Source organism: Halomonas nitroreducens, assembly GCF_003966155.1.
GTDB classification, from domain to species: Bacteria; Pseudomonadota; Gammaproteobacteria; order Pseudomonadales; family Halomonadaceae; genus Halomonas; species Halomonas nitroreducens.
In genome coordinates this window covers 1-111,368 of record NZ_RXNS01000009.1, presented here as the reverse complement: position 1 = coordinate 111,368, position 111,368 = coordinate 1, and the positions used below count along the sequence as shown (strand labels likewise).

Annotated in this window: 107 protein-coding genes, 1 tRNA gene and 2 rRNA genes (1 of these 110 running past the window's edge); 48 read left to right on the top strand and 62 right to left on the bottom strand. The window is 68.2% G+C overall.

Translation table 11 applies throughout. The features are described 5' to 3' along the window. The 10 genes from EKG36_RS10835 to rpsB form a co-directional block, all read right to left on the bottom strand. Positions 1-430: the 5' portion of an OmpH/Skp family outer membrane protein gene (locus EKG36_RS10835; protein ID WP_126483933.1), read on the bottom strand. It extends 77 nt beyond the left edge of the window; only the first 430 of its 507 coding nucleotides appear in the window; it begins with the start codon at positions 428-430; its stop codon lies off the left edge, out of view. Between the two features lie 23 nt (positions 431-453). Next, positions 454-2,799 carry an outer membrane protein assembly factor BamA gene (gene bamA, locus EKG36_RS10830; RefSeq protein WP_185827537.1) on the bottom strand — a complete coding sequence of 782 codons (2,346 nt, stop codon included), beginning with the start codon at positions 2,797-2,799 and terminating at the stop codon, positions 454-456. Positions 2,800-2,886: 87 nt separating this feature from the next. Further along, positions 2,887-4,245, bottom strand: a complete 1,359-nt coding sequence (gene rseP, locus EKG36_RS10825) for a sigma E protease regulator RseP (protein ID WP_126483931.1) — start codon at positions 4,243-4,245, stop codon at positions 2,887-2,889. Between the two features lie 34 nt (positions 4,246-4,279). Continuing rightward, positions 4,280-5,470, bottom strand: a complete 1,191-nt coding sequence (gene ispC, locus EKG36_RS10820; protein ID WP_126483929.1) for a 1-deoxy-D-xylulose-5-phosphate reductoisomerase — start codon at positions 5,468-5,470, stop codon at positions 4,280-4,282. A gap of 2 nt (positions 5,471-5,472) precedes the next feature. Next, positions 5,473-6,273: a phosphatidate cytidylyltransferase gene (locus tag EKG36_RS10815; RefSeq protein WP_126483927.1), complete on the bottom strand. Its 801-nt coding sequence runs from the start codon at positions 6,271-6,273 to the stop codon at positions 5,473-5,475. Then, a complete protein-coding gene (uppS, locus tag EKG36_RS10810; RefSeq protein ID WP_126483925.1) occupies positions 6,266-7,030 on the bottom strand; it encodes a polyprenyl diphosphate synthase in 765 nt (254 codons plus the stop codon). The genes EKG36_RS10815 and uppS overlap by 8 nt, the downstream gene beginning before the upstream one ends. A 77-nt stretch (positions 7,031-7,107) precedes the next feature. Further along, positions 7,108-7,665, bottom strand: coding sequence for a ribosome recycling factor (frr, locus tag EKG36_RS10805; protein ID WP_126483923.1), 558 nt, complete (start codon positions 7,663-7,665; stop codon positions 7,108-7,110). A 4-nt stretch (positions 7,666-7,669) separates the two neighbouring features. Further along, positions 7,670-8,437 (bottom strand): UMP kinase, encoded by a 768-nt coding sequence (gene pyrH, locus EKG36_RS10800; RefSeq protein WP_126483921.1) that lies wholly within the window; start codon positions 8,435-8,437, stop codon positions 7,670-7,672. A 113-nt stretch (positions 8,438-8,550) separates the two neighbouring features. Further along, the gene (gene tsf / locus EKG36_RS10795; protein WP_126483919.1) at positions 8,551-9,420 is read right to left on the bottom strand and encodes a translation elongation factor Ts; all 870 of its coding nucleotides are present in this window, start codon (positions 9,418-9,420) and stop codon (positions 8,551-8,553) included. Between the two features lie 169 nt (positions 9,421-9,589). Next, positions 9,590-10,330, bottom strand: coding sequence for a 30S ribosomal protein S2 (gene rpsB, locus EKG36_RS10790; RefSeq protein WP_126483917.1), 741 nt, complete (start codon positions 10,328-10,330; stop codon positions 9,590-9,592). Positions 10,331-10,615: 285 nt separating this feature from the next. Here rpsB and map point away from each other — a divergent pair, with 285 nt between their 5' ends. The 7 genes from map to EKG36_RS10755 all read left to right on the top strand — a co-directional run bounded on the left by map (position 10,616) and on the right by EKG36_RS10755 (position 18,452). After that, the gene (map, locus tag EKG36_RS10785; protein WP_126483915.1) at positions 10,616-11,407 is read left to right on the top strand and encodes a type I methionyl aminopeptidase; all 792 of its coding nucleotides are present in this window, start codon (positions 10,616-10,618) and stop codon (positions 11,405-11,407) included. Positions 11,408-11,417: 10 nt separating this feature from the next. Then, positions 11,418-14,099 carry a [protein-PII] uridylyltransferase gene (locus tag EKG36_RS10780; RefSeq protein WP_126483913.1) on the top strand — a complete coding sequence of 894 codons (2,682 nt, stop codon included), beginning with the start codon at positions 11,418-11,420 and terminating at the stop codon, positions 14,097-14,099. Between the two features lie 95 nt (positions 14,100-14,194). Then, complete coding sequence (gene dapC, locus EKG36_RS10775; protein WP_126483911.1) at positions 14,195-15,394, top strand: succinyldiaminopimelate transaminase; 1,200 nt, start codon at positions 14,195-14,197, stop codon at positions 15,392-15,394. Between the two features lie 22 nt (positions 15,395-15,416). Then, entirely contained in the window at positions 15,417-15,755 is a 339-nt protein-coding gene (locus EKG36_RS10770) for a Spx/MgsR family RNA polymerase-binding regulatory protein (protein WP_126483909.1), read from the top strand. 49 nt (positions 15,756-15,804) lie between these two features. Further along, on the top strand, positions 15,805-16,830 hold the full coding sequence (gene dapD / locus EKG36_RS10765; RefSeq protein ID WP_126483906.1) for a 2,3,4,5-tetrahydropyridine-2,6-dicarboxylate N-succinyltransferase: 1,026 nt from the start codon (positions 15,805-15,807) through the stop codon (positions 16,828-16,830). Between the two features lie 52 nt (positions 16,831-16,882). Continuing rightward, positions 16,883-18,058 (top strand): succinyl-diaminopimelate desuccinylase, encoded by a 1,176-nt coding sequence (gene dapE / locus EKG36_RS10760; RefSeq protein ID WP_126483904.1) that lies wholly within the window; start codon positions 16,883-16,885, stop codon positions 18,056-18,058. Between the two features lie 7 nt (positions 18,059-18,065). After that, positions 18,066-18,452: a hypothetical protein gene (locus EKG36_RS10755; protein WP_126483902.1), complete on the top strand. Its 387-nt coding sequence runs from the start codon at positions 18,066-18,068 to the stop codon at positions 18,450-18,452. Between the two features lie 119 nt (positions 18,453-18,571). Here the strand turns inward: EKG36_RS10755 and EKG36_RS20940 are convergent, their stop codons facing one another. Then, positions 18,572-19,036, bottom strand: coding sequence for a cold-shock protein (locus tag EKG36_RS20940; protein WP_281274426.1), 465 nt, complete (start codon positions 19,034-19,036; stop codon positions 18,572-18,574). 131 nt (positions 19,037-19,167) lie between these two features. Here EKG36_RS20940 and EKG36_RS10745 point away from each other — a divergent pair, with 131 nt between their 5' ends. Beyond that, on the top strand, positions 19,168-19,413 hold the full coding sequence (locus EKG36_RS10745; RefSeq protein ID WP_126483900.1) for a SlyX family protein: 246 nt from the start codon (positions 19,168-19,170) through the stop codon (positions 19,411-19,413). 126 nt (positions 19,414-19,539) lie between these two features. On the opposite strand, the gene trxB is transcribed toward EKG36_RS10745, so the two are convergent. From trxB to EKG36_RS10730, 3 genes are all read right to left on the bottom strand, one after another. Continuing rightward, the gene (gene trxB / locus EKG36_RS10740) at positions 19,540-20,490 is read right to left on the bottom strand and encodes a thioredoxin-disulfide reductase (protein WP_126483898.1); all 951 of its coding nucleotides are present in this window, start codon (positions 20,488-20,490) and stop codon (positions 19,540-19,542) included. Between the two features lie 143 nt (positions 20,491-20,633). Then, complete coding sequence (locus EKG36_RS10735; RefSeq protein ID WP_126483896.1) at positions 20,634-21,236, bottom strand: peroxiredoxin; 603 nt, start codon at positions 21,234-21,236, stop codon at positions 20,634-20,636. 152 nt (positions 21,237-21,388) lie between these two features. After that, complete coding sequence (locus tag EKG36_RS10730) at positions 21,389-21,598, bottom strand: zinc ribbon domain-containing protein (RefSeq protein ID WP_126483894.1); 210 nt, start codon at positions 21,596-21,598, stop codon at positions 21,389-21,391. A 175-nt stretch (positions 21,599-21,773) separates the two neighbouring features. Between EKG36_RS10730 and acnA the strand changes: the two genes are divergently transcribed. Then, positions 21,774-24,521 carry an aconitate hydratase AcnA gene (gene acnA, locus EKG36_RS10725; protein ID WP_126483892.1) on the top strand — a complete coding sequence of 916 codons (2,748 nt, stop codon included), beginning with the start codon at positions 21,774-21,776 and terminating at the stop codon, positions 24,519-24,521. Positions 24,522-24,618: 97 nt separating this feature from the next. Here acnA and EKG36_RS10720 read toward each other — a convergent pair whose 3' ends face one another. From EKG36_RS10720 to radC, 10 genes are all read right to left on the bottom strand, one after another. After that, positions 24,619-26,298, bottom strand: coding sequence for an NAD-dependent malic enzyme (locus tag EKG36_RS10720; RefSeq protein WP_126483889.1), 1,680 nt, complete (start codon positions 26,296-26,298; stop codon positions 24,619-24,621). Positions 26,299-26,420: 122 nt separating this feature from the next. After that, positions 26,421-27,446 carry a tryptophan--tRNA ligase gene (trpS, locus tag EKG36_RS10715; protein ID WP_126483887.1) on the bottom strand — a complete coding sequence of 342 codons (1,026 nt, stop codon included), beginning with the start codon at positions 27,444-27,446 and terminating at the stop codon, positions 26,421-26,423. 357 nt (positions 27,447-27,803) lie between these two features. Further along, on the bottom strand, positions 27,804-28,919 hold the full coding sequence (ald, locus tag EKG36_RS10710; RefSeq protein ID WP_126483885.1) for an alanine dehydrogenase: 1,116 nt from the start codon (positions 28,917-28,919) through the stop codon (positions 27,804-27,806). A 166-nt stretch (positions 28,920-29,085) separates the two neighbouring features. Beyond that, positions 29,086-29,532 carry an acyl-CoA thioesterase gene (locus EKG36_RS10705; RefSeq protein ID WP_126483883.1) on the bottom strand — a complete coding sequence of 149 codons (447 nt, stop codon included), beginning with the start codon at positions 29,530-29,532 and terminating at the stop codon, positions 29,086-29,088. Between the two features lie 49 nt (positions 29,533-29,581). Beyond that, positions 29,582-29,902 (bottom strand): putative signal transducing protein, encoded by a 321-nt coding sequence (locus tag EKG36_RS10700; RefSeq protein ID WP_126483881.1) that lies wholly within the window; start codon positions 29,900-29,902, stop codon positions 29,582-29,584. Positions 29,903-29,965: 63 nt separating this feature from the next. Beyond that, positions 29,966-31,162: a class I SAM-dependent rRNA methyltransferase gene (locus tag EKG36_RS10695; RefSeq protein ID WP_126483879.1), complete on the bottom strand. Its 1,197-nt coding sequence runs from the start codon at positions 31,160-31,162 to the stop codon at positions 29,966-29,968. Between the two features lie 52 nt (positions 31,163-31,214). Then, positions 31,215-32,042 carry a bifunctional DNA-formamidopyrimidine glycosylase/DNA-(apurinic or apyrimidinic site) lyase gene (gene mutM / locus EKG36_RS10690; RefSeq protein WP_126483877.1) on the bottom strand — a complete coding sequence of 276 codons (828 nt, stop codon included), beginning with the start codon at positions 32,040-32,042 and terminating at the stop codon, positions 31,215-31,217. 115 nt (positions 32,043-32,157) lie between these two features. Beyond that, entirely contained in the window at positions 32,158-32,313 is a 156-nt protein-coding gene (rpmG, locus tag EKG36_RS10685; RefSeq protein ID WP_097790452.1) for a 50S ribosomal protein L33, read from the bottom strand. Positions 32,314-32,336: 23 nt separating this feature from the next. Next, positions 32,337-32,573 carry a 50S ribosomal protein L28 gene (rpmB, locus tag EKG36_RS10680; RefSeq protein ID WP_126483875.1) on the bottom strand — a complete coding sequence of 79 codons (237 nt, stop codon included), beginning with the start codon at positions 32,571-32,573 and terminating at the stop codon, positions 32,337-32,339. Between the two features lie 138 nt (positions 32,574-32,711). Then, a complete protein-coding gene (gene radC, locus EKG36_RS10675; RefSeq protein WP_126483873.1) occupies positions 32,712-33,386 on the bottom strand; it encodes a RadC family protein in 675 nt (224 codons plus the stop codon). Positions 33,387-33,511: 125 nt separating this feature from the next. Between radC and coaBC the strand changes: the two genes are divergently transcribed. From coaBC to slmA, 5 genes are read left to right on the top strand one after another with little or no spacing between them, the layout of a single operon-like run. Beyond that, positions 33,512-34,765, top strand: coding sequence for a bifunctional phosphopantothenoylcysteine decarboxylase/phosphopantothenate--cysteine ligase CoaBC (coaBC, locus tag EKG36_RS10670; protein ID WP_126483870.1), 1,254 nt, complete (start codon positions 33,512-33,514; stop codon positions 34,763-34,765). A gap of 29 nt (positions 34,766-34,794) precedes the next feature. Further along, positions 34,795-35,262, top strand: a complete 468-nt coding sequence (dut, locus tag EKG36_RS10665; protein ID WP_126483868.1) for a dUTP diphosphatase — start codon at positions 34,795-34,797, stop codon at positions 35,260-35,262. Positions 35,263-35,293: 31 nt separating this feature from the next. Beyond that, complete coding sequence (locus tag EKG36_RS10660; protein WP_126483866.1) at positions 35,294-36,691, top strand: phosphomannomutase/phosphoglucomutase; 1,398 nt, start codon at positions 35,294-35,296, stop codon at positions 36,689-36,691. Between the two features lie 37 nt (positions 36,692-36,728). Beyond that, complete coding sequence (gene argB, locus EKG36_RS10655) at positions 36,729-37,649, top strand: acetylglutamate kinase (RefSeq protein ID WP_126483864.1); 921 nt, start codon at positions 36,729-36,731, stop codon at positions 37,647-37,649. Positions 37,650-37,685: 36 nt separating this feature from the next. Then, complete coding sequence (gene slmA, locus EKG36_RS10650; protein WP_126483862.1) at positions 37,686-38,294, top strand: nucleoid occlusion factor SlmA; 609 nt, start codon at positions 37,686-37,688, stop codon at positions 38,292-38,294. Positions 38,295-38,370: 76 nt separating this feature from the next. On the opposite strand, the gene rpoH is transcribed toward slmA, so the two are convergent. From rpoH to ftsY, 4 genes are all read right to left on the bottom strand, one after another. Further along, the gene (gene rpoH / locus EKG36_RS10645) at positions 38,371-39,237 is read right to left on the bottom strand and encodes an RNA polymerase sigma factor RpoH (RefSeq protein WP_126483860.1); all 867 of its coding nucleotides are present in this window, start codon (positions 39,235-39,237) and stop codon (positions 38,371-38,373) included. 108 nt (positions 39,238-39,345) lie between these two features. After that, entirely contained in the window at positions 39,346-40,317 is a 972-nt protein-coding gene (gene ftsX, locus EKG36_RS10640) for a permease-like cell division protein FtsX (RefSeq protein WP_126483858.1), read from the bottom strand. Further along, the gene (gene ftsE, locus EKG36_RS10635) at positions 40,314-40,982 is read right to left on the bottom strand and encodes a cell division ATP-binding protein FtsE (RefSeq protein ID WP_126483855.1); all 669 of its coding nucleotides are present in this window, start codon (positions 40,980-40,982) and stop codon (positions 40,314-40,316) included. The genes ftsX and ftsE overlap by 4 nt, the downstream gene beginning before the upstream one ends. Further along, positions 40,979-42,226 (bottom strand): signal recognition particle-docking protein FtsY, encoded by a 1,248-nt coding sequence (gene ftsY, locus EKG36_RS10630; protein ID WP_126483853.1) that lies wholly within the window; start codon positions 42,224-42,226, stop codon positions 40,979-40,981. Before ftsY ends, ftsE begins: the two co-directional genes overlap by 4 nt. 91 nt (positions 42,227-42,317) lie before the next feature. Here ftsY and rsmD point away from each other — a divergent pair, with 91 nt between their 5' ends. Continuing rightward, complete coding sequence (rsmD, locus tag EKG36_RS10625; protein WP_126483851.1) at positions 42,318-42,959, top strand: 16S rRNA (guanine(966)-N(2))-methyltransferase RsmD; 642 nt, start codon at positions 42,318-42,320, stop codon at positions 42,957-42,959. Positions 42,960-43,044: 85 nt separating this feature from the next. Beyond that, positions 43,045-43,242, top strand: coding sequence for a cell division protein ZapB (locus tag EKG36_RS10620; RefSeq protein ID WP_126483849.1), 198 nt, complete (start codon positions 43,045-43,047; stop codon positions 43,240-43,242). 7 nt (positions 43,243-43,249) lie between these two features. Here EKG36_RS10620 and rimI read toward each other — a convergent pair whose 3' ends face one another. The 7 genes from rimI to prfB form a co-directional block, all read right to left on the bottom strand. Then, complete coding sequence (rimI, locus tag EKG36_RS10615) at positions 43,250-43,711, bottom strand: ribosomal protein S18-alanine N-acetyltransferase (RefSeq protein WP_126483847.1); 462 nt, start codon at positions 43,709-43,711, stop codon at positions 43,250-43,252. Continuing rightward, positions 43,704-44,528 carry a hypothetical protein gene (locus tag EKG36_RS20935; protein WP_126483845.1) on the bottom strand — a complete coding sequence of 275 codons (825 nt, stop codon included), beginning with the start codon at positions 44,526-44,528 and terminating at the stop codon, positions 43,704-43,706. The genes rimI and EKG36_RS20935 overlap by 8 nt, the downstream gene beginning before the upstream one ends. Then, the gene (locus tag EKG36_RS10605) at positions 44,525-44,836 is read right to left on the bottom strand and encodes a BolA family protein (protein ID WP_126483843.1); all 312 of its coding nucleotides are present in this window, start codon (positions 44,834-44,836) and stop codon (positions 44,525-44,527) included. The genes EKG36_RS20935 and EKG36_RS10605 overlap by 4 nt, the downstream gene beginning before the upstream one ends. 28 nt (positions 44,837-44,864) lie before the next feature. Continuing rightward, the gene (locus EKG36_RS10600) at positions 44,865-46,277 is read right to left on the bottom strand and encodes an MFS transporter (RefSeq protein ID WP_126483841.1); all 1,413 of its coding nucleotides are present in this window, start codon (positions 46,275-46,277) and stop codon (positions 44,865-44,867) included. 70 nt (positions 46,278-46,347) lie between these two features. After that, entirely contained in the window at positions 46,348-46,734 is a 387-nt protein-coding gene (locus tag EKG36_RS10595; RefSeq protein ID WP_126483839.1) for a hypothetical protein, read from the bottom strand. A gap of 211 nt (positions 46,735-46,945) precedes the next feature. After that, the gene (gene lysS / locus EKG36_RS10590) at positions 46,946-48,481 is read right to left on the bottom strand and encodes a lysine--tRNA ligase (protein WP_126483837.1); all 1,536 of its coding nucleotides are present in this window, start codon (positions 48,479-48,481) and stop codon (positions 46,946-46,948) included. Positions 48,482-48,557: 76 nt separating this feature from the next. Beyond that, positions 48,558-49,656 (bottom strand): peptide chain release factor 2 gene (gene prfB / locus EKG36_RS10585; protein WP_342774443.1). Its coding sequence is split into 2 segments (ribosomal slippage): positions 48,558-49,580 and positions 49,582-49,656, totalling 1,098 coding nucleotides; the frame shifts between segments, so codons are not numbered across the junction. Positions 49,657-49,907: 251 nt separating this feature from the next. On the opposite strand from prfB, the gene EKG36_RS10580 reads away from it, so the two are divergent. From EKG36_RS10580 to EKG36_RS10565, 4 genes are all read left to right on the top strand, one after another. Then, positions 49,908-51,488: a peptide ABC transporter substrate-binding protein gene (locus EKG36_RS10580; protein ID WP_126483835.1), complete on the top strand. Its 1,581-nt coding sequence runs from the start codon at positions 49,908-49,910 to the stop codon at positions 51,486-51,488. A gap of 280 nt (positions 51,489-51,768) precedes the next feature. Next, positions 51,769-52,695, top strand: coding sequence for an oligopeptide ABC transporter permease OppB (gene oppB / locus EKG36_RS10575; protein ID WP_126483833.1), 927 nt, complete (start codon positions 51,769-51,771; stop codon positions 52,693-52,695). A 4-nt stretch (positions 52,696-52,699) separates the two neighbouring features. Continuing rightward, positions 52,700-53,590, top strand: coding sequence for an ABC transporter permease subunit (locus EKG36_RS10570; RefSeq protein ID WP_246007490.1), 891 nt, complete (start codon positions 52,700-52,702; stop codon positions 53,588-53,590). A gap of 121 nt (positions 53,591-53,711) precedes the next feature. Then, the gene (locus EKG36_RS10565; protein ID WP_126483829.1) at positions 53,712-55,313 is read left to right on the top strand and encodes an ABC transporter ATP-binding protein; all 1,602 of its coding nucleotides are present in this window, start codon (positions 53,712-53,714) and stop codon (positions 55,311-55,313) included. 71 nt (positions 55,314-55,384) lie between these two features. Here the strand turns inward: EKG36_RS10565 and EKG36_RS10560 are convergent, their stop codons facing one another. Further along, positions 55,385-56,737 carry an OmpP1/FadL family transporter gene (locus tag EKG36_RS10560; protein WP_246007489.1) on the bottom strand — a complete coding sequence of 451 codons (1,353 nt, stop codon included), beginning with the start codon at positions 56,735-56,737 and terminating at the stop codon, positions 55,385-55,387. Between the two features lie 274 nt (positions 56,738-57,011). On the opposite strand from EKG36_RS10560, the gene EKG36_RS10555 reads away from it, so the two are divergent. From EKG36_RS10555 to EKG36_RS10515, 9 genes are all read left to right on the top strand, one after another. Beyond that, a complete protein-coding gene (locus tag EKG36_RS10555; protein ID WP_126483827.1) occupies positions 57,012-57,470 on the top strand; it encodes a MerR family transcriptional regulator in 459 nt (152 codons plus the stop codon). Continuing rightward, on the top strand, positions 57,467-60,469 hold the full coding sequence (locus EKG36_RS10550) for a heavy metal translocating P-type ATPase (RefSeq protein WP_126483825.1): 3,003 nt from the start codon (positions 57,467-57,469) through the stop codon (positions 60,467-60,469). The genes EKG36_RS10555 and EKG36_RS10550 overlap by 4 nt, the downstream gene beginning before the upstream one ends. Before the next feature lie 172 nt (positions 60,470-60,641). Further along, positions 60,642-61,061, top strand: coding sequence for a VOC family protein (locus EKG36_RS10545; RefSeq protein ID WP_126483823.1), 420 nt, complete (start codon positions 60,642-60,644; stop codon positions 61,059-61,061). A gap of 237 nt (positions 61,062-61,298) precedes the next feature. Continuing rightward, positions 61,299-61,817, top strand: a complete 519-nt coding sequence (locus tag EKG36_RS10540; protein WP_126483821.1) for an Hcp family type VI secretion system effector — start codon at positions 61,299-61,301, stop codon at positions 61,815-61,817. Between the two features lie 238 nt (positions 61,818-62,055). Further along, a complete protein-coding gene (locus tag EKG36_RS10535) occupies positions 62,056-64,203 on the top strand; it encodes a type VI secretion system Vgr family protein (protein ID WP_126483819.1) in 2,148 nt (715 codons plus the stop codon). Continuing rightward, on the top strand, positions 64,200-65,078 hold the full coding sequence (locus tag EKG36_RS10530) for a DUF4123 domain-containing protein (protein WP_126483817.1): 879 nt from the start codon (positions 64,200-64,202) through the stop codon (positions 65,076-65,078). The genes EKG36_RS10535 and EKG36_RS10530 overlap by 4 nt, the downstream gene beginning before the upstream one ends. Next, entirely contained in the window at positions 65,075-68,698 is a 3,624-nt protein-coding gene (locus tag EKG36_RS10525; protein WP_126483815.1) for a toxin VasX, read from the top strand. The genes EKG36_RS10530 and EKG36_RS10525 overlap by 4 nt, the downstream gene beginning before the upstream one ends. Continuing rightward, positions 68,691-69,722 (top strand): hypothetical protein, encoded by a 1,032-nt coding sequence (locus EKG36_RS10520; RefSeq protein ID WP_126483813.1) that lies wholly within the window; start codon positions 68,691-68,693, stop codon positions 69,720-69,722. Before EKG36_RS10525 ends, EKG36_RS10520 begins: the two co-directional genes overlap by 8 nt. Before the next feature lie 16 nt (positions 69,723-69,738). Continuing rightward, entirely contained in the window at positions 69,739-70,764 is a 1,026-nt protein-coding gene (locus EKG36_RS10515) for a hypothetical protein (protein WP_126483811.1), read from the top strand. A gap of 339 nt (positions 70,765-71,103) precedes the next feature. Here the strand turns inward: EKG36_RS10515 and EKG36_RS10505 are convergent, their stop codons facing one another. From EKG36_RS10505 to ffh, 11 genes are all read right to left on the bottom strand, one after another. Continuing rightward, on the bottom strand, positions 71,104-71,721 hold the full coding sequence (locus tag EKG36_RS10505; RefSeq protein ID WP_126483809.1) for a YitT family protein: 618 nt from the start codon (positions 71,719-71,721) through the stop codon (positions 71,104-71,106). 72 nt (positions 71,722-71,793) lie between these two features. After that, positions 71,794-73,599, bottom strand: a complete 1,806-nt coding sequence (locus EKG36_RS10500) for a single-stranded-DNA-specific exonuclease RecJ (RefSeq protein ID WP_126483807.1) — start codon at positions 73,597-73,599, stop codon at positions 71,794-71,796. A 68-nt stretch (positions 73,600-73,667) separates the two neighbouring features. Then, the gene (gene thrC / locus EKG36_RS10495; protein WP_126483805.1) at positions 73,668-75,056 is read right to left on the bottom strand and encodes a threonine synthase; all 1,389 of its coding nucleotides are present in this window, start codon (positions 75,054-75,056) and stop codon (positions 73,668-73,670) included. 240 nt (positions 75,057-75,296) lie between these two features. Continuing rightward, positions 75,297-76,613 (bottom strand): homoserine dehydrogenase, encoded by a 1,317-nt coding sequence (locus EKG36_RS10490; protein WP_126483803.1) that lies wholly within the window; start codon positions 76,611-76,613, stop codon positions 75,297-75,299. A gap of 83 nt (positions 76,614-76,696) precedes the next feature. Next, on the bottom strand, positions 76,697-77,422 hold the full coding sequence (locus EKG36_RS10485) for a DsbC family protein (protein ID WP_126483801.1): 726 nt from the start codon (positions 77,420-77,422) through the stop codon (positions 76,697-76,699). A 3-nt stretch (positions 77,423-77,425) separates the two neighbouring features. Beyond that, complete coding sequence (xerD, locus tag EKG36_RS10480) at positions 77,426-78,328, bottom strand: site-specific tyrosine recombinase XerD (RefSeq protein WP_126483799.1); 903 nt, start codon at positions 78,326-78,328, stop codon at positions 77,426-77,428. A 120-nt stretch (positions 78,329-78,448) separates the two neighbouring features. Next, on the bottom strand, positions 78,449-78,805 hold the full coding sequence (rplS, locus tag EKG36_RS10475; protein ID WP_126483797.1) for a 50S ribosomal protein L19: 357 nt from the start codon (positions 78,803-78,805) through the stop codon (positions 78,449-78,451). A gap of 124 nt (positions 78,806-78,929) precedes the next feature. Further along, a complete protein-coding gene (trmD, locus tag EKG36_RS10470; RefSeq protein ID WP_126484048.1) occupies positions 78,930-79,706 on the bottom strand; it encodes a tRNA (guanosine(37)-N1)-methyltransferase TrmD in 777 nt (258 codons plus the stop codon). Positions 79,707-79,723: 17 nt separating this feature from the next. Then, positions 79,724-80,275 carry a ribosome maturation factor RimM gene (gene rimM, locus EKG36_RS10465; protein ID WP_126483795.1) on the bottom strand — a complete coding sequence of 184 codons (552 nt, stop codon included), beginning with the start codon at positions 80,273-80,275 and terminating at the stop codon, positions 79,724-79,726. A 38-nt stretch (positions 80,276-80,313) separates the two neighbouring features. Further along, complete coding sequence (rpsP, locus tag EKG36_RS10460) at positions 80,314-80,562, bottom strand: 30S ribosomal protein S16 (protein ID WP_126483793.1); 249 nt, start codon at positions 80,560-80,562, stop codon at positions 80,314-80,316. A 215-nt stretch (positions 80,563-80,777) separates the two neighbouring features. Beyond that, positions 80,778-82,178, bottom strand: coding sequence for a signal recognition particle protein (ffh, locus tag EKG36_RS10455; RefSeq protein WP_126483791.1), 1,401 nt, complete (start codon positions 82,176-82,178; stop codon positions 80,778-80,780). A gap of 232 nt (positions 82,179-82,410) precedes the next feature. On the opposite strand from ffh, the gene EKG36_RS10450 reads away from it, so the two are divergent. Together EKG36_RS10450 and EKG36_RS10445 are read left to right on the top strand one after the other, a co-directional pair. Further along, on the top strand, positions 82,411-83,211 hold the full coding sequence (locus EKG36_RS10450; RefSeq protein WP_126483789.1) for a cytochrome C assembly family protein: 801 nt from the start codon (positions 82,411-82,413) through the stop codon (positions 83,209-83,211). A gap of 74 nt (positions 83,212-83,285) precedes the next feature. Continuing rightward, positions 83,286-84,572 carry an HlyC/CorC family transporter gene (locus EKG36_RS10445; protein ID WP_126483788.1) on the top strand — a complete coding sequence of 429 codons (1,287 nt, stop codon included), beginning with the start codon at positions 83,286-83,288 and terminating at the stop codon, positions 84,570-84,572. 1 nt (position 84,573) lies between these two features. Here the strand turns inward: EKG36_RS10445 and EKG36_RS10440 are convergent, their stop codons facing one another. Continuing rightward, entirely contained in the window at positions 84,574-85,263 is a 690-nt protein-coding gene (locus EKG36_RS10440) for a 1-acyl-sn-glycerol-3-phosphate acyltransferase (RefSeq protein WP_246007491.1), read from the bottom strand. Positions 85,264-85,268: 5 nt separating this feature from the next. Beyond that, the gene (locus EKG36_RS10435) at positions 85,269-85,886 is read right to left on the bottom strand and encodes a TetR/AcrR family transcriptional regulator (protein ID WP_126483784.1); all 618 of its coding nucleotides are present in this window, start codon (positions 85,884-85,886) and stop codon (positions 85,269-85,271) included. A 186-nt stretch (positions 85,887-86,072) separates the two neighbouring features. Between EKG36_RS10435 and EKG36_RS10430 the strand changes: the two genes are divergently transcribed. Further along, positions 86,073-86,762, top strand: a complete 690-nt coding sequence (locus EKG36_RS10430) for an SOS response-associated peptidase (protein ID WP_126483782.1) — start codon at positions 86,073-86,075, stop codon at positions 86,760-86,762. After that, on the top strand, positions 86,759-89,596 hold the full coding sequence (locus EKG36_RS10425) for an insulinase family protein (protein WP_126483779.1): 2,838 nt from the start codon (positions 86,759-86,761) through the stop codon (positions 89,594-89,596). Before EKG36_RS10430 ends, EKG36_RS10425 begins: the two co-directional genes overlap by 4 nt. 31 nt (positions 89,597-89,627) lie before the next feature. On the opposite strand, the gene sbcB is transcribed toward EKG36_RS10425, so the two are convergent. The 4 genes from sbcB to minC form a co-directional block, all read right to left on the bottom strand. Then, positions 89,628-91,118: an exodeoxyribonuclease I gene (gene sbcB / locus EKG36_RS10420; protein WP_126483777.1), complete on the bottom strand. Its 1,491-nt coding sequence runs from the start codon at positions 91,116-91,118 to the stop codon at positions 89,628-89,630. Between the two features lie 65 nt (positions 91,119-91,183). Continuing rightward, the gene (gene minE / locus EKG36_RS10415; RefSeq protein ID WP_126483775.1) at positions 91,184-91,447 is read right to left on the bottom strand and encodes a cell division topological specificity factor MinE; all 264 of its coding nucleotides are present in this window, start codon (positions 91,445-91,447) and stop codon (positions 91,184-91,186) included. Beyond that, the gene (minD, locus tag EKG36_RS10410) at positions 91,444-92,262 is read right to left on the bottom strand and encodes a septum site-determining protein MinD (protein ID WP_126483773.1); all 819 of its coding nucleotides are present in this window, start codon (positions 92,260-92,262) and stop codon (positions 91,444-91,446) included. The genes minE and minD overlap by 4 nt, the downstream gene beginning before the upstream one ends. Before the next feature lie 81 nt (positions 92,263-92,343). Beyond that, entirely contained in the window at positions 92,344-93,099 is a 756-nt protein-coding gene (gene minC, locus EKG36_RS10405; protein WP_126483771.1) for a septum site-determining protein MinC, read from the bottom strand. Between the two features lie 256 nt (positions 93,100-93,355). On the opposite strand from minC, the gene EKG36_RS10400 reads away from it, so the two are divergent. Continuing rightward, positions 93,356-96,139: a DUF349 domain-containing protein gene (locus tag EKG36_RS10400; RefSeq protein WP_126483769.1), complete on the top strand. Its 2,784-nt coding sequence runs from the start codon at positions 93,356-93,358 to the stop codon at positions 96,137-96,139. A gap of 79 nt (positions 96,140-96,218) precedes the next feature. Here EKG36_RS10400 and phbB read toward each other — a convergent pair whose 3' ends face one another. After that, positions 96,219-96,965, bottom strand: a complete 747-nt coding sequence (gene phbB / locus EKG36_RS10395; RefSeq protein ID WP_126483767.1) for an acetoacetyl-CoA reductase — start codon at positions 96,963-96,965, stop codon at positions 96,219-96,221. Positions 96,966-97,157: 192 nt separating this feature from the next. On the opposite strand from phbB, the gene EKG36_RS10390 reads away from it, so the two are divergent. Together EKG36_RS10390 and EKG36_RS10385 are read left to right on the top strand one after the other, a co-directional pair. Then, a tRNA-Met gene (locus EKG36_RS10390) sits at positions 97,158-97,234 on the top strand. Between the two features lie 648 nt (positions 97,235-97,882). Beyond that, positions 97,883-98,818 carry a tetratricopeptide repeat protein gene (locus tag EKG36_RS10385; protein ID WP_126483765.1) on the top strand — a complete coding sequence of 312 codons (936 nt, stop codon included), beginning with the start codon at positions 97,883-97,885 and terminating at the stop codon, positions 98,816-98,818. 36 nt (positions 98,819-98,854) lie between these two features. On the opposite strand, the gene EKG36_RS10380 is transcribed toward EKG36_RS10385, so the two are convergent. Further along, the gene (locus EKG36_RS10380) at positions 98,855-100,057 is read right to left on the bottom strand and encodes a MalY/PatB family protein (protein ID WP_126483763.1); all 1,203 of its coding nucleotides are present in this window, start codon (positions 100,055-100,057) and stop codon (positions 98,855-98,857) included. Between the two features lie 42 nt (positions 100,058-100,099). Between EKG36_RS10380 and EKG36_RS10375 the strand changes: the two genes are divergently transcribed. Continuing rightward, the gene (locus EKG36_RS10375) at positions 100,100-100,534 is read left to right on the top strand and encodes a hypothetical protein (protein WP_126484046.1); all 435 of its coding nucleotides are present in this window, start codon (positions 100,100-100,102) and stop codon (positions 100,532-100,534) included. A gap of 17 nt (positions 100,535-100,551) precedes the next feature. On the opposite strand, the gene EKG36_RS10370 is transcribed toward EKG36_RS10375, so the two are convergent. Further along, a complete protein-coding gene (locus EKG36_RS10370; RefSeq protein WP_126483761.1) occupies positions 100,552-100,890 on the bottom strand; it encodes a hypothetical protein in 339 nt (112 codons plus the stop codon). Positions 100,891-100,935: 45 nt separating this feature from the next. Here EKG36_RS10370 and EKG36_RS10365 point away from each other — a divergent pair, with 45 nt between their 5' ends. The 8 genes from EKG36_RS10365 (at position 100,936) to EKG36_RS10335 (ending at position 105,430) form a co-directional block, all read left to right on the top strand. Further along, positions 100,936-101,748, top strand: coding sequence for a hypothetical protein (locus EKG36_RS10365; RefSeq protein WP_126483759.1), 813 nt, complete (start codon positions 100,936-100,938; stop codon positions 101,746-101,748). 66 nt (positions 101,749-101,814) lie between these two features. Further along, positions 101,815-102,225: an acyl-CoA thioesterase gene (locus tag EKG36_RS10360; RefSeq protein ID WP_126483757.1), complete on the top strand. Its 411-nt coding sequence runs from the start codon at positions 101,815-101,817 to the stop codon at positions 102,223-102,225. Continuing rightward, positions 102,222-102,692, top strand: coding sequence for a Cys-tRNA(Pro) deacylase (ybaK, locus tag EKG36_RS10355; RefSeq protein WP_126483755.1), 471 nt, complete (start codon positions 102,222-102,224; stop codon positions 102,690-102,692). Before EKG36_RS10360 ends, ybaK begins: the two co-directional genes overlap by 4 nt. Before the next feature lie 74 nt (positions 102,693-102,766). Beyond that, a complete protein-coding gene (locus EKG36_RS10350) occupies positions 102,767-103,093 on the top strand; it encodes a hypothetical protein (RefSeq protein WP_126483753.1) in 327 nt (108 codons plus the stop codon). Next, positions 103,065-103,586 carry a DUF501 domain-containing protein gene (locus EKG36_RS10345; protein WP_126483751.1) on the top strand — a complete coding sequence of 174 codons (522 nt, stop codon included), beginning with the start codon at positions 103,065-103,067 and terminating at the stop codon, positions 103,584-103,586. The genes EKG36_RS10350 and EKG36_RS10345 overlap by 29 nt, the downstream gene beginning before the upstream one ends. Before the next feature lie 54 nt (positions 103,587-103,640). Beyond that, positions 103,641-103,763: a hypothetical protein gene (locus EKG36_RS20930; protein ID WP_281274425.1), complete on the top strand. Its 123-nt coding sequence runs from the start codon at positions 103,641-103,643 to the stop codon at positions 103,761-103,763. Between the two features lie 119 nt (positions 103,764-103,882). Next, on the top strand, positions 103,883-104,434 hold the full coding sequence (locus tag EKG36_RS10340; protein WP_126483749.1) for an LOG family protein: 552 nt from the start codon (positions 103,883-103,885) through the stop codon (positions 104,432-104,434). A gap of 24 nt (positions 104,435-104,458) precedes the next feature. Continuing rightward, positions 104,459-105,430: an NAD(P)H-quinone oxidoreductase gene (locus EKG36_RS10335; RefSeq protein ID WP_126483747.1), complete on the top strand. Its 972-nt coding sequence runs from the start codon at positions 104,459-104,461 to the stop codon at positions 105,428-105,430. Positions 105,431-105,464: 34 nt separating this feature from the next. On the opposite strand, the gene EKG36_RS10330 is transcribed toward EKG36_RS10335, so the two are convergent. Then, positions 105,465-105,977: a hypothetical protein gene (locus EKG36_RS10330; protein WP_126483745.1), complete on the bottom strand. Its 513-nt coding sequence runs from the start codon at positions 105,975-105,977 to the stop codon at positions 105,465-105,467. Positions 105,978-106,062: 85 nt separating this feature from the next. Further along, a complete protein-coding gene (locus EKG36_RS10325) occupies positions 106,063-106,578 on the bottom strand; it encodes a tetratricopeptide repeat protein (RefSeq protein ID WP_126483743.1) in 516 nt (171 codons plus the stop codon). 223 nt (positions 106,579-106,801) lie between these two features. On the opposite strand from EKG36_RS10325, the gene EKG36_RS10320 reads away from it, so the two are divergent. Both EKG36_RS10320 and yaaA read left to right on the top strand, forming a co-directional pair. Continuing rightward, the gene (locus tag EKG36_RS10320; protein ID WP_126483741.1) at positions 106,802-107,833 is read left to right on the top strand and encodes an NADP(H)-dependent aldo-keto reductase; all 1,032 of its coding nucleotides are present in this window, start codon (positions 106,802-106,804) and stop codon (positions 107,831-107,833) included. 91 nt (positions 107,834-107,924) lie between these two features. Continuing rightward, positions 107,925-108,704, top strand: coding sequence for a peroxide stress protein YaaA (yaaA, locus tag EKG36_RS10315; RefSeq protein WP_126483739.1), 780 nt, complete (start codon positions 107,925-107,927; stop codon positions 108,702-108,704). 4 nt (positions 108,705-108,708) lie between these two features. Here the strand turns inward: yaaA and EKG36_RS10310 are convergent, their stop codons facing one another. Then, the gene (locus EKG36_RS10310; protein ID WP_126483737.1) at positions 108,709-109,284 is read right to left on the bottom strand and encodes an isochorismatase family protein; all 576 of its coding nucleotides are present in this window, start codon (positions 109,282-109,284) and stop codon (positions 108,709-108,711) included. A gap of 116 nt (positions 109,285-109,400) precedes the next feature. Here EKG36_RS10310 and EKG36_RS10305 point away from each other — a divergent pair, with 116 nt between their 5' ends. After that, positions 109,401-110,216, top strand: a complete 816-nt coding sequence (locus EKG36_RS10305; protein ID WP_126483735.1) for a Tim44 domain-containing protein — start codon at positions 109,401-109,403, stop codon at positions 110,214-110,216. A 73-nt stretch (positions 110,217-110,289) separates the two neighbouring features. Here the strand turns inward: EKG36_RS10305 and EKG36_RS10300 are convergent, their stop codons facing one another. The 3 genes from EKG36_RS10300 to EKG36_RS10285 all read right to left on the bottom strand — a co-directional run. After that, positions 110,290-110,487 carry a hypothetical protein gene (locus tag EKG36_RS10300; RefSeq protein WP_126483734.1) on the bottom strand — a complete coding sequence of 66 codons (198 nt, stop codon included), beginning with the start codon at positions 110,485-110,487 and terminating at the stop codon, positions 110,290-110,292. Positions 110,488-111,089: 602 nt separating this feature from the next. Continuing rightward, positions 111,090-111,205 (bottom strand): 5S ribosomal RNA (gene rrf, locus EKG36_RS10290). Between the two features lie 87 nt (positions 111,206-111,292). Next, positions 111,293-111,368, bottom strand: a 23S ribosomal RNA gene (locus EKG36_RS10285); the annotation flags it as partial.

Below are 111,368 nucleotides of genomic sequence, written 5' to 3'. Positions count from 1 at the left end.
TGGGGTCCACCAGGACCTGCACATCATGCCGGGCGACGACCTGCCCCACCGCCTGATCCAGCTTGGGCTCGGCCTGTTCCAGAAGGGCCTGCTCGGCCTGCTGGCGCTCCTGGAGGATGTCGCGGCGCAATTGCTCGAAGCGCTGCCCCTTCTGCTGGAAGGCCTGCAGCGTCGAGCGACGCTCGGACTCGGGCATCGGCTCACCCTCCTCCCGGAGGCGCTGCTGCATCTGTTGCAACTCCTGGCCCAGGGCTTCGGCCTGCTGCCGACGCGCGTCGACCCGGTTGCGGAACTGATTCATCGCGCGCTGAGCGGCCTCGGTCTCCAGCAGCGCCGCCCGCCAGTCGAGCACAGCCACCTCGGCGGCCTGGGCCGGCAGGACCACGGCCCCGGCGAGCCCCAGCAGGAGAACGGCAGTCAGCTTGCGCATGGTCATCGACTCCGTGTCGGGGATCAGAAGGTCTGGCCCAGCGAGAACTGGAAGAACTGGGTGTCGTCACCGTCCTTGGAATTGAGCGGCTCGGCGATGCTGAAGGTCAGCGGGCCCACCGCCGTCAGCCAGGAGACTCCCAACCCCACGCTGTAGCGCAGCTCGCCGAGGTCCACGCCCGACTCGCAGCTGGAACGGCCGGCATCCTCGTCCAGCACGGGATAGCACTCGGTCAGGTAGGTGTTGCCGGCATCGAGGAACAGCGAGGGCTGGACCGACCGCTTGTCCTCGACGAAGGGCATGGGGAAGATCAGCTCGGCACTCCCCTCGACCAGCACGTTCCCGCCCAGGGTCTTGTCGTCGCCGTCGGCGCGGGATGTGGTGGCGGGCCCCAGGGTGTTGCCGGTGAAGCCGCGCACCGAGCCGAGCCCCCCGGAGAAGAAGTTCTCGTAGAAGGGGTAGGGATCATCGCCGACGCTGTCGGCGTAGCCCAGCTCACCGCTGAATTTCAGCGACCAGGTCTGCTCCTCGTTGAACGGGAAGAGCTGGCGGGCCCGCGCCCGCAGCTTGTAGTACTCGGCGTCGCTGCCGGGCACCGCGGTCTCCAGCGAGAGCCGCTGGTAGTTGCCGGCAGTCGGCATGATGCCGCGATTGAGATCGTTGCGCGTCCAGCTGGCGGTCAGCTTCAGCGACTGGGCGTTGTCGCCCTGCTCGTTGACGTAGTGCTGGATCTCGGAAGACGTGTCGCGGTAGGTCTCGATCGTCAGGTCTTCGACGTCGGCGCCGAAGTTCAGGCGGGTCAACTCGTTGATCGGGTAGCCGAAGTTGATGCCCCCGCCGAAGGCGTCCGTCGAGTAGGTGGAGATGTCGGAGTCCTCGTAATCGGTCTCGCGGTAGAAGAGGTTGTAGCCGCGGGAGATGCCGTCGAGGGTCCAGTAGGGATCGGTGAAGCCGAAGTTGAGGCTGGTATAGGTATCGCTGCGCTGGGCGCCGATATTCACCCGGTTGCCGGTACCGAGAAAGTTGTTCTGTGACAACGAGGCCCCGTAGATGACGCCGGCGCTCTGGGAGAAGCCGATGCTCGCGGAGATCGAGCCGGACGGCTGCTCCTCCACGGTATAGGTCACGTCGAGCTGATCCGGCGCCCCGGGCACCGGCTCGGTCTGCACCTCGACCTGCTTGAAGAAGCCCAGGCGCTCGAGGCGCTGGCGGGACTGGCTGATCGACTCGGTGGAGGCCGGCGCCCCCTCCATCTGGATCATCTCGCGGCGCAGCACCTCGTCCTGAGTGGTGGTGTTGCCGACGAACTCGATGCGTCGCACGTAGGCGCGACGCCCGGCCTCGACCCGGAAGGTCAGGTCCACGGTATCGCTGCCCTGGCGGACCTCGGGGATGCCGTCAACGTTGGCGAAGGCGAAACCCTCGGCGCCGAGCCGGGAGCGAAGCGCCTCGGACGAGGCGGTGACGTCGCTGCGCGAGAAGATCTCGCCGCGCTCCACCTCGAGCAGTTCCCGGGCCTCCCGCTCAGGGATGCGCAGGTCACCGGCGAAGGCGATGTCGCCGAGACGGTAGCGCTCGCCCTCGGTGACGTTGACGGTGACGAAGATCTTCGACTTGTCCGGGCCGATGGAGACCTGGGTGGAGTCGATATTGAAGTTGACGTAGCCGCGATCGAGATAGAAGGAGCGCAACCGCTCGAGGTCGCCGGACAGCGCCTGGCGGGAGTACTCGTCGCTGGAGAACCAGCCGAAGAACCAGCCCGGTCGGTCCTCCAGATCGAAGACGTCACGCAGAGTCTCGTCGTCGAAGTCCTCGTTGCCGACGATATTGATCTGGCGGATCTTGGCCACCGCGCCCTCGTCGATGTCGACATTGACCTGGACGCGTCCCTCGCCGAGTTCCTCGACCTTGGTATCGATGCTGGCACTGTAGCGGCCCTGGGACTGGTAGAGCCCGGACAGCTCGCGCTCGATCTCCTCGAGGGTAGAGAGCTGCAGCACCTGGCCCTCGTCGAGGCCGGCCTCGCGCAGCCCTTGCCGCAGGTCCTCGTCGGGGATCTGGCTGTTACCCTCGATATTGAGGCGGGTGATGGTCGGTCGCTCGACCACCTCGATGATCAGCACGCCCCCCTCCCGGGACAGGCGGATGTCCTCGAACAGGCCGGTGTCGAACAGCTGGCGCGCTGCGGCGGCCAGTTCACGATCGTCGACCCGGTCACGGGCGCTGACAGGAAAGGCATTGAACACGGAGGCCGCCGAGACCCGCTGCAAGCCTTCCACTCGTATGTCCGTTACGTCGAAGGGTTCTGCCTGTGCCGTACTGGCACTGGCAAGCAGCAGCGCCGCCAGTCCGATGGTCTTGATCTTCATGCAGTCGATTCGCTCGCGTTGATCTGCCGTCCTGTCCAGACAGGCACCTTATACATTTGCACGGGTAACTGACAAGCCGAGGCCCGGCTACCAGAGCCGCATCAGGTCGAAATACAGCGCCATCAGCATCAGGGTCCCGACCAGGGCCAGGCCGATGCGCAGGCCCAGGGCCTGGGCGCGCTCCGAGACCGGCCGGCCACGCGCCGCCTCGACCAGGTAATAGAGCAGGTGCCCGCCGTCGAGGACCGGGATCGGCAGCAGGTTGAGCACCCCCAGGCTGATCGACAGATAGGCCAGGAAGCTGACGAAGCTCTCGAGGCCGGAGCGTGCCGAGTCGCCGGCGATGCGGGCGATGGTAATGGGCCCGGAAAGATTGGAGGGTGAGATCAGCCCGACGACCATCTTGCGGATGGCGTCGAGGGTCAGCACGGTCATCTCGCCGGTGCGGGAGACGGCCTGGCCCATGGCGGCCAGGGGCCCGTAGCGGATCTCGCGACGATAGGCCTCGGGCCAGGAGACCGGCTCGACCCCGGCCCCGATGTAGCCGATGGTGGTGCCGTCCTGAAGGGTGTTGGCCCGGGGAGTGAGGGTCACCTCGCGGGTCTCGCCGTCGCGGGCCACCAGCAGGGACAGCCGCTCGCCGGGACGGGCCCGCACCAGGGTAACGAAGTGCGACCAGTCCTCCACCGCGGTGCCGTCCACCGCCAGCACCTCGTCGCCGGGGGCGAGCCCGGCCGCCGCGGCGGCCTCGCCCTCGGCCACCTGGCTGAGCACCGCGGGCATGGGCGGGCGCCAGGGCGTGATGCCGAGGCTCGCCAGGGGCTGCGGCGGATCCTGGCGCACCAGCCAGTCCTGCACCGGCAGGCGATGCTCCCGGGCGCGGGTCGCGTTCTCGTCCCGGGCGCTCAGGGTCAGCTCGCCGCTGGCGCCGATGGCCGCCACCAGCTTGAGGTTGATCTCCTCCCAGGAGCGCACCGCCTCGCCCTGGACGGCGGTGATCTCCTGGCCGGCGGCGAGGCCGCCCCGCGCCGCCGGCGAGTCGGGCGTCACCTCGCCGATCACCGGCACCACCGTGGAGATGCCGGCGACGAACAGCGCCCAGTAGGCGACCAGGGCCAGCAGGAAGTTGGCCAGCGGCCCCGCCACCACGATGGCGATGCGCGACCAGACCGACTTCTGGTTGAAGGCGAGATGTCGCTCGCCCGGGTCGACCGGTCCCTCGCGCTCGTCGAGCATCTTGACGTAGCCGCCCAGCGGGATCGCCGCCACGGCGAACTCGGTGCCGTGGCGGTCATGGCGCGACCACAGCGGCTTGCCGAAGCCCACCGAGAAGCGCAGCACCTTCACCCCGCAGCGCCGGGCGACCCAGAAGTGGCCGAATTCATGGAAGGTGATCAACAGGCCGAGAACCACGATCACGGCCAGCACGTTCTGGATCAGGCCCACGGCAGTCTCCTCGTGAATGGCGACAGGGGATGCATCAGCGGCGCGTCAGGCAGGCGACAGCCTCCTTCCGGGCCCGGGCATCGGCATCGAGAATGCCCGCCAGCTCGCCGGCCGGCTCCACCGGGCAGGCATCGCGTACCCGGGCCACGAGCTCGCCGATGCCGGCGAAGCCCAGCCGGCCGGCGAGGAAGGCCTCGACGGCCACCTCGTTGGCGGCATTGAGCACCGCCGGCGCCGTGCCGCCTTCGGCCATCGCCTCCCGGGCCAGACGCAGGCAGGGAAAGGCGACCTCGTCCGGCGGCTCGAAATCCAGCCGGGCCACCTCGAACAGGTCGAGGGCGGCCACCCCGGCATCGATGCGCTCCGGCCAGGCCAGGCCATAGGCGATGGGGGTGCGCATGTCCGGGTTGCCCAGCTGGGCCAGCACCGAGCCATCGCTGTAGGCGGCCATGGAATGGATCACGCTCTGCGGATGCACCACCACCTTGACCTGGTCGGGTCGTGCATCGAACAGCCAGCAGGCCTCGATCAGCTCGAGCCCCTTGTTCATCAGGGTGGCGCTGTCCACCGAGATCTTGCGGCCCATCGTCCAGTTGGGGTGGGCGCAAGCCTGTGCCGGGGTCACCGCCGCCAGGTCGCCCGCCGTCCAGCCGCGGAAGGGGCCGCCGGAAGCGGTCAGCAGCAGCTGGGTCACGCCGTGGCGGGCGAGCCCGCCGCGATGCTCGACGGGTAGACACTGGTAGATGGCATTATGTTCGGAATCGATGGGCAGCAGGGTCGCCCCCGAGCGGCCCACGGCCTCCATGAACAGCGCCCCGGACATCACCAGGGCCTCCTTGTTGGCCAGCAGCACTCGCTTCCCGGCCCGCACCGAGGCAAGCGTCGGCAGCAAGCCCGCGGCCCCGACGATCGCCGCCATGACGACGTCGACCTCGGGCGCCTCGCTGACCTCGACCAGCGCCTCGGGGCCGCAGCGCACCTCGGTCGCCAGCCCCGCCTCGTGGAGCCGCTCGCGCAGCCAGGCCGCATCGACCTCCCGGTCGAGCACCGCCAGGGCCGGCGCATGGACCCGGCACAGCGCCAGCAGGGCCTCCCGGGAGCGGTGGGCGGTCAGCGCATGGACCCGGTAGCGGCCGGGATGACGGGCGATCACGTCCAGGGTGCTGGTGCCGATGGAGCCGGTGGCGCCCAGCACGCTGACGCGGCGCGGCACGGCATCGCTCATGGTCATAGCACTCCCGCCTGCACCAGCGCAAACAGCGGCACCGCGGCGGTGAGGCTGTCGACGCGATCCAGTACCCCGCCATGCCCGGGCAGCAGGTGGCTGGAATCCTTGAGGCCGCGATGGCGCTTGAGCATGCTCTCGAGCAGGTCGCCGACCACCGAGGCCAGGGTCACCACCACCGTGGCCGCCAGCAGCACCAGGCCCATGGCCAGGCCGAGGCCCTGCCAGGCGGCGAAGGCCACCGCCAGCAGGGCGGTCACGGCGACGCCGCCAGCGACGCCTTCCCAGGTCTTGCCGGGGCTGACCCGCGGAGCCAGCTTGCGCCGCCCCAGGGCCCGGCCGACGAAGTAGGCGCCGATATCGGCGCCCCATACCAGCAGCAGCACGAACAGCAGCCAGGCCGCCCCGGCCTCGCGCAGCACGTTGAAACCGACCCAGGTGGGCAGCAGCACCCACAACCCCATGGCCAGCCGCATCCCGGTGCCGTGCCACTGACCGGCACGCTCGGGATAGCCGACGACCCAGTAGAGATTGACCAGCCAGCCGGGGACCGCCAGCCAGAGCAGCCAGGAGGAGAGAGTCATGCCGGCGGCGTGCAGCCCCGCCATCAGCAGGGCCAGCCCGGCGACCGGTGCCAGGCGCCGTGCGCCCGCGCTCAGTCCGGCCAGGTTGGCCCACTCCCAGGCCGCCAGCAGCACGACCCCCGCGGTGAAGGCGGCAAAGGCCGCGCCGGACAGGCCGAACAGCCCGGCCAGCGCCAGCGGCGCCAGCCAGGCGGCGGTCAGGATACGTTGCTTAAGCACCCCGGGCCTCGATCTGCTCGTCGGTCATCCCGAAGCGACGCTTGCGCCCGACAAAGTCGGCCAGGGCCTCGTCGAAGGCCTCCGCCCCGAAGTCGGGCCACAGGGTCGGCGTGAAGTAGAGCTCAGCATAGGCCATCTGCCAGAGCAGGAAGTTGGAGATGCGCCGCTCGCCGCTGGTGCGGATGCACAGGTCCACCGGGGCGTCGCCGGCAAGGCTGAGCTCCTCGTCCAGGGCGGCTTCGTCGATGGCCGCGGGGGCAAGCTCGTCGGCCGCGACGCGCTCCGCCAGGCGTCGGGCGGCCTGGGCGATATCCCAGCGGCCGCCATAGTTGGCGGCGATCACCAGGTGCAGGCCACGGTTGTCGCCGGTCAGTGCCTCGGCCTGGGCGATGTACTTCTGGATCGAGGCCGAGAACCCCTCGCGATCGCCGATCACGGAGAGGCGGATATCGTGCTGGTGCAGCTTCTTGACCTCGCGCTTGAGCGCCATCAGGAAGAGCTCCATCAGGGCGTTCACCTCGGCGGCCGGGCGCTTCCAGTTCTCGCTGGAGAAGGCGAACAGCGTCAGCGTCTCGACGCCACGCTCGGCGGCACGCCGGATAACCGCGCGGACGGCCTCGACGCCGGCATGGTGACCGCGCACGCCGGACATGCCCCGGGCCTTGGCCCAGCGATTGTTGCCGTCCATGATGATGGCCACGTGACGTGGCAGGGTTTCCCCGTCGGAACGGGGCTGGGGAGACTGCGGTGACGTCATGGTGTCTCGCATGGCGGGTGGGACGGAATCACTCCATGATGGTCGGCGGCATCGCCCGCGATGCCGCCGGCCCGCCCCTAGACCTGCATCAGGTCGTGTTCCTTGGATTCCAGGGTCTTGTCGATCTCGCCGATGTACTTGTCGGTGAGCTTCTGGATGGCGTCCTCTGCCTGGTGCTGCTCGTCCTCGGTGATTTCCTTCTGCTTGAGCAGCGACTTGATGTCACCGTTGGCGTCGCGGCGTACGTTGCGTACCGCCACGCGGGCATTCTCGGCCTCGCCACGCGCCTGCTTGATGTAGCCCTTGCGGGTCTCCTCGGTGAGCATCGGCATCGGCACCCGGATCACAGTGCCGGCGCTGGCCGGGTTGAGGCCCAGTTCGGCGGTCATGATGGCCTTCTCCACCTTGGGCACCATGCTCTGCTCCCAGGGCACCACCGACAGGGTCCGCGCATCCTCGACGTTGATCGAGGCCACCTGGTTGATCGGCACCTGGCCGCCATAGTAGTCCACGGTCACCGAATCCAGGATGCTGGAGTGCGCCCGGCCGGTGCGGATCTTGTTGAAGTTCTGGTGAAGAGACTCGAGGCTCTTCTTCATGCGGCTTTCCGCATCCTTCTTGATGTCGTCAATCACTGTCTCACCCTCTATCAATCAGCGTGCCTTCCCTGCCGCCCACCACCAGGTTCAGCAGTGCGCCAGGCTTGTTCATGTTGAACACGCGAACCGGCATGTCATGGTCCCGCACCAGGCAGATGGCGGTCAAATCCATGACGCCGAGTTTCTGGTCGAGCGCATCATCATAGGACAGCTGCTCGTACTTGACCGCATCGGCGTGCTTGACCGGGTCCTTGTCGTAGACCCCGTCCACCTTGGTGGCCTTGACCACCACGTCGGCATCGATCTCGATGCCGCGCAGGCAGGCCGCCGAGTCGGTGGTGAAGAAGGGGTTGCCGGTGCCGGCGGAGAACAGCACCACGTCCCCGGAGGTCAGGTAACGGATGGCGGTGCGGCGATCGTAGTGCTCCACCACGCCACTCATCGGGATCGCCGACATCACCCGCGAGCGGATGTTGGAGCGCTCCAGGGCATCGCGCATGGCCAGGGCATTCATCACCGTGGCCAGCATGCCCATGTGGTCACCGGTGACCCGCTCCATGCCGGCCTCGTGCAGGGCAGCCCCGCGAAACAGGTTGCCGCCGCCGACCACGATCCCGACCTGCACACCGATGCCGACCAGCTGACCGATCTCCAGCGCCATGCGGTCCAGCACCTTGGGGTCGATACCGAACTCGGCATCCCCGGTCAGGGCCTCACCGGAGAGCTTGAGCAGGATGCGCTTGTACTTCGACACCTCGGCGCGGGACTTGTCTGACTTGAGGGGGGCGGCGTGCTCGGCACTGCTCATGGTGTGTCTCCCGGGAACTCGACGAATGGGACGTGGGGTGGCCGGATGCACCGGCCGGATACGCGAAGGCGTGCGCTCTCGCGCACGCCATCTTCACACTGGAACCTGGGACCTCAGCTGCGCTTGGCCTGTTCCATCACTTCCTGAGCGAAGTCGACCTCTTCCTTCTCGATGCCCTCGCCCACTTCGAAGCGGGTGAAGCCGATCACTTCGCCGCCGGCGGCCTTGACGAACTCGGCGACGGTCTGGTCCGGATTCTTGACGAAGGCCTGCTCGGTCAGGCTGTTCTCGGCCAGGTACTTCTTCAGGCGGCCCTGCACCATCTTTTCGGCGATCTGCTCGGGCTTGCCGGCCATGTCCGGCTGGGCCAGGATGATCGCCTTCTCGGCGTCCAGCTTGTCCTGGGGCATGTCCTCGGGACGCGCGACGGCCGGGTTGATGGCGGCGACGTGCATGGCGACGTCCTTGGCGGCCTCGGCGGTGGCACCCTTGAGTACGGTCAGCACGCCGATGCGGCCACCGTGGACGTATTCGCCCACGCGCGCGCCTTCCGGCGCCTCGACGACGATGCTGCGACGCACGCCGATGTTCTCGCCGATCTTCTGCACCAGCTGCTCGCGGGCAGATTCCAGCTCGCCTTCCATGATGGCGGCGACGTCTTCGCTCTTGGCGGCGAAGAAGGCATCGGCGACCTGGTCGGCGAAGGCCTTGAAGTTGTCGTCACGGGCGACGAAGTCGGTCTCGGAGTTGATCTCGACCATCACGCCGTAGCTGCCGTCCTCGGCGACGCGAGTGACGACGGCGCCCTCGGCGGCGGTGCGGCCAGCCTTCTTGGCGGCCTTGAGGCCAGAGTTCTTGCGCAGGTTCTCGATGGCGGTCTCGATGTCGCCACCGGCTTCGGTGAGTGCCTTCTTGCACTCCATCATGCCGAGCCCGGTACGCTCACGCAGTTCCTTGACCTGGGAGGCGCTGATAGCTGCCATGGTAGTTACCTCTGAATGGTTCGACCTGGAATATTGGGGCCGGGCCGCGGCCCGGCGAATCCTTACCCGCCCCGGGGGAGCAAGAAGGGGGCCGGGGCCCCCTTATGCCGGTCCGGCGACCGGCCACCGCCAGGGAGCGGCACGGCCCCCCTCCCGGACGGGCCGACGATCACTCGGCGGCGGCGTCGCTTTCGTTCTCTTCGGTGACCTCGACGAACTCGTCGGGACGACCTTCCTTAGCGCGAGCGCAGGCGTCGGCAACGGCCTTGACGTAGATCTGGATGGCGCGGATGGAGTCATCGTTGCCCGGGATCACGTAGTCGACGCCGTCCGGATCGGAATTGGTATCCACCACGCCGATGACCGGGATGCCCAGCTTGTTCGCCTCGTTGATGGCGATGCGCTCGTGGTCGACGTCGATCACGAACAGCGCATCGGGCAGGCCGCCCATGTCCTTGATGCCGCCCACGGACCGCTCGAGCTTGTCCTGCTCGCGGGTCGCCATCAGCACTTCCTTCTTGGTCAGCTTGTCGAAGGTGCCGTCCTGATGCATCGCCTCGAGCTCACCCAGGCGCTTGATGGACACGCGGATGGTCTTGTAGTTGGTCAGCATGCCGCCGAGCCAACGATGATTGACGAAGGGCTGGCCGACGCGGTTGGCCTCTTCCTTGACGATCTTGCTGGCGCTGCGCTTGGTCCCCACGAACAGGATCTTGTTGTTCGCGGCCGCCATCTTCTCGACCACATCGATGGCCTCGTTGAGGGCCGGAAGGGTATGCTCGAGGTTGATGATGTGAATCTTGTTACGGGCGCCGAAGATGAACTTGCTCATCTTCGGGTTCCAGTAGCGGGTCTGGTGACCGAAGTGAGCGCCTGCCTTCAGCAGGTCACGCATATTGACGTGTGCCATGGATGACTCCTGGAAAATCGGGTTAGGCCTCCACGCACCCCATGGATCCGACCGCCGGACGTGCCGACAGCACCCGGGACCATGTGACGGTGCATGTGTGTTTTCAAGGCGTTGCGTTAGCATTGACGCTTTCCGAAAGCACCACCACCGGCCGCCCGGAGCGGGAACGGTAACGGCGATTGCAGGAAAGCGCGCAGCTTTATACCATGGATCACCTTCGAGATGAAGTCGCCCGACGCCCATCCCTGCCGTTTCCGGCGACACCACCCCTGAATCCGAGACTCCATGAACGTACCCATCAAGACGCCCGACGAGATCGAGAAGATGCGCGAGGCGGGCCGTCAGGCCGCCAGCGTGCTGGAAATGATCGCCCCCCATGTGCAGGCCGGCGTCAGCACCGGCGAGCTCGATCGCCTCTGCCACGACTACATCGTCGACGAACTGGGCTCGACCCCCGCCCCGCTGAATTACCACGGCTTTCCCAAGTCGGTCTGCACGTCGATCAATCACGTGGTGTGCCACGGCATCCCCGATAGCGGCAAGAAGCTCAAGAAAGGCGACATCATGAACCTGGACGTCACGGTGAAGACCGCCGACGGCTACCATGGCGACTCCAGCGTGATGTTCATCGTCGGCGAAACCATCCAGGGAGAGCGTCTGTGCCGCGTGACCCAGGAGTGCCTCTACCGGAGCATCGCCCTGGTCCGCCCCGGCGTGCACCTCTCGGAGCTGGCCCGAGCCATCCAGCAGCACGCCGAGACCAGTGGCTACTCGGTGGTACGCGACTTCTGCGGCCACGGCATCGGCACAGGCTTCCACGAGGATCCCCAGGTACTGCACTATGACGGCTACGCCCCGGAAGCCGACATCGCCCTCGAAGCAGGCATGTGCTTCACCATCGAGCCGATGATCAACGTCGGCGACCATCGCACCAAGGTGCTGCGCGATGGCTGGACCGCCGTGACCAAGGACAAGGGCCTCTCCGCCCAGTGGGAGCACACCCTGCTGGTCACCGCCAACGGGGTGGAGGTGCTCACCGCGCGCAGCGACGAAGACCTCTCCTTCCTCGACCGCTGAGTCGACCACCATGCTCCTGCACCATTACCGCTTCGTGCCGGACCCGGCACTGTTCGACGTCGAGGCGTTCCGAACCGAGCTGACCGGTAGCCGCTCGCCCATCGCGCCGTTCAAGGCGGCGCTGGCCGAGATCCAGGCCCGGCTCGACGAACGCTTCCGCGCCGGCGCCGACATCCGCGACCTGGTACACGGCCGGGCCTGGTGCCTGGACCAGCTGCTGACCATCGCCTGGCAGCAGCATGACTGGCCTGACGACGGAGTCGCCCTGCTGGCGGTGGGCGGCTATGGTCGCGGCGAGCTGCACCCGCACTCCGACGTCGACCTGCTGCTGCTGCTCGAGCACGATGACGACTCGCCCTACCGGGAACCGCTCAGCGCCTTCATCACCTTTCTCTGGGACATCGGCCTGGAGATCGGCCACAGCGTGCGCTCACTCACCGACTGCGAGCGGGAAGCGGCCGCCGACGTCACGGTGATCACCAACCTCATCGAGTCGCGCACCCTGGCCGGCCCCGCAGCCCTGCGCGAGGCCATGCAGGCCCGCATCGGCCCGCAGCGGCTGTGGCCGGCGGATCACTTCTTCGAAGCCAAGTGGCAGGAGCAGATCGCCCGCCATTACCGCTTCAACAACTCCGAGTACCACCTCGAACCCAACATCAAGAGCTCACCGGGCGGGCTGCGCGACATCCAGATGATCGGCTGGGTGGCCAAGCGGCATTTCGACACCCAGCGTTACGAGGACATCGTCGCCAACGGCTTCATGAACGACGCCGAGCTGCGCATCCTAAGCCAGGGCCAGGCCTTCCTGTGGCAGGTCCGCTACGCCCTGCACATGCTCACCGGCCGCGCCGAGGATCGCCTGCTGTTCGACCACCAGGCCACCATCGCCGAACTGTTCGGCTACCACGACACACCGGAACGCCTGGCCGTCGAACAGTTCATGAAGCGCTACTACCGCCATGTCACCGCCCTGGCCGGCCTCAACGACATGCTGCTGCAGCACTTCGACGAGGTCATCCTGCGCGGTGGCGAGGCCCTGCAGCGGGTGCCGCTCAACGAGCGCTTCGAGATCAAGGGGGGCTATATCCAGGCCCGCTCCCGGGCGGTATTCCGCGAGTCGCCCTCAGCGCTGCTGGAGCTCTTCCTGCTGATGGCGGAACACCCGGAGGTCGAGGGGGTCCGCGCCGACACCATCCGCCTGATCCGCGACCATCGCCACCTGATCGACGACCTCTACCGCGACGACCCACGCCACCAGCGGCTGTTCATGGCCCTGCTGCGCTCCGGCGGCAACGTCGCCCGCCAGTTGCGGCGCATGAACCGCTACGGGGTACTGGGCAAGTACCTGCCGGTCTTTGGCCAGGCCGTCGGCCTGATGCAGCACGACCTCTTCCACATCTACACCGTGGACGCCCACACCCTGCGCCTGCTCAAGTGCATCCATGGCTTCCGCAAGCCCGAGGCCCGCGAGGCCTTTCCGGTGGCCGCCTCACTGATCCACCAGCTGCCCAAGCTGGACCTGCTGTGGATCGCCGGCCTCTTCCATGACATCGGCAAGGGCCGCGGCGGCGACCACTCGCTGATCGGGGCGCGGGATGTCGAGGACTTCGCCCGCCGCCACGAGCTGTCGCAGCGCGACACCCGGCTGGTGGCCTGGCTGGTGGAACACCACCTGCTGATGTCCATGGTCGCCCAGAAGCGCGACATCAGCGACCCGGAGGTGATCAGCGAGTTCGCGCGCACGGTGGGCGACGAGACCCGCCTCGATTACCTCTACGTACTGACCGTGGCCGACATCAACGCTACCAACCCAACGCTGTGGAACGGCTGGCGCGCCTCGCTGCTGCGTCAGCTCCACGGCGAGACCAAGCGCGCCCTGCGCCGAGGCCTCGAGAACCCCCTGGAGCGCGACGACTCGGTGCGCGAGACCCGGGGCGAGGCTCACTCACTGCTGGCCACGGTGGGCGCCGACATGGCCAAGGTCGACCGGCTGTGGGAGTCGTTGGGCGAGGACTACTTCCTGCAGTACGCGCCCAGCGAGATCGCCTGGCAGACCCAGGGCATCCTCGCCCATGACGGCAGCTCCCTGCCGTTGATCCTGCTCAACGCCCCCACCGACGACATGGCCGAGGGTGGCACCAAGGTGTTCATCCACACCCGCTCGGTGGAGGACCTGTTCGCCGCCACCGCGGCGGCCATGGAGCAGCTGGGCCTGTCGATCCACGACGCGCGCATCGCCACCTCCAGTAACGACTGGACCCTCAATACCTTCATCGTGCTCGACGATCACGGCCGGGCCATCCGCGAGCCGGGACGCCTGGAGGAGATCCGCCGCCACCTGGTGGAGGAGCTCGACGACCCTGACGACTACCCGCAGATCGTCACCCGCCACACCCCGCGCCAGCTCAAGCATTTCCGGGTTCCCACCGAGGTGGCCATCGAGCAGGACACGGCAGGCGGACGAACCATGCTGGAGCTCACCGCTCCCGACCGACCGGGCCTGCTGGCGCGGGTCGGGCGCATCTTCATGGAACAGGACATCGCGCTCTCGGCGGCCAAGATCGCCACCCTCGGCGAGCGGGTCGAGGACGTCTTCTTCATCACCGACAAGGCCGGGCGTCCGCTCACCGACCCGGACCGCCAGCAGCAGCTGCGCGAGCGACTGATCGAGGTCCTCAGCGTCACCGGCTGAGCCCCTCGTTTGAGGCCTCACCGGGGGTTCCCTATAATCGGCGTCTTGCCACGAAATATCATAACGACGCCGATCACGGCACACACTGGACACCCATGAACCCCGATCTCGACGCTCTCCAGCCTTATCCCTTCGAGAAGCTCGCCGCGCTCAAGGCCGGCGTGACGCCGCCGGCCGGGCTCGCCCACATCCCGCTGACCATCGGCGAGCCGCGTCACGCTCCCTTCGCCGCGGCTCTGGAGGCGCTGTCAGCCCACCTCGGCGAGATGGCGCGCTATCCCGCCACGGCGGGTACGCCCGAGCTGCGTGGCGCCATCGCCGCCTGGGCGCGGCGCCGCTTCGCCCTGGCGGAGCTCGACGCCGAGCGCCAGGTGCTGCCGGTCAACGGCACACGGGAAGCGATCTTCGCCTTCGTCCAGGCCGCCCTGGACCGCACCCGGCCGGCGCGCGTGGCGGTGCCCAACCCCTTCTACCAGATCTACGAGGGGGCGACGCTGCTTGCCGGCGGCACGCCGCTCTACCTGGACTGCCGCGCCGAGCACGGCTTCCGCCCCGACCTGGAGGCGGTCCCCGCCGAGACCTGGCGCGACGTGCAGATTGTCTTCGTCTGTTCGCCGGGCAATCCCACCGGGGCGGTGACGCCGATCGACGAGCTCCAGCAATTGATTCGCTTGGCGGATGAACACGACTTCATCGTCGCCGCCGACGAGTGCTACTCGGAGCTCTACCTGGACGAGACCGCCCTGCCCCCCGGCCTGCTCGAGGCCTGTGCCGCACTGGGCCGCCATGACTACCGGCGCTGCCTGGTCTTCCACTCGCTGTCCAAGCGCTCCAACCTGCCTGGGCTGCGCTCCGGGTTCGTGGCCGGCGACGCCGAGCTGATCGCGGCCTTCCGGCGCTATCGCACCTACCACGGCTGCGCCATGTCCCTGCCGCTGCAGCATGCCTCCATTGCCGCCTGGCAGGACGAGGCCCATGTGCGGGCCAACCGGGACGCCTACCGTGAGAAGTTTGCCGCCGTGACCGAGCTGCTCGCCCCGGTGCTGGACTTTCCCGCTCCCGAGGCGAGCTTCTACCTGTGGCCGGCGGTGCCCGGTGGGGACGACGCGGCCTTCGCCCGTGACCTCTATGCCCAGCAGCATGTCAGCGTGCTGCCGGGCAGCTACATGGGGCGCCCCGGGGACGGCGGCGTGAACCCCGGTGCCGGCCGGGTCCGCCTGGCGCTGGTCGACGAGCTGGAAGCCACCACCGAAGCGGCCCGGCGCCTGCGCCGCCAGGTCGAACGAACCGGATGACACCCGACGGGAGAGCCACCCCATGATGACGCTGTTCGTGATCAAGAGCTGCGATACCTGCCGCCGCGCCCGCAAGGACCTGGAGGCCAGGGGGCTACCCTTCCAGACCCACGACCTGCGCGACGACGGCCTGTCCGCGGCGCTGCTCGAGCACTTCCTCGAGCAGGTGCCGGTGATGACCCTGCTCAACAAGCGCAGCACCACCTGGCGCAACCTCGACGAGGCCGACAGGACGAATGCCGATGCCAACCGGGCCCGGGAGCTGATGCTCGCCCACCCCACCCTGCTCAAGCGCCCGCTGCTGGACACCGGCGAGGCTATCCTGGTTGGCTACCGCGACGGCGACTACGACACCCTTTAGGCGGCCCATCGGGCCCGACCTTCCCCATTACGCGAGAGGACACACCACCATGCTCAGCTTTGCACTCGGAATCGGCTCCCAGAACACCCAGGGCGACTGGCTGGAGATCTACTACCCCGCGCCGCTGCTCGCCCCCGACGCCAGCCTGGTCGAGGCCGCCGCCAAGGTCCTCGACGCTCCCGACGGCAATGCCGCGGTAAGCTTCCTGCCGGAGAAGTGCGCCGAGCTGGCCGCCGCCCTAAAGGCTGCCGGCCACGAGGCCCAGGCCGAGCTCGCCGAATCCCTGGCCGCGAGCCAGCGCCCCCTGGTGGCCACCTTCCTCGTCGAGGACCTGCCGCCGCAGAGCGCCCCCGAGGTCTATCTCAAGCTGCACCTGCTGTCCCACCGCCTGGTCAAGCCCCACGGTGTCGACCTGACCGGCATGTTCGGCCTGCTGCGCAATATCGCCTGGACCAGCGAGGGGCCGATCGACATCGAGGAGCTGCCGGCGCGGCGCCTCAAGGCCCGCCTGGCGGGTCGCCCCCTGTCGGTGGACTGTATCGACAAGTTCCCCAAGATGACCGACTACGTGGTACCGACCGGCGTGCGCATCGGCGACACCGCCCGGGTCCGCCTGGGCGCCCACCTCGGCGAGGGTACCACCGTGATGCACGAGGGCTTCGTCAACTTCAATGCCGGCACCGAGGGCCCGGGCATGATCGAGGGCCGCATCTCCGCCGGCGTCATGGTCGGCAAGGGCTCCGACCTGGGTGGCGGCTGCTCCACCATGGGCACGCTCTCCGGTGGCGGCAATATCGTCATCAAGGTCGGCGAGGGCTGCCTGATCGGCGCCAACGCCGGCATCGGCATTCCGCTGGGGGATCGCTGCACCGTGGAGGCCGGCCTCTACATCACCGCCGGGGCCAAGGTCACGGTACTCGACGACCAGGGCCAGGTCGCCGATACCGTGGCGGCCCGGGAGCTGGCCGGCCAGGACGACCTGCTGCTGCGCCGCAACTCCCAGAACGGCCGCATCGAGTGCCTGACCAACAAGAGCGCCATCGCCCTGAACGAAGCGCTGCACGCCAACAACTGAGCCCCGTTCCCGGCGCCCGCGGGCGCCGGGGACCGGCCTGCCGGACCCCTGCATGACCTCACCCGAGACCGCTAACACCCTGTCCCCGACACTCGAGCTCGCCATGGAGCTCATGCGCCGCCCGTCGGTCACCCCCGACGACCTGGGATGCCAGGCGCTGATGATCGAGCGCCTCGAACGCCTCGGCTTCCAGGTGGAGCGCCTGCCCTTCGGCGACGTCGAGAACTTCTGGGCCGTCCATGGCCACCATGGCCCGGTGCTGGCCTTCGCCGGTCATACCGACGTGGTGCCCAGCGGCCCCCATGTGCACTGGGAATACCCCCCTTTCGAGCCCTGCATCGACGAGACAGGCATGCTCTGCGGCCGCGGCGCCGCGGACATGAAGGGCAGCCTGGCCGCCATGCTCACCGCGGTGGAGCGCTTCGTGGCCGCCCACCCCGACCATCCGGGACGCATCGCCTTTTTGATCACCTCCGACGAGGAGGGCCCGGCGGTCGATGGCACCCGCGCGGTGGTCGAGCACCTGCGCGAGGCCCATGACCGCCTGGACTACTGCATCGTCGGCGAGCCCTCCTCCACCGAGGCACTCGGCGACGTGATCAAGAATGGCCGCCGTGGCTCGCTGGGCGGCGTGCTGCACGTCAAGGGCATCCAGGGCCATGTGGCCTACCCCCATCTGGCGCGCAACCCCATCCACCAGGTCGCCCCCGCCCTGGACGCGCTGGTCCGTGAACACTGGGACGGCGGCAACGCGTTCTTCCCGGCCACCAGCTTCCAGATCTCCAACCTGCGCTCGGGCACCGGCGCCACCAACGTGATTCCCGGCGATGTGGAAGTGGTGTTCAACTTCCGCTATTCCACCGAGCTCAGCCACGAGACGCTGCGAAGCCGCACCGAGGCCATCCTCGCCGCCCATGACCTGGACTTCCATATCGACTGGACCCTCAACGGCGAACCCTTCCTGACCGCCGAAGGCGCACTGGTGGAGGCCGCCCTGGGCGGCGTGGAGGACGTGCTCGGCCGGCGGCCCGAGCTCTCCACCGCCGGGGGCACCTCGGACGGCCGCTTCATCGCCACCCTGGGCACCCAGGTGGTCGAGCTCGGCCCGGTCAACGCCACCATCCACAAGGTCAACGAGCGCGTCCGCGCCGCCGACCTCGATGACCTCTCGCGGGTCTACGAGGCCGTCCTGGCACGCCTGTTCGCCGACGCCACGCCGCGCCCCTGAGGTCGCCATGGAACGCTACCCCGACATCGAGATCTACCTGGCCACCGCCAACCTGGAGGCCCTGAGCCGCTGGCTCGGCGAGGCCCTTGGCGCCGAGCCCCTGGCTCCCGCCGGCAAGCACCGCTGGCGTACCCGGGGCCACGGCGGGGGCGACGATATCCCGGTGCTGCTGGTGGCCCAGGCCGCCGACGGCTTCGCCAGCCTGTGGCTCGACAGCCCCCACACCCCCTGGCCCACCGACGCCGACCTCGCCCGCGAGGCCGCCGCGACCCTGGGCTGCGAGGTACGCTGCTCGCTGGGCGGCTGGCAGCCCGGCGACGACCCCGACCGCTTCCTGCAGGTCTTGCCGGACGGCAGCGAGAGCGCCATCGACTGGCCGGACTCGGGTCGCTAGCCCGAAAACGCCGACGCCCCGCAGGAGCGGGGCGTCGTTCGTGAGAGACCATCAAATCAGTCGGCGAGATTCGGTGAGCACGGGCGAGTTGCTGCCGAGTGATGGTCAGGCGCTTCGATTCAAGTAATGACGGTGACGTCGTCGGCCTGCAGCCCCCGCTCGTTGCGTGACACGTGGTAGCGCACCTTCTGGCCCTCGGCGAGGGTGCGGTGGCCACGACCGCGGATGGCGCGGAAATGGACGAAGACGTCCTCGCCGCTGTCGCGGGTGATAAAACCATAACCCTTGTTGACGTTGAACCACTTGACCTCACCGATCTCGCGGTCGTCGTCCTCGACCTCCGCCAGATTGACCAGTTGCGGGGTCAGGGCGTTGACTGCCAGGGTGGCGACCAGCAACAGCAGGAAGACAGCCACCGCCGCGGCGATATAGACCACGGCCACGCCGCCCACCTCGAGGCTGGCAAATAGCTCACGGGACAGCACGCCACCGGTGAGATGGATGCACAGGGCAATCAGCAGCGGGGCCGGCGCGGCCAGCAGCAGGCTGATGATACTGCAGCGAAACACGACCTTTCGATTCATAAACCTTGGATGCTCTCTTGTCGTAGTAAAGGAAGTCTCGGGGCCGAGGCACCTGGCGACGCCCTCGACCCGACTGCACGGGACAGGCCGGTACCACGATGAACGGTGGCACACAGCATAAGGATTCTATCATGCGCGATGATGACACGCCCTCCACCCTTGACAGCCGGCTGGAGGCCCTGGAGAGTCGCATCGCTCACCAGGAGGACTGGCTCGACACCCTCGACCGGGCGGTCGCGCACCAGGAGCGTCGCCTGATGCACCTCGAGCGCCTCAGCGAACTGATGCAGCAGAAGATCCGCGAGCAGCAACAGGCCCGCCAGGACGACGAAGCGGCGGCACCTCACCCACAGGACGAGGTGCCGCCGCACTATTAACCCCGCGGAGCAAGGAGCAAGGCAGCAGCAGCTACGCGGAGACAAGGGGGTTCCTTGTCTCATGCTCCTTCCCGCTCGTCATCAAAGCGGCTCCTTGTCGCTTGCTCCTTGCACCTTGTCGCTGGTTTACAGTTCGTCCAGGTAGCGCTCGGCGTCCAGGGCCGCCATGCAGCCACTGCCCGCCGAAGTCACCGCCTGGCGATAGACGTGATCCATGACGTCGCCGGCGGCGAAGACCCCGGGCACGCTGGTGGCCGTGGCATTGCCCTCGAGGCCGGACTTCACCCTGATGTAGCCGCCGGCCATGTCCAGCTGGCCCTCGAAGATACCGGTGTTGGGGCTATGGCCGATGGCGATGAACACCCCGGGGGCGTCGAGCTCTCGGGTACTGCCGTCCTGGGTGGACTTGAGTCGAGCCCCGGTCACGCCGGTGCTGTCACCCAGCACCTCGTCGAGAGTATGGTTCCAGATCAGCTCGACGTTGCCGTTCTGTGCCTTCTCGAACAGCTTGTCCTGCAGGATCTTCTCGGCGCGCAGGCTGTCGCGGCGATGCACCAGGGTCACCTTGGCGGCAATGTTGGAAAGGTACAGCGCCTCTTCCACGGCGGTGTTGCCGCCGCCCACCACCACGACTTCCTGGTTGCGGTAGAAGAAGCCGTCACAGGTGGCGCAGGCCGAGACCCCCTGGCCCATGAACTTCTGTTCGGACTCGAGCCCCAGGTAGCGAGCACTGGCGCCGGTAGCGATGATCAGCGCATCGCAGGTATAGGTGCCGTTGTCGCCCTTCAGGGTGAAGGGCTTGTCGCGCAGCTCGACCTCGTGGATATGGTCGAACAGCACCTCGGTATCGAAGCGCTCGGCATGGCGCTTCATGCGCTCCATCAGCTCCGGGCCCTGCACGCCGATATCGTCGCCCGGCCAGTTGTCCACGTCGGTGGTGGTGGTCAGCTGGCCACCGGCCTGCATGCCGGTGATCAGCAACGGCTTGAGGTTGGCCCGGGCGGCATAGACGGCGGCCGTGTAGCCGGCCGGTCCGGAACCGAGGATGATCAGGCGTTCGTGGCGCGCTTCGCTCATGGGGACCTCGCAACTCTGGAAAGGGAAAGACGGGACAACGGGCTCGGCGATGGCGACCGCGGGCCGGCATCGCCCAGGCCGCTGGGCGGTGAAGCGACGAAAGGGGCGGCCCGCAGGCCGCCCCCATGACGCCGGCGCGCTGCTTAGAGCGCCTCGGCGTGGCTGCCCAGGTACTTGGCGACACCCTCGGCGGTGTCCTTCATGCCTTCCTGGCCTTCGTCCCAGCCGGCCGGGCAGACTTCGCCGTTCTGCTGGTGGAACTGCAGGGCCTTGACCATGCGCAGCATCTCGTCGACGTTGCGGCCCAGCGGCAGGTTGTTGACTACCTGGTGCTGGACGATGCCGTTCTCGTCGATCAGGAAGGAGCCGCGCATGGCGACGCCGGCTTCCGGATGCTCGATGCCGTAGGCCTGGGTGATCTCGTGCTTGACGTCGGCCACGATCGGGAAGCCGACCTCACCAATGCCGCCCTTCTCCGGCGCGGTCAGGCGCCAGGCGTGGTGGGTGAACTGGGAATCGATGGAGACACCGATCACCTCGACGCCGAGCTCCTTGAACTGCGCCAGACGGTTGTCGTGGGCAATGATCTCCGACGGGCAGACGAAGGTGAAGTCCAGCGGCCAGAAGAACAGCACGCGGAGCTTGCCGTTGCTGTCGGAGAGCTTGAAGTTGTCGACGATCTCGCCGTTGCCGAGGACGGCGGCAGCTTCGAAGTCAGGGGCTTGACGTCCAACCAGTACGCTCATGCAGATCTCCTATATGAGTGTTGATGATACCCGATGGTGAAGGGTAGAGGGCCACCTACGCTAGGACAGGTCGCCCCGCCGCGCCACTTGGCCTGCTCAATGGCACGGATAGTGAAAATCTATCGTGTCGGTTATCGCCCAATCCGGGCCGCTCACAGCACGTCGTCATCGCGACCCAGGGTTACCGACTCGAGTTCGCCGCTCACCGGCGAGACCTCGATGCGCAGCTGAATCGGCGCACAGCAGCACGGGCAGTCCTCCCAGGTCGCATGACTGCCCTGGGAGGCATCCACCTGCAGGTCGAAGGCCGTGTCGCAATAGGGACAGCGAACCGTCCGACTGTCGAGCTCTTCCTCGTGCACGGGACCTCCCGGGCTTGTGTCGCAGCCTGCGAATATGGGGCGTGGCAGCCGGCATTTCAAGGGGACGGCAGCGCAACGCGGCCGACGCAGCCGTTGAAAACGGCTTCTATCATGACCATGTAATCTCATCAGGACCAGGATGGTTCGCTCACTCTCCCCGCGAAAGGAGGACACCATGAGTACCGAGTCCACACCGGATACCCTGCAGACCCTCGAGGCCGCCGGCACGACCTACCACTATCACAGCCTGGCGAAGGCCGCCGAGGCCCTCGGGAACATCGATCGCCTGCCGATGACGCTGAAGATCCTGCTGGAGAACCAGCTGCGCTTCGCCGACCAGGAGGGCGTCTCCCGCGACGACATGCAGGCCCTGGTTGACTGGCAGCGCGACGCCGCCTCCAGCCGGGAGATCGGCTACCGCCCGGCCCGGGTGCTGATGCAGGACTTCACCGGCGTGCCAGGCGTGGTGGACCTCGCCTCCATGCGGGCCGCCGTCGAGTCCCTGGGCGAGGAGCCGTCGCGGATCAATCCCCTCTCGCCGGTGGACCTGGTCATCGACCACTCGGTGATGGTCGACGAGTTCGGCAACGCCAGTGCCTTCAAGGACAACGTCGCCATCGAAATGGAGCGCAACCGGGAGCGCTACGAGTTCCTGCGCTGGGGCCAGCAGGCCTTCGACAACTTCCGCGTGGTGCCCCCCGGCACCGGCATCTGCCACCAGGTCAACCTGGAGTACCTGGGCAAGACGGTGTGGACCAAGCAGGAGAATGACAAGACCCTGGCCTATCCCGACACCCTGGTCGGCACGGATTCCCACACCACCATGATCAACGGCCTGGGCGTGCTGGGCTGGGGGGTGGGCGGCATCGAGGCCGAGGCGGCGATGCTTGGCCAGCCGGTGTCGATGCTGATTCCCGAAGTGGTGGGCTTCAAGCTCACCGGCAAGCTCCGCGAGGGCATCACCGCCACCGACCTGGTGCTGACGGTGACCCAGATGCTGCGCAACCGGGGCGTGGTGGGCAAGTTCGTCGAGTTCTACGGCGACGGCCTCAAGGACCTGCCGCTGGCCGACCGCGCCACCATCGCCAACATGTCGCCGGAGTTCGGGGCCACCTGCGCCTTCTTCCCGGTGGACGACGAGACGCTGCGTTACATGCGCCTGACCGGTCGCGACGACGACCAGGTCGCGCTGGTCGAGGCCTACTGCAAGGCCCAGGGCCTGTGGCGCGAGCCCGGCCACGAGCCCATCTACAGCGACACCCTGGCGCTGGACATGGGCGAGGTCGAGGCCAGCCTGGCCGGTCCCAAGCGGCCCCAGGACCGGGTCGCCCTGCAGGACATGCCCGCGGCCTTCGCCAAGGTCATGGACGACGATGGCAAGACCCCGACTTCCGCCGAAGACAAGGGCCGGCTGTTCTCCGAGGGCGGCCAGACGGCGGTGGGCGTCGAGGAGAGCTACGTGCACCACGACAGCCAGGAGGTCAGCCTGGACGGCGAGGCCTTCCGTCTCGACCCGGGTGCCGTGGTGATCGCCGCCATCACCTCCTGCACCAACACCTCCAACCCCAGCGTGATGCTGGCCGCCGGGCTGCTGGCCCGTAACGCCCGGGAGCGCGGGCTCGACACCAAGCCCTGGGTCAAGACCTCCCTGGCCCCCGGGTCCAAGGTAGTCACCGACTACCTGGCCGCCGGCGGCGTGCAGGACGACCTGGACGCCCTGGGCTTCAACCTGGTGGGTTATGGCTGCACCACCTGCATCGGCAACTCCGGCCCCCTGCCCGAGCCCATCGAGCAGGCCATCACCGACGGCGACCTGACGGTGGCCTCGGTGCTGTCCGGCAACCGCAACTTCGAGGGCCGCATCCATCCCCTGGTCAAGACCAACTGGCTGGCCTCGCCGCCTCTGGTGGTGGCCTATGCGCTGGCCGGCAATGTCCAGAAGGATCTGGCCCGGGAGCCGCTGGGGGTGGACCGCCACGGCAAGCCCGTCTTTCTCAAGGACGTCTGGCCCTCCCAGGCCGAGATCGCCGAGGCGGTCGAGCAGGTCAAGACCGAGATGTTCCGCAAGGAATACGCCGAGGTCTTCGAGGGCGACGAGACCTGGAAAGGGCTCGAGGTGCCCCGGAGCCAGGTCTACCAGTGGTCCGCGGACTCCACCTATATCCAGCACCCGCCCTTCTTCGAGGGCATGGGCCGGACGCCCGAGGCAGTGGAGGACGTGCAGGACGCCCATATCCTGGCCCTGCTCGGCGACTCGGTGACCACCGACCACATTTCGCCGGCAGGCGCCATCAAGCCCGACAGCCCCGCCGGACGCTACCTGCAGGAGCGCGGCGTCAAACCGGTGGACTTCAACTCCTACGGCTCGCGGCGCGGCAACCATGAGGTGATGATGCGCGGCACCTTTGCCAACGTGCGCATCAAGAACGAGATGCTCGATGGCGTGGTCGGCGGCGAGACCCGCCACGTGCCTTCCGGCGAACAGATGGCCATCTACGATGCGGCCATGCAGTACAAGGACGAAGGCACCCCCCTGGTGGTGATCGCCGGCAAGGAGTACGGCACCGGTTCCAGCCGCGACTGGGCCGCCAAGGGCACCCGGCTGCTCGGCGTGCAGGCGGTGCTCGCCGAGTCCTTCGAGCGCATCCACCGCTCCAACCTGATCGGCATGGGCGTGGTGCCGCTGCAGTTCCTCGAGGGCGAGAGCCGCCAGACCCTGGGCCTGACCGGCGACGAGCGGGTCTCGGTGACGGGGCTCGGCGAGCTGACCCCGGGCGGCAAGGTCGAGGTGACCATCGAGAGCGCCAAGGGCCAGAAGACCCTCGAGGCCCTGTGCCGCATTGATACCGCCAATGAGCTGGAGTACTACCGCCACGGCGGCATCCTCCACTATGTGCTGCGCAAGATGATCGGCTCGGCCTGACGCGGTCGACGAGCGGGCGGCCTGGGCCGCCCGTGACACGAAAACGCCCCGCCGGACCACCGGCGGGGCGTTTTATCGTCGCCAGGCGACGCGGGGCTCAGAACGAGCGTCGGCGATAGCGGCGGTACTCCGGCGACCAGCTGTTGCGCTCGATCGCCCGGCGCAGGGACGGGCCGTCGGACTTCAGCGCCACGCCCTCCTGCTGGGCCTGGGCCGCCACCTCGAAGGCGATGGCCTTGGACAGCTCGCGAATGTCCGACAGGGCCGGCAGCACCGCCCCCTGGCCGGTCTTGGCCACCGGCGCCTCCCGGGCCAGCGCCCGGGAGGCCGACATCAGCATGGCATCGGTGACTCGCTTGGCGCCGGCCGCCACCACACCGAGGCCGATCCCGGGGAAGATATAGGCATTGTTGCACTGGGCGACGGGATAGCGCTTGCCCTGGTATTCCACCGGCGGGAAGGGACTGCCGGAGGCCACCATGGCCTGGCCATCGGTCCAGCGGATCACGTCCTCCGGCAAGGCCTCGGCCCGGGAGGTAGGGTTGGAGAGCGGCATCACCAGCGGCGAGTGACAGCTCGCGTGCATGGTGCGGATCACCTCCTCGGTGAAGATGCCCTGCTGGCCGCACACGCCGAGCAGCACCGTCGGCTTGACCTGTCTGACCACCTCGAGCAGCGACTGGCCGTCCCAGTCGGCCACCAGCGACGGGGCCTGGGCCAACCGGCGCTGGAAGTCACGCAGCCAGCCCTGTTCGCTGGTCACCAGGCCTTCCCGGTCGACCATGAAGATGCGCTTGCGGGCCTCGGCCTCCGTCAGCCCCTCCGCCTGCATGGCCACCACCACCTGCTCGGCGATGCCGCAGCCGGCGGAGCCCGCCCCCACGAACACCACCCGCTGGTCGGCCACGCCCTCGCCCCGCGCCTGGCAGGCCGCCATCAGGGTCCCCAGGCAGACCGAGGCGGTCCCCTGGATATCATCGTTGAAGCAGCACAGCTCGTCGCGGTAGCGCTCGAGCAGCGGCATGGCATTGGCCTGAGCGAAGTCCTCGAACTGCAGCAGCACCTTGGGCCAGCGACGCTTCACCGCTGCGATGAAGTCGGCCATGAAGGCGTCATACTCCTCCTGGGAGATGCGTGGGTGGCGCCACCCCATGTACATGGGATCGTCGAGCAGGGCCTGGTTGTTGGTCCCCACGTCGAGCATGATCGGCAGGGTATAGGCCGGGCTGATGCCGCCGCAGGCGGTGTAAAGCGAGAGCTTGCCGATGGGGATTCCCATGCCGCCGATGCCCTGGTCGCCCAGGCCGAGGATGCGCTCGCCGTCGGTGACCACAATCACCTTGACGTTGTCCTTGGTGGCGCTGCGCAGGATGTCGTCCATGCGGTCCCGGTCGGGGTAGGCGATGAACAGGCCGCGGTGGTTGCGATAGATGTTGGAGAACTCCTCGCAGGCCTGCCCCACCGTGGGGGTATAGATGATCGGCAGCATCTCCTCGAGATGCTCGCTGACCAGCCGGAAGTAGAGGGTCTCGTTGTCGTCCTGGATGGCCCGCAGGTAGATATGGCGATCCAGGTCGGTCTGGCACTGGCGGTACTGCCGGTAGGCACGCTCCGCCTGCTCCTCGATGGTCTCGACGTTCTGGGGCAGCAGGCCGATCAGATTGAACTCCAGTCGTTCCTCTCGGGTGAAGGCACTCCCCTTGTTGAGCAGCGGCATCTCGAGCAGGGGGGGCCCGGCATAGGGCACATAGAGGGGGCGCTTGGCGTCAATGGTCATAATCGTCTCAGCTGTGTCGGGAATCCGGGCCGTGATGCTCTAAGGCACCTTGGTGGCTACTCTACCACGCCGATGCCCCGGCCATGCAGACCGGGGCATCGCGGGACCTGGCATCTTCCAGACTAGACGAAACGCCCCAGGCCCACGGCATGCCGCAGGCGATCCATGAAGGGCGCGGCCTCGGAGCGGGCACGGTCGGCGCCCTGGCGGAGCACGGCCTCGATGTGCCCGGGATCCTCCAGCAGCGCCTGGTAGCGCTCGCGGGGCTCGCGCAGGTGGGCATTGAGGTACTCGAAGACGCGGTTCTTGGCCTCGCCCCAGCCGATGCCGGCCTCGTACTCGCTGCGCATGGCCGCGGTTTCCTCGGCCGTGGCGAAGGCCGAGTAGATCTGGAAGAGCGTGCAGGTGTCGGGATCCTTGGGCTCGCCGGGCTCCAGCGAGTTGGTCTTGATCTTGCGCACCAGCTTGAGCAGCTTCTTCTCGGAGACGAACAGCGGGATGGTGTTCTCGTAGCTCTTGGACATCTTGCGCCCGTCCAGGCCGTTCAGCACCTGGACCCGCTCGTCCACCACCGCCTCGGGCTGAGCGAAGTACTGGCCCTTGTAGAGGTGATTGAAGCGCCCGGCCATGTCGCGGGCCATCTCGATGTGCTGGATCTGATCGCGCCCCACCGGCACGCGGTGCGCGTTGAACATCAGGATGTCCGCCGCCATCAGCACCGGATAGCCGAACAGCCCCATGGTGATGCCGCGGTCGGGGTCCTGGTTGCCGGCCTCCTCGTTCTCGGCCACCGCCGCCTTGTAGGCATGGGCGCGGTTCATCAGCCCCTTGGCGCAGACGCAGGAGAGCATCCAGGTCAGCTCGGGGATCTCGGGAATGTCCGACTGGCGATAGAAGATGGCGTTGTCGGTGTCCAGGCCCAGGGCCAGCCAGGTGGCGGCGATCTCCAGGCGTGACGCCTCGACGCGCCGGGGATCCTGGCACTTGATCAGGGCATGCAGGTCGGCGAGGAAGTAGTAGGACTGGACGCTCGGATCCTGGCTGGCGGCGATCGCCGGCTTGATGGCGCCGACGTAGTTGCCCAGGTGGGGGGTACCGGTAGTGGTGATGCCCGTGAGGACACGGGTCTTGTCGGACGATGCGGTCATGAAAGCGGGACTCTGCTGACTCTCGAATGCCCGCTATGGTAACGCGGCGCCCCGGCCAAGGCGACCTGCCCGGGACCACCCCGGCTGGGCGCTGCGATGGGCGCCGCGGGAGAGATCGGAGAGAAGGTCCAGCGCCAGGCGTGAGGCGGCCCCCACCGATCGGGTTGGCCCTTGGCCCTGCAGCGCCGCAGGACGTCGGCAACACCCGGGGAAGGGCGGGACGCGACTCCTCGGTGGCCCGCAACACCGAGGCCTGTCGCCGGATCATCCCCGAGCACCACCACTGAGTGCGATAGCGCTGGCGGATTGCGGAAAGGCCGGGGCCCCCTCGGGGCCCCGGCGCTTGCCGGCCCGGCCTCAGCCGATCAGCTTGGCGGCCTCCACGTACTCGAGGTCGAAGGCATCCGCCACGGCCTGGTAGGTCACCTGCCCCTCGTGGACATTGAGGCCGGCGGCGAAGTGGCTGTCGTCGGCCAGCGCCTGCTTCCAGCCCTTGTCGGCCAGGGCGGTGACGAAGGGCATGGTGGCATTGGTCAGGGCCTGGGTGGAGGTACGCGCCACGGCCCCCGGCATGTTGGCCACGCAGTAGTGCACCACGCCATCCACCACATAGGTCGGCTCGGCATGGGTGGTGGGCTTGCTGGTCTCGAAGCAGCCGCCCTGGTCGATCGCCACGTCCACCAGCACGCTGCCCGGCTTCATGTCGGCGAGCATGGCGCGGGTGATCAGCTTGGGGGCGGCAGCGCCGGGGACCAGCACGGCACCGATGATCAGATCGGACTCGCGCACCGCTTCCTCCAGGGCGTCGGCAGTGGAAAAGACGGTCTTCATGCGGCCCTGATAGCGGTCATCCAGGGCCTCGAGACGCGGGATCGACTTGTCGAGCACGGTGACCTCGGCGCCCAGGCCCAGGGCCATGCGGGCGGCGTTCTCGCCGACCACGCCGCCACCGATCACGGTGACCCTGGCCGGCGCGACGCCGGGCACGCCGGGCAACAGCACCCCGGCACCGCCCTGGGCCTTCTCGAGGCTGTGAGCCCCGGCCTGGACGGCCATGCGGCCGGCCACGGTGCTCATCGGCGCCAGCAGCGGCAGCCCGCCCTGGGGCGCGGTGATGGTCTCGTAGGCGATGCAGGTGGCGCCGCTCTCCATCAGCCCGCGGGTCAGCGGTTCCTCGGCGGCCAGGTGGAGATAGGTGAACAGGGTCTGGCCCCGGGAGAGGCGGGCGACCTCCTCGGGCTGGGGCTCCTTGACCTTGAGGATCAGCTCGGCCTCGCTCCAGACCTTGGCCACGTCGGCCTCCAGGCGCGCCCCGGCAGCCTCGTAGTCGCCATCGCGGAAGCCGGCCCCTTCACCGGCACCGGCCTGGACGGTCACCACATGGCCACGACCGACCAGCTCGCGGGCACCGCTGGGGGTCAGGGCGACACGGTATTCATGGTTCTTGATTTCCTTGGGAACGGCGATCTTCATGGGAGGTCCTCCGGTGCTTGATTGTTGGATGAGGGTGACTCGTCTCCTCATTACAGCACAACAGAACAATCACGATGAGATCACGGGAGAAAAACAAAAAAATATTAGATACAAGCGCAAAAATACCGGACATCCCTCTGAATATACCTCACCATACAGAAAGACATCAGGTTGCCGGCGACTCATCGACCAGCGCCGGGCCATAGCCAGCCAGGAAGGCCTCGGGCAGGCGGCGCGGCCGGCCGCTGGACAGGGCGATACAGGCATAGCGCGTGCGGGCCCGCATCAGGGTGCGACCGTCGGCGGGACGCCGCAGCTGGAAGCGACGCGTCAGGGTCAGGCGCCCGTCGCAGGCGACGATCCAGGTGGCCAGCCGCAGGCGGTCCCCCTCGAAGGCCGGCGCCAGGTAGTCGAGCTCGTGGCGATGCACCGCCATGGCCCGGTCCAGCGCCCGGTAACGAGCCAGGCCCAGCCCCAGCCAAGCGGAGTGGGCCCAGCTGGCCTGTTCCACCCAGCGCAGGTACTCGGCGTTGTTGGCATGACCAAAGGCGTCGATGGCGGCCGCCTCGACGTCGATCTCGATCAGGAAGGGGTCGGGCAGGTCCCAGGCCATGGCAGCAGTCCCTCCACGGACATGACGATCAGGGGGCGTGAGGCAGTGCTCATGGCCGGCGGCCGCCGCATTGCCAGCAGGTGTCGAAGGCCGCCTCGAGACGCTCGCCGCAGCCGGGGCAGACCCAGGCCGGCCGCGAGTCCTCCTCGGCCTGGGCCTGGCGTATCAGTCGCTCGGCCCTGGCCCGGTTGTGCGGCGCCACCCAGACCTCGGGCTCGCACTCGCCCGGGGGCAGCTCCCCGGCCCCCCCACCGAGGGTCAGGTTGCGTCGCTCGACCGGCACCCCGGCCGCTTCCAGCAGGTTGGCCATATGGCTCACCAGCAGCGGATTCGAGTGGGCGAAGACGCGAACAAAGTCGAAATCACTCATGGCATCGACACGGCAGCGGGTCACCGGCGAATGCCCTCTGGCCGGGTGCCGCCCCGCTCTCTCCTAATCGCGGAAGACGCGGACGCCCAGCGCCTTGAGATAGGACGTCTCGGGAATCGCCGGGTGCACGGGGTGATCCGCCCCCTGATGCCCCTGGAAGAGGATCTGGCCATGGCGATCCTGGTGGCGCGCGGCGCCACGCACGACGTCGACCAGGCGCTCCGGGGCCAGGTGCATCGAGCACGAGGCCGAGAGCAGCAGGCCATCGCGGCCCAGTAGGCGCATCGCCTCGCGGTTGAGCTTGCCGTAGGCACGCTCGCCGGCGGGGATGTCCTTGCGCTTCTTGATGAAGGCCGGCGGATCGAGGATCACCACGTCGAACTGCTCGCCATCGGCCTTGAGCGCGGCCAGGGCCTCGAAGGCATCGCCCTCGCCCACCGCCACCTGCTCGTGCAGGCCGTTGAGGGCGGCATTCTCGGCGACCTGCTCGAGGGCCCCGGCGCTGGCGTCCACGCACAGCACCTCACTGGCGCCGTGGGCGGCGGCCTGCACGCCCCAGCCGCCCACATAGCTGAACAGGTCCAGCACCCGCTTGCCGGCCACCAGGCCGTTCAGCCAGGCGCGGTTGACCCGGTGGTCATAGAACCAGCCGGTCTTCTGGCCGTCGAGCACCGGCACGGCGAAGCGCACGCCGTTCTCCTCGAGCAGCACCGCCTCCGGCAACTCGCCCTTCACTACCTCGACGTGACTCTCCAGGCCCTCCTGGCGGCGACCGCCGGTGTCGTTACGCAGCACCACCACCCGCGGCGCGAGCACCTTGTCGAGGGCGTCCATGAGCGGCTCGAGGGCCGCCTGCATGCCGGCGGTATTGAGCTGCACCACCAGGACGTCGTCGAAGCGGTCGATGATCAGGCCCGGCAGCAGGTCGCCCTCGCCGTGCACCAGGCGATAGAAGGGCTTGTCGAAGAGCCGCTGGCGCAGCGCCAGGGCCTGATTCAGCCGGTGCACCAGCAGCGAGCGATCGAGACCGGTGGCCGGGTCCCGGGACACCAGGCGCGCGCAGATCAGCGAGTGGGAATTGACGTAGGCCACGCCCATGGGCTTGCCGTTGGCGGCCTCCACTACCGCCTGCTCGCCGGGTGCAAACGCCTTGAGCGGCGTGGCGTCAGTATCGACCTCGTTGGAATAGAGCCACAGGTGGCCCGCCTTGAGGCGGCGGTCGGCATGCTTCTTCAGGCGCAGGGAGCGTAGGGCAGTCATCAAAAACTCTCGAGGAAATCGGATAGGGGCCGGAGGCGCAACGGCGACCGACTCAGCGCTGGCACGCGGCGCAGAAGACGCTGGCCCGCTGCCCCAGGGTCACCAGGCGCAGCTCGGCGCCGCAGCGCCGGCAGGGCGCGCCGTCGCGGCCATAGACATTGAGCCGCTGGGCGAAGTAGCCGGGCTCGCCGGTGCCGCCGACGAAGTCGCGCAGGGTGGTGCCGCCCTGGGTGATGGCGGCGGCCAGCACCTCGCGGACCGCCGCCGCCAGCCGCTCGTAGCGCGCCAGGGAGATGCGCCCGGCGGCGCGGCGCGGGTCGATGCCGGCGAGGAACAGCGCCTCGGCGGCATAGATGTTGCCGACCCCCACCACCACGGCATTGTCCATCAGGAACGGCTTCACGGCCAGGCGACGGCCGCGGGACAGGGCGTGCAGCCGCGCGCCGTCGAAGGCCTCGGACAGCGGCTCGGGCCCCAAGCGGGCCAGGCGCGGATCATGGGCCGCATCGCCCTGGAGCCAGTCGACGAAGCCGAAGCGGCGCGGATCGTGATAGCGCAGGATGGCGCCGTCATCGAGCACCAGGTCGACATGGTCGTGCTTCTTGGGGAGCTCGCCGAGCCGCGCGATTCGCAGGCTGCCGGACATCCCCAGGTGCCAGAGCAGGCTGGCCGCCGCCTCCCCTGCCTGCACCGGCACCAGCAGGTACTTGGCCCGCCGCGACAGGGCACCGATGCGCGCGCCCACCAGCCGCTCGACCAGGTCGTCGGGCACCGGCAGGCGCAGGCGCGACTGGCGCACGACAACCTCGACGATCTCGCGCCCCTCCACATGGGGGGCGATGCCGCGCCGGGTGGTCTCGACTTCGGGCAGCTCGGGCATGGACAGTCTTCCGGCTCGGGGACACTACGCAAGAACCCGACCATCGGGCCGGGTTCAGGCGGACAGGCGAGGGCCTGCGGCGGAAGCGATCACGGGAAACCGCAGAGTTCCCGGATTACTTGATCTTGGCTTCCTTGTACATCACGTGCTTGCGGACCACCGGATCGTACTTCTTCATCTCGAGCTTGTCCGGAGTGTTCCGCTTGTTCTTGTCGGTGGTGTAGAAGTGGCCGGTACCGGCGCTGGACACCATTCTGATCTTGTCACGCATGAGTCTTCTCCCTTCGGGGTCGCTTAGACGGCTTCGCCGCGCTTGCGAATGTCGCTGAGCACCGCCTCGATGCCCTTCTTGTCGATGATGCGCATGCCCTTGGAGGAGACGCGCAGGCGAACGAAGCGCTTCTCGGACTCCACCCAGAACCGATGGCTGTGCAGGTTGGGCACGAAACGACGACGCGTCTTGCGCTGGGAGTGTGAAACGTTGTTACCAGTCACCGGGCGCTTGCCGGTAACCTGACATACTTTGGACATGAGAGCCTCCAACCGCTTGGCGAGTTGTTCAAAACCTGTCGGGCAAACCGGGACTACCCCGTTGTCATTTGACCCAAGGGAATTCAAAGGCTGCACTTTATACCAGAGTCGGCCGGGCCAGACAAGCGATGCGCGCTATTATAACAGCCCCCGCTCGGCAAAGGACACCACCTCGCCATCCCCCACCACGAAATGGTCCAGCACCCGGATCTCGAACAGGCTCAGCGCCTCCGTGAGCCGTGCGGTGATGCGCCGGTCGGCGTCGCTGGGCTCGGCCACCCCGGAGGGATGGTTGTGGGCGAAGATGATGGCGCCGGCCCCCAGCTCCAGGGCGCGGCGGGCGACCTCCCGGGGATAGACCGAGGCACTGTCCAGGGTCCCGCGGAACAGCGACTCGTAGCGGATCACCCGGTGCTGGCTGTCGAGGAAGAGGGCGGCGAACTCCTCGTGCCCCAGGTGGCGAAGCCGCGAGGCCAGGTAGCTACGCACCAGCTCCGGCGAGGTCAGGGCCGCGTCGCGGTCGAGCCGGCTGGCCAGGTGGCGCCGGGAGAGCTCCATGACCGCCTGCAGCTGCACGAACTTGGCCTGACCAAGGCCGCGCTGGGCACAGAACCTCGCCCGGTCGGCCTCCAGCAGGGGACGCAGGCCACCGAAGGCCGACAGCAGGTCCCGGGCCAGGTCCACCGCCGAGCGCCCCGTCACCCCGACGCGCAGGAAGATCGCCAGCAGCTCGGCGTCGGACAGGGCCTCGGCCCCCAGCGCCAGCAGCTTCTCCCGTGGCCGCTCACCCTCCGGCCAGTCGCGAATCGACATACAGCCTCCTTGCCTCGCCCGGCGTGCTCGCCCCCAGTGTAGCCGCCCGGCGCCGGGCGGTGGCTACGCAAGCCCCCCGGCGAATGGTAAAGTAGTCAACCGGATTTCCGCTCGGACAACGCCTTATGTCGCTATCGCCCGGCCACCGGAGCGCCGGCCGCCCTGGCGAGGGTCGCCGCATACTGCTCGGCATCAGCGCCGGCATCGCCGCCTACAAGAGCGCCCAGCTGGCTCGCCTGCTCAAGCAGGCGGGCCATGAAGTGCGCGTGGTCATGACCGAGGGCGCCCAGGCCTTTATCACCCCGCTGACCCTGCAGGCCCTGACCGGCGAGCCGGTGCGCACCTCGCTGCTCGACCCCGAGGCCGAGGCCGGCATGGGCCATATCGAGCTGGCACGCTGGGCTGACCTGGTGCTGATCGCCCCGGCCACCGCCGACCTGATGGCACGCCTGGCCCATGGCCATGCCGACGATCTGCTGACCACGCTCTGCCTGGCCAGCGATGCCGAGAAGGTCATGGCCCCTGCCATGAACCAGGCGATGTGGCGCCAGCCGGCCACCGTGCGCAACGCCCGCCGCCTGACCGAGGACGGCTGGCGACTGCTCGGCCCGGACAGCGGCGACCAGGCCTGCGGGGACGTGGGCCCCGGGCGCATGCTGGAACCCGACGCCATCCTGGCGGCGCTGGCCGCCCCGCCGCCACGGGACGCCGCTGGCCTGACCGTGGTGATCACGGCAGGCCCGACGCGGGAGCCCCTCGATCCGGTGCGCTATCTCTCCAACCACAGCTCGGGCAAGATGGGCTTCGCCCTGGCCGCCGCCGCCGCCGCCCTGGGCGCCCGCGTTTTGCTGATCAGCGGCCCCGTGGCACTGCCCACCCCCGCGGGAGTGGAGCGCCATGACGTGGAAAGCGCCCAGGAAATGCATGACACGGCCCACCGGCTGGCCCCGCAGTGCAACCTCTTCATCGGCTGCGCCGCCGTCGCCGACTACCGGGCCGAGACTCCCGCCGCGCACAAGATGAAGAAGCGCGAGGGCGAGGACACGTTGACCCTTCACCTGGTCAAGAATCCCGACATCATCGCCAGCATCGCCGCCCGTGAGGATCGTCCCTACGTGGTCGGCTTTGCCGCGGAGACCCGCGATCTGGAGGCCTACGCCCGGGACAAGCTCGCCCGCAAGAGCCTCGACATGGTGGTGGCCAATGACGTGTCCCGGGCCGGCCTGGGCTTCGGCGCCGACGACAACGCCGCCTTGCTGCTGTGGCGCGATGCCGGGGCCACCGACCAGCTTTCGCTGCCGCCCCAACCGAAATCGCAGCTGGCCCTGGCCGTGGTCCGCCAGGCGCTGGCCCGGCTGCGCGCCGCCGACTCCCCCTGACGACACGCCCCCTACCCTGGATGCCCGCAATGCCGACGATCCCCGACCGTCCTCGCCTCGCCGTCAAGCTGCTCGACGAGCGCCTGCGCGACCACCTGCCCCACTATGCCACCACCGGCTCCGCCGGCATGGACCTGCGCGCCCTGCTCGACGCTCCCCTGGTGCTCGCGCCGGGCGACTGCGAACTGGTCCGCACCGGCCTGGCCATCCATATCGCCGACCCGGGGCTCGCCGGGATGATCCTGCCCCGCTCGGGGCTGGGCCACAAGCACGGCATCGTGCTCGGCAATCTGGTTGGCCTGATCGACTCCGACTACCAGGGCGAGCTGATGATCTCGGTCTGGAACCGTGGCTCGACGCCCTTCACGGTGGAGCCCTTCGAGCGGTTGGCACAGTATGTGCTTGTTCCTGTGGTGCAGGCCGAACTCCAGGTCGTCGACGACTTTAACGCCAGCGTGCGCGGCGACGACGGCTTCGGCAGTTCGGGACGACACTGAGCCACAGCGCTCCGCAACAGGAATCAATGATATGACGCCAGATACCACCACCACCGTGCCCCCCTCGATCTTCCGCGCCTACGACATCCGCGGGATCGTCGACGACACCCTCACCGAGCCCGGCGTCGAGACCATTGGTCGCGCCATCGGCAGCGAGGCCCGGGCCCGCGGCGAGTCCTCGGTGATCGTCGCCAGGGACGGACGCCTCTCCGGACGCCGCATGCTCGCTGCCCTGACCCGCGGCCTGACCGCCACCGGCTGCGAGGTGATCGATATCGGCATGGTCCCCACGCCGGTGCTCTATTACGCCACCCACGTGCTGGAAGGCACCACGTCGGGGGTGATGGTCACCGGTAGCCACAACCCGCCCGACTACAACGGCTTCAAGATCGTGCTCGGCGGCGAGACCCTCTCCGGCGAGGCGATCACCGCCCTGTACCGCCGCCTCCAGGAAGACGACCTGGTCCAAGGCCAGGGCGAGGTCCGCGAGGAAGACGTGCGCGAGGCCTATCTGCAGCGCATCCTCGGCGACGTCAGCCTGGCCCGGCCGCTCAAGGCGGTGGTGGACTGCGGCAACGGCGTGGCCGGCGAACTGGGCCCGCAACTGGTCGAGCGCCTGGGTGCCGAGACGGTGCCGCTGTTCGCCGAGATCGACGGCACCTTCCCCAACCACCATCCGGATCCCGGCAAGCCGGAGAACCTCGAGGACCTGATCCGCACCGTCCAGGAGACCGGCGCCGACATCGGCCTGGCCTTCGACGGCGACGGCGACCGCCTGGGCGTGATCACGCCCAGCGGCAAGCTGATCTATCCGGACCACCTGATGATGGCCTTCGCCGAGGACATGCTGTCGCGGAATCGCGACGCCCGCGTGATCTTCGACGTCAAGTGCACCGGCAACCTGGCCAGAGTGATCGACGCGGCCGGCGGCACGCCGGAGATGTGGCGCACCGGCCACTCGCTGATCAAGGCGCGCATGAAGGAGACGGGGGCCCAGCTCGCCGGCGAGATGAGCGGCCACATCTTTTTCAAGGAGCGCTGGTACGGCTTCGATGACGGCCTCTACGGCGCCGCCCGGCTGCTGGAGATCCTGTCGCGGCAGGGCGACGATGCCGACACCTTCTTCGACCGCTACCCCCAGGACATCGGCACTCCCGAGATCAACATCACGGTAACCGACGAGACCAAGTTCGACCTGGTGGACCGCCTGGCCCGCGAAGGCGACTTCGGCGAGGACGGCGTCAAGACGACCCTGGACGGCATCCGGGTCGACTATCCGGACGGCTGGGGCCTGTGCCGCGCGTCCAACACCACGCCGGTACTGGTGCTGCGCTTCGAGGGCAAGGACGACGCGGCACTCGCCCGGATCCGTGGCCGCTTCGCCGCGGCCCTCGAGCAGGTGGCGCCGGAGCTCGAGCTGCCGCTGTAACGCGGCCCTCCAAGAGACGAGACCAAGGGAACCCGACATGACCGAACAGACCCGCGACCCGCGCCAGGTGGTGGAGGTGCTCTCCGAGGCACTGCCCTACATCCAGCGCTTCTCCGGCAAGACCGTGGTGGTGAAGTATGGCGGCAATGCCATGACCGAAGACACCCTGATCGACTCCTTCGCCCGCGACATGGTGCTGATGAAGGAGGTCGGCATCAATCCGGTGGTGGTACATGGCGGAGGCCCGCAGATCGGCGACCTGCTGGAGAAGCTCAAGATCGAGTCGCGCTTCGTCAACGGCATGCGGGTCACCGACGCCGAGACCATGGACGTGGTGGAAATGGTGCTCGGCGGTCTGGTCAACAAGGGCATCGTCAACCTGATCAACCAGTGTGGCGGCAAGGCCATCGGCCTGACCGGCAAGGACGGCGCCCAGATCCGGGCCCGCCAGCTCAAGGTGGAACACCAGAGCCCGGAGATGACCGCCCCGGAGATCATCGATATCGGCCACGTGGGCGAGGTGGAGCACATCTCCACCGACCTCATCGAGATGCTGGCGGCCCGGGACTTCATCCCGGTGATCGCCCCGATCGGGGTCGATGACGCCGGGCGCAGCTACAACATCAACGCCGACCTGGTGGCCGGCAAGGTGGCCGAGGCCCTGGACGCCGAAAAGCTCATGCTGCTGACCAACGTCGCCGGTCTGATGAATGCCGACGGCGAGGTGCTCACCGGGCTGACCACCGGCCAGGTGGACGCCCTGATCGCCGACGGCACCATCCATGGCGGCATGCTGCCGAAGATCCGCTGCGCATTGGACGCCGTAAAGGGCGGCGTGGCGAGCGCCCATATCGTCGACGGCCGGGTGCCCCATGCCACCCTGCTGGAGATCTTCACCAACGCCGGGGTTGGCACCCTGATCACCAACGCCCGACGGGAAGACACGCCGGCCGGCTAAGGCCGGCCCATCGCAACCACCATAAGAAAAGCCAACATGACGCAGGAAACCACCCCCAGCCGCCGGGAGCAGATCCTCCAGGGGCTGGCCATGATGCTGGAGGAAGACAGCGGCAAGCGTATCACCATCGCCGCCCTGGCTCGCCAGGTCGGCGTCTCGGAGGCCGCCCTCTACCGCCACTTTCCCAGCAAGGCGCGGATGTTCGAGGGACTCATCGAGTTCATCGAGCAGACGCTGTTCGAACGCATCAGCCGCATCCTCGAGGAGGTCCCCGAGGCACTCCCCCGCTGCGGACAGATCCTGACCCTGGTGCTGGCCTTCGCCGAGAAGAACCCGGGGCTGTCACGCCTGCTGGGCGGCGACGCCCTGACCGGCGAGACGGCTCGCCTGCGGCTGCGCATCCACCAGCTCTTCGAGCGCCTGGAGACGCAGCTCAAGCAGGTCCTGCGCGAGGCCGAGCTGCGCGAGGGCCTGAGGCCCACCCTGCCGATCCCGGCCGCGGCCAACCTGCTGATCGCCCAGGCAGAGGGACGCATCTCCCAGTACGTGCGCAGCGACTTCCGCCGGCGGCCCACCGAGCACTGGGACGACCAGTGGCCGGTACTCTCGGCCAGGCTGATGCGCGAGGCGGCCCAGACCGCCTGAGCGCCTCCGCAACGCAAAAGCCCCGGCCAGTGGCCGGGGCTTATCTTGCCGGAGGCGGGCGCTGACGCGACCGGGATCAGGCCGCCAGGGTGTCGCCGATATGCTGGCGAATCTTCTTCATGGCGTTCTTCTCGAGCTGGCGAATGCGTTCGGCGGACACGCCGTAGACGTCGGCCAGGTCGTGCAGGGTCGACTTGTCGTCGCTCAGCCAGCGGCGCTGGAGGATATCCCGGGAACGCTCGTCCAGGCCCTCGAGGGCTACCTGCAGGCGACGGGTGGCATCCTCCTCCCAGTCGCTGTCCTCGAGCTGGGTGGCCGGGTCCTGGCTGGCATCATCGAGGTAGTGGACCGGGGCCTGGTAGGCGGACTCCTCGTCCTCGCCCGGCGCGGCATCGAAGCCGGCGTCGTGGGCCGACAGCCGCCCCTCCATCTCGCGTACCACCTCCGGCTTGACGTCGAGGTCCTTGGCGATGGCCTCGACCTCGTCGCTGTTCAGCCAGGCCAGGCGCTTCTTGGCGCTGCGCAGGTTGAAGAACAGCTTGCGCTGGGCCTTGGTGGTGGCGATCTTGACGATGCGCCAGTTGCGCAGCACGAACTCATGGATCTCGGCCTTGATCCAGTGCACGGCGAAGGACACCAGGCGCACGCCCTGATTGGGATCGAAGCGCTTGACCGCCTTCATCAGGCCGACATTGCCTTCCTGGATCAGGTCCGCCTGGGCCAGGCCATAGCCGGAGTAGCTCCGCGCGATATGCACGACGAAGCGCAGGTGCGATAGCACCAGGCGGCGGGCCGCCTCGAGGTCGCCCTCGTCGTGCAGGCGGTAGGCCAGCTCACGCTCCTCCTCGACGGTGAGCATGGGAATGCCGTTCACCGCCTGGATATAACCGTTGAGGTCGTGGCCCGGGGAAAGGTGTCCCACCGGCAGAAGACTGGTGCTCATGTGCAGGTTGTCTCCATCGAAGCCCGTGTGTGGTATCCGCAGTCGCCGCCTTTGACGGCGAGAGCTCGATTTGGTTCCGACAATAGCCCCGATCCCGGGGCGCTGTCACTAGCGGGGGCGGATCTGTGCCAGATGGCGATTGACGGCGATCCAGGCACCCAGCCAGCCGAGTAGTGTACTACAGGCCAGCAGTATTGCCGAGCCCGACACCCCCAGGCGCGGCAGGGAGTAGCTCGCCCCGTAGCTGGCCGCCAGGGCCGACACCGGGGTGGCCAGCCAGTCGCTGCCCAGGGTCAGCAACCCCCAGGCCAGCAGGCCGCCGCCCAGGCCGAACCAGGCGCCGCTGTACAGGAAGGGACGGCGCACGAAGGGATGGGTGGCGCCGATCAGGGTCACCACCTCGATCTCCTGGCGGCGGTTCTCTACCGCCAGGCGGATGGTGTTGCCCACCACCAGCAACACGCCCAGGCCGAACAGCACGGCGAGCCCCAGGGTGACGCGGCGCCCCAGCTCGGCCAGGTGACGCAGGCGCTCGAGCCAGGCCAGGTCGAGCCGGACCTCCTCGATACCGACGACCTCCTCCAGGCTTTCCGCCAGGTCGCGCACTGCGGCCGGGGCGGTTGCGACGGGGTGCACCACGACACTGGCCGGCAGCGGGTTGTCGGGCAGCCGGGTCAGGGCATCCTCCAGGCCCAGCGCCTGCTGGAACTCGGCCATGCCCTCTGCGGCGGTGATCAGGCGAGTCTCGGCGACGCCCGGCCGGGCCGCCAGCGCCTGCTCGATGCGCGTGGCCTCGGCGGCCTCGACCTGCGGCGCCAGGTAGACCGTCAGGCTCGCGCTTTCGTCGAGTTCGGCATCCAGCAACCGGGCGCCGTCCAGGGCCAGCCAGAGCCCGGCCGGAAGCACCAGAGCGATGGCGATCGCCAGCATGGTCAGCAGGCTGCCCAAGGGGTGGCGCAGCAGCCGACGGGCGCTGTCCAGGGCCATGGCGCGATGATGGCGCAACCAGGCGCGCCAGCGGCTGCCAGTGGTGGCGCGCTGCGTGCGAGCGCCGCGGGTAGGGGCAGAGTCACGACTCATGCGGCCTCCTCGTCGGCCACCAGGCGACCCTCGTGCAGGCGCAGCGTGCGGTGGCGCAGCCGGGCGATCAGCGCCAGGTCGTGGCTGGCGATCATCACCGTGGTGCCGATGCGGTGAAAGTCCTCGAACAGCCTCATGATGTCCGCCGAGAGCTGGGGATCCAGGTTGCCGGTGGGTTCGTCGGCCAGCAGCAGGGCCGGCTTGTTGACCACCGCCCGGGCAATGCCCACCCGCTGCTGCTCGCCGCCGGAGAGCTCGATGGGCAGCGCCTTCTCGCGATGCAGCAGCCCGACCTTGTCCAGCGCCGCGCGCACCCGGCGAGCCGCCTCCCGGGGCTCCACGCCCTGGATCTCCAGCGGCAGGGCCACGTTGTGGTAGATGGAGCGGTCGAAGAGCAGCTGGTGATCCTGGAAGACCACGCCGATCTGGCGCCGGTAGAAGGGCACCTGGCTGTGGTGGAGCCGGTCGATGTCGTGCCCGGCCACCAGGATGCGGCCGCGGCTGGGCCGCTCGAGGCGCATGATCAGGCGCAGCAGCGAACTCTTGCCGGCCCCCGAGTGGCCGGTGAGGAAGACCATCTCGCCGCGGCGGACCCGGAAGTCGAGATGGGCGAGCGCCTCGAAGCGCCCGCCATAGCGCTTGCCGACGTGCTCGAAGGCGATCATGCCGTCGCGTCGTCTCGATCGAAGAGGGCGTCGACGAACTCCCGGGCGACGAAGGGCCGCAGGTCATCCAGCGACTCGCCCACCCCAATGAAGCGGATCGGCGTGCCCAGCTGCTGGGCCAGGGCGAAGATGATGCCACCCTTGGCGGTGCCGTCGAGCTTGGTCAGGGTAATCCCGGTAACGGGGACCGCCTCGTTGAAGGTGGCGGCCTGGGACAGGGCGTTCTGGCCGGTGCCGGCATCGAGCACCAGCATCACCTCGTGGGGAGCCTGGTCGTCGAGCTTGCCCATCACCCGGCGCACCTTCTTGAGCTCCTCCATCAGGTGCGCCTTGTTGTGCAGGCGACCGGCGGTATCGGCGATCAGCACGTCGACGCCGCGGGCTCGGGCCGCGGCCAGGGCATCGTAGACCACCGAGGCACTGTCGGCGCCGGTGTGCTGGGCGATTACCGGCACGTCGTTGCGCTCACCCCAGACCTTGAGCTGCTCCACGGCGGCGGCGCGGAAGGTATCGCCGGCCGCCAGCATCACGCTGCGCCCCTCGCGCTGGAAGCGCTGGGTGAGCTTGCCGATGGTGGTGGTCTTGCCCACGCCATTGACGCCGACCACCAGGATCACGAAGGGGCCCTCGCCCTTGGGCGGCAGTGCCAGCGGATGGGTGACGCCGTCGAGCAAGGTGGCGAGTTCGTCCTGGAGGGCCTTGTAGAGAGCCTCGGGGTCCTTGAGCTCCTTGCGGGAGACGCGCTCGGTGAGGCGGTCGATGATCTCGGTGGTGGCCTCGATGCCCACGTCCGCCATCAGCAGCTGGGTCTCGAGTTCCTCCATCAGGTCGTCGTCGATCTGCTTGCGCCCGAGGAAGAGGCCGGCGAGCCCCTCGGTCAGGTTGGCGCGGGTCTTGCCGAGGCCCGAGCGCATCCGCGAGAACCAGCCCGGCTTCTCCTCGCCACGAGGCTTCTCCTGCAGCTCGGCCTTCGCCGCGGGCTCGGGCTCGGGGGTCGGCTCGGGCTCGGGGGTCGGTTCGGCCTCGGGAGTCGGCTCGGCCTCGCGCGTCTCGGTGAGCGCCGCCTCCCGCTCAGGCGCCATCTGCGATTCCACCGCCGTGTCCGAGGCCGCCCCGGCCTCGTCCGGCGCCCCGCCAGACGGGGCACCGTCGTCCGGCGCCTCGTGCTCGGCCTGGGGTTCCGGGGACGTCTGGGGATCCTGCTGTTCTTCCTGCTTCTTCTTGCGCTTGAGAAAACCGAACATGGGGAGATTCAGCCTCGCGGGTGAACGAATCGCCACATCCTACCATCGCGCACCATGACTGTGGACAAGCCGGCCGTTACAATCGGCGCCCATGACCCGACGCCGCCCCTCCCCCCGATCCTCACGCCCGTCCCGCCGCCCCGAGCGGGGCGGCGGCAAGCTGCGCATCATCGGTGGCGACTTCCGCCGCCGCCTATTGCCGGTGCTCGACAGCCCCGGCCTGCGCCCGACCCCCGACCGGGTGCGCGAGACCCTGTTCAACTGGCTCACCGGCGCCATCCCCGGGGCACGGGTGCTGGATCTGTTCGCCGGCACCGGCGCCCTGGGCATCGAGGCGCTGTCCCGGGGCGCCGCCGAGGCCGTGCTGGTGGAGCGCGATCCGCGGGTGGCCGGCGCGCTGACCGACAACCTGGCCACCCTCGGCATCCGGGAGGCCGAGGTGATCACCGCCGATGTCCGGCCGTTCCTCGCCTCCCCGCCCTCTCGCCCCTTCGCCGTGGCCTTCGTCGACCCGCCCTTCCGCCAGGGGCTCGCGGGCGACTGCTGTGCCGCCCTGGAGGCCGGCTGGCTGACCGAGGACGCCTGGATCTACCTGGAGACGGAAGCGACGCTCAGCCCCGAGGTGCCGGCGACCTGGACACTGCATCGCGAGGTGCGCGCCGGGGACAGCACGGGGCGTCTGTACCGGCGCACCGGCGGGGCCGGGGAGTCGTCCGAGGGCGACGCTTGCTGAGGCCCGCCCGCGGCGTTACGCTGCCGCTGCAGGACGCCTTTCACGGGCCAGGCCCGGCCCAGCAGGATATCGTCAGGAGATACGGATGAGCATCGAACTCTTCAACCAGCTCGAACAGAAGGTCTCCAGCGCCGTCGAGGCCCTGGAGTTGATGAAGATGGAAGCGGAGGAGCTGCGCGAGGAAAACGCCCGCCTCAAGCAGGAACGCGAGGACTGGGAGCGCCGCCTGTCCGCCCTGCTGGGCAAGTTCGACGAGGTCGAGACCGAGCGCGAGCCGGGTTGACGCCGCGTCACGCCCCGCCGAGCGGGCGTGACATCAGCAGGGCGTCCTCCCGCACGGTGCCGGTCAGCGGTGGGTAGTAGCCGCGCCGGCGCCCGTCCTCGACCAGCCCCGCCCGGCGGTACAGCGCGATCGCCGGGGCATTGCTCGCCCGGACCTCCAGCAGCAGTCGCTCGCACCCCCAGTCCTGCGCCTGCTCGATCACCCCACGCAGCAGCATGCCCGCCAGGCCGCGCCCTCGATGGGCCGGCGCCACCAGGATAGTCTCGAGCTCGGCATCGAAGGGTTGTCGCGCGACCACCGCATGACCGACCAACTCCGCCGCCTCGACCCCGAGCACCGCATGATCCGGTGAAGCCAGCGCCGCCTGGAGTTGGGCGGTCGGCCAGGGCTGTCCCTGGCCAGCCCGTTCCAGGGCGTCCAGGGCCACCAGGTCCGCGCCCGTCAGGCGGCGCAGCCGCCGCTCAGGCATCGTCAGGCTCGCCGAGCCAGGCCCGGCGCCAATCGGCCAGGCTCGGCCAGAGGGCCCGCTTGGCCGCGGCGCTGCCGGCCAGCTCGGTCAACGCCGGTCCCTGCCAGGCCGGCAGGTCCAGCAGCGGGCAATGGCCATCCTGGAGCGCCAGCAGCGGCGCCAGGGCGCCCCCCTCGCCGAAGATCAGAAGCCGTTCCGGCGCCCAGCCACGGCGACGGCGGCCGGCCAGGAAGGCCTGAAGCCCTTCCCCCGCTTCCTCGAGAGGCGCCTGGACCGGCAGCCCCTCGACCTGGGGCCAGTGAAAGGCCTCGAAGGCCGGCGGCTTTTCCGGCACCACCCCGGCGGCGCGCAGCAGGTTCGCCAGCAGGCGGAGCTCCACGACGCCGGGGGCAGCCTCGCGGGGCAGGATCACCAGCCAGCGACCGTCCAGGCAGGCGACTTGCAGGGAAAAGCGCAGCGGCTCCTGCTGGGCCTCTGCCCCGGGCGTGGCCGCCTCGCCCTCGGCGGGCCCGGTCCCGGCGTCGCCCTCAGCCCCGGGCACGATGTCGCCGAGCAGAGCCCGGGCCTTGGCCGACCCGGCGGGCGGCCGCTGGCGGGCCTTCGGCTCGCTCGCCGGGGGGGCCGGCGTCGCTTCGGCGGGCGATTCGAGCAGCGCATGCAGACGCGCCCCGGGGGCCTGGCGGACGCCTTCCTCCGGCACCGGCAGCGCCCAGTCACAGGCCTCGGTGGCCCGCGCATTGGGCAGCCGGTAGCGGGCGGTCCAGGCCGTCAGGCCCATGGCCTCCAGGTATTGCAGCCGCTGGGGCTCGGTGGTCACGAACGTCCGCCGCCCCGGCAGTTCGGTGAGTCGGGGCGGTCCGCTCCGCGGGCTTGCCATTCCGCGGGGGTGTAGGGGTGCAGTGCCAGGGCATGCACGGGCCCGGCGAGCTCATCGGCCAGCAAGGCATAGATCTGCTGGTGGCGCTTCACCGGCATCATGCCCTCGAAGCGGGGCGACACCAGGGTCACCTTGAAGTGGGTCTCGGAGTTCGGCGGCACATTGTGCATGTGGCTCTCGTTCTCCACCGCCAGGAAGGTGGGCTCGAGGGCCTGGAGCTTGTGTTCGATGGTCGACTGGGTGCTCATGTCGGCTTCCCGATGGTGAATGATGGCATCATTGTACGCGTTCGGCCGCGGCACGACGACGGGCACGCAGCGCCTCGGCGGCCAGCGAGACGCGCCCCAGGCTGGCCAGCAGCGCCAGCGCGGCAGCGACAACCCCGCCCCACAGCGTGGCCTGCACCGGCGCGCCGGCGGCCAGGCCGGCACCCACCAGGGCAACGCCCAGCGACTGGCCCACGGTGCGGGTGGTGCTCATGACCCCCGAGGCATTGGCGCTTCGTTCGGGCGGCACACTGGCCATCAACTCGCGGTTGTTGGGAGGCTGGAAGAGACCGAAGCCCAGCCCGCACAGCGCCGTGCGCCACAGGCAGTCAACCACGCCGGCATCGGTGTCGAGCCAGGCCAGGGTCGCCAGCGCCAGCATCAGCACCCCGAGACCCCCGCAGGACAGCAGGCTGGGGTTGACCCGGTCGGCCAGGCGTCCGGCCAGGGGCCCCACCACCATGATCGCCAGCGGCCATGGCGTGAACAGCCAGGCGGTCTCCAGGGGCGAGAAGCCCATCTCCCGCTGGTAGAGAAAGGACAGCGCCACGAAGGCCAGGCCCTGGCCGACGAAGGCCAGCCCCGAGGCCGAGACCGCCAGACTGAAGCGCCGCTCGGCAAACAGCGACAACGGCAGCAGCGGATGCGGCGCCCGACGCTGGCGACCGATAAACAGCCCCCCCGCGACCACGCTGGCTGCCAGCCAGGCCAGGGTCTGGCCGAGCGGCGCCTGGTGGCCGGCACGATCCATGGCGACGAACACGCAGGCCAGCATGGTCATCGACAGCAGCGCGCCGCCGATATCGAACCCGCCGGGACGGCCGGCCTCCCGCGGCAGCGCCCGCCAGGCCAGCACCAGGGCCCCCACCCCCAGCGGCACGGGCAAGGCGAACAGCCAGGGCCAATCGGCCACAGAGAGCACCAGCCCGCCGATGGCGGGCCCGGCAGCATAGCCCGACGCCACCACCAGGGCGCTCAGCCCCAGGGCGCTGCCCAGCAGGCGGGAGGGAAAGATGGCCCGGTACAGCGAGGGTCCGATGGACAGGGTTGCGGCGGCCGCCACCCCCTGCAGGGCGCGGAAGACCAGCAGGGTCTCGAACTCCCGCGACAGGGCGCTGCCCAGCGAGGCCACCACGAACAGCGCCAGCCCTGCCACATAGAGCCGCCGGCGACTGACCAGCTCGCTCAGGGCGGCGAACACCAGCAGGAAGGCGGCACACACCACCTGGAAGAGGTTGGTCACCCAGACAGCCCGGGCGGGCGCCAGCCCCAGGTCGGCCGCGATGGACGGCAGGGCGAGGTTGACCATGGTGGTATCCACCACCGCCATGGTGGTGCCGAGGACCAGCGCCAGCACGGCCTGACGGCGCTCGGGACCCGGCAGGCCGTCGTCGCCGGGACGTGTCGTGAAGAGTCTTCTCATAGTGATTCATCGGTGACAAAGAAACCGGCCGCAGCCGGTTTCTCGAGATCACGGACGGCGGTCGGCGGGATCAGTCCTGATCGGTTTCCAGCAGCAGGTTATCGTCCACGTCGGCAACTTCGAGGGCCACCTCGTCGTCGAGGTCGATGGCCAGGTAACTGTGCTCGAAGCGCAGGAAGCGCTGGAACAGCGCCCAGTCGAGAGCCTCCGGCCACTGGCGCTCGTCCTCTTCCCAGGCCCGCAGCTCGGTCTCGAGGATCTCGAGGTAGCGCTCACGGACGAAGCCCTCCAGGGCCTCGGGGGTGTCCATCTCCGGGATCAGGTAGATGGTGCTTTCCCGTTCGACATCGGCGAGGGACAGGTCGTCGTCACCCACGGTGGGTTCCAGGGCATTGATCCAGTCGACGAAGTGCTGGGTCGGCCTGACGCTCAGGGCGGAGCGGTTGAGCAGTTTCATCACGGTCTCCTCGACGTCGAAACGCTGCCATTATGGGCGCAAGGGGCGCCCCTTACCAACACTTCCCGACCTATCTGCCGGATGCGGGGCTGAGCGGACACCTGCGAAGCAAGCGGAGGGCGGCGAGCCAGGTCCAGGCCAGGCGCGCGGGGATTCGCTGGCGGAATGTACGAGTTTGTACCTGAGCCAAGCGAATCCCCGCGCAGCGCCTTCAGTCCCCGCTCGGACGCATCGCCGGGAACAACAGCACGTCCCGGATGGAGGCGCTGTCGGTGAGCAGCATGACCAGCCGGTCGATGCCGATACCCTCGCCGGCGGTAGGCGGCAGGCCGTACTCCAGGGCGCGGATATAGTCAGCGTCGTAGTACATCGCCTCGTCGTCGCCGGCTTCCTTCTCGGCCACCTGGGCGGCAAAGCGCTCGGCCTGGTCCTCGGCATCGTTGAGCTCCGAGAAGCCGTTGGCGATCTCGCGGCCGCCGACGAAGAACTCGAAGCGCTCGGTGACGAAGGGATCACTGTCCTTGCGCCGGGCCAGCGGGCTGACCTCGGTGGGATACTCGGTAATGAAGGTCGGCTGCTGGAGGCGATGCTCGACGGTCTTCTCGAAGATTTCGATCTGCACCTTGCCGAGCCCCCAGCCGTCCTTGACGTCGATATCCAGGCGCTCGGCGATCTGCCGTGCCGCGGTCTCGTCGGCCAGCGACTCGGCGTGGATGTCCGGGTTGTACTCGAGGATGGCGTCGAACACGCTCAGGCGGCGCAGTGGCTGGCCGAAGTCGTACTCGTAGGTCTCCAGCACCTCGCCCTGGGCGTCGCGCACCGTGTTGGTCACGGTAGTGGTGCCCAGCACCTGGCGGGTCACCTCGCGCAGCATGGCCTCGGTGAGATCCATCAGGTCGCGGTAGTCGGCATAGGCCTGGTAGAACTCGATCATGGTAAACTCGGGGTTGTGCCGCGTGGACAGCCCCTCGTTGCGGAAGTTGCGGTTGATCTCGAAGACCCGCTCGAAGCCGCCCACCACCAGGCGCTTGAGGTAGAGCTCGGGGGCGATGCGCAGGTACATGTCGATGTCCAGCGCATTGTGATGGGTGATGAAGGGCCGGGCCGTGGCGCCGCCGGGAATCGGCTGGAGCATCGGCGTCTCGACCTCCATGAAGCCGTGATCCTCGAAGAAGCGGCGCATGGCACTGATCACCCCGGCACGGGTCTCGAAGACCCGCCGCGAGTCGGGGTTCATGATCAGGTCCACATAGCGCTGACGATAGCGCGCCTCCATGTCGGTCAGGCCGTGGAACTTGTCGGGCAGCGGACGCAGGCTCTTGGTCAGCAGCCGCGCCTCCTCCATCATCACGTAGAGGTCGCCCTTGCCCGACTTGTGCACCGGGCCGCGGCCGGCGACGATGTCGCCGATGTCCCAGCCCTTGATGTCCTCGAGGATCTCGGCCGGCAGGCCCTTCTTGTCGACATACAGCTGGATCTGGGCGGAGGCGTCCTGGATGACGATGAAGGGGCCGCGCTTGCGCAGGATCCGCCCGGCGACGCCTGCCCGACGCCCCAGGGCCTCGAGTTCGGCCTTGTCCTTGTCGCCGAGCTCGGCGTCGAGCTCGGCGGCCTGGCTGTCGCGCCGGAAGTCGTTGGGGAAGGCACTGCCGCCCTGCTCGGCGGCCCGGTCGCGGCGCTCGGCCAGCTTGGCGCGGCGCTCGGCGATCAGACGGTTCTCGTCCTGGGGAATGTCCTGATTGGCCATGTCGCTACCTGTGAAATGAGTGGCTACGCAAGACGCGCCGGACGGAGACCGCCCGGCGCGTCGCGGGGCAAGGAGATCAAAGGCCCTGTTTGAGGCTGGCCTCGATGAACTGATCCAGATCGCCGTCCAGCACCTTGTCGCAGCTGCTCGACTGCACGCCGGTGCGCAGGTCCTTGATGCGCTGGTCGTCCAGCACGTAGGAGCGGATCTGGCTGCCCCAGCCGATGTCCGCCTTGGAGTCCTCTGCGGCCTGCTTGGCGGCGTTGCGCTTCTCCATCTCGTGCTCCCACAGCTTCGCCCTGAGCTGCTTCATGGCGAAGTCGCGGTTGGCGTGCTGGCTGCGCTGGCTCTGGCAGGCCACCACGATGCCGGTGGGCTCGTGGGTGATCCGCACCGCCGAATCGGTGGTGTTGACGTGCTGACCGCCGGCGCCGCTGGAGCGATAGGTGTCGACCCGCAGGTCCGACGGGTTGATCTCGATCTCGAAGCTGTCGTCCACCTCCGGCGACAGGAACACCGAGGCGAAGGAGGTGTGCCGCCGGCCGCCGGAGTCGAAGGGACTCTTGCGCACCAGGCGATGCACCCCGGTCTCGGTACGCAACCAGCCGAAGGCGTACTCGCCCTGGACATGCACCGAGGCCGACTTGATGCCGGCGACCTCACCGGCGGAGAGCTCGGTGATCTCGGCCTTGAAGCCGTGATGCTCGGCCCAGCGCAGATACATGCGCAGCAGCATGTTGGCCCAGTCCTGGGCCTCGGTGCCGCCGGAGCCCGCCTGGATGTCGAGATAGGCGTTGTTCTCGTCCATCTCGCCGGAGAACATGCGACGGAACTCGAGCTTCTCGAGGCTGGCCTGCAGGCCTTCCAGCTCGCGCTGAACCTCTTCGGCGGTGCCCTCGTCCTCTTCCATCTCGGCCAGTTCCAGCAGGTCGGCGCTATCCGCCAGCCCCTGATCCAGCTCGTCGATGGTCGCGACCACCATTTCCAGGGCCGCCCGCTCCTTGCCCAGCTTCTGGGCATAGTCGGGGTCGTTCCAGACGTTGGGGTCCTCGAGCTCGCGAGTGACTTCCTCTAGCCGATCCTTCTTCTCGGCATAGTCAAAGGTACCCCCTCAGGACATCTGTCCGCTCAGACAGGTCCTTGATGAGGTGGTTGATCGGATTGGTTTCCAGCATGGCGTTCGCCTGAATCTGACAGAGATGAGGCGCGCGCCGGCGCCCTGGCACCGACGGCGGAGAAAAGACGGGCATTGTAGCGAAATGCGGCGTCAGCGGCCATCCTCTCGGGGGCGCCAGGCCGGGGATATCGAATTAGTGGATGATCTCATGCGCAATTTCGAATAGACCGCGAGCGGCGGCTTGGACATGGTGAAGGCATGGCCGTCATGGCCAAGGACTCAAAACAACCACAAGCCAAGGAGTGCACCATGTTCACGCCACGCCTCGCCGTCGGCCCCCTGCTGCTCGCCTCCACCTGCCTGGCTCTGCCCGCCGGCGCCGAGACCCTCGACATCGGCGTCACCGGCGAGCTGGCCTCCTTCGACACCTCCCAGGTCTCCGGGGGAATCTGGGAATCGCAGATCCTGATGGACGTCTACGAGGGCCTGGTCAAGAAGGGGCCGGACGGGGAGATCCTGCCCGGCATGGCGACCTCCTGGGAGGTCTCCGAGGACGGTCTCACCTACACCTTCCACCTGCGCGAGGACGCCGCCTGGTCGGATGGCGAGCCGGTCACCGCCGAGGACTTCGTGTTCGGCTGGCGCCACCTGCTCGACCCCGCCAACGCCTCCAAGTACGCCTACATGCTCTACCCGGTGGTCGGCGCAGAGGCGGTCAACACCGGCCAGCAGCCCCCCGAGGCACTGGGCGTGGCCGCGCGGGACGACGGCCGCACCTTCGAGGTCACCCTCGAGAGCCCCACGCCCTACTTCACCCAGCTGCTGACCCACTACACCGCCTACCCGGCGCCGAAGCACGCCTTCGACGCTCACGGCAAGGACTACGTCGACCTCGACCATATCGTCACCAACGGCGCCTTTACCCCCGAGGCGTGGGTATCGCAGTCGCACATCTCCGTGCAGCGCAACCCCGAGTACTACGACGCCGACGCCGTGGCCCTGGACGGCGTGACCTACCACACCATCGAGGACCGCAATGCCGGCGTCTCCCGCTTTCGCGCCGGCGAGCTCGACATCATGCGGGAGTACTCCTCGAGCATGTACGAGCTGCTCAGGGAGCAGCTGCCCGACGCCACCCACATGAGCACCTACCTCGGCAGCTACTACTATGTGTTCAATCATCGCGAGGGCCACCCCACCACCGACCCGCAGGTTCGTGAGGCCCTGAGCCTGGCGACTCGCCGGGAGGTGATCTCCGAGCAGATCATGGGCGGCACCTTCCAGCCGGCCTTGTCCTTCGTGCCCGATGGCATCGACCACTACCGGGTCCAGGAAATGGCCCTCGAGGGCGACATGGACGCACGCATGGCGCGGGCCCGCGCCCTGCTCGAGGACGCCGGCTACGGTCCCGACACCCCGCTGCACCTGCGCCTGCGCTACAACACCACCGACGAGCACAAGAAGATCGCCGTGGCCATGGCCGCCATGTGGCGCCCCCTGGGCGTCGAGGTCGAGATGATCAATGCCGAGGCCACGGTGCACTACCAGACCATTGCCGAGGGCGACTTCGACATCGCCCGGGCCGGCTGGATCGCCGACTACAACGACGCCGAGAACTTCCTGACCCTGCTGCGCAGCGGGGTCGGCAACAACTACGGCGCCTACGCCGATCCGGAGTATGACGCCCTGCTCGATCGGGCCGCCGAGACCCTCGACCTCGACGAACGCCAGCAGCTGCTGCAGCAGGCCGAGGCACTGGCCATGGACGACCATGCACTGATCCCGATGCTCTATTACGTGTCGCGCAACCTCGTCAATCCGGCCCTCGACGGCTGGGAGGACAACATCGAGGACGATCACCCTTCCCGCTGGGTCCACTTCGCCGAATAGGCGCAGGACGCCGGAAATGCCCGTGGTGCGGCTGCCGCACCACGCTCCGGTTCATTCCCGGCGCGGGCAAGAGAGGGGCCGACATGCCCCACCGCTGCGCGTCCCTGGTACCGGCCGTTCTGACGGGACTCGGCGCGGCACATGCCGTCGCCATCACCCGGTGGATCGGCAATAGCGCCGAGCTGGCCGATCACACCACTCGACGTTTACCCCCTGCGCTATCTGGAGGAGACCCCATGACCCGTGCCCCTGAGACACCCGGGCCGAGGAGCCGACCGTCATGCTGAGCTATTCCCTCAAGCGCCTGCTGCAGGCCATCCCGACGATGCTGATCGTGATCACCATCGCCTTCTTCCTGATGCGGGTGGCGCCCGGCGGGCCCTTCGACGGCGAGCGGGCCCTGCCCCCCGAGATCGAGGCCAACCTCAATGCCGCCTACCACCTGGACGAGCCACTGCCGCAACAGTACCTGCGCTACCTCGGCAACCTGCTGCAGGGCGATTTCGGCCCCTCCTTCAAGTACAAGGACTTCACCGTCACCGAGCTGATCCTGCAGGGCTTCCCGGTCAGCCTCGAGATCGGCGGCCTGGCGATCCTGCTGGCCCTGGTCATCGGCCTGCCGCTGGGCATCGCTGCGGCGCTGCGGCGCAACAGCGCCATCGACTACGCGGTGATGGGCACGGCACTGGCCGGCATCGCGGTGCCCAACTTCGTGGTCGCGCCGCTGCTGGCGCTGGTCTTCGGGGTGCTGCTCGGCTGGCTGCCCGCCGGAGGGTGGAACGGCGGCGCCCTGCCCAACCTGGTGCTGCCGGTGCTGGCGCTGTCGATCCAGCAGATCGCCTACATCGCCCGGATGATGCGCGCCAGCATGATCGAGGTGCTCGGCAGCCACTATATCCGCACCGCCCGCGCCAAGGGGCTCAGCGAGCGTCTGGTGGTCTGGCGCCATGCCATCCGCCCGGCCCTGATGCCGGTGGTCTCCTACCTGGGACCGGCGGTCGCCGGGATCATCACCGGCTCGGTGGTGATCGAGCAGATCTTCGGCATCCCCGGCATCGGCCGCTACTTCGTGCAGGGGGCACTCAACCGCGACTACACCCTGGTGATGGGCACAGTGGTGTTCTACGGCGCCCTGATCGTGCTGCTGAACCTGGTCGTCGACCTGATCTACTCCGCCCTCGACCCGCAAATCCGCTATGACGACTGATGCCATGACCGCAGATACCCTGTCTCCCGATACCGCTCCCGGCGCGGCCGGCGACAGCCTGGGCCGCGAGGCCTGGCGTCGGCTGAAGCAGAACCGCGCCGCCATGGCGAGCTTGCTGCTGCTCAGCATTATCACCCTGGCCTGCGTGGCGGGACCCTGGCTGACGCCCTGGGGCCTGGCCGACGTCGACTGGAACGCCTTCAACGTCGCCCCGACACTGGAGGGCGGCCACTGGCTCGGCACCGACGCCAACGGCCGCGACCTGCTCACCCGCACCCTTTACGGCGGGCGGGTCTCGCTGTCGGTGGCGCTGGTGGCGACCCTGGTCAGCCTGCTGATCGGCGTGCTCTATGGCGCCATCGCCGGCTACCTGGGCGGGCGCGCCGACAACCTGATGATGCGCTTCGTCGACATCATGTACTCGCTGCCCTTCATGTTCCTGGTGATCCTGCTGATGGTGGTCTTCGGCCGCAACATCCTGCTGATCTACGCCGCCATCGGGGCCGTGGAATGGCTCGACATGGCGCGCATCGTGCGCGGCCAGACGCTCTCGCTCAAGCGCCGCGAGTTCATCGAGGCGGCCCATGCGCTGGGCGTGAGGGACCGCACCATCGTCACCCGCCACCTGATCCCCAACGCCATCGGCCCGGTGATTGTCTACGTCACCCTGACCGTGCCCAAGGTGATCCTGCTCGAGAGCTTCCTGTCCTTCCTCGGCCTCGGCGTGCAGGAGCCGCTGACCAGCTGGGGCGTGCTGATCTCCGAGGGCACGGACATGATGCAGACCTCGCCGTGGATGCTGCTGGTGCCCTCGGTGTTCCTGGCGCTGACGCTGTTCTGCCTCAACTTCCTGGGCGACGGGCTGAGGGATGCCCTGGATCCCAAGACCCGCTGATGGCTGCGCCGATCGATGGCTGCGCTGGAGCGCCTGGTTGCCGGCGGCAGCTACCCCCTCTCCGCTCATGCCACTGAGCGGCACGTCCATCCAGGACCAAGCAATAGATCAGGAGTGGAAGATGCAAGAACCACTGCTCGAGGTCGATGGGCTGAGCGTCGACTTCGCCCTGCCCCACGGCACCGTGCCCGCGGTCAAGCAGGTCAGCTTCGCCATCGCCTCCGGCGAGACCCTGGCGCTGGTCGGCGAGTCCGGCTCCGGCAAGTCGGTGTCGTCCACTGCCGCCATTGGCTTGCTACCGGACCTCGCCCGCACCCGGGGCGCCATCCGCTTCGCCGGCGAGGACCTGCTCGCCGCCACGCCCCGGCGCCTGCGGCGACTGCGCGGCAACGACATCTCGATGATCTTCCAGGAGCCGATGACCTCGCTCAACCCGCTGCACCGCATCGGCCGGCAGATCGCCGAGGTGCTCGAGCGCCACCGCGGGCTCAAGGGAGACCCGGCCCGACAGCGCGTGCTCGACCTGCTCGACCAGGTCGGCATTCCCGAGCCCGCGCGACGCATCGACAGCTTTCCCCACGAGCTCTCGGGCGGCCAGCGCCAGCGGGTGATGATCGCCATGGCCCTGGCCTGCGAGCCCAAGCTGTTGATCGCCGACGAGCCCACCACGGCACTGGACGTCACCGTCCAGGCGCAGATCCTGACGCTCCTCCAGGACCTGCAGCGCCGCTACGGCATGGCCATCCTGTTCATCACTCACGACCTCGGCATCGTCCGTCACTTCGCCGATCGGGTCTGCGTGATGCGTCAGGGCGAGGTCGTGGAGACCGCCGAGACCACGGCACTGTTCGCGGCGCCCAAGCATGCCTACACCCGCATGCTGATCGACGCCGAGCCCCATGGGCGCAAGCCGCCAGTGCCCGCCGACGCCCCGCTGCTGCTCGAGGCCCGCGACCTGCGCGTGCGCTTTCCGCTGAAGAAGCGCTTGTTCCGCCCCGGCAGCGACTTCGAGGCGGTGCGCGGCATCGACCTGCGAGTCCGCCGGGGGCAGACCGTGGGCATCGTCGGCGAATCCGGTTCCGGCAAGTCGACGCTGGGCCGCGCCCTGCTGCGGCTGCTCGACAGTCGGGGCGATATCCGCTTCGACGACACCGCCCTCGCGGGGCTGGACAGCGCGGGCATGCGCCCGCTGCGCTCGCGGATGCAGGTGGTCTTCCAGGACCCCTTCGGCTCGCTGTCGCCGCGCCTGACGGTCGGGGAGATCGTCGGCGAGGGCCTGCGGGTGCACGCCCCGGAACTCGGCCGACGCGAGCGGGACGCCCGGGTTCAGGAAGCGCTCAACGATGTCGCCCTGGACCCGGCGATGCGCCACCGCTACCCCCACGAGTTCTCGGGCGGCCAGCGCCAGCGCATCGCCATCGCCCGGGCCCTGGTGCTCAAGCCCGAGTTCCTGCTGCTCGATGAGCCCACCTCCGCGCTGGACCGCTCGGTGCAGGCCACGGTGATCGACCTGCTGCGTGACCTGCAGCACCAATATGACCTCACTTACCTGTTCATCAGCCACGACCTGGCCGTGGTGAGGGCACTGGCCGATACCGTGCTGGTGATGAAGGCGGGCGAAGTCGTCGAACAGGGCGCCACCGAGACTCTCTTCCGCGCCCCCCGCGAGGCCTATACCCGGGAGCTGATGCGCGCGGCCTTCCTCGAGGACACTGCCGCCTGAGGTTTTACACGCCTTGCCACGAAACACCCCGGCCGATGGCCGGGGTGCTGGTCGTCGGGCGAGGCACGGGGTCAGAAGCGATAGTCCACCGACAGGGCGAAGACGTCCGCCTCGACCTCGTAGTCACCGGAGAGATTACCGCGGCTGGCGTTCTCATTGGTCAGAGTCGCATCCTGGTCGATCTCGACGTCGTCGCCGAAGACGTGCAAGTAGCCCGCGGTGACGCCCAGGTTGGTGGTGGGCATCCAGGTCGCACCCAGGCTCGCCCAGCGGCGATCGGCGTCCGGCACCCGCGGGGTGCGGTATTCAGCGCTGGGCACCGGCGTCTCGTCGACCCCCAGGCCGGCCCGCAGCATCCACTGCCGGTTCAGGGAGTAGTTGGCCCCCACCGAGAAGGCCCAGGTATCGTCCCAGTTCTCTTCGGTCCGGCTAGGATCGCGTCCATCCTCGAACTCGACGACCAGCTCGTCGAAGCTGCTCCATTCGGTCCACTCGGCGTTGGCCATCAGCGCCAGACGATCGGTCAGCTGATGGTAAACCCCCAGGTTCAGGTTGGCCGGTGTGGTTAGCTCAGCCTTACCACCGGTTCCAGTCACAGCCCCTGCATCAATGGCGGCTTCGGAGACAGGGTCGGTTCCCCTGACGTCGAGTTCACCATCCAGGGTCAGGTCGATTTCCGAACGATAGCTGGCGCCGAGGCGAGTCTTATCGGTAACTTGAAACAGCGCACCGAGCGTATAGCCATAGCCCCAGTCGTCACCCTCGACGGTCCCGATGACATCATTTCTCCCTGGCGTGGCCAGAGGACTGCCCATCCCGGCGGCAGCCGAGCCAAAGTCGGTAGCGTTCGACAGGGTCGCATCGGCATATTGTGCCCGCAGGCCGACCGCCAGGTTCAGGCGCTCGGTGGCCCGGTAGTTCAGGGTCGGCTGGAAATCGATCGTCTTCAGCTCGGTCTCGATGGCGTGATAGCGGCCGATCCAGTCCTCATCGTACTTGGTGGAGAGACCATAGGGCGCATAGATGGCGAGCCCCAGGTCGAAGCGGTCGTTGAGCTGGGTCTTGGCGGCGAAGCTCGGCACCACGGCCGTCTCGCCCCCCTCGCCCGAGGCGTCGGAGGTATAGGGCAGGCCGAGCACGTTGGATGCCTGGGCATCGTGGAGCTCGAAGGTGGCGTCGATATAGCTCACCCCGCCGGCCACCTGGTTGCCATCGATGTTACCGATGGCGGCCGGGTTGTAGGCCATGAAGCTTGCGTCCTCGGCGCCGGCGGCGGCATTGGAGAGGGCGTTGGCCAGGGCCTTGGCGCTCTGCTCCCGAACCTGGAAGCCGGAGGCGACCGCCTGGCTGGAAATCAGGGCCCCGGAGGCGAGGGCGATGGCAACGGTCAGCTTGTTGAACTTGGAGGGCATATGGCGAGGCATCCCTTTCCTGGTGGAGGATTGTTGTCGTTCTTGCCGCAGGGCGGTCAGGTGAAGTCAGTGTTTGCGAATCCCGCCGGCGGGATCAAGCCCAAACGCCCGTTTTAATCCGATAATTGCTAATACTTTAGTCGCACGTTCGTTTGATATCCCAGCTTTTCAAGCAGTTAGTCTTGTAGCGGTGCCGACGCTCGGCCGGCCCCACCTGGTGCTTGACCTATGTGTTACCCAAGGGTTTTACACTGGCACGCACTGCCAAGCCCCACGAGGCCATGCAATGAAAGTCAGCGAACTCGCCCGCCAGGCCGGCGTCACCGCCGAGACGGTACGTCATTACACCCGGGAAGGGCTGCTGCAGCCCGAGCGCAACCCGGGCAACGGCTACCAGCTCTACGACGGGACCGACCTGGAACGGCTGCGTTTCATCCAGCGGGCCCGCACCCTGGGCTTCGGGGTGGCCGAGATCCGTGAGATCCTCGAGCACGCCGACCAGGGCGATTCGCCCTGCCCCCTGGTGCGTGACCTGCTGGCCAGCCGCCTGCCGGAGATCCGCGCCCGTATCCGCGAACTCGAGGCATTGGCCACGCGCATGGAACAGGCCCTCGACGCTTGGGCCGACATGCCGGACGGCACCCCGGACGGCCATAGCCTGTGCCGGTTGATCGAGAGCTTTCCGGAACCACTCAGTCGCTCCCGGGACACTCGAGGCCGGGAGCCGAACAAGGAGGTGTCATGACCGCGTCTTTCGAGCACTCACGCCGCATTCCCGGCATGAACTGCCAGGGCTGCGTGAAGAGGATGCGCCAGGCGATCCAGGCCCATGATGCGGCGGCCGAGGTCACTGGTACGCCTGACGAGAAGCACCTGGCGGTCACCACCACCCTGAACGACGAGAGCCTGGACCGGCTCCTCGATGAGGCCGGCTATCCGCCGCAGCGGGCCGATGCCGGCCCCGCGCCTCAGCGCCACGAGCGCACCATCCCCGGCATGAGCTGCCAGAGCTGCGTGAAGAGGATGCACCAGGCGATCCAGGCCCATGATGCGACGGCCGAGGTCACCGGTACGCCTGACGAGAAGCACCTGGCGGTCACCACCACCCTGGACGACGAGAGCCTAGACCGACTCCTCGATGTGGCCGGCTATCCGCCGCAGCGGGCCGATGCCGGCCCCGCGCCTCAGCGCCACGCACGCACCATCCCCGGCATGAGCTGCCAGGGCTGCGTGAAGAGGATGCGCCAGGCGATCCAGGCCCGCGACGCGACGGCCGAGGTCACCGGCACTCCGGCGGAGAAACGCCTGGAAGTCATCACCACCCTCGCGGATGCCGACCTGGACGAGACGCTGGAGGCCGCCGGCTACCCGCCGAACGGCACCGGCCCGCAGGCTACCGAGAACGACGAGCCGCCTCAGGGAGCCACCGTGGCGACGGCACCACCTACCTCGCCCGGCCGGCAGGCCGATGACACCGGCAGCGCCACCACCTTGCGCCTGTCGATCAGCGGCATGACCTGCGCCAGCTGCGTGAAGAGCGTGCAGCAGGCCCTGGCGCATACCCCAGGCGTGCTCAGCGCAGAGGTCAACTTCGGCACCCATACCGCCCAGGTACGGGGCGATGCAGCCCCCGACGCCCTGATTCGGGCGGTGGAGGACGTCGGCTACGGGGCCGAGCCCATCGTCGACATGCGCGAGGCAGAACGGGCCCGGGCGGAGAAGGACCAGGCGACGTATCGCCGGCGCATCCGGGGCAGCCTCCTGTCACTGGCGTTGGCCGTGCCGCTGATGGCCAGCATGTTCGTCTACCATCCCCAGCCGCTGGGCGCTGGCCGCCTCTACTGGCTGCTGGTAGGAATGCTGACGCTTGGTGTCATGGCCGGGCCGGGTCGCCACTTCTTCGTCAATGCCTGGAAGAACTTCCGCCACCACCAGGCCAACATGGACACCCTGATCGCCATGGGCACCGGCACCGCCTGGCTCTACTCCATGGCGGTGGTGGCCGTCGGGCCGGCGCTGCCCGAGGTGGCACGAGGCATCTACTTCGAGGCCTCGGCGATGGTCATCGGCCTGGTGCTGCTGGGCAATGCCCTGGAACTGCGCGCCCGAGGCCGCACCAGCGAGGCCCTCAAGCGACTGCTCGACCTGCAGAGTCGCACTGCCCGGGTGATCCGCGACGGCGAGGAGCGCGAGGTCGACATCGACGCGGTACGCGAGAGCGACCAGATCCGCGTGCGCCCCGGCGAGCGCCTGCCGGTGGACGGCGAGGTGGTCGAGGGCCAGAGCCACATCGACGAGTCGATGCTCACCGGAGAGCCCCTGCCGGTGGCCAAGGGCGAAGGGGACGAGGTCAGCGCCGGCACGGTCAACGGCAAGGGCGGCCTCGTCTATCGCGCCACCCGGGTCGGGGCGAACACGCGACTCGGCCAGATCACCGAGCAGGTGGCGAGCGCCCAGAACTCCCGGCCCCCGATCGGCCAGCTGGCCGACAAGGTGTCGAGCATCTTCGTGCCCTCGGTGATGATCATCGCCGTGATCACCGCGCTTGTCTGGTTCAACGTCGGCGCCGAGCCCCGGGTGATCCATATGCTGGTTACCGCCACCACGGTGCTGATCATCGCCTGCCCCTGTGCCCTGGGCCTGGCCACGCCGATCTCCACCATGATCGGGGTCGGCAAGGCCGCCGAGCACGGCGTGCTGGTGCGCAGCGGCGACGCCCTGCAGACCGCCAGCCGGCTCACCACCCTGGTGGTGGACAAGACCGGCACCCTCACCGAGGGCAAGCCGAGGGTCACCGAGGCCGAGGTCCTCGGCGGGGACGAACGGGAGGTCCTGGCCCTGGTGGCGGCCCTCGAGCGGGGCTCCGAGCACCCGCTGGCCACGGCGCTGCTGGCCCATGCCGAGGCGCGCGAGATCGTCCCCGCCGAGATCACGGGTTTCGACACCGTCACCGGCGGCGGGGTCACCGCGACGACCGCCGACGGCCACCCCCTGCTGCTGGGCAACGCCCGGCTGCTGGAGAACGCCGGCGTCTCCCTGGCAGCGGGCCGCGAGATCGCCGGCGGGCTGGAAGACAAGGCGCGCACCGTCGTCTACCTGGCCGTCGACGGGATACTGACCGCCCTGTTCGGCATCAGTGACCCGCTGCGTCACGACACCGTCGAGGCCGTCCGTCGCCTGCAGGCCGATGGCCTGCGGGTAGTGATGCTCACCGGCGACAACGCCCATACCGCGGCCGCCATCGCCGCCGAGGTCGGCATCGACGACTTCCGCGCCGATCTCCTGCCCGAGGACAAGCACGCCGAGATCGAGCGGCGCCAGGCCGCCGGAGAGGTGGTGGGCATGGTCGGCGACGGCATCAACGATGCGCCGGCGCTGGCCCGGGCCGATGTCGGCTTCGCCATCGGCCAGGGCACCGACGTGGCCATCGAGAGTGCCGGCATCACCTTGATGCGCGGCTCGCTGCACGGCATCGCCTCCGCCATCGAGATCAGCCGCGCGACGCTTACCAATATCAAGCAGAACCTGGTGGGCGCCTTCGGCTACAACACCCTGGGGATTCCCATCGCCGCCGGGGTGCTCTACCCGCTGACCGGCACCCTGCTCTCGCCGATGATTGCCGGCGCTGCCATGTCGCTGTCCTCGATCACCGTGGTCAGCAACGCCAATCGCCTGCGCCTGTTCTCGCCCCGGGGCACCGGCGCGCCCTCCCCCCAGGCCATCCCACAGGAGTCCCCCGCATGAGCTGGATCGTCAATCTCGCCGGCCTCGCCCTGATCGCCCTGATCGCCTGGTGGTTCTGGGGGCCCGCCTAGGGGTGGCCGCCAGTGGGGCCGGCCCAGGGCCCCGGCAGTGGCCTGAGGCCGGACCGCGGCTGCTAGGCTGAAGGCACGACAGCGGATACGGAGGACGCGACATGCCCGAGCTCAACGGCGTGCTGGAAACGGCTCTCTACGTGGAGGACATGCCCCGGGCCCGCGTCTTCTTCGAGGGCGTGATGGGACTCACCCCCTTCACCGCGGATCATCGCTTCACCGCCTACGATGCCGGTGCCGGCTCGGTGCTGCTGGTGTTCCTGCGTGGCGAGACCCTGGAGACCGTGGTCCTGCCGGACGACATGGGCACCATTCCCCCCCACGACGGCCAGGGACGCGTGCACATGGCCTTCGCCATCGCCGCCCAACAGCTATCAGCCTGGGAGGCCCAGCTGGCCGACCACGGCGTCGAGATCGAGGGCCGCACCCACTGGCCGCGGGGCGGGGAAAGCCTCTATTTCCGGGACCCGGACGGCCACCTCCTGGAACTGGCCACCCCCGGCGTCTGGCCCAACTACTGAGACGCGCCGCGCGGGCCTGCCGTCAGTCACCTTGCCCCTGCCCGGGCGGGCAAGGGCTTGCCCGGGCGGCAACCCCTTGCCCGCCCGAGGGCAATCTCTTGCCTAATCAAACTTCGCCACTTCTCCCCGAAATTTCATAAACGCATGAAGTAAAAGCATTAATACGTGGTTGGCATGCCGCCTGCTCTCTCAGGGGTGTCCATCGGACATCGTCATTCATCGTCAAGGAGCAGACACATGCCTACCCCGTGCTATATCAGCATCGAAGGCCAGACCCAGGGCAACATCACCGCCGGTGCCTTCACTCCCGAATCCGTCGGCAACATCTACGTCGAGGGCCACGAGGACCAGATGCTGGTGCAGGAATTCAAGCACATCGTCACCGTGCCCACCGACCCGCAGTCCGGCCAGCCTTCCGGCCAGCGCGCCCACAAGCCGTTCATCTTCACCGTGGCCCTGAACAAGGCCGTGCCGCTGATGTACAACGCCCTGGCCTCTGGCGAGATGCTGCCCAACGTCGAGCTGAAGTGGTACCGCACCTCCGTGGAGGGCAAGCAGGAGCACTTCTTCACCACCACCCTGACCGACGCCACCATCGTCGACATCAACCTGCGCATGCCCCACGCCCAGGACATCAACAAGTCCGAGTTCACCCAGCTGATGGATGTCTCCCTGGCCTACCGCAAGATCGACTGGGAGCACACCGTCGCCGGCACCTCCGGCTCCGACGACTGGCGCGCCCCCATCGAGGCCTGAGGCCCGGGTCACCGACGGTGCCCGCACCAATGCTCGCGCCGGCGGGCACCGTTCTCGCCGCCAGGGCTCCGGCCCTGGCGGCGGCATGCGTCAGCGTTTGCCCATCTGTCTTGTAAGCGATCGCTTACGCATGCCGACGACGCCTTGCCTCGGCGACGCGCGCGCGTAACCTACCGATGCCGTTGGCCGTCGGGCGCTGGCGGACCACGGAACGGATACGGCCTCCAGGAGGGATGCCATGACCCAGGCCAATGGACTGCAGTTCACCCTGAGCCTCGCCGGGGCCGGCGAGGCCGAGCTGGCGGTGATCGACTTTACCCATGAGGAGGCGCTCTCGGCGCCCTTCCACCTGCGGGTGCGCTTCGCCAGCCGCGCCGGCGACCTCTCGCCGGAGGCGCTGCTCGACCGCCCGGCGAGCCTCACCGTGTGGCAGGACGGCGTGGCCCAGCGGCGGGTCCACGGCATCGTGGCCGAGTTCGCCCGCGGCGATCGCGGCCATCGCCGCAGCCACTACGAGGCGATCATCCGCCCCTCGCTGTGGCGCCTCTCGCTGCGCCAGAATTCGCGCATCTTCCAGCGCGTCTCGCCACTGACCATCATCAACACCCTGTGCGAGGAGCGCGGCCTCACCGATGTGGCCTTCGCGGTGACCCGCGAGCCCGCCGAGCGCGAGTACTGCGTGCAGTACCGCGAGACCGACCTTGAATTCATCGAGCGCCTGGCCGCCGAGGAGGGGCTGTTCTACTTCCACGAGTTCGAGGACGCCGACCTCGGCGCCCACCGGCTGGTGTTCGCCGACGCCCCCCAGGTACTCACCGGGCTCGGCGAGCGGCCCTACCATCATCGCGCCGGCGGCAGCGCGCCCCGGCGTCACCTGCGCCGGCTGACCCAGACCGCCCGGGTACGCCCGGCCCGCGCCCAGCTCAAGGACTACGGCTTCAAGCAGCCGGCCTACGCCCAACTGCACGACCACCAGGGCGAAGGCCTCGAGGCCCACGCCCAGCGCACTGACTACGAGCACTACGACTACCCGGGCCGCTACAAGGCCGACGCCTCGGGCCAGGCCTTCACCCGTCACCGCCTGGAGCACCTGCGCCACGACGCCCTGACCCTGGCCGGCGAGAGCGATCTGCCGGAGCTCTCCCCGGGCACGCGCTTCAGCCTGGCCGACCACGACGTCGGGGCGTTCAACCGCGGCTGGCAGGTCGTCAAGGTGGCCCACGAGGGTGAACAGCCCCAGGCGCTCGAGGAAGACGCCGTCGGCGTGACCGCCGGGGATCGTGATGGCCTGCGGGGGCGGGCAGGCTCGGAAGCCATGACCCGCTATCACAACACCCTGAGCCTGACCCCGGACGACGCCGCCTGGCGCCCGGCGCCGCGGCCCAGGCCGCGGGTCGACGGCCCCCAGGTGGCCTTCGTGGTCGGCCCCGAGGGCGAGGAGATCCACTGCGACGCGCACGGCCGGGTGCGCTGCCAGTTCCCCTGGGACCGCTACGCGGCGCCCAATGAAACCGCGAGCGCCTGGCTGCGCGTCAGCCAGGGCTGGGCCGGCGGCGGCTACGGCATGCTGGCGATCCCGCGCATCGGCCACGAGGTGATCGTCTCCTTCCTGGAGGGCGACCCGGACCAGCCGCTGATCACCGGGCGCACCTATCACGCCGTGAATACGCCGCCGTATCCGCTGCCCGAGCACAAGACGCGCACCGTGATCCGCACCCAGACTCACCAGGGCGAGGGCTTCAACGAGCTGCGCTTCGAGGACCAGCACGACCAGGAACAGATCTGGCTGCACGCCGAGCGCGACCTGGAGCTGCTCACCGAGAACGACCGCACCGAGGAGATCCGTCGCGACAGCCATCTGACGGTCAAGCGCGACCACATCGAGGAACTCGACCGCGATGATCATCACAGCGTGCACGGCGAGCGGCGCGAGAAGAGCGACGGCGCCCAGCACCTGACCATCGACGGCAGCCTGCACCTCAGCGCCGGCCAGGCCTGGCTCACCGAGAGCGGCCGCGAACTGCACATCAAGGCCGGCCAGAAGGTGGTGATGGAGGCCGGCAGCGAGCTGACCCTCAAGGCCGGCGGCAGCTTCCTCAAGGTCGACGGCGGCGGTATCACCATCAGCGGCCCCAGCGTGAAGGTGAACGCCGGCGGCAGCCCCGGCAGCGGCACCGGGCAGGGCGCCCAGGCACCGCTGCGGCCCGGGCATGCCGAGCCGGAAACGAGCGAGGACGTGACGCTGGGGCCAATCTTCGGCCACCGGCTCGATCAGGCCATGGTGGCACACGCGCCGCTGGTGGAGCCCTGTCAGAAGCCGGCCAGCGGAGGTCCTTGCCCGCTGGGTGACGAGTGTCCCTGCGCGGCGAGAGGCAAGGCCGGATGAGCCAACATGACCATGCCCACACCCTGGAGGACCTGTTGCCCCGCGAGGCGAGGCTGGTCACCTGGCTGGTGATCGAGCAGGAAGAACGGACTCTACAGCGGGTCTACGAACTCGATGAGGCGCCCGACCTGCACTGGCTCTTTTACGGCACGCGCTATGCCGAGTTGCCGGAAAAGAGCCCGCTGGTAGTTCGGATCTCCGCTTCGAGTTCGCTGTGGCAGGCCTTTGTCGACGGGGGCTCCGAGCCGCCCTTGCGGGGGATCATGGTGACCAGCCGGGAGTCCTCGGCCAGCGTCATGGCGCATCTGCGCAGGCTGCTCGAGGTGACCTTCTATGGTCGTCGGCGGGCGCTTCTGCGTTTCTACGACCCCTGGATCATGGCGGTCCTCCTCGGTGCTGAATCTTCGGTGGCACGCTGGCTAGGCCCTCTCGAAGGGATCTACTGGTATGGTGGCACCTTCGCCCAGCGAGCCGAGTCAGGTGCCGTCTGGCATGCCTGCACGCAGGCTCGCCAGGAGGTCGGTGCTCATGATGGTGTCGCTCGGGAGGAGATCGCTCTCACCCGCTCGGAAGAGGCAGCGCTGGAGACCTTCGTCGCCGACTACCCCCTTTGGGTGGAGTTGGAGACGCGAGCCGGGCTCGAAGCAGGCTCGGCAGAGCACGCCGCGCGTTTCGTCGAAGTGCTCGAGGAGGCACAAAGACTGACGATTCCCCCAACAGAGTGGGGCGACTATCTGAAGCTGCGCTTCGTTCATTTTCGAGCCGGCCTACCCGAGGGAATGATGGCGAGGCCGGTCGAAGAGCGGCTATCCGCGTTGCGCCGGCATATTGGTCACGAACCGGATGACACGAACACAGGGAAGGTGTGGGCATGAGCAGAGGCACGCTTGGCAATCCCGCCTGCGAGGATGAGAAGCTGTTTATTCAGGTGATGGGCAAGGATCACCCGGATGGGCACGAGATCGTGATCGTGGACCGCTACGACGAGGAACGCACCGAGGCCTTCGGCGACGCCGAAACCGAGTCGCTCCAGGAGCCGGTCAGCGTGCTGCACCAATGGGACTGGCAGGGCTATTCATCGGTCGATGCCCAGCTGCAGATCGCCAGCGAGAGTGGCGAGCCCATCCGCCTGCCGCTGTTCGAGCGGCTCTATCGCACGCCGCGTCGTCCTCGCCTGCAATACAACGTCATCCAGCCGGTCCTGCCGATGGCGCTGTGGGAGTCGCTCGATTCACGCGAGAGCACGGCACTGCCACTGCGTGCAGGCTACCTGTATGTCTTTTATCGGGACTCGCTGTGGCGCGAGATCGAGGTGGCCGCCAATCAGGACTCGGGACGGCTGGAGTTTCGCGATATCGACCTCGCCGCCCATCGGGACGAGGAAGGCGGCTACCGGGATGATCGCCGCCCTGCCGTCGGCGTCATGCTCGAGGAAATTTGGCTGCCCTGGATGCAGGATGAGCGCTATGTCGATGGCAAGCTGTGTATCGCCTACTCCGAGGTGCAATGGTCCGCCGCTCGGCTCGATTTCCTGGTGGCCGAGCCACAGGAGCAGGGCCGGCGCTGTGACTCGATCAGCCTCGGTAACCCGAGGGACTATACCCTGCCGGGGCTGCTCCATGACCTCGACGAAGCCCCGCCTCAGCGCCTACGCGATCCCCTGGTCGAGCTCCAGCTAGCCGAGCCATGGGCGGTGACACAGGACCTGGCGGGTGACGGCTTGAGCCGACTGCATGCAACGCTCACCCAGGAGCTGGAAGCCTTCGATGCCGGTGGAGCCCAGGCGCGAGAGGCCGCCGAGACGGGGCTGCAGAATGGCAAGGGGCATGGCGAGACGCGTTCGCCGACGTATCTCCAGGCCGTTGCTCGGCTCCAGGCGCTGACGGAGCGCATGTCATCCAGTGCGGAAGACACCGATGAGCCGCCCGACAATCTCTGGCAGCAAAGCCTGGGTGCGGCCGACGATTGCCTGGCCGATGCCCGCGAGCGCCATATCCCGGGCCTGGTCGTTGAGGATACGCTGTTTGGTCTGCGTCATGCCTCGAATGGTTGCCAGGCCAGCCTGGCCTATCTGCAGCAGCTGCCCACGCTGGCCGCGAAGGACGAGTTCTACGAGTGTGCCGCCCTGGTCAATCGGACGATCCTCCGCCGCCACGACGCCTCGGGGAAGGACAACGAGTTGCGCCGCTTCGCCGAGGAGGCCGATCTGGGCGATACCGGCGAGCTCAGCCGGATCCTGCGCAACGCGCACCGCGAACTCGCCCGCCACCAGTTCGACACCTATCAAAGCGCTCTCCATGGCCACCTTCTCGGACAGGAGGGCCACGCGGTGCTGGCCGATCTGTTGAGTCTCGAGGGCCATGACTACCTGGGCGCCTATGCCCTGGTGGCCGACCTGCTCCAGGGGCTGCGCGAATCCTCGGCGCATGCCGATGGCCTGCATGACGAGCCGCCCCTGGCGTTGACTCGCCCGCAGCGCTATCTCGTCGATGTACTCGAGGAGGGGAGTCGCTACACCCTGCATGGCATGCTGTTTCCCCGCCATGAGGACTCACCGCTGAATGCGCCCCTGGCCCTGCCCGAGGAAGAGACCAATCCCGGCGATGGGCGCGTGCGTCTTAGTGCGCTGGCGGCCCTGGGCGACCTGCAGCCACCGGCAGAAGACGATATCCAGTTGCTGGATACGGCGCTTCTGGCCGGCCTGGTCGAAGGGGGAGGGTTGTCCCTGGTGCCCGAGCTGAAGCGCTGGTCGAATGCGGTCAGCCACGTGCTCGGCAAGATGGCCGAGCACGCCATGCTGATGCTGAAGGATGCCGGCTCGGAGGTATCGGTCGCCACGATTTTCCCTTCGGTGGCACGGCTCGCCCGGGCCGGCCTGCCGGACCTGCTGACGAGCATGCAGAGCGTGCCGCCCACCGAGGCGATCGGCAAGGTGATCCTCGGCGTCGCCGACTCGCAGGACGGCCTGGTCAACGGCCTGACGCCGGCCGATCGCCAGAACCTGCAGGGCGACTTGAGCCGCGCCTCGGATCGGCTGAGGAGCGCCGTGCGCGATGCGACCGGCCGGAAGCTCACCGCCGAAGTGGCCGACAACCTGACCCATGCCGCCGGGGATCAGGCCCTGGAGGTACTGGTAGTGGAGCCCGACTCCGAGGCCGCGGCGATGAGCCGCCGCGCCCGACGCCAGTACAGCCTGGCACGCAACGCCGATGCGGTGCGCCTGCCCTATATCATCACAGTGATCGAGTTCTTTAACCTTAAACAGGAGAGTGCTCGTCTCCAAGATGCTAGTTCAGCCAGGAACTTGACTGGTTTCATCAGTGCATCTCTTGATTTAGCTGTTGCTTCTACAAAGGCCCTGGAGTTCTTCGGCGAGCGGCATCAGCAGTTGACGCGGGTGCGCGCCAAGGCCATCAGCCGCCGGGTATCCTGGGGGCGCGTCATCGGAAAGGTATTTCCCAGTCTTGCGGCACGCCTGCCGGCTTATATCACCGTGATTACCCTCGGCGGCGCGTTGGCCGGCGCAGTGACTGCCGCGCTATTCGCCTGGGACGCCATCACGAGCATGCGCAACGGCAACTGGGGGGCGGGCGTCTCCCTGGGCGTGGCCGCCGCCGGCACCCTGGTGGTGGCGGGGTCCGGCCTGCTCAGCACCAGCGCGCTATGGCTGGGCCTGGGCCCGGTGGGCTGGATCGCCCTCGGGCTGTCGATCGCCGGGGCGCTGGTCGCCATGTGGCTGATGGACGATGAAATCGAGGAGTGGCTGCGCATGGGCCCCTTCGGCACCCATGGGCATCGCGCCTCCTGGCTGCAGCAGCCGCGCGAGGCCTACGATCGCCTGGTCAGCCTGTTCGCCGGTATCCGCATCCGCATCGAGCGCACTTCGCCCATCGCCGTCGAGGCCCTGGCCGAGCGCACGCCGCCAGGCATCGGGCTGATCCCCGAGGCGACGCCGCGACCCTCCTCAACCCTCGACCGGCTTCTCGGCAGCGATCCGCTCGCCTTCGCCCTCAACCAGGAGGCCCGCTCTCTCACGGCCAATACCCGCATCACGATCGAGAGCAACCTGGCCGGCCTCGCTGCCGGCTGGGAGATCCGTTCGCACCTCCGCAGACAGCAGGCAGTCGATAGCGCACGCTATAGAAAGGATTACCAGATCGGTTGGTCGTCGGGGGAGATGGAGCCCGATGACAGGGATAGCCAGCCCCTCTTCCAGCGCGACACCGCGCATGGCGTCGAGTATTACGTGTACACCCCGGACGAAGTGGTCCGCGGCACCGGAGGACGCAAGACGCGAACCCGCCATGCCTGGGCGGTGCGAGTGCAATGGTCTCGTGGCGTGCCCTATCTGCCACGGGTATTGCCGGCTCCGGCGCCTCTTAAGGATCCCAGCGATATCCCGGCCGGAGCGCGCAGCGTGCCCGATTTCACCCGCGTCGACCGGCCCTATTGGGCCGACGAGACGACCCACAAGGACGAACCAGACGATGGCTGAGATTCCCCGAGCCTACGCCGAGGACGCCTATACCCCGGATCGGCTCCGGCGGCGTCCCACCGACGAATGCCGCCACTCGCGCAAGTTCCGCACCTTCTCCGCCGGAGGCGAGCGCCTGGCGCACCGCGATCCCAGCGTGGACATCAGCCCGATGCACGACTGGCAGCACAATACGCCGGAAGACCTGCGCGAGCGTGAGGCCGATCCGGCCATGTCCAGGTTCAAGGACCACGAATACCGCGTCGATCAGCCGCTGCGCTGGGACGAAGAGTGTATCCGCTTTGCCAGTCATACCAAGTGGGCCTTTATCTTTGGCATGATGAGAGTTTTAGGACTGGTGGGAGGGGGGATGTTTACAGTAGTTGCATTTATTACAACTATCGCCATGGCGATCATGCATGCAAATGAAGCAAGGTTTGGCAGTTTTTTATCAAACTTTTTAGACGCCCCTGGTTGGATAGTTCCCTTTGTTGCGTTGTTAATCAGTGCCTCCATGTGGGGGGTAGGAGAAGGCATGCAGCGCTTTTTCCCCTACTTCGCCGCCGGCTTCCAGCCTGGCCCCATGTGGGAACTTAATCGACGTACCGGCCAGGTGATCGTGTTCGCCGACCCCAGCAAGAGGCGCACCGCCTGGAAGGTCGGCCATACGCTGCCGTTCCATGAGTTCGACTGCTACCTGCTGAGCACCCCGGATGCCCAGGGTTCGCCCCAGTACTCGCTGAGTCTGGTGCATCATCTCGACGAGGTGCAGGTGCGCCTGGTCGGCATGTTCGGCATGTTCGGCGCCACCCAGAGCCATCTCGAGCAGCGCGCGACCTGGGACATGCTGCAGCGCTATATGGACGTCTCCCAACCGCTGCCGGACTTCCCCATGCTGGAGCAGGACCGGCTAGCAGACCCCACCACCCGCGAACACGACAAGCGCACCGGCCGCGATCCGCGCTTCTGGCGAGACATGGACGACGCCACCTATGACCGTTACGTCGAAGCCCAGCAGGGCAAGATCAATGCGCTCTATCTGTGATGAGGCGAGGGAGTCGATGACGGTGCCGGAGGTGGCCTACGGCGAGGATGCCTACACCCCCGGCCAGCTTCGCCGGCGATCCGAAGGCGATTACCGGCACTCGCGCAAGTTCCGCACCTTCGCCGCCGGGGGCGAGCGCCTGGCGCATCGCGATCCCAGTGTGGATATCAGCCCGATGCATGAGTGGCAGCACAATACGCCGCAGGAGTTGCGCGAGCGCGAAGCCGACCCGGCCATGGCGAAGTTCAATGACCCTGAATATCGTGCTGATCAGCCACTGCGCTGGGACGAGGAATCTATTCGTTTTACCAGTCATACCAAGCGGGCCTTTATCTTTGGTATGGCGCGGGTACTAGGCATGGGGGGGGTATTCTTTCTTACACCAATATCGTTGCTGGGTACGATATATGCAGCCGCGCTGTTCGCAGATGAAGCGAGGTATGGAAGTTATTTTTCAAACTTTTTCAATTATCCAAATTGGTTTGTTGTTTTAGCATTCGTCTTGCCTTGTGTTTTCTTATGGGGGGGGGCATCGCTAGTTCAGCGCCTTGCCCCCAACTTCGCCGCCGGCATGCAGCCCGGGCCCATGTGGGAGCTGAATCGCCGCACCGGCCTGGTGACCGTCTTCGCCGATCCCAGCAAGAAACGCACCGCCTGGCAGGTCGCGCATGTGCGGCCCTTCCATGAGTTCGACTGCTACCTGCTGAGCACCCCGGACCCGCAGGGCTCGCCCCAGTACTCGCTGAGTCTGGTGCACCATCTTGACGAGGTGCAGGTACGGCTGGTCGGGATGTTTGGCGCCACCCAGAGCCATCTCGAGCAGCGCGCCAACTGGGACATGCTGCAGCGCTATATGGACGTTTCCCAGCCGCTGCCGGACTTCCCCATGCTGGAGCAGGACCGGCCAGCAGACCCCACCACCCGCGAGCATGACCAGCACACTGGCCGCGACCCGCGCTTCTGGCGAGATATGGACGACGCCACCTATGACCGTTACGTCGAAGCCCAGCAGGGCAAGATCAATGCGCTCTATCTGGGCTAAGGCCATGGGTTCGGTGACCGAGCCGGAGATGGCCTACGCCGAGGCTGCCTACACCCCCGGCCAGCTACACCGGCGCTCCGACGGGGCGTGACCCACGTTACTGGCGTGATCTCGATATCGAGGCCTGGAATGAGGGGGAGGGGGCTGCCCAGTTCCAGGCCCAGATGGACTCTCCCTGGGAACAGCAGCAGTGCCAGCTCACACCCAGGCTCGGCCAGGTCGAGATGGCGGCGTATCGGGAACAGCGTGCCACCGCCATGGGATAAGGCGGGACGATGGCCCCCTGCCGGAGGGGACTGCCTCCTCGGTCACGCCGCCTGCCCCGGGGCGTCCCTGCGCTCAGCTGACGCCCAGGTAGCGCCCCGGCTTGTGGTTCAAGGCGATGATCATGTTCAGGGCCAGGGCGCCGAAGACCGATAGCACCACCCGGTCCAGGGGCAGCATGAAGAAGGCCACCAGCAGGATCACCCCATCGATGCCCAACTGCACGTAACCAGCCCGCCAGCCATAGCGCTGCTGCAGGAAGAGCGCGAGGATATTGATGCCGCCGAGGCTGGTGCGGTGGCGGAACAGCACCAGCATGCCCAGGCCGATCAGGCTGCCGCCCATCAAGGCCGCATACAGAGGCTGCAGGTGGTCGATCGCGATCCAGTCCCCGGTGAGCTCGGAGAACAGCGAGACCAGGCCGATGGCCACGAAGGTGCGCAGGGTGAAGTTCCAGCCCATCCGGCGGATCGCCAGGGCATAGAACGGCAGGTTGATCAGGAAGAACAGCAGTCCGAAGCTCCCGCCGGTGCCGTACTGCAGCAGCAGCGCCATGCCGGCGGTGCTGCCCGTGAGCAGCGTCGCCGAGGTATAGAAGTGGACGCCGAGGGCCACGAACAGGGTTCCCAGCAGCATGGCGAGAAGGTCTTCGTAGAAACGATGCGGGTCGGTGGGCAGCTCCTGGGGGTCCATGGGGTGTCCTTCGCGAGCGGGGTGGGAGGCCGGCGGATACCCGGCGCAATGTTGCGCCGCAGTATACCAGGCTCAGCCCAGGGGCTCGGCGTGCTCGATCATCAGCTGCAGGGATTCGCGTCCCCGCCAGCGGTTGCGATTGAGCTTGAAGGCGCCGTGCAATCGGTCGCCGACGCCGAAGGCCGGCACCTCCCCCGGCGTCAGCGCCCGGAACCAGATCGCCCGCACGGCGACGGGGCCGGCGGACAGCTCGAGCATCAGGTGGCTGCCGTCGGCGCCCACCGGACGCAGCCGCTCCACCAGGAAGGTGCCCTCGAACAGCGGCGCGTCGAACTCCCGGCCATAGGGCCCCAGGGCCTCGATCTCGTCCAGGGTCGACAGGGCCAGCTGGTCCGCGGCGAGCTCGCCATCGGTGAACACCCGCGGGCCGAGCTCGGTGTCGCCCAGTTGCTCCCCCACGGCCCGCCGGAAGGCCTCGCGGAAGGCCTCGAGCGCCTCCCGCGGCACGCCCACTCCGGCGGCGCCACGGTGCCCCCCGAAGCGGGGCAACGCCTCGGGCGCCAGCTCGAAGGTGCGCTGCAGGGCATCGCGCAGGTGCAGCGCCTCAATGGAGCGGCCGGAGCCGGTGAGCATGCCCGGCTGGGCCGCCGGGGTGAGCACCAGGGTCGGCCGGCCGAAGGCCTGCACCAGGCGCGAGGCCACGATGCCCTGCACGCCGGGATGCCCTTCCTCGAGGAACACCACCAGCGCCGGGGCGTCGGCGGCGAGCTGGGGCATCGCCAGCGCCTTTGCCTGCTCGGTCATCTCCGCCTCGATGGCCTTGCGGGACTGGTTGTCCTGATCCAGCACGTCGAGGTAGCGCTGAGCGACGTCATCCTGCTCCGCGAGCATAAAGTGCAGGGCCGCGTAGGGATCGTCCAGCCGCGAGCGGGCGTTGATGCGCGGGCCCATCTGGAAGGCCAGGGTCTCGGCATCGAAGGGCACGCTGTCGGCGCCCAGCCGCTCGGCCATGGCCCGCCAGCAGGCCGCCTCCATGCGGTTGATCAGGATCAGCCCCTGGGCCACCACCGCGCGATTGGCGGCGCTGCCGCCGAGCGACACGCAGTCCGCCACCGTGCCCAGCGCCACGTAGGAGAGCCAGGGCGAGAGCTTCGGCGTGGATGCCGCCAGCACGCCCCATTCGATCAGCACGCCGCGGGCCAGCGACATCACCAGCCACGCAACCATGCAGCCGGCGATGGTCGGGTCCGGGTAGTCGCAGTCATGCCGGGTCGGGTTGACGGTGGCATAGGCCGAGGCCGGGGGCCCCTCCACCGGCAGTGCATGGTGGTCGCTGACCACCACGTCGATACCGGCCTCCCGGAGCCGGGCGATGCGCGGCTCGTCGCTGCTGCCGCAGTCGGCGGTGATCACCACGCTTGGCCGCGGCGAGAGCTTCAGGGTGCGCTCCACCAGCGGCAGGCTGATGCCGTAGCCGTCGTGGATGCGATGGCCGATCAGGCTGTGCAGGCGCGACTCGGGGACCCCGAACAGCTCGTTCAGGGTGCGCCGGATCACCACATGGGAGGTGATCCCGTCCACGTCGTAGTCGGTGAGGATGCCGATGTGCTCGCCCTCGACCACCGCCTGGGCAATCCGCTCGGCGGCGCGGCGGGCGTCCCGCAGGCGCTCGGGGTGCGCCAGGTGACGCAGGCTCGGCGAGACCAGCGGCGCCAGCTCGCCCTCGTGGCCGGCCAGCCGGCCGGCCAGCACCCGCGCCTGCAGCGGCGTGAGCCCCTCCGCCAGGGCGCGGGCCTCCACGGCCGCGTCCCGGGGACGTGGCAGGATGCGTGGCTTGAGCGAGGCGGCGGGTACGGACGGGGGCGATGCGATATCCACGGGCTCTCCGGGGCGTAACGGCAAGACGCCCGGCGTACCGGGCGTCTCTGGGGGTGACGGGCGGTGCCTCAGCGACGCTGCTCGGCGACGAACCGCTGTACCGCGGCCAGCTCCGCCGGCAGTACCGTGTAGCGCTCCTCGCGCTCCAGCAGGTCGTCCATGTGCGGCGGCAGCGGCACGCCGGGGAAGCCGGCCTTGACCACGGCCTCGGCGAACTTGGCCGGGTGGGCGGTGGCCAGCGTCACCATCGGCACGGATGCATCGCCGCGCTGCCGCTCCGCGGCGCGATAGCCGGTGGCGGTATGCGGGTCGAGGATCTCCTGGGTGCGATGATGCGCCTCGCGAATCACTTCCAGGATGGTCGTGTCATCGACGCTGTGGCTGGCGAGCATCTCGCGCAGCCGCGCCAGCGGTGCCTCGGCCAGCGCCGTGGGCTCGTCCTGGAAGCGCTCCAGCAGGGCGGCCACGGCGGCGCCGTCGCGCTGATAGGCCTCGAACAGCAACCGTTCGAAGTTGGACGACACCACGATGTCCATGGAGGGTGCCAAAGTCGCGACCAGCTCCTGCTTGGAGAAGTCGTTGTCGGCCAGGGTGCGGTGCAGGATGTCGTTGGCGTTGGTGGCAATGACGAAACGCTCGACTGGCAGGCCCATGCGGTGAGCCATGTAGCCGGCGAAGACGTTGCCGAAATTGGCCGAGGGCACGCAGAAGCTCACCTTGCGGTGCGGGGCGCCCAGCGCCACGGCAGAGGCCACGTAGTAGACGATCTGGGCCATGATGCGCGCCCAGTTGATCGAGTTCACCGCCACCAGGCGGGTGCCGTTCAAGAAGCCCTGGTCGGCGAAGCTGGCCTTGACCATGGCCTGGGCGTCGTCGAAGTTGCCCTCGATGGCCACGTTGAAGACGTTGTCGGCCAGCACCGTGGTCATCTGACGGCGCTGCACTTCCGAGACCCGGTTGTGGGGGTGCAGGATGAAGATATCGAGGTTGTCGCAGTGACGGCAGCCCTCGATGGCCGCCGAGCCGGTGTCGCCCGAGGTGGCGCCCATGATCACCGCGCGCTCGCCGCGCTTCTGGAGGAAGTGATCCAGCAGCCGGCCGAGCAGCTGCAGCGCCACGTCCTTGAAGGCCAGCGTCGGGCCGTGGAACAGCTCGAGCAGGAAGTGGTTGGCGTCGAGCTGGTTGAGCGGCACCACGGCGTCATGGCTGAAGGTGGCGTAGGCGTCACGGACGATGTCCCGGAAGGTCTCGTCGTCGATCTCGCCGCCCACGTAGGGCTTCATCACCCGGAAGGCGATCTCGGCATAGGAGCACCCGGCCATGTCGGCCAGGTCCTCGTGGCTGAGCTGGGGGACGGTCTCGGGCACGTAGAGGCCGCCGTCGCTGGCCATGCCGGTGAGCACGACCTCCTCGAAGGACAGCGCGGGCGCCTGCCCGCGGGTACTGATATAGCGCATCGTTCGGTTCCTTTGCTCGCTCGGGGTGTACCGGCGACAAGCCTGCGAGGAGGCGCTGTAAACCCATCCCTGGGCGCTACCGATGCCATCCCTGGCATAGGACCTCCTCTTCGGCTTGCCTCCGGCGCCCCTCGCTACAGACAGCGGCAACAGCCCTGGGCCGCGACAAGCCCTCCAGCCTCCGCTGGTTGTCTCTCCCAGCTTCAAGCTTATGGCTTACTGCTCCGGGCGTAGCCTGGCTTATTCGTTCTCGTCCAGGGACTCGACCCGAATCCGCGTCACCGAACCGGCGATATCGGCCATCGACTCGATCTTGCGGATCGCCTCGTTCATGTGCTTTTCGCGGGTACGATGGGTCAGCAGGATGATCGGCACCAGTTCGCCCTCGGTGGCCTCCTTCTGGATCAGCGCCTCGATGGAGATGCCTTCATCGGAGAGAATGGTGGCGACCCGGGCCAGCACGCCGGGACGGTCCACCGCCAGCAGGCGCAGGTAGTAGGCGGTGCTGATCTCCTCCATGGCCAGGATCGGCGGCTGGTCGATGTTCTCGCCGATACCGCTGAAGGCCAGGTAGGGGACCCGGTAGTGGTGGTCGGTGGTGATGTCCCGGGCCACGTCGAGCACGTCGGCCACCACCGCCGAGGCGGTGGGCTCGGCGCCGGCGCCGGCCCCATAGTAGAGGGTCGGGCCCACGGCATCGCCCATCACGGCGATGGCGTTCTTGACGCCATGGACGTTGGCCAGCAGCCGCTCCTTGGGAATCAGGGTCGGATGCACGCGCAGCTCGAGGCCCGCCTCGGTGCGCTTGGAGATGCCCAGGTGCTTGATGATGTAGCCCAGGTTGTCGGCCTGCTCGACGTCCTCGGCGGTCACCCGGGAGATGCCCTCGGTGTAGGCCTTCTCGAACTGCAGCGGCACGCCGTAGGCGATGGAGGCCAGGATGGTCAGCTTGTGGGCGGCATCGATGCCTTCCACGTCGAAGGTCGGGTCGGCCTCGGCGTAGCCCAGCGCCTGGGCCTCGGCGAGCACGTCCTCGAAGGCCCGGCCCTCGTCGCGCATATGGGTGAGGATGAAGTTGCCGGTGCCGTTGATGATGCCGGCCAGCCATTCGATGCGGTTGGCGCCCAGGCCCTCGCGCAGCGACTTGATCACCGGGATGCCGCCGGCCACCGCCGCCTCGAAGGCCACGATGACGCCCTTCTCGTGGGCCGCCTGGAAGATCTCGTTGCCGTGCACGGCGATCAGCGCCTTGTTGGCGGTGACCACGTGCTTGCCGTTCTCGATGGCGGTCAGCACCAGCTCGCGGGCCACGTCATAGCCACCGATCAGCTCGACGACGACGTCGATGTCGGGGTTGGAGGCCACCTCGAAGACATCCTGGGTGGTCTTGATGCCGGTGACGTCACACTCAGGATTGGGCGTGCGGTAGGCCACCTGCTCGATCACGATGGGCCGCCCCGCGCGACGGGCGATCTCGTCGGCGTTGCGTGTCAGCACGTTGAAGGTCCCGCCTCCGACGGTGCCCAGGCCACAGATTCCCACTCTCACCGGTTTCAATGTCATTCCCCCTTGTCTGGCGTGTGTCACAGCGTAATGGAGGCCCCCTGGGGGCCCGCCGCCGGCGCTCGTCGGCGCGGCGATCAGTCATTCAGTCCGAGCATGGCCGCGAGGCGCTCTGCCGGCACATAGCCGGGCACCAGGCGTCCATCGGGCAGGACGATGGCCGGCGTGCCCTGCACGCCGAGCTCCATGCCCAGATGATACTGTTCCTCGACCGGATTGTCGCAGTCTGCGTCACCCTCGAGGGCATCATCGCGCTTGGCGGCCGACATCGCCTCGCTGGGGTTGGCGGCACACCAGACCTGTTGCATCTGCCGGGCACCCGGCGAATTCATGCCCGCCCGCGGAAAGGCCAGGTAGTCGACCTGGATGCCCATCTCGTTGAGCCGCGGGACTTCCTCGTGCAGCCGCCGGCAATAAGGACAGGTGGTATCGGTGAACACCACCAGCCGGGCGCGGGGCTCGACGGTGCTGCGGAAGATCACCCGCTCCGCCTCGGGGATCTCGTCGAGGCGTGCCGCACGCTCGGCATTGCGGGCCTGCTCGGTCAGGTTGACCAGACCGTTCTCGGCGTTCTCGTAGAGGTCGCCGACCAGGAAGTGGCCGCCCGTGGCATCGGTGTAGAAGGTCTCGCCGGTCTCCAGGCGCACCTGGAATAGGCCGGCCAGCGGCGTTTCCTCCACCTGCTCCACCGGCATGCGTTGGCCGTTGACCTCGAGCCGCTCGGCCAGGCGCTCGGCAGCATCGGCCTGGGCCAGGGTGGGCAGCGCCAGGGCGACGGCGAAGACTAGGGTCGATACTCTCATGATTCAGCCTCGGGGATGATGATCGGCGTGCAGGGCCTCGAGCCGGACCTGCGCCACATGGGTATAGATCTGCGTGGTCGACAGATCACTGTGGCCCAGCAGCAGCTGTACGACACGCAGATTGGCCCCATGATTCAACAGGTGGGTGGCAAAGGCGTGTCGTAGGGTATGCGGCGACAGTGGACGGTCGATGCCCGCGGCGCGGGCGTGGGCCTTGATGCGGTGCCAGAAGGCCTGGCGGGTCAGGCAGGTATCGCCTCGCCCGGGGAACAGCGCCGGCCGGGTGATGTCGTGCATCAGGGCGCCGCGGCTGGTGCGCAAGTAACGCGACACCCAGTCCACGGCCTCCTCCCCCAGTGGCACCAGCCGGTCCTTGTCGCCCTTGCCACGCACCCGGACCACCCCCTGGCGCAGGTTCAGCGCATCGGTGGTCAGGCCCACCAGTTCGGAAACCCGTAGGCCAGCGCCGTAGAGCACCTCCAGCATGGCCCGGTCGCGCATGCCCAGGTCGGTGTCGAGGTCGGGGGCCTCGAGCAGCCTCTCGACCTCGGCTTCCTCCAGGGTTTCGGGAAGCGAGGGCCGGACCCGGGGCAGGCGCACCTCGGCCAGGGGATCCCGGTCGATTCGCTGCTCGGCCAGGGCCCAGCGATAGAACCGCCGCAGGCTCGAGAGCAGCCGGGCATTGCTGCGCAGCTGGTAGCCGGCCTCGCGGCGCGCTTCAAGCCAGGCCGTCAGGAGCTCGGGGGCGGGCGCCAGCAGCGTCCCGTCCTGCTCTACCAGCCAGGCCGACCAGGCGACCAGGTCGCGGCGATAGGCCGCCAGGGTGTTGTCACTGACGCCCTGCTCCAGCCAGAGGCCGTCGAGAAAGGCGTCGATCAGGGCCTGGTCATCAGGCTTGGCCGTCATGGCACTCCTCCGTGCGCCCCCCCCGGAACGACGCAACCCCGCCCCGCGGTCGCGGTGACGGGGTTGCGCTGTCGATGCGGGCTAGGTCGCCACGTCACCGCAAGCCGGCGGGCACTTGCCTCAGGCCAGCTTTTCCTTGATGCGGGCGGACTTGCCGCTGCGCTCACGGAGGTAGTACAGCTTGGCCTGGCGCACGTCACCGCGACGCTTGACGCTGATGGAATCGACCAGCGGGCTGTAGGTCTGGAAGGTACGCTCGACGCCGACACCGTGGGAGATCTTGCGCACGGTGAAGGCGGAGTTCAGGCCGCGGTTGCGCTTGCCGATGACCACGCCCTCGAACGCCTGCAGACGCTCGCGGTTGCCTTCCTTGACCTGGACCTGGACGACCACGGTGTCACCCGGGGCAAACGCGGGGACTTCCTTGCTCATCTGCTCGGCTTCGAGCGCCTGGATCACCTTGTTCTTGCTGCTCATGACAATAACTCCTCGATAACATGCGTTGACGCCCCGATCCGGTTGCTGGCCGGTGCGTCGTGATCCCGGCGCTCGAGCGAGTCGAGGCACGGGAGTCCTGTTGGTGACACAGGTCCGCTGCCCCTCAGGGCGCGTCCTGCACCTCCGCCTTGTCGGCGTATTCCTCGATGAACTCCTCGAGCAGGCGCAGCTGCTCGGTCGTCAACGTCCTGCCTTCCAGCAGGTCGGGCCGCCTGAGCCAGGTCCGACCCAGAGACTGCTTCAGCCGCCAGCGCCGGATCGCGCCATGATGGCCGCTGAGCAGGACCTCCGGCACCCGCCGCCCGTCGATGACCTCGGGACGGGTATAGTGCGGACAGTCCAGCAGTCCGTCGTTGAAGGAGTCCTCGACCGCGGAGTCCTGATGTCCCAGCACGCCCGGGACCAGCCTTGCCGCGGCATCGATCAACACCATGGCCGGCAGTTCGCCGCCGCTCAGCACATAGTCGCCGATCGACCACTCCTCATCGATGTCGGCTTCCACCACCCGCTCATCGATGCCTTCGTAGCGTCCGGCCACCACCACCAGGGGGGGGCCTTCCGCCAGTTCCTGCGCACCGCGCTGATCCAGCCGCCGCCCCTGGGGGGACAGGTAGATCACCCTCGGACGCTGCCCGGTGGCGTCCTCGGCCCGGGCGCGGGCATCGTGGATGGCCGAGCGCAGGGTGTCGACCTTCATCAGCATCCCCGGGCCGCCGCCATAGGGGCGATCATCCACGGTGCGATGCCGGTCGGTGGCGTAGTCCCGGGGATTCCAGAACTCCAAGGCAATGCGTCCCTTTTCCACCGCTCTGCCCGTCACGCCCTGACGGGTCAGGGCCTCGAACATCTCGGGAAACAGCGACACCACGCCGATCCACATCGCCGCGTCGCTCCGGCTCAAAACTCCGGGTCCCAGTCGACGGTCATCACGCCGGTCTCGAGGTCCACGTCACGCACGACCTCGCCGGGCAGGAAGGGCAGCAGCCGTTCGCGGCTGTCGACGGCCTCGCCGTCGCGCCCCTTGACGACCATGACGTCGTTGGCGCCAGTCTCGAACAGGTAGCTGATGCGCCCCAACGGCACGCCGTCGGCGGTCACCACCTTCAGGCCCTCGAGCTGATACCAGTAGAACTCGTCGTCGCCGTTGAGCTCGGGCAGCTCGGCCTTGGGCAGGAGGATCTCGGCACCGGCCAGGGCTTCGGCCTGTTCACGCCCCTCGACCCCCTCGAGGCGGGCCACCAGACCCTTGCCATGGGGGCGCCCCTGGGCGAGACGATAGCGGACCAAGCGTCCCTGATGGCGCAGCACCCAGGCCTCGTAGTCGAGGATGCCTTCCATGGGACTGGTGTACGAATACACCTTGAGCCAGCCCTTGACGCCGTAGGGGCTGGTCAACTTGCCCAGCACCACGTGATCGTCGGCCGGGTTGCGCTCGGCGGTTGCGCTCATCGGCGATCCTGCGTCAGACATTCGGGCGCGTCAGGCACTCAGGCCTGCTTGCGGGCTTCCTTGACCAGCTCGGCGACACGGCCGGACAGCTGGGCGCCCTGCTCCTGCCAGTGGCTGATGCGGTCGAGGTCGATGCGCAGACGCTCTTCCTGGCCACGGGCCACCGGGTTGAAGAAGCCCAGGCGCTCGATGAAACGACCGTCGCGCGACTTGCGGGAATCGGTCACGGTCAGGTGGTAGAAGGGACGCTTCTTGGCGCCACCACGTGCCAGACGAATGGTAACCATGCGTTGACTGTCCTTCGGTTGAGTTACGGAGGTTGTCGGTCGGAGCCGAAGCCCTCGACAATCGGTTCGGCCGCGAGCCGGGGCTCGCCACCGGGTCGTTCGGTCACGACGATGACCGCGATAGGTCGCGGTCCTGCCAGTGAAGACGCCGCATTCTACGGAAATCTCCCCGGCTTGGAAACCTTTTTAGCCCCTAGGGGCCGTCACCGGCCGCCTCAGCGCCACGGCATGCCGCCCGGGCCACCCATGCCACCGGGACCACTCGGGCCGCCGCCGCCCATCATGCCGGACATGCCGCGCATCATCTTCTGCATGCCGCCCTTCTTGCCCGCCTTTTTCATCATCTTCTGCATCTGCTTGTGCTGCTTGAGCAGGCGATTGAGGTCCGGCACCTGCAGGCCGGCACCGGCGGCGATGCGGCGCTTGCGCGAGCCGTTGATGATGTCCGGCTTGCGGCGCTCCTGGGGGGTCATGGAGTTGATCAGCGCCTCGAGCTTGCCGAGTTCCTTCTCGGGACCCGGCCCCTGAGCCATCTCGGCCATCTGCCCCATGCCGGGCAGCTTGCCCAACATGCCGCCCATGCCGCCCATCTTCTTGAGCTGCTGGAGCTGGTCGCGGAAATCCTCGAGATCGAAGCCGTCGCCCTTCTTGACCTTCTTGGCGAGCTTCTCGGCCTTGCCCTTGTCGACGGTGCGCTCGGCCTCCTCGATCAGCGACAGCATATCGCCCATGCCGAGGATGCGCGAGGCCACCCGGTCCGGGTGGAAGGGCTCGAGGGCATCGACCTTCTCGCCCACCCCCATGAACTTGATCGGCTTGCCGGTGATGTGGCGCACCGACAGCGCCGCCCCGCCCCGGGCGTCACCGTCGGCCTTGGTGAGGATCACCCCGGTCAGCGGCAGCGCCTCATGGAAGGCCTTGGCGGTATTGGCGGCGTCCTGGCCGGTCATGGCATCCACCACGAACAGCGTCTCGTCGGGGGTCACGGCCTGATGCAGCGCCTGGATCTCGGCCATCATGGCCTCGTCGATGGCCAGCCGGCCAGCGGTGTCGACCAGCACCACGTCGTGGAACTGGATCTTGGCGTGCTTGATCGCCGCCTCGGCGATGGCCACCGGCTGCTGGTCGGAGCGCGACGGGAAGAAGTCGACGCCCACCTCGCCGGCCAGGGTCTCCAGCTGGTCGATGGCCGCCGGACGATAGACGTCGGCCGAGACCACCAGCACCTTCTTCTTCTCGCGCTCACGCAGGTAGCGTGCCAGCTTGGCCACGGAGGTGGTCTTGCCCGCGCCCTGCAGGCCGGCCATCAGCACCACCGCCGGCGCCCCCTTCAGGGTGAGGCCCTCGTTGGCCTCGCCCATGATCGCCTCGAGCTCCTGCTGGACGATCTTGACGAACTGCTGGCCCGGGGAGAGGCTCTTCGACACCTCCTGGCCCACGGCGCGCTCGCGCACCCGGTCGATGAACGCCTTGACCACCGGCAGGGCGACATCCGCCTCCAGCAGGGCGCGGCGCACCTCGCGCAGGGTGTCCTTGACATTGTCCTCGGTCAGGCGCGCCTGACCCTTGATCGATTTGAGCGTCTGGGACAGACGATCGCTGAGGTTCTGGAACATAGGGCCTCTCCGCAAACGATGGCCGGGAAAACCGCCAGGAATGGTCCGTGCCGACACGGGCGTGGGGGTTTTCCTGCAATGGCCGAAAATTATACGCCTTGTGGCCGCGACTCTCCATGCCGCGAGCACCGCGCCTCCCCGCGCCCGGCTGTGCGCCGCGGGGAGGATTCGGTATAGTGGCTGCTCCATTCCACCTTGTCAGGCGCTGGCGAAGGCGCACGGATAGCAATCGATGCACGCGCTCCCACTTGCCATCATGGCCTTCATCCTCTATATCGCGGCCGCCTCCTGGCAGGGCCTGAGCCTGGCCCGGCGGGTTCCGCCGCGGGCCATGCTGGTACGCAGCTTCGGCGCCCTGGGCCTGCTCTTTCACCTGCCGCTGGCCTTCGGCCTGCTCGAGCAGGGGCAGTCGCTGCTGCCGGGCCTGTCGACCAGCGCCGTGCTGGTCAGCGCCCTGGCGGTGCTGGTACTGCTCGTCGTCAGCCTGTTCAAGCCGGTGCTCAATGTCGCCGCCGGCCTGTTCCCCTTGGCGGCTCTGACCCTGCTGCTGGCCACCGAGCTGCCAAGCCCGGAGCGCGCCACGGGCATGACCCCGGGCATCGCCCTGCATGCGCTGAGCTCGGCCCTGGCCTTCGCCCTGCTGGCCATCGCCGCCGTCCAGGCGATCCTGCTCGGCGTTCAGAACCAGGCCCTGCGGCACCATCACATCCGCGGCGTGGTCCAGTCGCTGCCGCCGCTGACCACCATGGAGCGCATCCTCTTCGAGCTGATCTGGGCCGGCATGGTCCTGCTGACCCTGTCGATCGCCAGCGGCTTCGTGTTCGTCGACAGCATGTTCGCCCAACACCTGGTCCACAAGACGGTACTGGCGCTGATCGCCTGGGTGCTTTTCGCCACCCTGCTGGCCGGCCATCACTGGCTGGGCTGGCGTGGCATGCGCGCGGTGCGCTGGACGCTGGGCGGTTACCTGGCGCTGCTGCTCGCCTACTTCGGCACCAAGTTCGTCCTCGAGATACTGCTCAGCCGCGGCTGAGGCCGGTGGTCCTTGACACCGTGCGGCCCAATCCCTACAACTCGAGCCTGACACGCGATTGAGGACCCTTCGACTTGAGCGACGACTTCCCTCTGGGATTGCTGTTCGGCCTGCTGCTGCTGCTCATCTGCCTTTCCGCCTTCTTCTCGAGTTCCGAGACCGGCATGATGTCGATCAACCGCTATCGCCTGAGCCATCGGGCCAACAGCGGCGAGGGTCGGGCCCAGCGCGTGATGCGCCTGCTGGGTCGCCCGGACCGCCTGATCGGCGTGATCCTGATCGGCAATAACCTGGTCAACAATCTGGCGGCGGCGATCGCCACCGTACTGGCCATCCACTATTTCGGCGAAGTGACCGGCCCCGCGGTGGCGCCCCTGATCCTGACCATCGTGATCCTGATCTTCGCCGAGGTCACCCCCAAGACCTATGCCGCGGTGAAGCCCGAGCGGATCGCCTACCCGGCCTCGCTGGTGCTGGAGCCGTTGCTCAAGCTGCTCTACCCGCTGGTGTGGCTGGTCAATGCGATCTCCAATGGCCTGCTGCGCCTGCTCGGCGTGAAGACCCTCGAGGCCGGCGGCGACAACCTGACCCGTGACGAGCTGCGCACCGTGGTCCACGAGGCCGGGCCGCTGATCCCCCGCCGCCACCAGGCCATGCTGGTGTCGATCCTCGATCTCGAGAACGTCACGGTGAACGACATCATGGTGCCGCGCCATGAGGTGGCGGGCATCGACCTGGACGACGACCTGGAAGCCATCCTCACCCAGATCCGCACCAGTCAGCATACCCGGGTGCCGGTCTACAAGGGCGACATCAACAACATTATCGGCATGCTCCACCTGCGCAACGCGGCACGCTTCCTGTCACGGGGCGAGGTGACCAAGGCGGCCATCGTTCAGGAAGCCCGCGAGCCCTACTTCATTCCCGAGTCCACCCCTCTGCACACCCAGCTACTCAACTTCCAGAAGCAGAAGCGGCGCATCGGTATCGTGGTGGACGAGTATGGCGACGTGGAAGGCCTGGTGACCCTGGAGGACATCCTCGAGGAGATCGTCGGCGAGTTCACCACCGACGTGGCTGGCCAGGACCAGGAGATCCACCCCCAGGAGGACGGCAGCCACGTCATCGACGGCACCGCCAACATCCGCGACATCAACAAGTCGTTGGGCTGGCAGTTGCCCACCGACGGCCCCAAGACCCTCAACGGGTTGATCCTCGAGCACCTGGAGTCCTTTCCGGACGGCCCGACCTGCCTGCAGATTGGCGCGGTGCGCATGGAGATCCTCGAGGTGCGCGACAACCTGATCACCTCGGCCCGCTGCTGGCAGGCCCTGCGTCGCCCCGTGGTCGCCCAGGCCTGACTCAGCGCCCGGCGACCCAATCGTCGGCCTCGGCCTTGAGTGCCCGGACCCGCGCCTCGACCCGGTCACGCCCCGCCGCTTCTGGGGACAGGGGCTCGCCGAAGTAGAGCGCCACCCGCGCCCGGAAGCGCCGCGGCCACTTGGACAGCGCCCGCCCGCCGCGATTGGAAGTCCAGGAGCCCCACAGCCCGGCCAGCCCCGCCGGCACCACCGGAACCGCATCCCGGGCCAGGATGAGCTCCAGTCCGCGGCGGAAAGGGCGGACCTCGCCGTCCGGCGTCAGCCGCCCCTCGGGGAACAGCATCACCACTTCGCCGGCACGCAGGGCCTGGCTGACCTGATCAAAGGCCCGGCGCAGCTCCCCTGGATCCCGCCGCTCGGAGTCCACGGGGATCGCGCCGACCAGCTTGAACAGCCAGTGCAGCCCCCGCGATTCGTAGATCGGCCGATCCATCAGAAAGCGCAGTGGACGCGGGCTGGCCCCGCCCACCACCAAGGCGTCGACGAAGCTGACGTGGTTGCAGACCACCAGAGCGGGGCCATAGGCGGGGATATGGCGGCGTCCGCGGAAGCGAAGCCGATAGAGCAGGTGCACGACAAGGAACACCAGGCGGCGGATGGCCGGCCGGGGCGCCCGCGCCAGCCGCCAGCAGCCGGCCGCCAGCAAGGCGGCCGGCGCTCCCCACAGCAGCAGCGTCACGGGCCGGCCGGCCTCGCCTTCAATCCGGCGAGCAGCGTCGAGAGCAGCTGGTCGAGGAGCTCGTCCACCTCCAGGGGTTCGCTCTGCCAGTAGCCCAGGCGCTCGTTGAGCCCCAGCTGTACGAGGCCATGGACACTGCCCCAGAGGGTACGCCCCAGCCGCCGCGCTTCGAGATCCCCCAGGGCCGGCTGGTACTCCTTGAGGGTGTTCTCCACGCGCAGGAAGAGTGCCTCGATCATGTCGCTCTGGCGACGGTCCAGCTCGCCTTCCTGGGCGAGGGGATAGTCGAACAGCAGCTGCCAGCGGTAGGCGTCATCCCTGGCGAACCGCCAGTAGGCCATCGCCAGGGCCTTGAGCCGCTCCTCCGGGACCCGCTCGTCGAGCAGCGGGTCGATCGCCGTGCGCAGACGTGCCAGGGATTCGAGGTTCACGTGCTGCAGGAGATTGCCGAAACTGCCGTAGAGCTTGAGCAGGGTACTGGGCGCGCAGCCGACGTCCCGGGCCAGGGAGCGCAGGGACAGCGCGTGCACCGGCTGGTCCTGCAACCAGGCGTCACAGGCGGCCATCACCTGGGCGTGGAGAGCCTCGGGGGCATGCTGTCTGGGACGAGCCATCGAATTCCTCGCGGAACGGGGGGATGAGCGGCGGCGCACGGCCACACCGCAGTAGGTTATCACGTCAGTCGAACACTGTTTCCGCTAGCATATCGTGCCTGTGGACCAACGCAAGCCCGGCGACGATGGCGCTTTTCTCGGCGAGATCTCTTGGTTACTCTGGCGCCCCATCTCTCCGGAGGTTCCATGGCCGGCCGACTCTATATCCCCTCGCTCGATCTCGATCGCCTGCTGCCGGGCCTGGCGGTGGACGAGGCGCCGATCACCGGGGCAAACCTCGCGCCGCGTCGACCGCTGTCGCTGATCCGCCTCGAAGCCGGACGCCCGCGGCTGGCCAGCGCCTTCTGGGGACTCACCCCGCCCTGGCTCAAGGTACTCGATCATGCGCCCCATTGCGCCCGGGCCGAGTCCCTGGAATCCCGGGCCATGTTCCGCGAGGCTTTCGCGGCCCGGCGCTGCCTGGTGCCCGCCGGCGGCGTCTATGTCTGGAAGGCGCAGCCCCGGGCCAAGCAGCCCTTCCTGGTCACCCGCACCGATCGCGGCCCGCTGCTGCTGGCCGGGCTCTGGTGCCGCTTCCATACCAGCCTGACCGAACACGCGGACTCCCTGGCCCTGATCACGGTGCCCACCAACGACCTCCTGGCGCCCCTCACCGACCGGCTGCCGGCGGTGATCGCCGCAGACGACGCCAGGCGCTGGCTCGACCCGGACACGCCCCCCGAGGTGCGGCGCGCCCTGCTGATCCCGGCCCCCGGGGAACTGTTGGGCGCCTTTCCGGTATCAAGACGAGTGAACGATCCCGGCAACCAGGATGCCGCCTGCGCCTATCCCACCGGCCCCATGCTGCGCCGGACATCCGAACAGGAGAGACGATGAACCGACCACTGCGCACTCCTCTGGCCGCCTCGCTGGCCTTCGTCACGGCGCTGCTGCCTGGCCTCGCCGCCGCCCAGCAGGAGGCCGGTAGCATCGAGGCCGTGACCACGCCCCGCGTCAGCCCGGTGGACGATCGCGACTACCGCCTGCTGACCCTGGACAACGGCCTCACCGCCCTGCTGGTCAGCGACCCCGAGGCCGACAAGGCCGCGGCCTCGCTGAACGTGGACGTCGGCAGTGCCCAGGACCCGGAGGACCTGCCCGGCCTGGCGCACTACCTCGAGCACATGCTGTTCCTGGGGACCGAGACCTACCCGGCGGCCGATGCCTACCAGGGCTACCTGTCCCGCCATGGCGGCCAGCACAACGCCTTCACCGCCCCCCGGGACACCAACTATTTCTTCGCGGTGGAGCCCGACGCCCTGGCGGGCGCCCTGGACCGCTTCAGCCGTTTCTTCGTCGACCCGCTGTTCAACGCCGACCGGCTCGAGAGCGAGCGCCAGGTGGTCCATTCGGAGTACATGGCCCGCAAGCGCGACGAGGCGCGACGCCACAATGACGTCCTCGACCGCTTGCTCAACCCGGCCCACCCCACCACCGGCTTCTCGGTGGGCAGCCGCGACACCCTGGCCGACCGTCCCGCGGGCGAGCCCGACCTGCGCGAGCGGGTGATCGACTTCTATCGCTCCCACTACGGCGCCAACGTCATGCACCTGGCCGTGGTCGCCCCCCAGCCCCTGGACGAGCTGGCCGCCCTGGTCGGCGAGCGCTTCGCCGACGTGCCCGACCGCGGGCTGTCCCGACCGGAAATCACCACGCCTCTGGTCCGCCCCGAGCAGCTGCCCGCTGCCGCCGAGCTGCGTTCGCTGCGCGACGCCCGCCGGCTGAGCTTCTACTTTCCGGTGCCGGACCCCCAGATGGCCTATCGCCACAAGCCGGCCAGCTATCTCGCCAACCTGCTCGGCCACGAGGGGGACGGCAGCCTGCTGGACGTGCTGCGCGAGGCCGGCTGGGCCGACGGCCTCTCCGCCGGGGTGACCCACGGAGATGGCCAACAGGCCCTGTTCCGCATCGACATCAGCCTGACGCCGGACGGGGCCAAGCACATCGCGCGCATCCAGGCGTCGTTGTTCGACGCCATCGCGGCCATCCGCCGCGACGGGGTCGAAGCCTGGCGGTACGACGAGCAGGCCAGGCTCGCCGAGCAGGAGTTCCGTTTCCAGCAGCACGGCGCGCCGCTGCAGGATGCCATGCGTCTGTCGATGAACCTCGCCTACTATCCCCTCGAGGACGTCAACTACGCGCCCTACCGCATGGACGGCTTCGACGCGGCGCGGATCGGGACCTGGCTCTCGGCGCTGCGACCGAACAACATGCTGCGCCTGTATGCTGGTCCGGAGGTGGAGGGCGAGCGCACCTCGCCCTGGTTCGACACCCCCTGGACACCGTTCGATCTCGACCGGGATACGACGGCGCAGCCCCTGGCCGGGCTGCAGTTGCCCGACCCCAACCCCTATATCGCCGAGGACCTGACGCTACTGGAGGGCCAGGACGACACCCCGGTGCAACGAATCGACTCGCCCGCGTTCGCCTTCTGGCACATGCGCGATGCCAGCTTCGACACGCCCCGCGTCGAGTGGCGCTTCAGCCTGCAGCACCCCGCCTCGGGCCGCGATGCCCGCCAGGCCGCCATGGCGCGTCTGCTGGCCGGCTGGCTGCAGGACAGCCTCAACGAGGCGCTCTATCCGGCACGCCTGGCCGGCCACGGCTTCGAGGCCTACGCCCATGCCCGTGGCATCACCCTGTCGTTCTCCGGCTGGCGTGATCGCCAGGATCGCCTGATCGGCCGGGTTCTCGAGCAGCTGAGCGAGGGAGAGATCAACGACGACAGCGTGGTACGCGTCAGCCACCGGCTGCGCCGCGAGTGGCGCAACGCCCCCCAGGAGTCCCTCTACCGCCAGGCCGACCGCACCCTGGCCGAGACGCTGATCCGCCCCCAGTGGCCCACCGAGGCACTGCTGGCGGCCCTGGAGGACGTCGATGCCCAGGCCCTGCGCGACTTCCGCGAGGCCTTCCTCGGCGACCTGCACCTGGAGGCCATGGCGGTGGGCAACCTCGGCCGCGAGACGGCGACCCGGCAGGCACGCCAAGTCGCCGAGACCCTGGCCCCGCAGCTGGCGGAGGGCGCCATTCCCGACCTGACCCCGCTGCAGGCCAGCCGCGACCTCCCCGACCTGACGCCGGATACCGCCCGGGACGAGTCCCTGGTGATGCGCTACCTGCAGGGCCCGGACCGCTCACTGGCCAGCCAGGCCCGGCTGGCCGTGCTGGGGCGCCTGCTCGAGACCCCCTTCTACCAGCAGCTGCGCACCGAGCAGCAGCTGGGCTATGTGGTCAATGCCGGCTACCGGCCGCTGCTCGACGCGCCGGGTATCGGCCTGCTGGTGCAGTCCCCGGACACCGACAGCACCACCATCCAGTCGCGCATCGACGCCTTCCTGAAGACCTTCGGAGCCCGCCTCGAGGGGCTGGACGAGGCGGCCCTGGCCCCCTACCGCCAGGCGGTCCACGATGACCTGCTGCGCCGCGACACCGGCCTGCCCGAGCGCACCAACCGACTGTGGCGGGCGCTGGCCATGGACGACACCGCCTTCGACGAACGCCAGCGCCTCGCCGAGCGGGTGCTGGGCGTGACCCCGGCGGCCCTGCGCAAGGCCTGGCCGGGGCTGCTCAACGACGCCGTGGTCCATATCACCCATGACCCCGGCGACGCCCCCAGCGACATCATGGCGCTCAAGGACGACCTGCCGCCGCTGCCCGACGGCGAAGGCTGAACCGCCCTGGCCGAAACGAGGACGAAACGGGTCAGCCAAAGGCCTGCGCCGGCATGATGGCCTCCACGTGCATCACCAGCTCCTCGAGGATCTGGCGCTCCCGATCGCCCAGCGACTGCTGGTTGAGCCGTTCGATCTCCCGGGCGAAGTCCTTGAGGGCGAAGCCGGCGAAGACCGGGTCGTTCATGCGCTCCCAGCGGAAGGTTTCCCAGCGAGCCTGCTCCTCACCGGTCAGGGTATCGGGATAGCTGCGGGCCCGGAAACGGAACACCATTTCCTCGAGCCGCGGATCCTGAAAGGCGAAACTGGCGCCCACCAGGTCCCAGGGATCGCTATCGCGGACCCGCTGCATCTGCTGACGGTCGGACGGCGAGAAGAAGCCGCCGGAATAGAGCATCAGGTCGGGATCCCGGGGCGGCTCGGGGGGCGGCGAGGCGAAGGCCTGGCTGACCCGGGCCACGACGTCGGGGTGCTGCGCCAGCACCTTCCAGTGACGCCGGCAGGCCACCACGTCGAGGTGTAATCGCTCGACGAGCTCGCCATACTCACCCTGATGCGGCCCGGCGGTGTCCTTGAGGGCGTTCGCCGGCAGGATCACCGGGCACTTGTTGATATGAATGACCTTCAGCGGGATGCGTGTCTCGCCCTCGGCGAGGTCATCGTTGCTGACGAAGACCCGCTCGCGGATCTGCTCGGGCTCGAGGGCCAGCAGCGGGGCGGGATCCACCGAAAGATCGTAGACGATGACCCCGTTGGGGTTGGTGGGGTGCTCGGCCAGCGGCATCACCAGGGCACTGCAGCCACGACTCGCCGGGTAGCGCCGCGAGATGTGCAGCACCGGCTTGCGTCCCGGCACGTCGAGCTGCCTGGCCACCTGGCGCTTGCCGCGCATGCCCAGCAGGTAGTCGAACAACTTGGCGTTGCTCTCGCGCAGGCGCTTCGCCAGGGCGATGGTGGCTCGCACGTCGGCCAGGGCGTCATGGGCCCCGGCATGCTCGATGCCGTTGGCCGCGGTCAGATCCTCGAGCCGAAAGCTGGGCGAGCCATCCTCGCGCCTTGGCCACTCGATCCCCTCGGGGCGCAACGCATGGAAGGCCCTCACCACGTCGATCAGGTCCCAGCGGGAGTTGCCGTTCTGCCACTCCCGGGCATAGGGATCGATGAGATTGCGGTAGAAGAGGTGGCGGCTGACCTCGTCATCGAAGCGCAGGCTGTTGTAGCCCAGCGCGCAGGTGCCGGGCTCGCTCATCGCGGCCTCGACCCTACCGGCGAACTCGGCCTCGGGCAGCCCCCGCCGCCGGGCCTGCTGGGGCGTGATGCCGGTGATCAGACAGGCCTGCGGGTGCGGTAGATAGTCGTCGGCGGGCCGGCAGAACAGCTCGAGGGGCTCGCCGATCTCGTTGAACTCGGCATCGGTGCGGATGGCCGCGAACTGCGAGGGGCGGTCCCGACGCGGGTCGGCGCCGAACGTCTCGTAGTCGTGCCACAGGAAGGTCAGCGGGGCGGCTTTCGGCTGCGCCATGGGCGAGGCTCTCCGAGCAGGCGATGGGACAAGGGGCCCCAGCCTAGCACAGGCCCGTCAACGACTCAGCCGCCCTCCCCTGCCCTCGGTAGTGTGACGTTCAGCTCCAGCACCGAGCAGTTGTCCTCGCTGTCCAGGCTGATGTTGATGGCATCGTCATCGACCTGGACATAACGCCGGATCACTTCCAGCAGCTCCCGCTCAAGCATCGGCATGTAGTCCGGCTGCCCACGCTGGCTGCGCTGGTGGGCCACGATGATCTGCAGCCGCTCCTTGGCGACGGAGGCAGACTTCTTGCGCTCGCGCTTCAGGAAATCGAGTAGCTTCACCGGCGGCCTCCTCCGAACATTCGGCTCAACAGGCTCTTCTTCTGGAACTCGTGGAACCTCAGGGGTACGTCCTCGCCCAGCAGCCGGGACACGGTATCCGCATAGGCCTGGCCGGCATCGCTGCTGTCATCATGGGTCACCGGCACCCCCTGGTTGGAGGCCCGCAGTACCGCCTCGGACTCCGGGATCAGGCCGACCAGGTCAATGGCCAGGATCTCGCGGATGTCCTCGAGGTTGAGCATGTCGCCCAGATCCACGCGATTCGGGTTGTAGCGGGTGATCAGCAGGTGCTCCTTGATCGGGTCGTCGCCGCGCTCGCCCCGCCGGGTCTTGGACGACAGCAGGCCGAGGATGCGGTCGGAGTCACGTACCGAGGAGACCTCGGGATTGGTCACCACAATCGCCTCGTCGGCGAAGTACATGGCCAACTGGGCGCCGCGCTCGATGCCCGCCGGCGAGTCGCAGATGATGTAGTCGAAGTCCTTGTTCAGGGTGTTGAGCACGGTCTCGACCCCTTCCAGGGTCAGCGCATCCTTGTCCCGGGTCTGGGAGGCCGGAAGGATGTGCAGGTTGTCCACGCGCTTGTCGCGGATCAGCGCCTGGTTGAGGCCAGCCTCGCCCTGGATGACGTTGACCAGGTCATAGACCACGCGTCGCTCGCAGCCCATGATCAGGTCGAGGTTGCGCAGCCCGACATCGAAATCGATGACCACAGTCTTCTGGCCGCGCAGCGCCAGGCCCGTCGCGATGGCGGCAGCACTGGTTGTCTTACCGACCCCACCCTTGCCGGAGGTCACAACAATGATCTTGGCCAAGTGTCGCATCCTGTCTGTCATGGTGATGGAAGGCGGCGGGCCCGTGGCCACTCCGCCGAATCGTCGTTACTCGAGGTCGCGTCAGTCCAGCGACATGATGCTCAGCTGGTCGTCGCTCAGACGCACCTGCACGGCCGTGCCGAGCAGCCGCGGGTCGATGTCCTCGAGACGCTTGTAGTTGCCGGCCACCGACAGCAGCTCGGCGCGCAGCTCCCGGCAGAAGATGGCTGCCTGGGAATCGCCGTGAATGCCGGCCAGGGCACGCCCGCGCAGGGCGCCATAGACATGCACGCTGCCGCCGGCCAGCACCTCGGCGCCGGCATTGACCGCCCCCACCACCACCAGGTCACCCTCGGGAGCGGTGATCTGCTGACCGGAGCGGACCGTGCCGCGGAAGATGCGCCCACCGGCGGCGACGGCCGGAGCCGCCAGCGCCTCGGCGGCCTCCTCCTCGGCCAGGGATTCGCCGGCGTCGCCGGCCGGCACGCTCTCGAGCGCGCGGGGGCGCGCCGCTTCCTGGGGCGGGAACCAGCCGAGCCCCAGGGCCCAGGCCGACTGCTTGACCGGATCGGGCCCGCCGCGTACCGCCACCGGCAACAGTTTGTGAGCCCGGCAAACCGCACAGATCCGCTCGAGCGCCAGGTGCGGCTCATCGAGGCGTTCGACGCTGAGGACCACCGGGGTGTGCTGGAAGAAAGCGGGGGACTGACTGAGTTTGCCGGCGAGTTGTTCGCGTATGCGCTCGGGGTCGGCGCTCGTCAACTCCATGACCGTCATCGGCAGCATGCCGCCCTTGAAGGTGAATGCCATGCCGTCCCTGTCCACTTTGAGACTCATTGCCGAACTCCACGTCGGGTGATGGTCGGGGTGCTTCACCAAAACTAAGCGAGTGCCCCGGACCCTGCAACTGATGATAAGCCCAGCACTGCCTCCTTGTCAGTGTCTCGTCTCGGCAACACCCTGCCGCATCGCCCTTTTCTGCCGGATCGCCGCATGCTTAGATAAGTCCATGACCCGGCGTCTTGCACGCCGTACGTCCATCTCGTTCGCCGGCGCGCCCGCCATGCCTGTCGCGCCCATCTCAGGAAGCCCCATGTCAGGATTCCTTCGCCGACTCTTCGCCCCTCGCTGGCAGCACCCCGACCCCGATGTGAGGCGCCAGGCCATCGCGCGGCTGGACCCCGCCCAGGACGGCCAGCGCCAGCAGCTCGAACGCCTCGTTCATGATCCCGATCCCGGCGTCCGCCGGGCCGCCCTGGCCGGCCTGAGCGACCCGGAACGGCTGCTGGCCCTGCACCGGCAGGGCGATGGTTCCCACGAGCTCCGAGAACGCCTGATCACCCTGCTCTGCGGCCGCGAGGGCTCTCTCGACCTGCCACACCGCATCGCCCTGACCGAGGGCCTCGACGAACCCGATCTGCTCGAGCGGGTGGCCCTGGAGGGCGACAACCAGCAGTTACGGCTGGCCGCCCTGGCGCGTCTGGATGGCGAGGAGGCGCTGATCCGCCAGGCCTGCGAGAACGGTATCGCCGCCGTGCGCCACGCCGCCGCCGCCCGCGTCGAGAGCGAGCGAGGACTGACGCGCCTGACCCAGGAGGCCCGCCGCGACCGTCAGGTGATTCGCCAGGCTCGGGAGCGCCTGAACCGCCTGCGCGCCGATGCCGCTTCGCTGGCCGAGGCCCGCACCCGTCGCGAGGCCCTGCTGGAAAAGCTGGAGGCCCATGCCAATGCCGCCTGGGAGCCGCTCTATGCCGGTCGCTTCCGTCATCTGATGCGCGAGTGGGCCCGACTCGACGACCTGCCGGACAGCGGGCAGGAGCGGCGCTATCAGGATGCCTGTCAGCGCTGCCGCAAGGTAATCAGCGACCATGAGGCCCGTGAGCAGGCCCAGGACAAGGCCGAACGCCATCGCGAGCAGGCCGACCGTTCCCGCGAGGCCCTGGTCGAGGCCCTCGAGGAAAGCCTCCAGGCCTTGCGTCACGGCGAGCGCCTGGCCGACCAGGACATCGCCAGCCTGCGCGCCCAGAAGCAGCTCCTGGCCAGCCGCTGGCAGGCCCTCTCGGACCAGCATCTGGCCGACGACGAGCTGCGTCGCCGCTACGACGCGGCCCTTGCCGGCTACGAGTATATCGTCAAGGCCCGGGTGCGACTGGACGAGCGTGCCGATGCCATCGAGCAGGCGCTGCAGCAGGGCGACGACGAGCGCCTGGCCTGCCTGGTCGAGGCCTGCGGCTGGCCCGCGGACCTGCCCCCCTCGCCGCTGCTTCAGCGCGCTCATGAGCGCCTGCACGCGGCTGACGCACCGCTTGACCAGGATGTCGAGACGCGCCTGGCCCACTTTGCCGAGGAGCTCGACGCGCTGGAGCGGCTGCTCGAGAGCGGGGCTTTCAAGGGCGCCAGCCGGTTGCATCAGCGGTTGCGTCATCAGGCCGAAACCCTGCCGGCCGAACGCCTGGGGCCCCTGCGGGGCCGTCTCAAGCGACTGGGCGCCCGGCTGGCGGAGCTGCGCGACTGGCGCGGCTTCGTTGCGGGCCCCAAGCGTGACCAGCTCTGCGAGGCCATCACCGCCCTTGCCGACGACAGCGGCCTCAGCGACGCGGAACTCGACCGTCGGCACCGCCGACTGGTGAAGGAATGGAAGGATCTCGGCGATGCCGCCGCCAACCGTGAACAGTCCGCGGCCTTTCGGGCGGCCTCGGACCGGATCCATGAACGCCTGGCCGACTGGCGGGACCGGCGCCAGGCCGAGCGCCAGCGGAACCTGGTGGCCCGGGAGGCACTCTGCGAGCAGCTGGAGACGCTGCTGGCCCAACCCGCCGAGCAGGCCGACCCGGACGCCCTGCGCGAGATCCGCGACCGCGCCCGCCTGCAGTGGCGGCATCACTCGCCGGTGCCCCGGGACGCCGCAGAGGCCATCGGCCGCCGCTTCGGCCGCATTCGCCATGCGCTGCAGGCACTGATCGAGCAACGGGCGCACGAGATTGCCGAGGCCAAGCGCGCCTTGATCGAAGAGGCCCGCACCTTGCGCGATGGCGACCAGCCGCCCGCCCGGCAGGCAGAAGCGGCCAAGGCCCTGCAGCAACGCTGGCGGGCGCTCGGCCGGGCCCCCAAGGGCGAGGAGCAGGCCCTGTGGCGGGAGTTTCGCCACCTTTGCGACGAGATCTTCGCACGCCGGGACGCCGCGCGCAGCGACCAGGCACAGCGCGCCAGGACGCGATTGGACGCCATGCAGGCGCTGATCGACCGGCTCGATGCCTGGCATCCGGCCAGGAGCAGCGAGGCCACCGATCTGGAGGCGGCCATTCAGGAAGCCTCTACCCTGGAGCCACTGCCGCCCGGCCGGCGCAGCGAGGGCATGCGTCGGCGTTGGTCGGGCATCGTCAGGGCACGACGCGAACGGCTCGCCCGATTGGCCCTGGCCGAGGAGGTCCATCGCTGGCGCCAGGTGCAACCGTTGCTGGAGGCCCACCTGGCGGCGGATGCCGCGTCTCTCGCCGGCGCCGACCCCACAGAAGTGCCCGAGGCCGAGGCCGGCCCCCTGCCAGAGGACCTGCGCCAGGCCCATGCCCGACGCAATGCAGCCCGCCGGGCGCCGCCGGCGCCGGAAGATGTCGACGAACGCCTGGCCCGCCTGCGGGTCCATCTCTCGTTGCTGGCCGGCGACCCGGTCAATCGGCAGGACGACCCCCTGCGCCTGGCCATCCAGGTGGAGCGCCTCAACGAGAATCTGGGACGGGAAGCGTCCCGTGCCGATGAGCTGCGCGGCGTGCTCGCCGACCTGCTGGCTACCGGCCCGGTCCCCCCGGACCTATGGAAGCGGGAGGTCGGCGACCTGGACCGCACCCTGGAGACCCTCACCCAGCTGCCACCGCCTTGATGCCTCGAGATATCCAACGCAAAGCGCGAGACCGAGGCCTCGCGCTTTGCGTGTCGGGGTAGCGAGTTCGCCGGGCGGCTCAGCCCATGAACTGGCCACCATTGATGTCGATGTTGGCCCCGGTGATGAACCCGGACTCCTTGTCGGCCAGGAACGTTACCAGTCGACCGATCTCTTCGGGCGTGCCATAGCGCTTGACCGGGATGGTCTCGCGGATCGCCTCGCGAACCTTCTCCGGAATCTTCATGATCATGTCGGTGGCGATATAGCCCGGCGAGACGGTATTGACGGTGATGCCCTTGGTGGCCGTCTCCTGGGCCAGAGACATGGTCAGGCCATGCATGCCCGCCTTGGCCGCCGCATAGTTCACCTGGCCGAACTGACCCTTGCGCCCGTTGATGGACGAGATGTTGATGATGCGCCCGTAGCCCTCCTCGAGCATGTCCTCGATGACGCTGCGGCAGGTGTTGAACACGCTGTTGAGGTTGGTGTCGATGACCTCGCTCCACTGCTCCGAGGACATCTTCTTCAGGGTCCCGTCACGGGTGATCCCCGCGCAATTGACCAGCACGCTGACCGGCCCATAGGTATCGCGGATCTCCTTGGCGCCTGCCATGCAGGCATCATAGTCGGAGAGGTCGACCCCGGACAGGGCGATGTTGTCGTAACCATCGGCTTTCTGGGTCTCGAGCCAGGCCTTGGCCTTCTCGGGATTGTGGTAGCCCGCGATCACCTGGTAGCCGGCATCGGCCAGTGCACGGCAGATGGCCGACCCGATGCCACCGGTTCCACCGGTTACCCAGGCGACGGAAGATGATGTTGTCATTGACTAACTCCCTGATGATTCACGACCTGTGCCCAGGCGCCAGACCTGGGCGCTCGACGACAGTATCGCCATGATGGCTGTCACTAATATGACAGCCATCTTCGAGTATGGACCAACGAGCGGGACCAATACGAGCATGGAAACACCCCCTTGACGCAAGTCAGGATGTCTGTAAAATATGCCTCACGTTGATGCGGGGTGGAGCAGTCTGGTAGCTCGTCGGGCTCATAACCCGAAGGTCATCGGTTCAAATCCGGTCCCCGCTACCAAACATCGAGAAAGGCCAGAACCGAGAGGTTCTGGCCTTTTGCATTGCCGGGGCATCAACGCGTCGGGCTCGGCTCGTCACGACCCCGGAAGGCCACCGGCTCGAATCCGGTCCCCGCTACCAAACATCGAGAAAGGCCAGAACCGAGAGGTTCTGGCCTTTTGCATTGCCGGGGCATCAACGCGTTGGGCTCGGCTCGTCACGACACCGGAAGGCCACCGGCTCGAATCCGACCCCGCTGCCGACCATCGAGACAGGCCAGAGCCGGGAGGTCCTGGCCTTTTGCATTGCCGGGGCATCAACGCGTCGGGCTCGGCTCGTCACGACCCCGGAAGGCCACCGGCTCGAATCCGGCCCCGCTGCCGACCATCGAGACAGGCCAGAGCCGGGAGGTTCTGGCCTTTTGCATTCCCGGGGCATCAACGCAGAGGCGCTCGTCAGGCTCGGCGGCTGCCCTCCCCGACAGGGGGGGCCCGACAGGGGGCCCCGACAGGGGCCGTCGGGCCAGGAGTCCCCGCACACCGCCGTGACGGGCAGCAGCGCTTCGAGCCCCGCCGGAGTCGCCGCCTGGCCATGCCCCCTTGAATCCCGATGCGGTCACCCGCATCTGAGTAACAAACTCACCCTCATGTCCTAAGGCCAGTCCATCATGCCAATCGTCGATCCACGCACTGGGGAGCCGCTCACCCCCGAGAGCGGCTCCGAGCAACCGTCCAGCGCCGCCGCGGGCCAGCAGGGCGCCGAGCTGATCATCGATGTCGACCGCAGCAACATCCAGCAGCTGCTCGAGACATCCATGCAGGTGCCGGTGCTCCTCGATTGCTGGGCCCCCTGGTGCGAGCCCTGCAAGAACCTCATGCCGGTGCTCGAGAAGCTCACCCGGGAGTACAACGGCGCCTTCATCCTGGCCAAGCTCAACATCGACGATAACCAGGACATCGCCGGACAGCTCGGCGTGCGCTCGGTCCCGGACGTCAAGCTGATCAGCCAGGGTGGCCTGGTCGACCAGTTCCAGGGCGCGCTGCCCGAGAAGGAGATCCGTGAGTGGCTGGGCCGCTACTTCCAGGCCCCGGCCGAGGCCCAGCTGAGTCCCGAGGAACAGGCTGCCGCCGCCCTCGAAGCCGGCGATACCACCACCGCCCGGCAGATCTACGAGGAGCTGGTGCAACAGTGGCCGGAGCACACTCCCTACCAGGTGGAGCTCGCCCGCACGCTGGTCGCCGCCGGCGAGCCCCAGCAGGCAAGAGCCCTGCTCGACGCCCTACCGCCGGAGGAACGAGACGCGGCGCCGGCCCGCGGCGTGCGCGCCAGCATCGAGTTCGGCGAGGAGGCGCCCTCCGCCGAGGAACTCGCCGCCCTCGAGGGCCGCGACGACAGCGAGGCCCGCTACCAGCGGGCGCTGCGCCAGGTCGCCGACGGCCAGTACGAGGCCGGCCTGGAGGCCCTGCTGGCGCTGATGAAGAGCGACCGCGCCTACGGCGACGACGCGGCCCGCAAGACGCTGTTACGGGTCTTCGATGCCCTGGGCGCCGATCACCCGCTGACCGTCACCTTCCGCCGCAAGCTGTTCGCCCAACTCTACTGAAGTCCGCTCGGCCGTCCCTGGGGCGGCCGAGTCGTGTCAGGCGCCGAGCACGCCCTCCAGACGATCCAGGGCGGCCTCCAGCTGCCGAGCAGTGGTGCCGAAGTTGAGCCGCACGAATCCCGGCCAGCCGAAAGCGGCGCCATCGGACAAGGCCACCCCGGCCCACTCCAGCAAGGCCTGCTGGGGGGACTTTTCAGTATCCTGCAGGGCCGGCGCCTCACGCAGATCCAGCCAGGCCAGGTAGGTGGAAGCCGGCGAGGCCATGACCACCCCGGGCCAGCGGGCCACCCGCTCGACCAGTCGACGACGGTTGTCACGCAGGGTCTCGAGCAGGGCCCGTCGCCAGGGCTCACCATGACGATAGGCGGCCTCGGCGGCCACCAGGCCCAGCACGTTGCCGTCCGGCTGCAGCCCCCTGGCCCGGGCGGCGAAGCGGCGGCGCAGGCCGACATCGGGGATCACCGCGCAGGCGGCGGTCAGGCCGGCGAGGTTGAAGGTCTTGGAGGGCGCCCAGAGTGTCAGGATCCGCTCGGCGAGGGCCGGATACGCCGCCGCCAGAGGGCGATGGCGCCCCCCGTCGTCGAGCAGCAGGTCGCAGTGCAGCTCATCCGAGGCGACGATGAGGTCATGGCGCTCGACCAGCGACGCCAGGCCATCCAGCTCCTCGGTGGTCCAGACCCGGCCGGTGGGATTGTGGGGCTGGCACCACAACAGCAACCGCGTCTCGGGGGTGATGGCCGCCTCCAGCGCCGCCAGGTCAAGCGTCCAGTCACCGCCGGGGCCGACGGGGGGGCTCAGGGCGACCTGCTGAGGCAGGCGCCCGGTGCGCTCGGCCACCTTGAGGAAGGGGGGGTAGATGGGCGTCACCGTCAGCACGCCCTCGCCCGGCTCGGTCAAGGCCAGGCTGGCGATGTGCAGGGCCGGGACCACCCCCGGTAGCCACAATTGCCAGTCCGGCTCGATCTCCCAGGCATAGTGTTCGGCGCTCCAGGCACACAGGGCCTGCTTGAGGCTGTCCGGTACCAGCCCATAGCCGAACACGCCATGCGCCACCCGCGCATGCAATGCCTCGATCACCGCCGGGGGCGAGCGGAAGTCCATGTCGGCCACCCAGAGCGGCAGCACGTCCTCACCGTAGCTGTGCCACTTCTGGGATGGCCAATCGGACGGCCAGTCGGACGACTCATCGCCCCGGGACGGGTGGCGGCGCTCGACGGGCGTGGCAAAATCGAATTCCATAGACTGTCCTGCTTGCAAGAGGCCATACGAATGCCTGAGACCATGCCGCAAAGCGGCTTCTATGCCAAGGTACGCCGCGGCCTGCCCGCCGTCATCGCCCACTGGCTGACACTCGGCCAGGGCGATGCGGACCGCCTGGCATTGATCCTGGCCGAGACCGCCCGGGTCGCCAAGCTCGGTGAACCGGAGGCCACGCCCAGCGGCGCCACCCTCCAGGCCTGGAGCCGGGCAGACGGCGGCGAGGAGATTCCCCTCTGGGCCGGACGCACGGCGGTCTTCCTGCTCGTCCAGATGCCCGCCCGACCGGTGCCGGCCGACGACGATGAGGCCAGCGCCTGGGCCTATTGCTGGCTGCGCAACCGCGCCGACGAGGCATACGAGAGCGCAGCGGACGCCCTGCCCGGGCACCTGCAGGCCCCCTTGGCCGCCGCCCTCAAGGCAGCCTGGACGGACCGCCAGGGACTGCGGCTGGTGTGAAGTCCTGCCCGCCGCCGCTAGCGGCGGCGGGCAGGCCGCTTGGGGCGAAAGCCCGCCGGCTTGGTGGCCAGCCAGTCGACGAAGGCCCGGATCTCCGGGTGGCGCATCAGCGCCTCCCGGCTGCGATAATGCTCGGCCAGCTCGCGCTCGCCGAGCACCCCATGGATGTGCTTGTGACAGGCATGGCACAGCCACAGGATGGACGTGAGCCGCTCGACGCGATCGAACCGGCGGCGATAGCGCGCCTTGCCGTGAAGCGCGCGGGGAATCAGGTGGTGTCGTGTCAGGGGCGCCGCCCGCCCGCACAGCTCGCAGACCTCGGGGCGCGTCGGAGACGACAAGTCATGACCGGCCATGGGCACCTCACAGGCTTGCTGTCACTCTAGGATAAAGGAGACTCGATGGACGTTCCGCTCAGTTGGCAACTGGCCAAGCTACTGGTCTCGATCGGTGTGGTGCTGGGGCTATCAGCGGTCGCCGAGCGCCTCAGCACCCGCATGGCGGGGCTGCTCTCGGGCTACCCCCTGGGCACCGCCATCGCGCTGTTCTTCATCGGCCTGGAGCTTTCGCCGGGCTTCGCCGCCGAGAGTGCAGTGCACACCCTGGCCGGTTTCTCCGCAACGCTGGCGCTGGGCGGTGGCTACCTGCTCTGCGCCCGCCGCGATGGTCTGCGGGGCGTGATGCTGGGCACCACTGGCGGGCTCGCCGCCTGGCTGCTGGTGGGCCTGCTGCTGACCCACATCGAGTTCACCCGGGTCAGCGGCACCCTGACCACCCTGGTGGCGATCCTCGTCTTCATCCGCCTCTACCGCCGCGTGCCGGATACCGCCGCGCAGCCCAAGGGCGGCTTCAGCTGGCCGGCACTGGGCCTGCGCGCAGGGCTGGCCGCCGTCATCATCTTCCTGATCACCGGCCTCGCGCATGTGGTACCGACGGCCTGGGCCGGGGTCATGGCCGCCTTCCCGGTGACCATGTACCCCTTCCTGGTGATCCTCCACCTGACCCATGGCGCTGCCCCGGTGGCCACGGTGATCAAGCATTACCCCGCGGGCCTCGGCTCGCTGCTGTGCTATGCCCTGAGCGTCTCCCTGACCTATGACAGCCTGGGCCTGGTGCTGGGCACCCTGACCGGTTTCGCTGCCGCCACCGCCTGGCTGCTGGCCTGGACCCGAGGCACGGCCTGGTGGCAAGGCCGTCGCGCCGCCACGACTTGACCGAGCGCTTGCTCGGGGCAATGCTGTGACTTCCGGCCCGCCGGCCACCGTCCACGAGGAGCCTGTATGTTCGTCCGCACCATCGAGCCCGCCTTCTATGACACCGATGCCCTTGGCCACATCAACAACACCCGCCTGCCGGCCTGGTTCGAGCTGGCTCGCAACGACCTCTTCCGGCTGTTCACGCCGGACCTCGACCCGCGTCAGTGGCGGCTGATCATGGCACGCATGGAAATCGACTACCGGGCGGAGCTCTACTACGGTCACGATATCGAGATTCGTACCTACCTGACGCGACTCGGCACCAGCTCCTTCACCGTGACCCAGGAGGCGCGCCAGAATGGCGTGCTCGCCAACCTGGGGCACACCGTGCTGGTGCAGTTCGATCATGACACCAAGCGGGCCGTGCCCATCGAGGGCGAGCTGCGCCGGGCGCTGGAGGCACACCTGCAGGAACCGGAGGCCGTCGACGCATGACACCGGCCGTGAAGGTGCTGGAACGAGCCGGGGTGGCCTTCGCCCTGGCCAGCTACGCGCATGACCCGCGCCGCCCCGCCTATGGCGAGGAGGCCGCCGAGGCCCTGGGATTGTCGCCCTGGGAGGTCTTCAAGACCCTGTTGGCCCGGCTCGACGACGGCCGGCTGGCGATGGCCATCGTCCCGGTGGCGAGCTCGCTCGACCTCAAGGCCCTGGCGCGGGCCGCCGGCGCTCGCAAGGCGGTGATGGCCGAGCCCGCGGAGGCCGAGCGGGCCACGGGCTATGTAGTGGGCGGCATCAGTCCGTTGGGGCAGAAGAAGCGCCTGGCCGCCTTCATCGACGCCAGCGCCGACCCCCTCGCGGCCATCCATGTCAGCGGCGGGCGGAGGGGGCTGGAGATTCGTCTCGCCCCGCAGGACCTGGCCCGGCTGCTCGATGCCCGCTTCGCGCCCCTGGCCCGGCGCTGAGCCGAACGCCGCGGGTCGCGGTCCTAAGCCTATCGCCTCGGCATCGCCGAGCCCAGCCACCCGAGGAGCCGCCGATGGCCATCCGCTACGATCTCTGGCTCGACCCCGATGATGTCGCCCGTCACCGTGCCGTAGAGGCCGACCTGGAACGCTTCTTCATGGAGCGGTTCGCCGACTTTCCCCACATCCGCTTGTTCGGGGAAGACCCTTACGATTATGATGCGCCGTTCAACCGCCTCTATGACGTGCTGATGGCGCGGGCCGGCGAGTATTGTGAACGGCAGTGGAGCTACGTGCCCACTCCCGAGCAACTCAACCGGACCTTCTTTCGCGCCGTGGGCCGTTCGAACAAGTTCATACGAGACCCCGACGATGGTGATCCGCCCCGACACGATGCCTGACGCGCGCCAGTTAGGCATCATTGCCGAGCAGCTCGGCCGTGCGCCCCGCGGCATCGAGGCCCTGGCCGCCACCGACGGCGAGGGCACGCCCCTGGTGCTGCGCATGGCCCCCATCGTCGACGGCAAGCCCTTCCCGACCCTCTACTGGCTCAGCTCCGAGACCCTGAAGGTCGAGCTGTCGCGCATCGAGGCCGCCGGCGTCATCAAGGCCCTCGAGACCCGCCTTCGGGACGACCCCGAGTTCCTGGCCGCCTACCACCGCAGCCACGCCGACTACGTGGACGCCCGCTGGCGGCATATGAGCGCCACGCAGCGGGCCGAGGTCGACCGCCTGGGCTATGCCGGCGTGCTGCGCGAGCGCGGCATCGGCGGCATCGCCAACTGGGACCAGGTGCGCTGCCTGCACACCCAGTACGCCCACCACCTGTGCGGCGACAATGTCATCGGCCGCTGGCTCGACGCCGAATATGGCGTGATCGACGGCCTGCCCTGAGCCGGCTGCGCGACGCTTTCCCCTCCCCCGACAACACACCAACAGGAGTCCCCGATGTACCTCGATACCCATGTGATCGCCAGTCTCGCCCTGATCGCCAGCCTGGTTGGCATCAGCGTCGGCGGCATCGCCCTGCTGCGCCAGGCCATGCGGCGTGACGCCGCCCGCGCCCGCTGAACGCGCCTGCCGACCCTACACAGCGAAGGGCGCCTCTTTGGCGCCCTTTTTGTTGCTTCCGCGCTTTGCCCGGAGCGACTCACCACCGCTAGGATAAGAGACCCATCAAGGAGGACACCATGGCGAGTATGTGCGTCTATCTGGGCTCGCGGGAAGGCCGCGATCCGCGCTTCCTCGAGACCGCCCGGACGCTGGGCCTGACCCTGGCCCGGCGCGGCCACTCTCTGGTCTACGGCGGCGCCCGGGTGGGCATGATGGGGGCGCTGGCCGACAGCGTCCTGACCGCCGGCGGCGAGGTCACCGGGGTGATGCCCGACCACCTGGTCGAGCGTGAGCAGGCCCACCACGGGCTGACACGGCTGATCCGTGTGCGCAGCATGCACGAGCGCAAGGCCAGCATGGCCGCCCACAGCGATGCCTTCATTGCCCTGCCCGGCGGCATCGGCACGCTGGAGGAGCTTTTCGAGGCCTGGACCTGGCAGTACCTGGGACTCCACGACAAGCCCATCGGGGTGCTCGACACGGACGGCTTCTATGCGCCCCTGCTGACCTTCCTCGACACCACCGTCGATCATGGCTTTCTCGACGCCCGTACCCGGACCAGTCTGCTCGCCGCCACCGAACCGGATGACCTGCTGGCCACCATCGAGGCTCGTCTCGCCGATTCCTGATCCCTGAAGCTCCGGAGGCCTGCCATGTATGCCATCCACCATGACCCGGACCGCCTCGTCTGGGCCGAGGCGACCGCCCCCGCGGGCCCGGGCCACCAGGAGGTGCGTCTCCGGGTGGCCTGGGCCGGTGTCAACCGCGCCGACCTGATGCAGCGTGCGGGCCAGTACCCGCCCCCTGCCGGCGCCTCGGCGACCCTCGGCCTGGAGGTCAGTGGCACCGTGGTAGCAATCGGGGAGGGCGTCACCGGCCTCGCAGTCGGTCAACCGGTCTGCGCGCTGCTGGCCGGCGGTGGCTACGCCGAGGAGGTGGTCGTCGACGCTCGGCAGGTGCTGCCGGTCCCGGCGGGCCTTGGGCTACGCGAGGCCGCAGCCCTTCCCGAGGTGTTTGCCACGGCCTGGCTCAACCTCTTCATGGAAGGCGCCCTGGCGCCGGGGGAACGGGTCCTGCTGCATGCCGGGGCGAGTGGCGTCGGCACCGCCGCCATCCAGCTGTGCCAAGCCTTCGCGCATCCCTGCTTCGTCACCGCGGGCAGCGTGGCCAAGCTCACCGCTTGTCGCGAGCTGGGTGCCGACGCCGGCTGGAACCGCCACGATGGCAGCTTCGTGGAGTCGGTGAAGGCCTGGGGCGGCGCCGACATGATCCTCGACCCGGTGGGCGCGAGCTATCTCGCCGACAACCAGAAGGTGCTCAATGCCGATGGCCGGCTGGTAGTGATCGGCCTGATGGGTGGACGCCAGGCGGAGCTGGACCTGGGACGGCTATTGATGAAGCGCCAGCGAGTGATCGGCTCCACCCTGCGCACCCACCCTCCGGCGGCCAAGGGCGAGATCCTCGAGGCCCTGCGGGTCCATGTCTGGCCACGCCTGGTCAGCGGCGAGCTGGCGCCTCTGGTGGACCGGACCTGGCCCATCGCCGAGGCCGAGGCGGCCCACGACCATGTCCGGCGGGACGCCAATGTCGGCAAGGTGCTGCTGGAGGTGGGGGGCAAGCCCTGAGCGTTGTCTGACAGTCGACGAGCGCAGGTGCCTATCAGGCATTGCCGAGTCCGCTCGCGGCGTCGACCAAAGTGCGCTGATAGGTGAGCTGCAACAGCAGGGCATCCTCGCCGGCGCGATGCCGATGGATCCCCTGCTCGCGGATGATGGCTTCCTTGGTGGTACTCCAGCGCGCGAGCTGGGCCTCGCTGAGCAGTCGCCGCAGGGCCTCGAGGCGGAACGCCGGGAGCATGCCGGCATGATGGAAGAGCAGCGACAACCAGGTGTTGTCGTAGCCCCAGCTGTCGCTGTAGGCAATGCCGATCTCGCCGAGCTCGTCGTTGAGCCAGCGAGCCACCTGGCGCACGGGATAGCCTTCCCGCTGCAGGCGCCCGCGGGAGATGCCATGCAGCAGCTCCGCCTTGGGATCCCAGTGGGTCCATTCGGCGAGGGGCTGAACGAGAAAGGCGCAGGAACTGCCATCGGACCGGGCCAGGCCGACCTCGATGGGGTAGCTGCCGCGCCCGAATCCGGACGCTTCGATATCCAGCAGTGTCGGTAGCGTCACGGGCTGGGGAGTCCTTGGTGATGAAAGCCACCGACGTCACAGGGGTGGCCGCTGTCACCGCCTCGTCATGAGGCGGGCCATCATCCTAGTGTCGCGTTCCGGCTTCGTTGGTGTCCAGTGCCTCGTCAAGCCCGGTAAAGCGATCGGCCAGGGTCTGCCAGTGCGCCTGGCGCTCGGCATCGACCGGCAGGCCGAGCTCTCCGTCGCGGTAGGCACGGGCCAGCCGCGCGGCGGCCAGGGAGTGTCCCGCCTCGCCAGCCCGGGCATACCAGGTCACGGCATGGTCATCACGGCGGGGGTACAGGGCACAACCGTACTCGTAGATCTGTCCAGCCTGATACTGCGCCCGGGTGTCGTCCCCCTGGGCGGCCTCGAGCACGTAGCGGGCCCCCCGAGCCTTGTCCTGAGGCGTGATGCCGCGATGGAAGAGCATGTGCCCGTACACCGATAGCGCCGCTGGATGGCCGGCATCGGCACAGCGCTGGAAGAGGTGCATGGTCAGTCGCTGGGTACGCGGCGAACGCGGCAGCCAGCGCGTATGGAACAGCTGCTGTGCCAGACGGTACTCGAGCCGAGTGAACAGTGATGATGCCTGCTGCATGGCAAACAACCTTACGTCCAGTGGTCCGAAAAAATGACGTCGAGCACCACCCTGTGTCCGGCGTCGCTTCCTAGGATGACAGCCGCCCTGCGGACTCCGCCGGGGCAACGGGTGGGCAAGCATACGCCCGCCCCGGCGGGGACTCAACCCCCGGCCCGTTTACGGGGACTGGGGCCCTCGCTACCATGCGGAGCGGACCGCCCAACCGCACGAGGAGTGACGGATGCAGACCCGCCCCCTGGGCACTACCGGTATCGACGTCAGCCGACTGTGCCTCGGCACCATGACCTTCGGCGAGCAGAACACCGAGGCCGACGCCCATGAGCAACTCGACCGTGCCGTGGCTTTCGGCATCAACTTTATTGACACTGCCGAGATGTATCCAGTGCCGCCCAGGGCTGAGACCCTGGGGCGAACCGAGGCCTATATCGGCAGCTGGCTCAAGGCTCGGGGATCCCGCGATGACGTCATCATCGCCACCAAGGCCAGCGGCCCCGGCCTCGAGCACGTCCGAGGCGGGCCCCGGCTGACCCGTGGGCACCTCCACCAGGCCATCGACGACAGCCTGATCCGCCTGCAGACCGACTACGTCGACCTCTATCAGCTCCACTGGCCCGATCGCCGAACCAACTTCTTCGGCCGGCTCGGCTACCAGCACGACGAGGAGGAGGACGCCACCGACCTGGAAGAAAGCCTCTCGGCGCTCAAGGAGCTGGTGCAGGCCGGCAAGGTACGCGCCGTGGGCCTGTCCAACGAGACGCCTTGGGGCGTGATGCACGCCCTGCGCCTGGCCGATACCCTGGGCCTGCCGCGGGTCGCCTCGGTGCAGAACCCCTACAGCCTGCTCAACCGCACCTTCGAGGTGGGCCTGGCCGAGATCGCCCACCGCGAGAGCGTCGGCCTGCTGGCCTACTCGCCGCTGGCCTTCGGCAAGCTGTCCGGCAAGTACCTGGACGGAGCCCGACCGGCGAACGCCCGCCTGACACTCTTCGAACGCTTCCAGCGCTATAGTACACCTCTTGCCGACGAGGCCACGCGAGCCTATGTGGACCTCGCTCGGGAGCACGGCCTCGACCCGGCACAGATGGCCCTGGCCTTCGTCAACTCGCGCAGTTTCCTTACCAGCAACATCATCGGCGCCACGACCATGGACCAGCTCGAGAGCGACCTGGCCAGCGAGTCCCTGCGCCTCGATGACGACGTGCTCGACGCTATCGAGGACATCCATCAGCGCTACCCCAACCCCTGCCCCTGACGCGGCGGGTCCGGGGCTATGAGGGCGATAGCCGCGGGCCTGTCCACGGCTTGATATACTGCCCGTAACTTTCCCAGGTACAGGAGCGCCCATGCTCAGCGTGATCTCGCCCGCCAAGACGCTGGACTTCGAGACACCGGCCACGACCGACCGCCATACCCAGCCGGACTTTCTCACCCGCAGTCGCGAGCTGATCGGCATCCTGCGCGATCTCTCACCTCAGCAGATCAGCGATCTGATGGGGGTGAGCGACAAGATCGCCGGCCTCAACGCGGCCCGCTTCGCCGAGTGGCAGACGCCCTTCACGCCGGGCAACGCCAAGCCCGCGGCCCAGGCCTTCCAGGGAGATGTCTATGTGGGGCTCGAAGCCGATCGCTTCGACGACGACGATAACGCCTTCGCCCAGGACCACCTGCGCATCCTCTCCGGCCTCTACGGCCTGCTGCGCCCTCTGGACCTGATCCAGCCCTATCGCCTCGAGATGGGCACCAAGCTGGCCAATCCGGCCGGCAAGGACCTCTATGCCTACTGGAAGGAAACGTTGACCACGGCCCTCGACCAGGCGGTGGCCGACAGCGGCAACCCGGTGCTGGTCAACCTGGCCTCCAACGAGTACTTCAAGGCCATCGATGCGAAACGGCTCAAGGCCCGGGTCATCACCCCGGTGTTCAAGGACGAGAAGAACGGCCAGTACAAGATCATCAGCTTCTACGCCAAGAAGGCCCGCGGACTGATGGCCGCCTGGATGATCCGCCAGCGCCTGGACGATGCCGAGGCGCTCAAGGACTTCGACGTGGCCGGCTATCGTTTCAACGCCGCCCTCTCCGAGGGCGACACTCTGGTGTTCTGTCGCGACGAACGCGACCGCTAAGCCACTAGAAGAAGCGTAGAGGGCGCGCCGAGCGTCCCTTGAGAAAACGCCGGTGGACATCCTTGAAGCCGGCGTCGTCACAACGCTCGAGCCACTCATAGGCGACCATGTCGGCACTGACCTCCAGGGCGCCGGCCTGAGCCATCCGGCGCCGGGCCAAGGCCGCCTCCTCCGGTCGCCGGCTCACTGCCGCCTCCGCCAGCCAGGCCACCTCGTAGCCGGCCTCGAGCAGGGCCAGGCCGGTCTGCAACACGCAGATATGCGCCTCGGCACCGCACAGCACGACCTGGTGCCGGCCGCTCTCGACCAGCGCCCGGGCAAACTCTGTCTCGGCGTGGGCATTGAAATGTACCTTCTCCCAGCACCGGTGCTCCCCCAGCATCTCCAGCAGGCGGGGCGCGGTGCCGCCCAGCCCGGCCGGATACTGCTCGGTGAGCCATACCGGGACGTCCAGGGCCTCGGCCACGCCTCCCAGCCAGCCGGCCTCGCTGACCGCCTGATCACTGCCGTCGATCACCGGTAGCAGACCGGCCTGCAGATCGACGATCAGCAACAGGCTTGCCTCCCGTTTCAGGCGCATGGCATTCCCCCCGCAATGAGTTTCCGGATAGACCGTGCCCGGTTTCAGCTTAGCCGCTAGAATGGTCGCTTCGAAAGCCCGATGGCTGCCCGCAGCCTCCAGATGGAGATCCCTCGATGCGTCACCTTCTCATCATGCTCATCGTCGGCGTCCTGGGCTTCGGCCTGGCCGTCGACCATGCCGATGCTCGCCGCCTGGGAGGCGGCAAGAGCGTCGGCAGCTATTCCCGCTCGGCCGACTCCGGCACCGCCACGGCCCCGCGCGCCACCGGCACCACGGCCGGCCAGCGCAAGCCCTCGAGCGGCCTGTCGCGCTTCGCCGGCCCCTTCGCGGGGATGCTGGCCGGTGGCCTGCTGGCGTCGCTGTTCTTCGGTGGCGCCTTCGACGAACTGCGCCTGTTCGACATCCTGCTGATCGGTGGCGCGATCTTCCTGCTGCTGCGCCTGTTTGCTCGACGCCGCCCGTCCCTGGCCGGCGGGCCGAGCCCCTCCCAGGCGCCGCAGGGCCAGCCCCAGGCCTTCCAGGCCAGCAACCCGGGCGGGGCCAGCGGTCTCGCGGCGGAGCCGGCCTGGTTCAATCGTGAACGCTTCCTGGGCGGTGCCAAGGAACACTTCATGACCCTGCAGCGCGCCTGGGACAACAACGACTTCTCGCAGATCCAGGACTACGTCACGCCCGAACTCTACAACCTGCTGCGCCAGGAGCGCGACCAGCATCCGGCCAACAACCGCACCGAGATCGTGCGCCTGTTCGCCGAATTGGGCAGCGTCCGGGAGCTCGACCACCAGGCCGAGGCCACCGTGCTCTTCCATGGCATCATCGACGAGAACGGCGAGCAGAATGCCTTCAACGAGACCTGGCACCTGGTGCGCGAGCTGCGTGACGGGGCCCCCTGGTACGTCCAGGGCATTGAGCAGACCCCCGGCGCCTGACCGGGTGTGATCCCCCAGACACAGAAGGCCGGGCATGTAGCCCGGCCTTCTGCGTTCTTGAGGGGAGAAGCATTCAGTAGCTCGATTCTTCCGCAGCCTCCTCGACGTTCTCTCCCATCTCCTCGACGGACTCGCCGGCCTCCTCCATGGCCTCGTCGACATTTTCTCCAGCCTGCTCCGCCGGCCCTTCGTCCTCGCAGGCGGCGAGTCCCATTGCCATCATGCCGATGAGCAGTGACAGCGCGAACGTGCGCAACAATTGCAGCTTCATGGTATCTCCTCCTGAGATGACGGTATCCAGCGGATTTCCCCTCACAGGCTAGCCGTCATGGCGGCACCTGACTAGCGGGATCCCTGCGATGTCACATCTGCTTGTATGCATATACCGACACCCGCGGGGTCTGCTCGAGGACCCGCCGCGCATTCATCGACTTCAGCGGCCGGTTGTTGGCCTCGCCCAGCAGTCGGGACATGGCCTGCAGCTGGCTCTCGCTGGCTGATCGCGGCGCCTTGGCCGCCAGCCAGAGCACGCCCTTCGAGCTGGGTGGCGTCGTCAGGAAACCGTTCGTCGGCCGTGCGGCCGCAAGGCCTCGGCCTCGAGCCCTTTGTCGAGCGTCATCGGGGCCCGGGCGTCGCAGGGACCTGTCGGGCCCCGCCAGCCAGCCTTGAAAAAACCCGGCAGCTGTTGCTACCGGGGTTGTCTCGGAATCAGTGCCTGACGATGATTCGGCCGGCGTTCCGGCGGCCGGCGTTCCGGCGGCCGGCGCTCCGGCGCTCCGGGACTCTCCATGGGGAGGCCCCCCGGGAGGTGCCATCGGCCCAACATGAAAAAACCCCGGCAGCTGTCGCTACCGGGGTTTTCTCGAAATAAGTGCCTGACGATGACCTACTCTCGCATGGGGAGACCCCACACTACCATCGGCGCTGAGCGGTTTCACTGCTGAGTTCGGCAAGGGATCAGGTGGTTCCCGCACGCTATGGTCGTCAGGCGAAAAAGGATGCGAATCATGCTGGCGCGATACGCCTCACGTACCCGGCTCTTGCCGTCTGTCATCGACAGACCGCTTGGGTGTTATATGGTCAAGCCTCACGGACAATTAGTATCGGTTAGCTCAACGCCTTGCAGCGCTTCCACATCCGACCTATCAACCA

What these genes read in the sequence shown, in the direction of transcription:
- bamA (WP_185827537.1), bottom strand. Translation starts at nt 2,799, where the DNA reads ATGAAGATCAAGACCATCGGACTGGCGGCGCTGCTGCTTGCCAGTGCC.
- ispC (WP_126483929.1), bottom strand. Translation starts at nt 5,470, where the DNA reads ATGAGCGATGCCGTGCCGCGCCGCGTCAGCGTGCTGGGCGCCACCGGC.
- uppS (WP_126483925.1), bottom strand. Translation starts at nt 7,030, where the DNA reads ATGACGTCACCGCAGTCTCCCCAGCCCCGTTCCGACGGGGAAACCCTG.
- pyrH (WP_126483921.1), bottom strand. Translation starts at nt 8,437, where the DNA reads ATGAGCAGTGCCGAGCACGCCGCCCCCCTCAAGTCAGACAAGTCCCGC.
- tsf (WP_126483919.1), bottom strand. Translation starts at nt 9,420, where the DNA reads ATGGCAGCTATCAGCGCCTCCCAGGTCAAGGAACTGCGTGAGCGTACC.
- rpsB (WP_126483917.1), bottom strand. Translation starts at nt 10,330, where the DNA reads ATGGCACACGTCAATATGCGTGACCTGCTGAAGGCAGGCGCTCACTTC.
- map (WP_126483915.1), top strand. Translation starts at nt 10,616, where the DNA reads ATGAACGTACCCATCAAGACGCCCGACGAGATCGAGAAGATGCGCGAG.
- EKG36_RS10780 (WP_126483913.1), top strand. Translation starts at nt 11,418, where the DNA reads ATGCTCCTGCACCATTACCGCTTCGTGCCGGACCCGGCACTGTTCGAC.
- dapC (WP_126483911.1), top strand. Translation starts at nt 14,195, where the DNA reads ATGAACCCCGATCTCGACGCTCTCCAGCCTTATCCCTTCGAGAAGCTC.
- EKG36_RS10770 (WP_126483909.1), top strand. Translation starts at nt 15,417, where the DNA reads ATGATGACGCTGTTCGTGATCAAGAGCTGCGATACCTGCCGCCGCGCC.
- dapD (WP_126483906.1), top strand. Translation starts at nt 15,805, where the DNA reads ATGCTCAGCTTTGCACTCGGAATCGGCTCCCAGAACACCCAGGGCGAC.
- dapE (WP_126483904.1), top strand. Translation starts at nt 16,883, where the DNA reads ATGACCTCACCCGAGACCGCTAACACCCTGTCCCCGACACTCGAGCTC.
- EKG36_RS10755 (WP_126483902.1), top strand. Translation starts at nt 18,066, where the DNA reads ATGGAACGCTACCCCGACATCGAGATCTACCTGGCCACCGCCAACCTG.
- EKG36_RS20940 (WP_281274426.1), bottom strand. Translation starts at nt 19,036, where the DNA reads ATGAATCGAAAGGTCGTGTTTCGCTGCAGTATCATCAGCCTGCTGCTG.
- EKG36_RS10745 (WP_126483900.1), top strand. Translation starts at nt 19,168, where the DNA reads ATGCGCGATGATGACACGCCCTCCACCCTTGACAGCCGGCTGGAGGCC.
- trxB (WP_126483898.1), bottom strand. Translation starts at nt 20,490, where the DNA reads ATGAGCGAAGCGCGCCACGAACGCCTGATCATCCTCGGTTCCGGACCG.
- EKG36_RS10735 (WP_126483896.1), bottom strand. Translation starts at nt 21,236, where the DNA reads ATGAGCGTACTGGTTGGACGTCAAGCCCCTGACTTCGAAGCTGCCGCC.
- acnA (WP_126483892.1), top strand. Translation starts at nt 21,774, where the DNA reads ATGAGTACCGAGTCCACACCGGATACCCTGCAGACCCTCGAGGCCGCC.
- EKG36_RS10720 (WP_126483889.1), bottom strand. Translation starts at nt 26,298, where the DNA reads ATGACCATTGACGCCAAGCGCCCCCTCTATGTGCCCTATGCCGGGCCC.
- trpS (WP_126483887.1), bottom strand. Translation starts at nt 27,446, where the DNA reads ATGACCGCATCGTCCGACAAGACCCGTGTCCTCACGGGCATCACCACT.
- ald (WP_126483885.1), bottom strand. Translation starts at nt 28,919, where the DNA reads ATGAAGATCGCCGTTCCCAAGGAAATCAAGAACCATGAATACCGTGTC.
- EKG36_RS10705 (WP_126483883.1), bottom strand. Translation starts at nt 29,532, where the DNA reads ATGGCCTGGGACCTGCCCGACCCCTTCCTGATCGAGATCGACGTCGAG.
- EKG36_RS10700 (WP_126483881.1), bottom strand. Translation starts at nt 29,902, where the DNA reads ATGAGTGATTTCGACTTTGTTCGCGTCTTCGCCCACTCGAATCCGCTG.
- EKG36_RS10695 (WP_126483879.1), bottom strand. Translation starts at nt 31,162, where the DNA reads ATGACTGCCCTACGCTCCCTGCGCCTGAAGAAGCATGCCGACCGCCGC.
- mutM (WP_126483877.1), bottom strand. Translation starts at nt 32,042, where the DNA reads ATGCCCGAGCTGCCCGAAGTCGAGACCACCCGGCGCGGCATCGCCCCC.
- rpmG (WP_097790452.1), bottom strand. Translation starts at nt 32,313, where the DNA reads ATGCGTGACAAGATCAGAATGGTGTCCAGCGCCGGTACCGGCCACTTC.
- rpmB (WP_126483875.1), bottom strand. Translation starts at nt 32,573, where the DNA reads ATGTCCAAAGTATGTCAGGTTACCGGCAAGCGCCCGGTGACTGGTAAC.
- radC (WP_126483873.1), bottom strand. Translation starts at nt 33,386, where the DNA reads ATGTCGATTCGCGACTGGCCGGAGGGTGAGCGGCCACGGGAGAAGCTG.
- coaBC (WP_126483870.1), top strand. Translation starts at nt 33,512, where the DNA reads ATGTCGCTATCGCCCGGCCACCGGAGCGCCGGCCGCCCTGGCGAGGGT.
- dut (WP_126483868.1), top strand. Translation starts at nt 34,795, where the DNA reads ATGCCGACGATCCCCGACCGTCCTCGCCTCGCCGTCAAGCTGCTCGAC.
- EKG36_RS10660 (WP_126483866.1), top strand. Translation starts at nt 35,294, where the DNA reads ATGACGCCAGATACCACCACCACCGTGCCCCCCTCGATCTTCCGCGCC.
- argB (WP_126483864.1), top strand. Translation starts at nt 36,729, where the DNA reads ATGACCGAACAGACCCGCGACCCGCGCCAGGTGGTGGAGGTGCTCTCC.
- slmA (WP_126483862.1), top strand. Translation starts at nt 37,686, where the DNA reads ATGACGCAGGAAACCACCCCCAGCCGCCGGGAGCAGATCCTCCAGGGG.
- rpoH (WP_126483860.1), bottom strand. Translation starts at nt 39,237, where the DNA reads ATGAGCACCAGTCTTCTGCCGGTGGGACACCTTTCCCCGGGCCACGAC.
- ftsX (WP_126483858.1), bottom strand. Translation starts at nt 40,317, where the DNA reads ATGAGTCGTGACTCTGCCCCTACCCGCGGCGCTCGCACGCAGCGCGCC.
- ftsE (WP_126483855.1), bottom strand. Translation starts at nt 40,982, where the DNA reads ATGATCGCCTTCGAGCACGTCGGCAAGCGCTATGGCGGGCGCTTCGAG.
- ftsY (WP_126483853.1), bottom strand. Translation starts at nt 42,226, where the DNA reads ATGTTCGGTTTTCTCAAGCGCAAGAAGAAGCAGGAAGAACAGCAGGAT.
- rsmD (WP_126483851.1), top strand. Translation starts at nt 42,318, where the DNA reads ATGACCCGACGCCGCCCCTCCCCCCGATCCTCACGCCCGTCCCGCCGC.
- EKG36_RS10620 (WP_126483849.1), top strand. Translation starts at nt 43,045, where the DNA reads ATGAGCATCGAACTCTTCAACCAGCTCGAACAGAAGGTCTCCAGCGCC.
- rimI (WP_126483847.1), bottom strand. Translation starts at nt 43,711, where the DNA reads ATGCCTGAGCGGCGGCTGCGCCGCCTGACGGGCGCGGACCTGGTGGCC.
- EKG36_RS10605 (WP_126483843.1), bottom strand. Translation starts at nt 44,836, where the DNA reads ATGAGCACCCAGTCGACCATCGAACACAAGCTCCAGGCCCTCGAGCCC.
- EKG36_RS10600 (WP_126483841.1), bottom strand. Translation starts at nt 46,277, where the DNA reads ATGAGAAGACTCTTCACGACACGTCCCGGCGACGACGGCCTGCCGGGT.
- EKG36_RS10595 (WP_126483839.1), bottom strand. Translation starts at nt 46,734, where the DNA reads ATGAAACTGCTCAACCGCTCCGCCCTGAGCGTCAGGCCGACCCAGCAC.
- lysS (WP_126483837.1), bottom strand. Translation starts at nt 48,481, where the DNA reads ATGGCCAATCAGGACATTCCCCAGGACGAGAACCGTCTGATCGCCGAG.
- EKG36_RS10580 (WP_126483835.1), top strand. Translation starts at nt 49,908, where the DNA reads ATGTTCACGCCACGCCTCGCCGTCGGCCCCCTGCTGCTCGCCTCCACC.
- oppB (WP_126483833.1), top strand. Translation starts at nt 51,769, where the DNA reads ATGCTGAGCTATTCCCTCAAGCGCCTGCTGCAGGCCATCCCGACGATG.
- EKG36_RS10570 (WP_246007490.1), top strand. Translation starts at nt 52,700, where the DNA reads ATGACCGCAGATACCCTGTCTCCCGATACCGCTCCCGGCGCGGCCGGC.
- EKG36_RS10565 (WP_126483829.1), top strand. Translation starts at nt 53,712, where the DNA reads ATGCAAGAACCACTGCTCGAGGTCGATGGGCTGAGCGTCGACTTCGCC.
- EKG36_RS10560 (WP_246007489.1), bottom strand. Translation starts at nt 56,737, where the DNA reads ATGCCTCGCCATATGCCCTCCAAGTTCAACAAGCTGACCGTTGCCATC.
- EKG36_RS10555 (WP_126483827.1), top strand. Translation starts at nt 57,012, where the DNA reads ATGAAAGTCAGCGAACTCGCCCGCCAGGCCGGCGTCACCGCCGAGACG.
- EKG36_RS10550 (WP_126483825.1), top strand. Translation starts at nt 57,467, where the DNA reads ATGACCGCGTCTTTCGAGCACTCACGCCGCATTCCCGGCATGAACTGC.
- EKG36_RS10545 (WP_126483823.1), top strand. Translation starts at nt 60,642, where the DNA reads ATGCCCGAGCTCAACGGCGTGCTGGAAACGGCTCTCTACGTGGAGGAC.
- EKG36_RS10540 (WP_126483821.1), top strand. Translation starts at nt 61,299, where the DNA reads ATGCCTACCCCGTGCTATATCAGCATCGAAGGCCAGACCCAGGGCAAC.
- EKG36_RS10535 (WP_126483819.1), top strand. Translation starts at nt 62,056, where the DNA reads ATGACCCAGGCCAATGGACTGCAGTTCACCCTGAGCCTCGCCGGGGCC.
- EKG36_RS10530 (WP_126483817.1), top strand. Translation starts at nt 64,200, where the DNA reads ATGAGCCAACATGACCATGCCCACACCCTGGAGGACCTGTTGCCCCGC.
- EKG36_RS10525 (WP_126483815.1), top strand. Translation starts at nt 65,075, where the DNA reads ATGAGCAGAGGCACGCTTGGCAATCCCGCCTGCGAGGATGAGAAGCTG.
- EKG36_RS10520 (WP_126483813.1), top strand. Translation starts at nt 68,691, where the DNA reads ATGGCTGAGATTCCCCGAGCCTACGCCGAGGACGCCTATACCCCGGAT.
- EKG36_RS10515 (WP_126483811.1), top strand. Translation starts at nt 69,739, where the DNA reads ATGACGGTGCCGGAGGTGGCCTACGGCGAGGATGCCTACACCCCCGGC.
- EKG36_RS10505 (WP_126483809.1), bottom strand. Translation starts at nt 71,721, where the DNA reads ATGGACCCCCAGGAGCTGCCCACCGACCCGCATCGTTTCTACGAAGAC.
- thrC (WP_126483805.1), bottom strand. Translation starts at nt 75,056, where the DNA reads ATGCGCTATATCAGTACCCGCGGGCAGGCGCCCGCGCTGTCCTTCGAG.
- EKG36_RS10485 (WP_126483801.1), bottom strand. Translation starts at nt 77,422, where the DNA reads ATGAGAGTATCGACCCTAGTCTTCGCCGTCGCCCTGGCGCTGCCCACC.
- xerD (WP_126483799.1), bottom strand. Translation starts at nt 78,328, where the DNA reads ATGACGGCCAAGCCTGATGACCAGGCCCTGATCGACGCCTTTCTCGAC.
- rplS (WP_126483797.1), bottom strand. Translation starts at nt 78,805, where the DNA reads ATGAGCAGCAAGAACAAGGTGATCCAGGCGCTCGAAGCCGAGCAGATG.
- trmD (WP_126484048.1), bottom strand. Translation starts at nt 79,706, where the DNA reads ATGTGGATCGGCGTGGTGTCGCTGTTTCCCGAGATGTTCGAGGCCCTG.
- rimM (WP_126483795.1), bottom strand. Translation starts at nt 80,275, where the DNA reads ATGAGCGCAACCGCCGAGCGCAACCCGGCCGACGATCACGTGGTGCTG.
- rpsP (WP_126483793.1), bottom strand. Translation starts at nt 80,562, where the DNA reads ATGGTTACCATTCGTCTGGCACGTGGTGGCGCCAAGAAGCGTCCCTTC.
- ffh (WP_126483791.1), bottom strand. Translation starts at nt 82,178, where the DNA reads ATGTTCCAGAACCTCAGCGATCGTCTGTCCCAGACGCTCAAATCGATC.
- EKG36_RS10450 (WP_126483789.1), top strand. Translation starts at nt 82,411, where the DNA reads ATGCACGCGCTCCCACTTGCCATCATGGCCTTCATCCTCTATATCGCG.
- EKG36_RS10435 (WP_126483784.1), bottom strand. Translation starts at nt 85,886, where the DNA reads ATGGCTCGTCCCAGACAGCATGCCCCCGAGGCTCTCCACGCCCAGGTG.
- EKG36_RS10430 (WP_126483782.1), top strand. Translation starts at nt 86,073, where the DNA reads ATGGCCGGCCGACTCTATATCCCCTCGCTCGATCTCGATCGCCTGCTG.
- EKG36_RS10425 (WP_126483779.1), top strand. Translation starts at nt 86,759, where the DNA reads ATGAACCGACCACTGCGCACTCCTCTGGCCGCCTCGCTGGCCTTCGTC.
- sbcB (WP_126483777.1), bottom strand. Translation starts at nt 91,118, where the DNA reads ATGGCGCAGCCGAAAGCCGCCCCGCTGACCTTCCTGTGGCACGACTAC.
- minC (WP_126483771.1), bottom strand. Translation starts at nt 93,099, where the DNA reads ATGAGTCTCAAAGTGGACAGGGACGGCATGGCATTCACCTTCAAGGGC.
- EKG36_RS10400 (WP_126483769.1), top strand. Translation starts at nt 93,356, where the DNA reads ATGTCAGGATTCCTTCGCCGACTCTTCGCCCCTCGCTGGCAGCACCCC.
- phbB (WP_126483767.1), bottom strand. Translation starts at nt 96,965, where the DNA reads ATGACAACATCATCTTCCGTCGCCTGGGTAACCGGTGGAACCGGTGGC.
- EKG36_RS10385 (WP_126483765.1), top strand. Translation starts at nt 97,883, where the DNA reads ATGCCAATCGTCGATCCACGCACTGGGGAGCCGCTCACCCCCGAGAGC.
- EKG36_RS10380 (WP_126483763.1), bottom strand. Translation starts at nt 100,057, where the DNA reads ATGGAATTCGATTTTGCCACGCCCGTCGAGCGCCGCCACCCGTCCCGG.
- EKG36_RS10375 (WP_126484046.1), top strand. Translation starts at nt 100,100, where the DNA reads ATGCCGCAAAGCGGCTTCTATGCCAAGGTACGCCGCGGCCTGCCCGCC.
- EKG36_RS10370 (WP_126483761.1), bottom strand. Translation starts at nt 100,890, where the DNA reads ATGGCCGGTCATGACTTGTCGTCTCCGACGCGCCCCGAGGTCTGCGAG.
- EKG36_RS10365 (WP_126483759.1), top strand. Translation starts at nt 100,936, where the DNA reads ATGGACGTTCCGCTCAGTTGGCAACTGGCCAAGCTACTGGTCTCGATC.
- EKG36_RS10360 (WP_126483757.1), top strand. Translation starts at nt 101,815, where the DNA reads ATGTTCGTCCGCACCATCGAGCCCGCCTTCTATGACACCGATGCCCTT.
- ybaK (WP_126483755.1), top strand. Translation starts at nt 102,222, where the DNA reads ATGACACCGGCCGTGAAGGTGCTGGAACGAGCCGGGGTGGCCTTCGCC.
- EKG36_RS10350 (WP_126483753.1), top strand. Translation starts at nt 102,767, where the DNA reads ATGGCCATCCGCTACGATCTCTGGCTCGACCCCGATGATGTCGCCCGT.
- EKG36_RS10345 (WP_126483751.1), top strand. Translation starts at nt 103,065, where the DNA reads ATGGTGATCCGCCCCGACACGATGCCTGACGCGCGCCAGTTAGGCATC.
- EKG36_RS20930 (WP_281274425.1), top strand. Translation starts at nt 103,641, where the DNA reads ATGTACCTCGATACCCATGTGATCGCCAGTCTCGCCCTGATCGCCAGC.
- EKG36_RS10340 (WP_126483749.1), top strand. Translation starts at nt 103,883, where the DNA reads ATGGCGAGTATGTGCGTCTATCTGGGCTCGCGGGAAGGCCGCGATCCG.
- EKG36_RS10335 (WP_126483747.1), top strand. Translation starts at nt 104,459, where the DNA reads ATGTATGCCATCCACCATGACCCGGACCGCCTCGTCTGGGCCGAGGCG.
- EKG36_RS10325 (WP_126483743.1), bottom strand. Translation starts at nt 106,578, where the DNA reads ATGCAGCAGGCATCATCACTGTTCACTCGGCTCGAGTACCGTCTGGCA.
- EKG36_RS10320 (WP_126483741.1), top strand. Translation starts at nt 106,802, where the DNA reads ATGCAGACCCGCCCCCTGGGCACTACCGGTATCGACGTCAGCCGACTG.
- yaaA (WP_126483739.1), top strand. Translation starts at nt 107,925, where the DNA reads ATGCTCAGCGTGATCTCGCCCGCCAAGACGCTGGACTTCGAGACACCG.
- EKG36_RS10310 (WP_126483737.1), bottom strand. Translation starts at nt 109,284, where the DNA reads ATGCGCCTGAAACGGGAGGCAAGCCTGTTGCTGATCGTCGATCTGCAG.
- EKG36_RS10305 (WP_126483735.1), top strand. Translation starts at nt 109,401, where the DNA reads ATGCGTCACCTTCTCATCATGCTCATCGTCGGCGTCCTGGGCTTCGGC.
- EKG36_RS10300 (WP_126483734.1), bottom strand. Translation starts at nt 110,487, where the DNA reads ATGAAGCTGCAATTGTTGCGCACGTTCGCGCTGTCACTGCTCATCGGC.